This window comes from Bacillus sp. FSL K6-2839, assembly GCF_038003365.1.
GTDB lineage: Bacteria > Bacillota > Bacilli > Bacillales > Bacillaceae > Bacillus.
The window spans coordinates 2,530,074-2,645,416 of the sequence record NZ_JBBOOZ010000001.1 but is presented as its reverse complement, the minus strand read 5'-3'; the positions used below and the strand labels follow the sequence as shown (position 1 = coordinate 2,645,416).

Below are 115,343 nucleotides of genomic sequence, written 5' to 3'. Positions count from 1 at the left end.
AAAATGAAAGTCCAGGGACTGCCCTGGGTTCTACAAATGATCCTCTTTCAAAATACGCATAAGTGATTCAGAGTTGGTTTGGAGCGGTGCGTATAATTTTAATTGATACAGCATGCCTTTTACGATGACTTGTCTTGGTTTTTGTTTGTTTAATTCATTTTCTAAAATGCCAAGCGCTTCAAATAAATCTGGCTCGTCTTTCACTTCATAGTGTGCTTCAGCCTGCTCTCTTAATTCTTTTAAAAGAGATTCTGTCAGCGGGTCGAATGACCGTTCGTAAATAGGACCAAACCAATCGCTCGCTTGATCTACAGAGATGAGCGGAAAATCATTTCGCTCCATCATACCGCCCATCAAATCATCGATACGGTGAATCATCGTTGCAGCTAGCTCCTCAGCCTCCAGCTGAAAATCATATAAAATCGCAAGCTCGAAATAAACGTGGCTCATGCCCTCAATCGTCAAACAAAGATCAGCCATATAAGGAATCGCTGCATCTCCATATACCTGCTTAATGTTATCAATGTGAAGCTGAATGGTGGCAAGTCTGATTTGTTTTGCGAGCAGCTGCGTTTCTTCATTCATTGGCAGTGCTCGATCGCTCAGCTGCATTTTAATAAAATCCTTTTGCTGTAAAATATTATCGTAGTAGACAGTGAGCTGCTTTCGGTAGGCTTCCTTTGGTGTGCCGCCCTCTGTTTGAACCTCGTGAATCCGGGTAAATACCTTATCATAATAGTAATGCAAGATTGAAATGAGCAGTGCTTCCTTTGATTTGAAATAAAGATAAAAAGCACCCTTTGACATGTGGCATTCATCCGCAATTTCCTGAACAGACGTTGTATTGTAGCCTTTGCTGGCAAACAATTTCATGCCGGCCTCAATGATCATTTTTTCTTTCTTTTTCAATATGAATGTCATCCTTTCTTACCGAGAGACAAATGTCTTAGGAAACGTGCGCAAAGAGATGTGACTTATCGGTCATAAACGACGAAAGTTTTCAAAAATTAATCAGATTGTAACTTGTTTTTTACAGTGTAATTCTTTATATTATAAAGTAAGGTGACCAACTGGTCAAAAAATGTGAAAGGATGATGTTCCATGAGAGAAATCGATGATATGATGAGACGCTTGCGAACAAAAGGAATACAAGTAGAAAAAGTCAAAATGCCGAAAGAGACAACCATTGAAAAGAAATGGATGTATCAAGCTGGCAAGAAAATCAAAGCCACATACCGTGATTTCAATGGGTATTCATTCATCTAAAAAAGACTGCGGTCAAAAACCTACAGTCTCTTCTTTGGAACCGTGATCGTATAACGTACACCTAGATCATCATTTTCAATTGATATAGACGCTTGATGCATGGAGAGAATTTTTTTGACAATGCTTAATCCAATACCGAATTCGCCCTTTTTTCCCTTACTAAAAGGTTCGTATAGGTTGGATAGCATATGTTCTTCAATGGGAGGACCGTCGTTACGAATGACAATGCGTATTTGATCCTCTTCCTGTTTCATTTGGATATCAATTTTACTTTTTGCGTAGCGGAGTTGATTTTCTAGTACATTCTCAAATAATTTGCTCCATTGTTCTGGATCGCCTTCAAGAGCAGCCTCATCATCTAAGTCCACGTTCCACTGCAATTCATTTTTCGACCAGCGTATTCGGTCGACCACTTCCAGCATCGTATTACTGAGTAGGAAGGAAGCATGTGCGGGGTGTTGTTTTGATAAATAATCAAGCTTTGTTAAGTACAGCAAATCCTTGATTTTCTTCTCAAGTTTTTCCGCTTCACCTTCAATGACTTCCACCGTTTGTTCAAGATCTCCCTTAGGAAAAATACCATCTTTAATCGACTGCGTATAGCCGCGGATGACCATGACAGGCGTCTTTAAGTCATGTGATATATTTTGCAAAAGAGTCCGTTCTGTTTCATCCTTTTGAATGAGCTTTTGTCTCATTTCTTCAATGGTATGACCAAGCTTCCCGATCTCATCTTGCCGGTCAACGATGACAGGGTCGTCCCAGTCCTCTTGCGCAATCCGCTTCACGTGCTTTTCAAACGCAACGATTGGACGGGATAAGTAGCGGGCAAGCCAAATCGATGGAATCCAGCTTAATAAAATAACGGTGCCAAGGATAAATATCAGCTGTTTAAACAGCGTAAAGGACAGGTCGTCTCGATAAGAGTCTGGTGCATAGGACAGAAGAATATATTGTGTATTGTCTGTTGATACTTTTTTGATGACAAAAAAGATGTGCTGGCCATTCACCTCTTCAGAATAGCGTTTCGTTGCACTTTTTTGTTTTTTCACAAAGGCTTGGATTTTCTCAATAAAGGCGTGCGGGAAAAACTGTGCCATTTGGTTTAATTCATCTGACGGAATCAGAATGTGCTGCACCGAGCGGTTTTCCGGTGTCGACTTTGGCGAGCCGTCTCGGTTCAACGGATATTCTGTGAGCACCTGCTGTTCATTTTCGATATTTTTATAAATTTCATTCGTGAAAAAGTTTCGTAATGTATTAGAAAATAGGATGATCAGGACAATCGAGATCGTGAGCAAAATACCAGAGATGACGACCCAAATTTGAAAAGCGAGCGGTTTGTTCTTCATCCTTTTAGCATCCTATAGCCAAATCCATAGATGGTCTCGACCTTTAAGTCGGGCATTTTTTTGCGTAGCCGTCTGACAAGGTCATCGACCACACGATCTGTTCCGAAGTAGTCGTGTCCCCAAATTTTGACGAGGATATCTTCACGAGAAAAAGCATGTCCCTGATGATGTGTAAATAAAAGCAGCAAGTCAAATTCCTTAGAAGTTAAGTTAATCAGCTGATCTCCTTCATACACCTCTCTTACATCCTCATGAATGACATAGGAGGAGACGGGTGTGACGCTTTTCTGCTGCGGAGTATCGCTATTTTTGTACACAAGCTCAAGCAGCTTTTGCACCCGAATGATCAGCTCGCGCGGAAGAAATGGCTTCGCAATATAATCACTGCTTCCCAGCTCTAAGCCGAGGACACGGTCGATATCTGCATCGCGTGCCGAAATGAAAATGACCGGTACGTCAGGTGATGCGGCTTTGATTTCTTTAATGAGTGTGTAGCCATCTGTATCAGGCAGCATGATATCTAAAATCCATAGATGCGGCGGCTTGTTCATTGCCCGGCGTGCCGCTTCTCCGGTTAAAAAAGAGGAGACATTCCAATTTTCACTTTCTAAATATTTGGTTAAAAGTTCGTTTAAGTTTTGTTCATCTTCCACTAAATAAATGGTGTACGACAAAGTCTTCCACATCCTCTCAACGTCATTATAACGGGATACAAAGGCGGCATGTCAACAATCACATGCTTTTTTCACAATTTCACATATTCTTCTCATCATTATCCCATAATGTTTGTTTATGATAAGCTCAAGGGAAAAAAGGGCATAGACAAAAGGTAGATAAATAGGTGCTTTTCACGAATGTGCGCACCTTGCTTTTTTTCTATCAATAAGTATTATATAATTTGACATATTGTCATGAAGTATCTTCAATGATATTGCCATTAAGAGGACATGAGTCCTATCTAAACATATGAATCAAGCAAGTCATGAACACGATGTAAAGGAGTGCAAGCGATGGATTTCCGAAGAGAAGATGAAGAGAAGAAGATGAATCATCAAGAAGATGTGCATCAAGAGAATGAGAAACAAATAGACGAACCAGAAAAAGAAAAGGAACTCGTTTATCAACCTCATGAAAACGAAGCATCTGCCACTCAGGAGAGTGTGACAAACCATTCTCCTCAAATGGAGGATGACCGTGCGTCGAAAAAGGAGAAAAAGCGGAAAGCGGCATGGCTCAGTCCGATCCTTGGAGGGATTATTGGCGGAGGCCTTGTGCTTGGCATTACACCGCTTTTGCCGCAGTCACAGGACACAGCTGCAAACACACAAACGCAAACAGCTTCAAGTGAGCCGGCAGCTTCTGATAATTTCTCAACAAAACAAATCACCAATGCCACGAATGTCGCTGATATGGTAGAAGATTTAGAGCCAACCATTGTAGGAGTCTCAAACTATCAATCTACACAAAATTCGTTTGGCCTTAGCGGTGACTCAACAGAAGCTGAAGCTGGAACGGGTTCTGGTGTCGTCTTTAAAAAAGATGGCAAAAAAGCGTACATTATTACAAATAACCACGTAGTCGAGGGTGCCAATAAACTGAAGGTCACACTTTATGATGGGAAAACAAAAGACGCAAAGCTGGTCGGCAATGATGTGATGACAGATTTAGCTGTTGTTGAAATCAATGCAGACGGCATTGATAAAGTGGCGAGCTTTGGTGATTCTTCTAAGCTCCGTGCTGGAGACAAAGTGATCGCAATTGGGAACCCGCTCGGTGCACAGTTCTCTGGTACTGTGACAGAAGGGATTATTAGTGGTCTTGATCGTACAGTTGAAGCGAACACATCATCTGGTACGGTGGAAATGAATGTACTGCAAACAGATGCAGCGATTAACCCCGGGAACAGCGGGGGACCGCTTATCAATACAGATGGTCAAGTCATTGGCATCAACAGTTTAAAAATTAGCGAAAGCGGTGTGGAATCACTTGGCTTTGCGATTCCAAGTAACGATGTCAAACCGATTGTAGATGAGCTGTTGAAAAATGGAAAGGTTGAACGTCCTTACCTTGGCGTACAAATGATTGACCTTGAGCAAGTGCCTGAAACGTATCAAGAAAATACGCTCGGCTTATTTGATAAACAAATCGGCAAAGGGATTTATGTAAAAGATGTATCAAAAGGATCACCTGCACAAAAAGCAGGCTTGAAATCTGGAGATGTCATCATCAAATTCAAAGGGAAAAACGTGGCAAACAGCTCTCAGCTGAAAGAAATTTTGTACAAAGAAACAAAAGTCGGCGATAAAACGACAATGACTGTCATTCGTGAAGGGAAAAATAAAAATCTAGACATTACCCTTGGACAGTCTGAAACCGAATAAATGAAAAAACAGGTGGACGTTAAAGGTCTACCTGTTTTTTTATGCTTATTTTTTTGAAGAGAGTGTACGTAATATGATCTTTTCCCACATGCTCCAAGGCAAGAGCTGCTTTGCTGTGAATGAAAGTCGCACCCCTTTCCCAATCGGATATCTCAACTTTTTCAGCCGTTTCTTCTCGGCTAATCGAATCACAAGCTCTGCGACTTCACGCGGGTCACCGTAGTTGGTTTTCTGGGCATTGATATAAACCATCATCTTTTGATAGATGCTTGTGTATTTCGATCCTTCCCCTGGTTGCAACATGTGCTCGTTCATAGACGTGTTCCAAATATTTGTTTGGAAAGAGCCTGGCTCGATCAAGACTGCCTGTATACCGAATGAGGCCAGTTCAATGCGCAAGCTCTCTGTATAGCCCTCCAAAGCAAACTTGGAGGATACATATGGAGAAAGTGCGGGCATTCCCATTAATCCGCTGATGCTGCTCATATTGAATATCTTTGCACCATTTGTCATAAACGGAAGGACGGCTTGTGTCATTTCCATGACTCCGAAGACGTTTACATCAAATTGCTGGCGGTACGTGTCAACAGGAACCTCTTCAGCAAAACCCGCATAGGCTGTTCCCGCATTGTTGACAAGCAAGGTAATGGGGGCGTAAGCATGTAGCTTTTTCTGAAATGCTTGAATCGACTGCGTATCTGTGACATCTAATGCTTCAATATGTATCGCTTCGGATAAAGAGGCTTGCTTGATCTCTTCGGCAAGCTTTTTTGCATTGGCTTCCTGCCTGACCCCTGCAATCACTGTATAGCCTTGCTTGGCGAGACCTATCGTGATGAGCTTGCCAAAGCCGCTATTGGCGCCAGTTACAATGGCTGTTCTTTTCATCATCTCGTTCTCCTTTTTGTTTCAATCTACCATAGTCCGCTGTTTTATTGAATAACGAAAAGCAGGATGGAGAAGAATAAAAAGCGATGATAAGAAATAGGAGGAAGCACATGATGTGTTGGAAGAAGGCGGGACAAATAGGAGTGCTGCTTTTTATGCTGTCTGGCTGCCAATCAATCGAACCGCTGCAGCAAACAAAGGAAGCAGAAGCAGAGAGTCTCTCAGCGGTTCAAATGAAGGAACTTCCATTTGAGCATCTCCACCTGCATGTTCAATACGGGCAGAAAAGCGAATTATACGAAGCCACCTATCGTCAGGCGAAAGGCAAAGAAGAAGCACTTATCCGTGATCATATGAACGGTGTCCGCTATGAAGGTGAAGAAGCATTACGCGAGATGAAGATGAAGCTAAATGATATGTCTATTCCTAGTGAGAAGATCAATGATGCGTATGTAAATGAGCTATTAGCCGCTTTTAATCTAGACGATGATTATCAGCGGATTCAGGTCGATATTAAGCTTGAAGATGGGACCAAACGTACATTCCAAAAGAAGAAGTAAAACGAGACTTTCTCATTTTTTAATTGAAAATGATTTTCAAGATCACTTAAATCTGATACACTAAATTGAGATAAGTGATCTTTTCCGTCTATACATAGACGATATTTCATATAAAAAATTTGCATGAGAAAAGGAGCGTTTGAGCGGAATGAGTGCCATTTCTACTGAAGGTTTAAGCTTAGGCTACGGAGAAACAATGATCATAGATGAACTAAATGTATCAATCCCTAAGGGTGAAATCACAGTATTTATTGGCAGCAATGGATGCGGTAAATCCACGCTACTTCGCTCTTTGGCCCGTCTCATGAAGCCAATGGGTGGTTCTGTCCTGCTTGAAGGTCATTCCATTGCCAAATTACCAACAAAGGAAGTAGCGAAACAGCTCGCCATTCTTCCGCAAGGACCAGAAGCGCCAGAAGGATTGACGGTGCATCAATTAGTGAAGCAAGGCAGATATCCTTATCAAAATTGGCTGAAGCAGTGGTCGAAGCAAGACGAGGAAGCGGTGAATCGCGCACTGAAGTCAACAAAGATGGAAGACCTCGCTGATCGAACGGTCGATTCATTATCAGGTGGACAAAGGCAGCGTGCATGGATTGCGATGACGTTAGCACAGGAGACGGATATTATCTTGTTAGATGAGCCGACGACGTATTTAGACATGACGCATCAAATTGAAATTCTAGACCTTCTGTTTGACTTAAATGAAAAAGAGCAGCGCACGATTGTCATGGTTCTTCATGACCTGAATCTCGCATGCAGATATGCTCATCACCTTGTGGCGATTAAAGACAAGACGATTTATGCAGAAGGAAGACCAGAAACAGTCATTAATTGTGATCTTGTGAAAAATGTCTTTGATATGAACTGCCAAGTGACGACAGATCCTTTATTCGGGACACCATTATGTATTCCGCACGGTAGAGGACGCTGTATCGTACAGCAAGCGCAAGCGGAGACATTTCTTGCTGCAAGATAATCGTATGTCAAAAGCCTGACATCTGTTACGCACAGAGTCAGGCTTTTTTCTTAAAAAGGGAGCGGAAACTCAATGGGAAATGAATTAGATGAAAAGCTTGAGGGCTTGCTTGATAAATATACAGAGCTGCTGCTTGGTGAATCAACAGACGCACTGAAACAAGATGTGAAACAGTGGGTGATCTATTCTCATATTGCAAAAAGCATGCCGCCTCTAGCCAAGCACTTTAATGAAACGTATCCAGAAGCGAAGGAAGAAATCAAAGAAACAATTCAGCGGATCAAACAAATGAACGAAGCTCATCGAGCCAATCAAGACCGTTAAAAAACTGCCAGCACTACACTGGCAGTTTTTCTTTATGACATCTGTGATGGTCCGTATGGAGATTGATCTGTCAGTGTTTGCTGGAATTTCTGGTGTGCCTGCTGGAGCTTTTGCTGTTCAGCGGCTTCAACAGAATACCAGCCATATCGGAACATGACATCATATAAATGTCTTTGTGTTTTCTGAGTTTCTAGCGCAATTCGCTGAATATCTTGGTAAAGAGATTCATGACTGAATTCATTGAGCGCTGTGTTGTAACCGCTTGTCATATATTTTTCAGTCGACAAAAGGTCTGTGACAAAATCACGATCATTCATGTTTGTTGTCGTGGGAACCGGAGTTTGTGGATTCCCGATTTTTTGTTGGTTTTGTTGTTCCATGTTTTTTCCTCCTATTGCATAAAGCCAGTAGACTGGCCTTGCCCTGAGCTGCCTAAATGCTGAAGAATTTGTGTGTAATGCTGATGATGCATTTGGCCCACTTGATTTAATTCTTGTTTCAAAGTCTGGTCTTGGCAGTGCTCGGCCATAAAGTGAGCCTTTTTCATAGCGATCAAGTTCCAATTCAGCATATCCTCTAAGTACAAGGAATCCTTCACTGAAATGACTTGCGGGGGCATATTCATTTGCTGATTGTTCAAGATGTGTTCCTCCTTACGATTTTGTTTCCTTACTGATTCTTTTTATATTGCTGATTTTGACTGGTCTTTTTGCCGCCTAGGTCTGCTTCCTGTGATGGACCTGCGTTTCCTTTTACACTTGCAGCACTTACGCCTGCTTTCGATGGGTTTTTCTTCAAACGAGACATGTGGACATCACCTCCATTCTTACAATGCCCTCTCATCTTTAATTCATACGCCGCAAAGTAAGGCACATCAGAATGTGTAAATTTTTGAAATCCGCTCTTGAACTGTTTCGGAAAATCTTTTAAGATAAAGAAAGAGGCATTGCTTTTTTTTGGACAAAAAATGAATGACTGTTCATTCAAAATGTTTAGGGGGATATTTATGGGCAAACATATTCGCAAGGCGGCTGTCATTGGTTCAGGTGTCATGGGCTCAGGCATTGCTGCGCATCTAGCCAATATCGGGATACCAGTAACATTGCTAGATATTGTGCCAAACGAACTGACAAAGGAAGAAACGGCGAAAAAGAGAACGCTTGATCACCCTAGTGTTCGGAATAGATTAAGTCAAGAAGCGATGAAAAAATTGTTAAAGCAAAAACCAGCACCTCTTACATCAGCAAAAAACCTATCATACATCACACCGGGAAATCTCACAGATCACCTTTCCTTATTACATGATGCTGACTGGATCATTGAAGTCGTCACTGAAAAACTCAGCATCAAACAACACGTATTCTCTCTCATCGACGAACACCGCAAAGAAGGCAGCATCGTATCAAGTAACACATCCGGTATTTCGGTTGAAAAAATGGCAGAAGGCCGATCAGATGATTTTAAACGCCACTTTTTAGGCACACATTTTTTTAACCCAGCCCGTTATTTAAAGCTTTTAGAAATCATTCCTATTCAAGAAACAGATCCAGAAGTACTTCAATTTATGAAAACGTTTGGCGAGGATGTACTTGGCAAAGGCGTCGTTGAAGCGAAAGATACGCCGAACTTTATTGCCAATCGTATTGGTACTTATGGACTCCTTGTAACAGTGCGTGAAATGCTTGAAAACAAATACACCATTGGAGAGGTGGATTCGGTCACAGGACCCCTCATTGGAAGACCGAAAAGTGCGACCTTCCGTACACTTGATGTCGTAGGGCTCGACACGTTTTCCCATGTAGCCCGCAACGTATATGACCAAGTAGAAGGAAAGGAAAAAGATATTTTCCAGCTGCCTGAGTTTATTGAAACAATGCTTGAAAAAGGATGGATTGGCAGCAAGGCAGGGCAAGGATTTTATCAAAAAAATGGAAAGGCCATTTTAGAACTTGATCCTGTGACGCTCACGTATGGAGAACGAACGAAGCTTAAAGATCCAGGCATTGAGATGGCGAAGCAGCAAAAAGGGACGAAAGCGAAATTGAAAGCGCTTATTTATCAAGATGGCCGTGCAGGACAATTGCTTTGGAACATGACGGCACCTGTGCTCCTTTATTCAGCTCAGTTAAAAGGCGAAATTGCGGATGATATTCAGTCCGTCGATAACGCAATGAAATGGGGATTTGGCTGGCAGCACGGTCCATTTGAGCTCTGGGATGCAATCGGTGTGAAAAAAGCAGCCGAGCGCATGGAAGCAGAAGGTCACAGCATCCCGCAGTGGGTGCAAGACATGCTGTCAGAAGGACACGACACATTCTATCAAGTGAATGCTGATGGAGAGCGTGCGTTTTATCACAATGGGGCTTATGAACAGGAAAAAGGAAACGAAAAGAATATTTCTTTAGCGAAATTGAAAAAGAAGCAGGGCGTGATTTTTAAAAATTCTGGTGCGAGCTTGATTGATATCGGTGATGATGTCGCCTTGCTCGAATTTCACTCCAAAAGCAATGCCATTGGACTAGATGTCATTGACATGATCAATCGCGCTGTCGATGAGGTGGAACAGAATTATAGAGGGCTTGTCATCGGAAACCAAGGGAAGAACTTCTGTGTTGGTGCCAACCTTGCTTTGATTTTAATGGAAGCTCAGGACGATAATTTCTTTGAAATTGACTTTGTGATCCGCCGCTTCCAGCAGGCAATGATGAAGGTGAAATATAGCGACCGTCCAGTCGTTGCTGCACCGTTTGGCATGACACTCGGAGGCGGAACAGAGGTTTGTCTGCCGGCAGCAGCTATTCAAGCGTCCAGTGAAGCATACATGGGTCTTGTTGAAGCGGGAGTTGGACTGATTCCGGGCGGTGGTGGAAACAAAGAATTATACCTTCGCCATCTGCAAGGATCAGCTAAGCCGACGCAGACCGCTATACAAGATGCCACGCTGAAAACATTTGAAACGATTGCAATGGCTAAAGTATCCACTTCGGCTGAGGAAGCGCGGGATATGAACATGCTCCGCGTGAGTGACCGAATCAGTATGAACGGGGACCACCTGATCTATGATGCGAAACAACTGGTGCTCTCTCTTGATGAAGCGGGTTATCGTGCACCGCTCAAGCAGAAGGTGCCCGTCATGGGAGAAACAGGCTATGCAGCAATGATATTGGCTGCTGAAAATATGAGACTGTCTGGATACATTTCAGAGCATGACATGACCATTGTCAAAAAATTAGCTCATGTCATTTCCGGCGGGAAACTGCCATTTGGAACAGAGGTAGAGGAGCAATACTTATTAGAGCTTGAAAGGGAAGCCTTTTTAAGTCTTGTAGGAGAAGTGAAATCACAGGCACGCATGCAGTACATGCTCGTCAAAGGAAAACCTTTACGTAACTAAGGGGGAGTCAAAATGAGAGAAGCAGTCATTGTCGCTGGCGCGAGAACACCAGTAGGGAAGGCGAAAAAAGGATCGTTAAAACATGTTCGGCCTGATGATATGGGCGCATTGTGTGTAAAAGAAACACTAAAGCGTGCCGGTGATTACGACGGACAGATAGACGATTTGATCATTGGGTGTGCAACACCAGAAGCAGAGCAGGGGTTAAATGTGGCTCGGAATATTGGGGCGTTAGCAGGACTTCCATATACAGTACCTGCCATCACTATCAACCGTTACTGCTCATCTGGTCTTCAGTCAATCGCTTATGCGGGTGAGCGGATTATGCTCGGTCAGGCAGAAACGATCTTAGCTGGAGGAGTCGAATCGATGTCACAGGTGCCGATGATGGGTCATTCCATTCGTCCGAATGCTCAATTGGCAGAGCAAGCGCCTGAATATTATATGAGCATGGGCCACACGGCAGAGCAAGTGGCGCAAAAGTATCAGGTCACACGTCAAGATCAGGACGCCTTTGCGGTAAGAAGTCATCAAAAGGCAGCCAAAGCATTGCAGGAAGGGAAATTTTCAGATGAAATCGTATCCGTTGATGTAACAGAGCGGCGGGTAGGGGAGCAATATCAATTAGAAGAACATCAATTCACGTTCTCACAGGATGAAGGCGTGAGAGCGGGCACAACGGAGGAGATTCTTTCCACTTTGCGACCGGCTTTCTCAACAAAAGGCACGGTGACCGCAGGAAACTCTTCACAAACAAGTGACGGCGCTGCGTGTGTGATGATGATGGACCGTGAGAAAGCATCCTCACTTTCCCTTCAGCCGCTCGCCAAGTTCCGGGCGTTTGCTGTTGGCGGTGTACCGCCTGAGGTGATGGGAATCGGTCCGATTGAAGCCATTCCGCGTGCGCTGAAAATCGCTGGACTTGAGCTGAAGGATATCGGGCTGTTTGAATTAAACGAAGCGTTTGCCTCTCAGGCAATTCAAGTCATTCGTCATTTAGGGATCGATGAAGAGAAAGTGAATGTCAATGGCGGGGCAATCGCGTTAGGGCATCCGCTCGGCTGTACAGGAACGAAACTTACACTGTCACTCATTCATGAAATGAAACGGCGAAACGAGCAATTTGGCATCGTCACAATGTGTATCGGCGGGGGCATGGGAGCAGCAGGAATTTTTGAATTGATCTAAAGGGGGAAATCAGGATGAAAGCAATGGAAGATGTAAAAAAGGGTGGAAGCTTCTTAATTGATGAGACGAATTATGAGCATATCTTTACACCAGAGGATTTCTCTGATGAGCATCAAATGATTGGAAAGACAACAGAGGATTATATTTTACAAGACGTTGTTCCGTATATAGATCAAATTGAACATCATGAATTCGAGCATTCCGTCAGGCTTCTCAAAAAAGCTGGAGAGCTTGGACTTCTAGGAGCTGATGTGCCTGAAGAATTCGGCGGACTCGGATTAGATAAAATCAGTTCAGCCATCATTACCGAGAAATTCTCCAGAGCAGGGAGTTTCTCACTTTCCTATGGTGCCCATGTCGGCATTGGATCTCTGCCAATCGTGCTGTTTGGAAATCAAGCGCAAAAGGAAGCATACCTGCCTGGGCTCGCTTCTGGAGAAACGATTGCGGCGTACGCCCTAACTGAGCCAGGATCAGGCTCTGACGCTCTTGGAGCAAAAACGACTGCAGTCCTGAATGAAGCTGGAACCCATTATGTGCTTAATGGGGAAAAACAATGGATTACAAACTCCGCATTTGCCGACGTCTTTGTCGTATATGCGAAGATTGATGGTGAACACTTCTCTGCTTTTATCGTAGAAAAGGATTTTCCAGGTGTCAAAACTGGACCTGAAGAGAAAAAGATGGGCATTAAAGGGTCCTCGACGAGAACGTTAATTCTTGAAGATGCTCAAGTGCCGAAGGAGAATTTACTAGGTGAAGCTGGCAGAGGTCATGTCATTGCCTTTAACATTTTGAATATCGGACGCTATAAGCTGGCTGTCGGGACAATTGGTGCGTCAAAACGTGTCATTCAATTATCGGCAGAATATGCAAACCAGCGTAAGCAGTTCCAAACACCAATTTCTCGATTCAGCTTAATTAGTGAAAAAGTAGCCAACATGTCTGCAAAGCTCTATGCGATGGAAAGTGCTGTTTACCGCACAGTCGGATTATTTGAACAGCGCATGGGTCTATTAAGTGAAGAAGAGCAAAAGGACGGCAAACAAATTGCCCAGTCCATTGCAGAATATGCGATTGAATGCTCTCTTTGTAAAGTGCTTGGCTCTGAAACTTTAGATTATATTGCAGATGAAGGCGTGCAGATTCACGGCGGATATGGATTCATGCAAGAATACGAGGTCGAAAGAGCCTATCGTGACTCGCGGATTAACCGTATTTTTGAAGGGACAAACGAAATCAACCGTCTGCTTGTACCAGGCACATTCCTGAAGAAAGCGATGAAAGGAGAGCTTCCGCTGCTTCAAAAAGCGCAAACCTTACAGGAAGAGCTCATGATGATGATGCCGGAAGAGCCGGGTGATCAGCCGCTCGATCAAGAAAAATATTTACTCGCCCATGCGAAAAAGATCGCCCTTATGGTATCTGGTATGGCAGCGATGAAGTATGGAAAAGCTTTAGACAAAGAGCAAGAAATCCTTGTGAACATAGCGGATATCGTCAATGAAATTTTTGCTGCTGAATCGGCGATTCTGCGTACCGAAAAGGCAATGGCTTCATCAGGGCTAGAAAAGAACGCTCAAAAGCTTGCCTACACACAAATTTTCACGCAGGAAGCCTTCTTAAAAATTGAAGCCCATGCAAAAGAATCCTTGATCGCGATGGAAGAAGGAGATTCACTCCGCATGAGTCTGTCAGCTCTTCGCAAACTGACAAGATTCACCCCGATCAATGTCATCGCCAAAAAGCGCGAAGTGGCGAAACGAATCTTTGAAGCAGAGAAATATATCGTATAAGGAGGACAGCTTAAAAGGTGCGGAGTGATATCCGCACCTTTTTGTAAGCATACATTTAGGTTTTTAAAATATTTTGTGATAAAATGTTCTCACAATTTGCAGGAGGTGAAAATGGTGGCTTTAGATTTTTATGAATACCCATCTTGCGGTACATGCCGAAAAGCAAAAAAATGGCTGGAAGAACACAATAAAGACATCAACAGCATACATATCGTCGAAGAGACGCCTGATAAAGAAACATTAAAAGCCCTTTACGAAAAAAGCGGCTTAGAGCTGAAGAAGTTCTTTAATACAAGCGGACAGAAATACCGGGAGCTACAGCTGAAAGATCAACTTCCTGCAATGTCAGAGGACGAGCAGCTAGAATTACTCGCATCGAACGGAATGCTGATCAAGCGTCCGATTACAACAGACGGTAAACGAGTCACAGTTGGATTTAATGAAGATACCTTTAAAAGCGTCTGGAAATGATGTAACTTTCATTCAGATTGTGGTATCTTCAATATAGATTGAAAGAAAAGACTGGAGGGGTATTGAATGAGCACACCAAAAGATTTACGTTATTCAGAAGAACATGAATGGGTCAAAGTAGAAGGGGAGAAGGTGCGTATCGGTATTACGCATTTTGCTCAATCTGAGCTAGGTGATATCGTGTTCGTTGAGCTTCCTGAAGTAGGAGACAAAATCACAGCGGACGAGCCTTTCGGAAGTGTAGAATCAGTGAAAACAGTTTCTGAGCTTTACGCACCGATCAACGGCACAATCGTCGAAGTGAACGATGAGCTGGATGACAGCCCTGAATTCGTCAACGACTCTCCATACGAAAAAGCATGGATGATCGTGGTTGAGCCAGCTGATGCATCTGAAATCGAGAACTTGATGACTGCTGAGCAATATGAAGAAATGACAAAAGAAGACTAATTCACGTGAAATTGGACACTCTACCTTTATGGGGGGTGTCCAATTTGTCTTTTCAAAAAGAACAGGTGGATATAACAGATCATGTCACTGGACGATTCAAAGAAAGCGGCATGGTGTTGTATCATCAAAATGAAGAGATTGGCACGATGATTAGTGAAAACCAATATGAGTTAAAATCAGGTTATTCCTATGATCAAAATCGTTTTTATCGTCTGACGGATACATTGACCCACGGGACAGAAAAATATGTAGACTGTGATGATGAAAATGGCTGGTGCTAATCACAGATGAGGCTGCAGTGAGCATAAGCTGCAGTCTTTTTAGTGCAAGTGCCCAATCTTTACAACCTCGATGAAAGATTGTAATCTAAGGGAGAAGTGAACAATGTCAAAAGGGCCGGGTGATCGTGTTGAATGTAGAGGTAGAAAAGGTCATCATTGTAGAAGGTAAAACAGACAAACAAAAGCTAAAAGAAGTCATAAGTGAACCTGTTACCATCATTTGCACCAATGGCACGATCAGTACATCGAAGCTGGATCAGCTCGTAGACGAATTATTAGGGAAAGACGTTTACATATTAGCAGACAGTGACGATGCAGGCGACAAACTGCGGAAGCAATTTCGAAAAGAATTCCCTGAAGCACTTCATCTTTTTGTCGACAGAACGTACCGCGAAGTGGCCGCTTCACCGTCAGCCCACATTGCATCTATCCTATTAGCTGCAAACATTGATGTTCATTCGAAATATTTATGAGGGTGGACGTATATGAAAGAGATTGAAGAACACGAATTCAAGGAAATAAAGGACGATTTATTTCTTCTATACTTATATACACCGTTTTGCGGAACATGCCAGCTGGCAAAGAAAATGCTGGCAGTCGTAGACGCCATGCAGCCGGATGTACCATTTTATGAAAACAATTTAAACTACTCACCAGGCTTTGCAAAAGCTTTTGAGATCGAAAGCGTTCCTTGCTTTCTACTGTTTAAAAAAGGTGAGCTGGTGCAAAAAGGCTATGCCTTTCACTCCGTTCCATATCTTCATGAAATGATTGAAACCGCTAAATAAAGCGGTTTTTTGTCATATTTCAAGCAATTCGTCTGAAAATTTGTCGAGTTATTTATAAAGGACAAGCCAATGTTTGTAGAGAAATGTTATGTATAACCAAATGACAGGGAGGTTATACATGTGGAAAAAGTGAAAACCCATGGTAACACAGGGCAGCGATTATTGCTAAAGCCGCTGCTCTCATCATCATCCTTGAAGATTACATTTGAGGCGGAAACTGACTCTTGTACATTGATTGTGGATGAGCGTGGTGAAGTGAAGAAACTACCTGCAATTGAGTTATCGGATCTCATCTTTTATGGTGAGAGAAAAGAAATACTTCAATTATTAGATGGAGATATGTCCTTACAGCAGTTAATTAGCAGGGGACAAGTGAAAGTAAAAGGGTCATTCCGTGCGCTCCTAAGACTAGAAGCGGTGCTTTGGCTGACGAACGGTTTTTTTCGAAAAATGATAACGTAGTCGTTTACTAGGAAATTAGCGATTTACAGCGTTGACATATCTCGGGTAGCATGATATTCTACGTTAGTAAAAACATGAACATCACATAAAACAACATATTTTCTCTTATTAAGAGAGGTGGAGGGACGTGCCCTATGAAACCCGGCAACCGTCAGCATAGCTGAAATTGGTGCCAATTCACTCAAAGCCGCAATGCTTTGAAAGATGAGAGAAAGGCGTATTGAACATAAAAGGCCTTTCTGCTTGCGTTGCAGTTAGGTCTTTTTTACTGACCTGGTGTCAGGCTAGAGGCATGACAGCAGGAAGAATAAATAACGTATGTGATGGCAACCTATAGATTCAGCAAGAAAGCAGGTGAACAGACTGTGATCCATTTACAGAATGTATCAAAAACGTACCACTCTAAAAGCGGAAATGTTGATGCCGTGAAAGAAGTTAACTTGGATATCGATAAAGGTGAAATATTCGGAATTATCGGGTATAGCGGTGCCGGAAAAAGCTCGCTTATTCGCCTATTAAACGGTCTGGAGCTGCCAACAGCAGGAATTGTTGAAGTGGCAGGCAACCGGATCAATGAAGTATCGAATGCGAAACTTCGGAAAGCAAGACAAGAAATCAGTATGATCTTCCAGCACTTCAACCTACTTTGGTCAAGAACGGTGAGACAAAATATTATGTTCCCGCTTGAGATCGCAGGTGTAAAGGCATCAAAACGGAGAGAACGTGCGAATGAACTGATTAAATTAGTCGGTTTAGAAGGAAAAGAAAATGCGTATCCGTCTCAGCTAAGCGGCGGACAAAAGCAGCGTGTGGGGATTGCGAGAGCATTAGCAAATGATCCAAAGGTTCTTCTTTGTGACGAAGCGACGTCTGCGCTTGATCCGCAAACAACCGATTCCATCCTTGAGCTTTTGGCGGATATCAATAAACGACTAGGGCTCACGATTGTGCTGATTACACACGAAATGCATGTCATTCGCAAAATTTGTCATCGCGTGGCGGTGATGGAGAATGGACGCATTGTCGAAGAAGGCGAAGTATTACGCGTCTTCAGACAGCCGAAGGAAGAAATGACGAAGCGATTTGTACAGCAGCTTGCTGAACCAGAGGAAGCGAAAGAAACAATCGAGCACGTCTTAGAGCGTGTAAAAGAAGGTCAGGTCGTACGGTTGTCCTTTATTGGTGATTCTGCCGAGCAGCCGCTCATCACTGAAATCATTCGATCCTTCAATGTCGATGTAAACATCCTTCAAGGAAAGATTTCTCAAACGCAGGAAGGCGCGTTTGGAACACTCTTTATCCATATTAATGGAGAAGAGACCGAGGTAGAAAAAGCCATCGCCTATATCCAAAGCAAACAGGTTGAAATTGAGGTGATGACACATGTTTGAGAAATGGTTTCCGAACGTTGATTTAGAAGTCATTTGGAATGCAACGGGTGAAACGGTGTACATGACACTCATTTCACTAGCATTTGCTTTTATTATTGGTATCATCCTTGGGCTATTGCTCTTTCTGACTAGTAAAGGCGGTCTTTGGGAAAATAAACCGATTAACACCGTTATCGGGGCAGTCGTCAACATTTTTAGATCGATTCCTTTTATCATTTTAATCATTCTATTATTAGGGTTTACAAAACTTATTATGGGCACAATTCTAGGTCCCAATGCAGCCCTCCCTGCCCTTGTCATAGGGTCAGCTCCATTCTATGCACGCCTTGTCGAAATTGCACTGCGTGAAGTAGATAAAGGAGTCATTGAAGCAGCACGATCAATGGGAGCCAAAACGTCGACCATCATTTTCAAAGTATTGTTGCCAGAATCATTGCCAGCCCTCATTTCAGGTATTACCGTAACAGCGATTGCTCTAATTGGCTCAACTGCGATTGCAGGTGCAATTGGGGCAGGCGGACTTGGTGACCTCGCTTATGTAGAGGGATACCAATCTGGTAATACAGATGTCACACTTGTTGCCACTGTGTTTATTCTCATCATCGTCTTTATTATTCAAATAATCGGTGATTTGATTACAAATAAAATTGATAAAAGATAAGGGAGGATTTATTCATGAAGAAATTGATTTTAAGTGCACTATTCCTAGCATTTGCAGGCATTTTAGCTGCATGCGGTTCATCTAATAACGCAAGTGATAGCAAAACCATTACGGTTGCTGCTTCAAAAACACCACATGCCGAGATTCTTGAAGAAGCAAAACCACTTCTAAAAGAAAAAGGCTACGACCTCAAAGTGAAGGTACTTAGTGATTATAAAATGTACAACAAAGCGTTAGCTGAAAAAGAAGTGGATGCAAACTTTTTCCAACATATCCCTTACTTGAACGAAGAGAACAAATCAAACAAAGATTATAACCTAGTAAGTGCTGGTGCGGTTCACCTTGAGCCTTTCGGTATCTACTCTAAGAAATACAAATCAGTAAAAGATATTCCAAATGGCGGCACCATCATCATGACAAACAACGTAGCTGAGCAAGGACGTATGCTTGCTCTATTACAAAATGCCGGTGTCATTAAGCTTGATCCAAAGGTTGATACAATCAACTCAACGGTAAAGAACATCAAAGAAAACCCAAAGAACCTAAAGTTCAAAAAAATCGCTCCTGAACTAACAGCGAAAGCTTATGAAAACAGTGAAGGCGCTGCTGTGTTTATCAACGTCAACTATGCGATCCAAAATAAATTGAATCCGAAAAACGATTCAATCGAACTTGAGCAAACAAAGAACAACCCATATGCAAACATCGTGGCTGTTCGCAAAGGTGAAGAAAAATCAGAGAAGATCAAGACATTAATGGAAGTTCTTCACTCTGATAAAATTAAAGAATTCATCGACAAAAAATACGACGGTGCAGTTCTACCGGTATCTGAATAACAACGATTCAACCTCGCTTTCATCAAAGCGAGGTTTTTTGTGTATTTTTTCAAATCTCGCTCATAATAAAAACGAACAAATGACCTGAAGGGATGGAATAAAGATGAATGAACAGCATATGAGCGGATCTATGCAGCAATCATTGACGGATTATAAAACGGCAATGGGTGAATTTCAGAAGAAAATGCCGGTGTTTGGGAAGAAATTCAATGAATTTACGGAGCAATGCTTTCAGAGCGATTCATTAACGCAAAAGGAAAAGCAAATGATTGCCCTTGGCATCAGTATTCATGCACAGGATGAATACTGCATGATTTATCATACAAAGGGAGCGCTCGATCAAGGCGCGACAGAAGAGAATTTGCTGGAGGTTGTCAGCGTGGCGGCAGCATTTGGCGGCGGGGCAGCACTGAGTCAAGGGATTACTGTCGTTCAGCAATGTATTGATGAATTTGGAGGACAGACGCATTAAGGGAAGGATAAGACGGTATTTTTCCATATCAGGGAGTTGAGTCGTTCTCAGCCGATTGTGTGAGAAAATATGCCAGCATAGAACGTCATATCCCTTTTGAGTGAAGCCGCATGTCTTTGATATAATAAAGCTACACTCAAAGAAGGGAATGGTTTATTATTTGTTCGGACCATAGTACACTGGGATTGGATTATACCGCCGAGATGGAAAAGGCCATGCATAAAGCTCATGGCATGAGCTATGCAGAGTACGAAAGAGACCATGACTTACGGATGAAAGTGGAATATAAACGAGAGCAGTCCTATCGAGATGAGAAAAGACAGCTCGCAAAAATGAATATACGAGGCTATTAAATAGCTCAGGGACGGGGAGAACAGTTTCCCGTCCTTTCTTTATGAAAACAGTCTTTTCGACATAAATCCTTTTATCTACCGGCTTTTTTTGTTAGAATTTTGAGAGCATCCTCTCACGTATATCGTGAATGTGTTGTATTCACTTTTAATTTGTTATAAAATTAGAATGAGAATAAATTGAGAATAATGATTATTTTGGAGGTATCGATATATGACTGCTTCGACTTTAACAATTAAGGACTTGCACGTTGAGATTGAAGGGAAAGAAATCTTAAAGGGTGTAAACCTCGAGATAAAAGGTGGAGAATTCCACGCAGTAATGGGACCAAACGGTACAGGTAAATCAACTTTATCTGCTGCAATTATGGGACACCCTAAATATGAAGTAACAAAAGGCAGCATTTTGCTAGATGGCGAAGATGTACTTGAAATGGAAGTAGATGAGCGCGCTCAAGCAGGTCTTTTCCTTGCGATGCAATACCCATCTGAAATTAGTGGTGTGACAAATGCGGACTTCCTTCGTTCTGCTATTAACGCTCGCAGAGAAGAAGGCGATGAAATCTCTCTGATGAAATTCATCCGCAAAATGGACGAAAACATGGAGTTCCTTGAAATGGATCCAGACATGGCGCAGCGCTACCTAAACGAAGGTTTCTCAGGCGGGGAGAAAAAACGCAATGAAATTCTTCAATTAATGATGATTGAACCAAAGATTGCGATTCTTGACGAAATCGATTCTGGTCTTGATATCGATGCTTTGAAAGTGGTTTCTAAAGGAATTAACAGAATGCGCGGCGAAAGCTTCGGCTGCTTAATGATCACTCACTATCAGCGTCTACTGAACTACATCACACCAGATCACGTTCATGTCATGATGCAAGGACGTATCGTGAAATCTGGCGGACCAGAGCTCGCGCAGCGTTTAGAAGCAGAAGGCTATGACTGGATTAAAAAAGAGTTAGGAATTGAAGACGAAACTGTTGGTCAAGAAGCGTAAGCGTTAGGAGGATTATTGATGACATTAGAAACGAAATTATCAGTAGATCAAGATTATGTCAAAAGCTTCTCCGAGAAGCATCAGGAACCGGCATGGATGAGCTCCCTTCGCTTACAGGCTCTTGAAAAAGCAGAAGACCTTCCAATGCCAAATCCCGACAAAACGAATATTTCTAAATGGAATTTAACCAATTTCAAACAGCATACAGTCGAAAGTGCGCCATTTGGATCATTAGAAGAGCTTCCTGAAGAAGTGAAATCTCTCATTGATTTAGAGGACACGGATAAGACAGTCTACATTCAGCGTGATCAAACGCCAGCATACTTGTCTCTTTCAACGGAAGCGAAAAACAAAGGCGTGATCTTCACTGACCTTCATACAGCGATCCGCGAGCATGGAGATCTAGTGCAGAAATACTTCATGACTGATGCAGTGAAAGTAGATGAGCATAAACTAACAGCTTTACACGCTGCTTTAGTCAATGGCGGAGCTTTCCTCTATGTACCGAAAAATGTGGAGCTTGAAGCACCAATTCAAGCCGTCTACCTGCATGAAAATGACGACACGACTTTGTTCAACCATGTCATCGTCGTAGCAGACGACCATAGTGCTGTGACATATGTAGAAAACTACATTAGTACAGCAAAACCTGAAGAAGCAATCTTCAATATCGTGTCCGAAGTGTTCACGGGAGCAAACGCCCGCGTCACTTACGGTGCAGTAGATAACCTTGCAGAAGGTGTCACAGTGTATGTGAACAGACGCGGTATGGCAAATGGCCGTGACAGTAAAATCGAATGGGCGCTTGGCCTGATGAATGATGGAGACGTCGTGTCTGAAAATATCACAAAGCTTATGGGCGACGGTACATTCGGTGATACAAAATCCGTTGTTGTCGGCCGTGGGAATCAAACAGAAAACTTTACAACAAGCATCATCCACTTCGGTAAAAACTCTGAAGGGTATATCTTGAAGCATGGTGTGATGAAGGATCAAGCATCCTCTATCTTTAACGGAATTGGTAAAATCGAGCATGGCGCAACGAAGTCAAATGCAGAGCAGGAATCACGTGTTCTCATGCTGAGTGAAAAAGCACGCGGTGACGCAAACCCAATTCTATTAATTGATGAAGATGATGTGACAGCAGGGCACGCTGCTTCTGTTGGACGTGTCGATCCAATTCAATTGTATTACCTCATGAGCCGCGGGATTTCCAAAGAAGATGCAGAAAGACTTGTGATTTATGGCTTCTTAAATCCAGTCGTCAAAGAACTGCCGATTGAAGGAGTTAAAAAGCAGCTCGTTTCTGTGATTGAAAGGAAAGTAAAATAATGAATATCAAAGACGTTCGTGAGCAATTTCCAATCCTTCATCAGCAAGTGAACGGACATGATTTGGTGTATTTGGACAGTGCAGCGACTTCTCAAAAACCAAGAGTGGTCATTGATGCAATGAATGAGTATTACCGGTCTTACAACTCGAACGTCCACCGGGGTGTTCATACCCTTGGCACAAAAGCAACGGACGCATACGAGGGTGCGAGAGAGAAAGTTCGTGCATTCATCCGTGCTTCATCTGTCCAGGAGATTATTTTTACTAGAGGTACAACAACTGCACTAAACACAGTGGCGATCAGCTATGCTAGAGCAAACCTCAAAGAAGGCGATGAGATTGTCATTACGCACATGGAGCATCATGCGAATATCATCCCTTGGCAGCAAGCAGCAAAAGCAACTGGCGCCACATTGAAATATATTCCGTTACAGGAAGACGGCACGCTATCGCTTGAAGATGTGAAGCAAACGGTCACACATCAAACGAAAATCGTCGCTGTCACACATGTCTCAAACGTATTAGGAACCATCAACCCGATTAAAGAGATCGCTAAAATTGCCCATGATCATGGGGCAATCATTGTCGTCGATGGTGCGCAAAGCACGCCGCACATGCAAATTGATGTTCAGGACTTAGATTGTGACTTTTTCGCATTCTCTGGGCATAAAATGTGTGGACCGACTGGCATCGGTGTACTTTACGGGAAGAAGGACCTTTTGAATAATATGGAGCCTGCTGAGTTTGGCGGTGAAATGATCGACTTTGTGGATTTGTATGATTCTACTTGGAAAGAGCTGCCGTGGAAATTTGAAGCGGGAACACCGATTATTGCCGGAGCAGTTGGACTAGGAAAAGCGATTGATTTCTTAAATGACATTGGTATGGAAGAAGTCAGCCGTTACGAGCATCAGCTTGCCACTTATGCGCTTGAGCGCTTTAAGGAGCTTGATGGTGCGACTGTTTATGGACCGCAGCACCGAGCTGGACTTGTGACGTTTAACTTAGACGACGTCCATCCGCATGATGCGTCTACTGTTCTGGATACGGAAGGTGTCGCCATTCGTGCTGGACACCACTGTGCACAGCCGCTCATGAAATGGCTTGGTGTATCAGCGAGTGCAAGAGCAAGCTTCTATCTGTACAATACAGAAGAAGAGATTGACGAGCTCATCGCAGCGCTCCGTAAGACAAAGGAGTATTTTACGAATGTCTTTTAATGTAAACTTAGACACACTGTACAGACAAGTGATTATGGATCATTATAAAAATCCGAGAAACAAAGGTGTGTTAAACGACAGTATTGTCGTCGATATGAACAACCCAACGTGTGGTGACCGCATTCGTCTCACGATGAAAATCGAAGACGAAAAAGTCATTGATGCGAAATTTGAAGGAGAAGGATGCTCTATTTCGATGGCATCTGCCTCTATGATGACGCAGGCGATTAAAGGGAAAGATATTGAAACAGCTTTGAAAATGTCTCAGATTTTCTCCGATATGATGCTAGGAAAAGAATACGACGATTCCATTGATCTTGGAGACATTGAGGCGCTGCAGGGAGTGGCAAAATTCCCAGCCCGCATCAAATGTGCAACATTATCCTGGAAGGCGCTTGAAAAAGGCGCATCTGCCGAAGATAACGGCAAATCATAAGATTGGAGTGAAAATGGATGGCTAAAAAAATGCCAGATGTTGGTGAATATAAATACGGCTTTTCTGATAAAGACGTTTCCATTTTCCGTTCAGAGCGCGGACTGACAAAAGAGATCGTTGAAGAAATTTCTCGTATGAAAGAAGAGCCTCAGTGGATGCTCGACTTCCGTTTGAAATCTCTTGAGCACTTTTACAACATGCCGATGCCACAATGGGGCGGAGATTTAAATGCATTAAACTTTGATGAAATTACGTACTACGTAAAGCCATCAGAGCGCTCTGAGCGTTCTTGGGATGAAGTACCAGAAGAAATCAAACAAACCTTTGATAAGCTTGGTATCCCTGAAGCAGAGCAAAAGTACTTAGCAGGTGTATCTGCTCAGTATGAATCTGAAGTTGTGTATCACAACATGAAGCAAGACCTTGAAGATCTAGGAATTGTGTTTAAAGATACAGACAGCGCATTAAAAGAGAACGAAGACATCTTCCGTGAGCACTGGGCAAAAGTCATTCCTCCGACTGACAACAAATTTGCTGCGCTTAACTCGGCTGTATGGTCTGGTGGTTCATTTATCTACGTACCAAAGGGCGTAAAAGTAGATACACCACTTCAAGCATACTTCCGTATCAACTCTGAGAACATGGGTCAGTTCGAGCGTACACTGATCATTGTTGATGAAGGCGCACATGTGCATTACGTAGAAGGCTGTACAGCTCCAGTTTACACAACAAACTCTCTTCACAGTGCGGTTGTTGAAATCGTCGTGAAAAAAGGCGGCTACTGCCGTTATACAACGATTCAAAACTGGGCAAACAACGTCTTCAACCTTGTGACGAAACGTACAGTATGTGAAGAAAATGCGACAATGGAATGGATTGATGGAAACATCGGTTCTAAGCTGACAATGAAATACCCAGCGGTCATCCTAAAAGGTGAAGGCGCTCGTGGTATGACATTAAGTATTGCCCTAGCAGGTAAAGGTCAGCACCAAGATGCAGGTGCGAAAATGATTCACCTTGCACCAAACACATCTTCAACGATCGTATCGAAATCGATTTCGAAACAAGGCGGTAAAGTCACATACCGCGGAATCGTTCACTTCGGACGCAAAGCAGAGGGTGCACGCTCAAATATCGAGTGTGACACACTCATCATGGATAACAAATCAACATCTGATACGATCCCTTACAATGAAATCTTAAACGACAACATTTCATTAGAGCACGAAGCGAAGGTATCAAAAGTATCAGAAGAGCAGCTATTCTACTTGATGAGCCGCGGAATTTCTGAAGAAGAAGCAACAGAAATGATCGTCATGGGCTTCATCGAGCCATTCACAAAAGAACTACCAATGGAATACGCCGTTGAAATGAACCGTTTGATTAAGTTTGAAATGGAAGGTTCGATTGGTTAAATTTAAAAACCTTTATTTACAAGGGTTTGAATAGTGTAGAAGGCGAACTTTTGAAGTTCGTCTTCTTTTATTTTTCAGTAATATCTAGATAAATGTCCTCTGTTTTTTTAATCGATTTATGCCCCACAACCTCATTAAAGAAGCAGTATTGCGCATGTGTAGGTTAAATCATGAGTGCCTTTATTTGTACATATTACTATGTCTGAAGATGATTCCTTAAGCACACCAGTCACAAACATATGATAAAAATAGAAAATTATAGAAATGTTAAAATCGCTTATGGTCTGGTTTCAAGATATTTTTTCAAAAACGATAGTATGTAATATATAAATATTTCATATTATCGTTGACGAAACAATCTTGATGTGTTTTAATTTGTAATATGGTGATATTTCGAAAAATCATATATGTGATTAGGGGCGATTTAATTGGAGAAAAGTAAATTAAATAAATTCGTAACGTTCGTTCCCGGTATTAATCCAACAAGAGCACAAAAGCAGTTTGAAACTCAAGAAATAAAGTATTATGACCAAGCGTCTTTTGAAGCTGATTATCATCGTGAGGACGTAGCTGTTGAAGAAAGGGCAAAATCTCAAAATAACCTATCGTTAAATGAAGGTGATGTTGTTATCAGTAACTCATTGCAGCTAGCCACAATTGTTGGTGAAAATAATGTTGGTAAAGTGTTGTCTCTCAACTTTACGAAAATAGAGTTTGATAGCGAACAACTTGATAAGAGATATTTTCTTTACTTGTTTAATGCTCATAAAGATGTGAAGCAGCAAAAAGAAAGGGGGTCACAGGGGAGTGGCCTTATTCTAAGAATTCCGCTTCGTGCCCTTGGGGAAATGATCGTTCCAATTGTTCCGATCGAGGAACAGAAGAAAATAGGCACTATATACGTAGAAACAATGAAGCTACAAAATAAGTTAAGCCAATACGCAGACTTGATAGGGCAGTTTACGAGCTCGGTAATAGAAGAAACATTAAAGGGGGAGTAATGAAATGAAAAGTCAATCGGAATTAGCATTTGAAAATGAAGTTATCGATTATTTGACCAAAATTGGTGGAGTAAAACAATGGGATTACAAAAAAGACATTAAAACAACTGAACAACTTTGGGATAACTTTAAAATAATCCTAGAACAAAACAATAGCGCACGATTAGATGAGCCCTTGTCTGTTACTGAATTTAACCAAGTGAAGAAAATCATCACTAGTATCGAATCACCTTACCAGGCCGGACAGTTTTTGTATGGCGTTAATGGTGTTTCTGAAATTGAAGTTGACCTTGATAATGGTAGACATGTGTTCTTGACAGTATTCGACCAAGCCCAAGTCGGTGGCGGGAATACCGTTTATCAAGTAGTAAATCAAATTAAGCGGCCAAAAGTTGTTGATGGTAAGCCGACTCGCAGGTTTGATGTGACTTTGCTCATTAATGGTTTGCCGATTATTCAAATTGAATTAAAGAAAGCACTTCATAGCGCTACGGAATCTTTAAATCAGATGGAACAGTATATAGCTGAAAAACAATTCAGCGGTATCTTTTCAACTTTGCAGATTTTAATCGCGATGACACCGTTTGATATTCGTTATATGGCAAATACCCCACTCGAAAACTTTAACCGAGCTTTTGCTTTCAACTGGCAAAATGAAGATGATGCTCGCCCTATTCGATCATGGAAGACGTTTGCGGATAAAGTGTTATCCATTCCAATGGCTCATGATTTGGCAACACGTTACATGGTACTAGATGGTACAAAAAATAAAGAAAGTATCAAAGTCATGCGTCCCTATCAAGTCTATGCCACAAAGCGTGTACTTGATAAAGTTAGAAAGTTTGACTTTAAATATGATGGTGGTAAATTAGGATACATTTGGCACACGACAGGCTCAGGTAAAACAATCACAAGTTTTAAGACAGCGTGGCTTGCAAGCCGTCTATCTAATGTAGATAAAGTGATCTTTTTGGTTGACCGGATCGCACTTACCAACCAAACAGCAGATGCTTATAAAGCCTATGATCCTGTTGCTGGTTTTGAAGGGAAAACTGGTGTGGTGGGTGACACAGCCAATATCTCAGACCTTCATCGCAAACTAACGAAGAAAAGCGATAAGAACATCATTGTGACAAGTATCCAAAAAATGTCACGTTATGTAGTGCGGGACAGCTTCAAGCCACTTAATGAAAATATTCTTTTTATTGTGGATGAAGCCCACCGATCAACTGGCAGTGGTACTGAAAATGAAGGGATGCTTGAAACGATTCGAAAAGCAGTTCCTAATTCTGCTTGGATTGGTTATACTGGTACACCAAAATTCCCTGAAACACGAGAAATCTTTGGTGAACTATTACACGCATATACCATTAAAGAAGCGATTGCGGATAAAAATGTATTAGGGTTTAACGTTGAATTTAAGGAAACGATCGAAGCTCCCGAAGATCCTACCGAAGATGATATTGATGATAATATTCGTGGTAGTGTTTATGACTATAGTCCAGAACATGTGAACTTAGTAGTGAAAGACATCTTCGATAACTGGAAGAAACGTTCAAATGAGCGTAAATATAATGCCTTGTTTACAGTTCACGTTGGTGGTAATAAAGCAAGTACACCAAGAGCGATGGATTATTTCGATAAGTTTGCAGAAGAGAATGCGAATCGTCCAGCAGATCAACGATTAAAAGTTGCGGTGAGTTTCTCGGCAGATACATCCAATAGTGTTCATCAACTGAAAACGAACGAGAACTTGCACAGAGCTATCAAAGCCTATAACGCAACGTTTGGCACAGCTTTTGATATGACGACAGTTAAAGCCTACACAGAAGACTTAGCAAGACGTTTGAACAAGACAACTGATGATGGCAACTATTTAGATTTAGTCATTGTTGTGGATCAACTTTTGACCGGTTTTGATGCGCCTGAGTTGAATACGCTCTATATTGATCGAACGCTTAAGGGTGGGAACTTGATTCAAGCATACTCACGTACAAATAGAATACATAACCTTGTCGATAAGCCTTGGGGAAATGTCGTGAATTATCGTTGGCCGGAGCAAAACGAGTATGAAATGAATAAGGCTTTTGCTATTTATTCAAATCGTGCATCTGCCGACGAACAGCTTCCACTTGAAGAATTGAAGAAAGGCAACGAAGAGTCTGGTATTACTTCTAAACCATTTAGCAAGGTCCAAGCTGAGATGCAAGAAGTCATCAAGAAGCTATCCACGCTCACAGACGATTTTATACAATTACCACCAAGTGAAAAAGCACAGGATGAAGTTTTTGAGAATCTGAAAGAGTATAATCGTTTGTTAAGTCAGTTGAAACAATATACCGAAGACGATGACAAAAATCCAATTTCTGCCTATGATAATCCTGAAGAGTTCTATGAACGTCTAGGTATTACTGAAGAGCAGGAAGTTATTTTAACAACTGTCATTGCTGGTGAGTTGAAAGAACGACGTGCAAAGCGAGAAGACATTGATATTTCGCAAGTCAATCTCTCGATGGTTCATATTCACGATGTGACTATCAACTATGATTATTTGATTGATTTGATCGCCCGAATGGCTGACGAAGTTCACGCGAACGAAATGTCAAAAGCGGAAAGTACACGTGATGAAATCCAAGTTGAAATCGCCAAGTCTGACAATGAAAAAGAAAAATCTAAGGTGAGTCATTTTGTATCTAAGATTTTCTCGAAAGAGTTTGAATTTGATCATTATCCAGCACCTCGAAGTGTTGAAAAAATGAATCAAGCAATGGATAAAGCACAAAAGGATACGAATATTCAACTTGTAACGAACTTCATCCGTACTTGGGGACTAGATAACAGTACAAAGCCTAAGGAACTTGAAAACTTGATTAAGAAACACCGATTAGGTCAAGAGGATATGGATAAACAAGGGGAGTTAACTGCTATTATGAATGACGCAAGAGCTGATTATAAAGAAATCGCAGTTGAAAAGATTGCAGCGTTAAGCTGGGTTCGGTATCGCATTGAATTTCGTAAAGCATTTTACGAAATGGCCGACGAAATTAAGAAGGGAGAGTAGTCAAGTGATAAAATTATGCAAACTAGAAAAAGGAGAACGGAAATGGGCGATAAAATAACAAAGTCACCTCAAATCAGATTCGCAGAATTTACAGATGCTTGGGAACAGCGAAAGTTAAAGGAACTGTTTGTAAAAGGTGGTTCCGGTGGTACGCCACGCTCAACGAACAAGGATTATTATAAAGGGAAAATTCCATTTTTGGGGATATCTGATATCTCAAATTCTAATGGATATATTTATTATACACAAAAACACATTAGCGAAGAGGGGCTAAATAATTCTTCTGCCTGGATTGTTCCAAAAGGAGCAATTACTCTGGCGATGTATGCATCTGTTGGCAAGGTTGCCATTCTAAATGTTGATGTTGCAACGTCTCAAGCTTTTTATAATATGGTTTTTAATGACAAAACTATTAGAGACTTTATTTATCAAAGATTAGTAAAAGCCAATATTAATGAAGAGTGGAGAGAATTAATATCCACTGGGACACAATCGAATCTAAACGCTGAAAAAGTGAAGAACTTCCAAATGCAATTACCAAAAGACAAAGGTGAACAGAGCAAAATAGGTAAAATCTTCAATCAACTAGACAACATTATCACCCTTAATCAGCGTAAGTATGACAAGTTGGTAATCATGAAAAAATCAATGCTCGAAAAAATGTTTCCGAAAGATGGATCCAATGTTCCTGAAATTCGCTATGAAGGATTTACGGTTGCTTGGGAACAGCGTAAGTTGGGTGATTTGGCTGACTTTTTTGATGAAAAACGGATTCCAATAGATTCAGAAAAACGAAAAATGGGTGAGTATCCTTATTACGGTGCTACTGGGATTATCGACTATGTTGATGGATATATTTTTGATGGTGAATATGTTTTACTAGCTGAGGATGGAGCCAACATTATAATGAGAAATAGTCCTATTGCCTATCTAACAGAAGGAAAGTTTTGGCTCAACAATCACGCACATATAATGAGAATGAAAGACGGTTCAAATAAATTTCTTTTGCAACTTCTTGAAAAGCAAAACTATGAGAAGTATAACAGTGGAACAGCGCAACCAAAATTAAATGGTCAAGTTGTAAAAAAAATGATTCTAAGTTTTCCAAGTAAGAATGAACAAACAAAAATTGGTTCTTTTTTCGGTGAACTTGATAAGACTATCACTCTTCATCAGCGTGAGTTAAATTTGCTTAAAAATTTGAAGAAATCACTACTACAACAAATGTTTATATAAGAAAAGGAGATGACACTAATGAGTAATGCATCAGATATTACATCAAAGCTATGGGGAATGGCTAACAAACTGCGTGGGACAATGGATGCAAGTGAGTACAAGAACTATATTTTGCCATTTATGTTCTATCGCTACTTGTCAGAAAATCAAGATGAATACTTGAAAATCAATGATCTTGAAGAGTTCTACGAAGTGACAGACGACACTGAAAAAGAGGATTACCTTGAAGAAATCAGTAAAGGTATCGGATATGCGATTGACCCAGCCTACACCTGGGACAAAATTGTATCAAAAATTGAAAATCATAAAATCAAAGCTAGTGACTTCCAAGATATGTTTGACTCATTCAATACAAATGCAAAACGTAACGCGATTGCCGAAGCGGATTTTGCTAATGTATTTTCAGATGTTAACCTTGGTGACACACGTCTAGGTTCAAGTACAAACGAACGTGCAAAGGCTTTGAATGATATCGTGTTGATAATTAACGAGTTCACTTTCAAAGACGATTCAGGGCACGACATTTTAGGTGACGTTTATGAATACTTGATTGGACAATTTGCTGCAAATGCTGGTAAAAAAGGAGGAGAATTTTATACACCTCATGAAGTTAGTAAAATCCTAGCGAAAATTGTCACGAATGATGCAGATGGTACTGGCGATCAATTCCGTGTTTATGACCCTACAATGGGATCAGGTTCACTTCTTTTAACAGTCCAAAAAGAGTTACCAAATGGTAATGAAGAAGGAAGTGTTGAGTTTTACGGGCAAGAGTTGAATACGACGACTTATAACTTAGCTCGCATGAACTTGATGATGCATGGGGTAAATTATCGCAATATGGAGTTGAAACGTGCAGACACACTGGATGCTGACTGGCCATTTGCCGAAAAAGATGGAACACAAATTCCTTTGAAGTTCGACGCCGTCGTATCAAACCCACCATATTCTCATAAATGGGATACAAAAGACGTTGATCGAGAAAAGGATACACGTTTCAAGGGTTACGGTGTAGCACCTGCATCTAAGGCAGATTATGCTTTTGTACTGCATGGACTTTACCATTTAGATAAAACTGGAACAATGGCTATCGTATTGCCGCACGGGGTACTATTTCGAGGTGCTTCTGAAGGTAAAATCCGCAAAAATATCATCGACAATAATCTATTAGATACTGTTATTGGATTGCCCGCTAACTTGTTTTATGGCACAAGCATCCCAACCTGTGTCTTGGTATTCAAAGGTCGTGAAGCTCGTAAGAATAAAGATATTTTGTTTATCGATGCTTCAAATGAGTTTGTAAAAGGAAAGAACCAAAACAAACTCTCTCCTGAAAACATCGACAAAATTATTGAAACATACAGTAACCGTAAAGACGTTGAAAAATATGCTCATGTGGCATCTTTGGATGAAATCAAAGAAAATGATTACAATTTAAACATTCCACGTTATGTCGATACGTTTGAAGAAGAAGAAGTAATTCCACTTTCACAAGTGGCTCAAGAGTTGGCAGAAGTTAAAGCAGAAATTGCGAGTTCATATGATAATTTGTTTGGGTTAATGAATGAGCTGGAAGGGACAACAGATGAAGCCAAAGAAGAACTGAGTAAATTTATCCGTCTTTTAGGTAAATAATAGTCTTAAAAAAGAGCAAAGGATTTAGTTCGTGGCTCTTTTTGGCTTGAAAATTTCTTTATTTCCGTATTAATCAAGTTCGAAATGGATGGTTCAATCGGTTAATAAAAAAAGACCAAAAACGTGATATCAAACGTTTTTGGTCTTTTTGTTTTTGAAAAAATCAATTCACATCCCGCTAGGCGAATAAAACTCATCAAAGGCTTTAGACAAATCGTCAGCTGCAGATGTCAAAATCGTTTCTTGACCTAAAATGGCAGTTCCTTGTGCTCGGACAATATGAAATTGTTGAAAGCCCATCAAGTTTTGGAATATTTCTTTTAGGTAGTAATGTGAAAATTCCAGAGGTGTGTATCGATCGTTATTTGTGAAAATCGAGCCGCTTGCTTGAAGCAAAAGTACACGATAATCGTCAGTCATCAGACCAACTGAACCATCTTCTGTATATTTGAACGTTTCTCTAGCAATAAAGATATTATCTATATAATCTTTCATTCGTGAAGTCACATTGAAATTATGAACAGGTGACACAATCACAATTCGATGATGTGCTTTGAATTGAGCCAATAAAGCTGATGAAGCAGCAGCGATTTTTTCTTCCGTAGCTGTTAATGTTTGTTCGGATGCTTGCTTATCCCAAATACGTAGCAGCTGTTCTTTTTCGATACGAGGAATTTCAGTTTCATGTAAATGTAAAATTGTAGGTTCATCATGAGGGAATCTTTCTTTAAACTGTTCTAAAAATAGTGTTTGCAGTTTGTTTGAATAACTTTCTCGATGAGTGAAATCAGGGTGCGCGTTAATGATTAATGTTTGCATATACATGCTCCTTTTCTTTTGATAAACTGAGTATAAAATATAAGGGTGACAAAACATGTCACCTTTTTCAGAAGGAAAATCAAATGAAAAAATCAGAACGATTAAACCAAGAACTTATTTTTTTAAGTGATAAATACTCTTTTCAGTTAAAGGATTTAGAATCCGAATTTGGCATATCTAAACGTACGGCTCTGAGAGATATGGAAGAGCTAGAGTCAATGGGCTTAGCCTTTTACGTTGAAAATGGCAGACATGGAGGATATCGACTGGTGAAACAATCTCCAATGGTCCCTATTTATTTCAATATCGATGAAGTTCAAGCTATTTTTTTCGCGCTTAAAGCGCTAGACCTGGTGTCAGCCACACCATTTAAAAAATCCTACTCACAAATTCGGCAAAAGCTGTTTGCCACAATGTCTGATGAGAGAAAACAAATGATCACGGAGACTTTGGATGTGATTCATTACTATAATGTCGCACCAGTTAGTGAACAAAATCATTTGGAATTGATTTTACAGGCGATGATGGAAGATCAAATCGTGAAGATGATGTACACTCAATATGAAAATAAAAGGATCAGGCTGCAATTTCTTGAGTTGTTTTATCGAAATGGGATTTGGTTCACCAAAGCATATGATGTTCGAAATAAAAAGTGGGGCATCTATAGATGTGACTTTATGAAGGACTTGATCATTGAAGAAGAAGGCAGAGACACCTATACGAAGGAAGAATTAAAAGCAATGCAGGTCGAGTTCGAAAAAACTTATCATGATATCTCATTTAAATGTCGATTAACGGAACAAGGGAAAGAAAAGTTTTTGAAGAATCATTATCCAAATATGAGGTTGGAGATCGTTGATGATACTCCTTATATTATGGGTGGGTACAACGAAGAAGAATTATCGTATATGACTCATTATTTGATCACATTTGGGAAACATGTGAAAATTGAATACCCAGATGAATTAAAAGAGAGTTATTTGACTCAATTGCAAGAAATGATTGATCAGTATTGAAAGTACACGGATTGTCTCTGAATCACAAAAAAACTCATCATATTAAGAAAAGGCGAATTGTAGCCATTCGCCTTTTTTCTTTTACTTCGCCGCATGGAATGTATTTGTTTTCGGTTTATCATGTACTTTCCCATACGTCAGCTGACGCCAGATAAACTCCATCGGTCCATATTTAAACCGTTTTAACCAAAACGTACTGAAAAGCACAAGGAAGACATACACGCCAATAGCCATGAAGAACGTACCAGCCGGCTGGAAATGATCGACAAGCCCCGCTCCATACTTTAGAAATAGCAGAGTTCCAATGATCGAGTGAAGCAAATAACAGGTTAGGGACATCCGTCCGACTTTGGTAAAGACCATTAAAGCACCTCGCAGCTGAGGAACGTGTAGAAATAGCATCGCAAGTGTACTCATATAAAACATACTGCCAGTTAATCCCCCGTTTTGTTCCAGGGCAGTGGCAATGTTCACCCAGAGTGTATGTTCAAAAGGATTGACCGCCGTAATGATCGTACTGCCTTGGGTGATGAGAAAAGCGATTGTACAAATGACCCAAATGCGATTCCAAATCGCTTTTTTCGCCTCCATGTTTTTGAAAAACTCCATTTTCACAAAATACACACCAAGTAAAAACATGAAGAACATGGAATAGACGGTAGAAAAAGAACTGGAAGCCATCGTCACCATATCTGTCCACCGGTCACCAATAGATGCTAAATAAGTCAGACTGTTGTGGCTGGTCAAATCAAAATCTGCAAAGTCCGGCTTGCCCGATGAGCCTGCACTGATGGTATGAAGCAGCAACGTGAAAAAAGGCGTGAGCAATTGAATCACAAAGAGTGTGATCAGCCAGTATAGGATGGTTTTAGCTGTTCGTTTGTAAAAGAAAAGTAACAAAAAGCCAGCGGCAGCATAATAGGTCAAAATATCACCAATCCAAACAAAGGTGACATGCAGAAGGCCAATTCCTAAGAGAATGGTTAACCTGCGTTGAAACAGCTTGTTTGGGCTGTCCACCTTCTGAGCAGCTCGATGCATAAAAATCATAAAACCAACCCCGAATAGGAAGGAAAACAGCGTAATGAATTTCCCTGAGGCAAACCAATTCACCAAGTTGTGAAAAACATCATTTGCTTCCATATCGAACCCCTTCGCCGAATCCACGATCAAAAAGTAATTGACGAGAATAATCCCCATTAAGGCAAATCCCCGTACAATGTCTAAGAAATGAACCCGATCCCGCAGACTCATCGGTTGTCCGTGTGCTACTTTGTTTGCATTCATATCCATGCTCCTTTTCTTGTTATGATAAATGTCATTCGGATCAACACATCGATCCTTACAATGAATCAATATACGGCCCAATTCTTAACAATTTATGAAGATCCAATTTTTTGAAAATGAATGTGACAAATTGATGGCAGATGGTCATATTCATAAACTGTTAAGATTTATGCTGTATCTTTTCACATAGCTAGATGATATATAGTAAAGACATAAAAGAAAGTACATCACGTATCATGAGGTGAGAGAGATATGAACCATCGAATATTAGTCGTAGAAGATGATCAGGATATTGGAGACCTTTTGCAGGAATCCCTTACACGCGCAGGATATGAGGTGCTGAGAGCGATGAATGGCGAGCAAGCATTGAAGCTTGTGAACGATTCGCTCGATTTGGTGATTTTGGATGTGATGATGCCAGGCATTTCAGGCATCGAAACGTGCCAGCAGATGAGAGCCTCCTCTAACGTTCCGATTCTATTTCTGACAGCCAAATCAAGTACATTCGATAAAACCGAAGGCTTACTCGCCGGTGGGGATGATTATATGACGAAACCTTTTTCACAAGAGGAGCTTCATGCTAGAGTGATTGCACAATTACGCAGGTATACCGTCTATCAGGAAAAGAAGGAGCAGGAAGAAACTTTTCTTGTTGGGGGCAAGCTGAGGGTGAGCGAAGAATTTAATGAAGTGTGGAAAGAAAGTCAGCAAATCAAGCTGTCTGATTTAGAATATCGAATGTTGAAGCTGCTCATGAGCAGGCGAAACAAAATCTTTTCAGCCCAAAATATTTATGAGAGCGTGTGGGGACAGCCTTATTTCTATTGTTCCAACAATACGGTGATGGTGCATATTCGAAAGCTGCGTGCCAAAATTGAAGATGATCCTGCACGTCCTGTATATATCAAAACAGAATGGGGAAGAGGATACCGATTTGGCACATCGTAAATATACACTAGCCAAAAAGCTGGCACTATTGATTTTGACAGCTGCGGTCGTGAGCGGACTTGTCTTTTTGACGCTGCAAAAGATTACCAATGACCTCATTGACGGATATTTGAGTTCGGACGAGTATTACGAGGAGGAGTCAGCCAGGTATATTCAAAAATTCAGCCGCTATGTGTCTGAGAATGAGCTGTCTTCAACAGATCGAAAAGCGTTTGGTGAGTGGGTGAAAAAAGAGGATTACATTAATTTGACCATCTTCAAGGATGAAGTGCTGCAATATGACTCCATCTATTCCGCTGCTGATGAATCGGCGTACGGAAAAGAAAAGGTGACCCAGTACGCTGAGCATCATTCGTATCCGGTTCAGTTTAGCGACGGTAAAGGCCGGGTCATGGTGGATGGTTTCTATTCATTTCGTTATCACGATCTTGCCTTTACACTCGAGCTGCTCGGGGCGACGCTTATTTTTCTCATCATTGTTCTTCTTGGCATCCGCAAAAGTTTATGCTATCTGCAAACGATTCACCAAGAGATTCATATTCTTGAAGGCGGTGAGCTGAACCATGAGATGACGGTGAAAGGGCACGATGAATTAGCCATGATTGCCAAAAGTATTGAGGATCTCCGAAAAGCTTTTCTGGACAAGCTTCAAGCCATCGACGAGCTGCAAGAAGAGAGCCGCAGTCTGGTTACTGAAATGTCACACGATATGAGGACACCGCTGACGTCGCTGATAATGAATTTGGAGTTTGCGAAAAAAGAGGAGGCTGGAGCGGATACCCGTAAAGATCAATATATAGCCAATGCTTATGAGAAAGCACTGAAATTGAAAAATCTGTCTGATAATCTGTTTGCCTATTTTCTACTTGATAAAGAACATGAACCTGAGCTTGAGACCGTTGCAGTCAAAGAGGTCATTTACGATCTCTTATCAGATCAGGTGGCGATCTTGCATCAAGAGAAATTCAAAGTACACCTGTTAGGAGAACTGCCTGACAGCTATATCAACGTGAATGTCGAGGAGCTTGGCCGAGTGTTTGATAATTTGATGTCCAACTTACTTAAATACGCCGATCCCAAAAAAGACATCAATCTCACGTTTTTATCCGATCAAGAAATCTTTGAGATTCATGTCAGCAATGCGATAAAAGAGACAGATGACATGCAGGAAAGCACTGGACTTGGTGAACGAAGCATAAAACGAATGATGTCCCGCATGCACGGGCAGTTTGAAAGGATGGAAAAGAACGCTGTTTACTACATCGTGCTGCGATTCTGGCACATCAAAATATAGACCACAAATGAATAATATGGAATGGAGAGACTACCCAATGAAACGATTCAACAACTTCCAAAAGGTACCCGATCTCTTGCAAGGCCTACTGAATATCTGTCTGTTCTTTCTAGCCATTGCTTTAAGCGTCCTCTTAATTAGTGAAACTTGGTATATTGTCCAATTCGTCTACAAGACTTTGTTTAACAAAGGAGAAAGCTATTATGGGATGCTTGGAGAACTGCTGATCTTCTTTATGTATTTTGAGTTTATAGCCTTAATTATTAAATACTTTAAATCAAACTTTCATTTTCCGCTTCGCTATTTTATTTATATTGGTATCACAGCTGTCATCCGATTGATTATCATCGATCATGAAGAGGCTGTATCGACGTTCTGGTGGGCGCTGGCCATTCTTGCGATGACTTGTGCACTCTTTATCGCCAATAAACGACATACCGCGCAGGAGCATGAAGAAGTGAAGTGAAGGAAGAAGACGAACGATTGCTGTTCGTCTTTTTTAGGTTGATAGAGAAAGTCTGATTATGAACAATAAGTCGTCATTAATGGAGTAGAGTACGAAAAAGGAATTCAATGTAAATGATTATCCAGAGGAACATAAGAGAGGCCAATCATTCCAATAATGAGAACAACTAGTCAACACTCTCCCTTTTTCTTAAAAATTTACATTGACACCATCCTTTTCTATGATAAAATCATAGTGTGATAATGAGAATCGTTATCAAACGATATGACTACATATAGAATGGATAGGTGAGGTACATGTTCAAAAAATCTTTTTGGTCGCTAATAGTTGTGCTCTCCATCGTTTTACTTGCAGCTTGCGGGAACAATAGCAGTGAAGGCAAGTCAGCTAGTAAAGAAAAAACAAGAACCGTTGAAAGCGCTATCGGTTCAACTGAAATAAAAGGATCGCCTAAACGTGTGGTGACGCTGTACCAAGGAGCAACCGATGCAGCAGTCGCTATGGGCATTAAACCAGTGGGTGTTGTTGAATCATGGCTTGAAGCACCTACGTATAAATATTTAAGAGATGACTTAAAGGATGTTAAAATTGTTGGGCAGGAAACACAGCCAAACTTAGAGGAAATTGAAAAGCTCAAGCCTGATTTGATCATTGCATCAAAAGTCCGCCACGAGCAAATTTTTGATCAGCTGAAAGGAATCGCTCCAACTGTTGCAACAGAAACAGTGTTCACATTTAAAGATACAGTGAAGTTAATGGGTGAAGCGTTAAACCAGCAAGACAAATCAAAAGATTTGCTGACGAAGTGGGATGACCGCGTCGCTGATTTCAAAGAAAAAGCGAAAAAAGACATCAAAAACTGGCCAATGAGTGTGTCTGTGGTAAACTTCCGTGCAGATCATGCTAGAATCTATCAAACTGGATTCGCAGGGTCGATTTTAACAGAGCTAGGCTTTGAAGGACCTAAGAATGTTAAAGATAAAAAGCAAGACATCATTACACTTACAGACAAAGAGAGCATTCCACAAATGAATGCAGATGTGATCTATTACTTCATGGATGATCAGGATAAAGCGGTTGAAAAAGCATATAAAGAGTGGACAAGTCATCCTTTATGGAAGCAGCTAGACGCAGTGAAAGCGAAACAAGTGCATAAAGTCGATGAAATCACTTGGAACATGGGCGGCGGTATTATCGCTGCAAACATGATGCTTGATGATATTTATGATCGTCTCGGAATTGATAAATAAGGATAACAGAGGAGAAAATGTGAAAAACCATTTTCTCCTTTTTTCCATAACAGATTGAAAGCGGGAATCAGATGAGAAGTTTATTAAAAAAGGATTCTAGCAAGGCGCTGCTGTTTGCTGGATTCGTCGTATTGATGTTGGTCTTTTTTATGCTCAGCATTTCTCTTGGGCAAACCTCGATTTCCCTCAAAGCCACCATCCATGCGTTTCTTCATTTTGATGAATCGGATCCAAACAGTGTCATTGTCATGACATCCAGATTATCAAGAGCTTTAATCGCAGCGGTTGTTGGATCAAGTCTAGCCATTTCAGGTGCACTCATGCAGGCATTAACGAGAAACCCGCTTGCGGCGCCAGATTTGTTAGGCATTAATGCAGGTGGACTATTTTTTATCGTCATTTCAATTGTTTTCTTTTCAACAGAGTCATTAACAGGCTATATGTGGACTGCCTTTTTAGGTGCTGCGATTGCAGGGATGCTCGTTTTTCTCTTGGGCTCCATTGGAAGAGATGGATTGACACCGGTCAAAATTGTCCTTGCAGGTGCGGCGATATCTGCACTGTTTGCGTCCTTTACACAAGGTCTTTTAATCGTGAATGAACAGTCGATTCAAAGCATCCTGTTCTGGATGGCGGGTTCAGTGTCTGGAAGAAGCATTGATATGCTGCTGCCTGTTTTGCCTTATATTTTAGGGGCAACAGTTGTGGCGCTGCTTCTTGGACGCTCCATCAATGTCCTTTTGTCAGGAGATGATATTGCGAAGGGACTTGGCCAGCGTACGCTGCTGCTGAAAATTACGATGGGGGTACTCGTCGTCTTTTTAGCAGGTGGTTCCGTCGCTGTCGCAGGATCGATTGGGTTTGTTGGTTTTCTAGTGCCGCATATTGTGAAAAAGCTTGTCGGACCTGACCACCGCTGGGTACTGCCGTATTGTGCCGTTGTGGGAGCGTCGCTTTTACTTGTCGCAGACCTTGCGGCTCGTTTTCTGATCATGCCGCAGGAAGTGCCGATTGGTGTCATGACGGCGGTAGCAGGAGCGCCTCTATTTGTTTATCTCGTGCGCAAGGGGTTGAAGACAGGTGGCTAAAACATATACAGTGCGTTCAAAGGGCGGACGCATTTCATTTCAATTTTCAAAGCGGACGTTTTTGATTTTACTTTTATTGACGGCCGTTGCTTTTGGATTATTTATTCTCAGTCTCTGTATGGGCAGCCGGTTTATTCAGCCGATGGATGTGCTGCTTCATTTAATCGGTCAGGGAGAGGGAAACACCTTTGTGCTCAATACGCTGAGGATTCCAAGAACACTGCTGGCTGTCTTAGTGGGGGCCGCGCTTGCGGTATCAGGGCTTATTTTGCAAGGATTAATCCGCAATCCGCTTGCATCGCCTGACATCATTGGGATTACGAGTGGTGCTTCGTTTGGGGCGATTATGTTTATTGTCTTTTGGATGGGCACTGTGCCTATTGCGTACCAATCCTTATGGGCGATTGCAGGGGCTTTTGCCGTATCGTGCCTCATTTATTTGCTTTCATGGAAAAAAGGAGTCAAGCCGATCACACTTGTCCTAATGGGAATTGGGATTTCTGCCATTATGAAGGCGTGTGTGACATTTACTCTTGTTCTTAGTGATACGATGACGACGACAAAGTCATATATTTGGCTGACGGGCAGTTTATATGGTTCTACGATGAAGGACGTCACGTCGATGCTTCCTTGGATCATGATCATTTTACCGATTGTCATGGTGTTAGCAAGAACGATGAATGTGAAGGAGCTTGGAGATGATCTCGCAACAGGCCTCGGGGTAAAAGTGCAGGCAAAACGGTTATTCTTTCTGCTGATGAGTGTGATATTGGCGGGGATTGCTGTTGCCTTTGCAGGCGGCATTGAATTTGTTGGACTGATGGCGCCGCATGTCGCACGGATGATCATCGGCCGCTCCTTCATTGCGCTGGTGCCGGCATCTGCGCTTGTTGGGAGTATTCTCGTGATGCTGGCAGATTTAGTCGCTAGAACGGCTTTTCTACCGTTAGATGTACCAGCAGGTGTATTCACGGCTGCAATTGGTGCACCGTTCTTTATTTATTTGTTATACCAGCAGCGAAATCGATAAACGAAAGATGGAGGTTTTGATATGAGGCCAGAGTGGGTTGAGAGAGAATTACTTGATTTCGGGGTACACATCACAAATGGACCAATGACATCTGACCGCACACTTGCTGCGCTTTTTTCAGAAGCATCTGTCCTGCGTTTATTAGAGGCTGAAAAGGAAGCCATGCATGCACCGAATGTGGCGGTGGCAGCGTCGATGTTTTCAAAGCGTTATGCCTACTTAGCCGTCAGTTCCTCTTTGTACATGATGACGCTGTATGACGGTGTCTATCAGTTTCCACCGGAGGCATGTGCCTTTAGAGAGGATCGGAAAATTGAAATTGATGAGTCATTGTGTTCGTTTGTTCCACTAGAAGGAGATCGGCATGAATGGAGAGAGCAGGTTGTGCATGCGCTGTTTACGGAGTGTGTTACACCTCTTTTAGATGTACTGAAACGTACTTCAAGACTTCCGTATTCAATTTTATGGGAAAATGTAGCGGTTCGTATCAATTCTCTTTATCGCAGCATGATGCGGGAGGCCGAAGAGCCTGCGGTGAAGCAGCGCGTGCAGGAGGATTATCTGTATCTGAAGCAAGCGGCTGGTGATGTATTCGGAGCAAAACAAAATCCATTTCACAACAGCTTAAACTTAGATGACAGCTTACTAGAAACATCCAACCGAAAGACCTGCTGTATGTATTATAAGCTCGAGAAAAAATCGGAGAGTCTCGATTATTGTCTTGTCTGTCCGCTTGAAAAAAAGAAAGGCACTGCTTGCTCGTAGCAGTGCCTTTCTTTTTTATTCCCAAATCGCACTTGCCCATTCTGGGTGATCGATAAAGGGATTGCGGTTGTTCTGATACGTTTCATAAATGATCTCGTTGCGGTTCCGTTCGATTTGATCGACTGGATCTTGTTTGTGCCACTTGAGAAGTACGGACATTTTGCCGTGAAGAGGGGCGCTTCCATTATTCACTTTGTCGTTTAATTCTAAATCTGGAAAGCGGTCATCGCCCTCGTACCGCACTGCCATATAAAAGAGCATTCTTGCCACATCCCCTTTCACCCGGCTATGAGGTTCGAATGAGTCGCTATCGTAGAAATTACCCGGTGCTCCCTTGTATTCATTTCCGCCCAGATCAAAATCTAAATTTCCTCGTGTGCTATTCGTTTGCACGTCTGTTGCCCGCAGATGATGGAGATCTGTACCTGGGCCCTGGCTTGTCCCAAAGTTGCCGTGTGACTTAGCCCAGACATGCTCCCGGTTCCACTGGCCAACATTTCCGCCATTCGCTTGCTTTGAGCGAGAGACACCGCTATAGAGCAAGAGCACATTGCTTGGATTCTTTGGATCTTCATCTGTTTTCTTTAAGGCATCCCAAACCTGGCTGTAGGATAGCTGCTTATGATCATCAATAATATCGTGTAAAGCTTTCTTAAGAGAGGGTCCTGATTTGCCATTAGCAGTTTGATAATAGGAATCGATTTGACTTGTAGCGGCTGTTTTCGCTTGTTGTGCAGATGTTTCGTTTTGAAGCTGTAACGGGGAAAATGTGATGGTTTGGCTCGGTTCATTCAGAGTAAAGCTTTGAGCATTCGCAGATTGCGGCAGCGGGGCGGCTAACGTGCCGAATATCATGATTCCGGCAGCAACAGTTCCAAATAAGGTTCTCTTCATTCGATTTCCTCCTTAATAGGGAATGTATTCTCTTTATTTCTATCATATTGTCAGAAAGAAATAAATGGATTTATCGTAAATTTTATGTAATGAATTCGTAGGAAAAGAGATTGCTATTTTAACAGCATTACTGTATAAGTGGGCATATAGGATGGCAGCAAGGGAAAGGATGGATAACGTGAAAGAACTGCAAATACCTTCAAGAACGATTATGACACCAGGACCTGTTGAAGTAGACCCGAGAGTGCTCCGTGTGATGAGTACCCCAATTCTCGGTCAATTTGATCCAGCATTTACACATATCATGAATGAAACGATGACCTTATTGCGGTCGCTTTTCCAAACAGAAAATGAATGGGCTTTTCCGATTGACGGCACGTCTCGTTCAGGGCTTGAAGCTGTGCTTGCCAGTGTCATTGAGCCGGGAGATTCGATGCTTGTGCCTGTCTTTGGCCGCTTCGGTCATCTGCTCATTGAAATAGGACAGCGCTATGGTGCTGAGGTACATACAATGGAATGTGAATGGGGAACGGTTTTTGATCCTAGCGATATCATTCAGGAAATGAAGCAGGTCAAGCCTAGAATCGTTGCGATGGTCCATGGTGAAACATCCACGGGGCGGTTGCAGCCGCTTGAGCAAATTGGTGAAGCGTGCCGAGAACTCGATGCACTGTTCATTGTAGACGCTGTAGCAACCATTGGCGGGGCCCAGGTGAAAGTGGACGAATGGAAGATTGATGCGGCGATTGGCGGTACGCAGAAGTGCTTGTCTGTTCCATCAGGCATGTCACCTATCACGTATAATGACCGGGTTGCAGCTGTCGTTGAATCGAGAAAGAAAGTGGAAAAGGGAATTGCGACACAGGATGAATTGCAGGAGCAAATGGATATTTCTCCAATTAAAAGCAATTACTTTGATCTCAGCCAGCTCCAGGATTATTGGAGCCCTAGACGATTAAATCATCATACAGAAGCGACAACGATGCTCTATGCACTTCGTGAAGGGGTTCGTGTTGTGCTGGAAGAAGGACTGTCTGAGCGTTTTCAAAGGCACGCATATCACGAGAAAGCCTTGATGAAAGGTCTTGAAGCGATGGGACTTGAATTGTTCGGTGATCCACATTGTAAAATGCCAGTTGTGACATGTATTGAGATTCCAAGTGGTATTGATGGAGAAGCGGTACGTGCCGATCTGCTTAAGCATTTTGGCATTGAAATCGCAAGCTCCTTTGGACCGCTAGCCGGACGTATATGGAGAATTGGCACAATGGGCTATAGCTGCAGAAAAGAAAACGTGCTGTTTGTGTTAGCAGGGCTGGAAGCGATTCTAATCAAACACGGTGCATCCATCCATTGCGGAGCAGGGCTTCAGGCGGCTCTTTCTATCTATGAACAAAGTGAATAAAGTCATACGGATACTCGCTATTTGCGGTATTTTTTATTTGGAAAAGAAAACTAATTTTTGAAAAACTAGACTTATAGACAGTGATATCGCTATACTGAAGAAGTTCTGAGTTTTTGACATCATTTTCATTTATTTTGCAGAAAGAGGTTTTTTGATATGAAGAAAATGGGCAGATTATACATTTTGATGCTCAATATTTTTATTGCCATGCTTGGCTTTGGCCTCATTGTCCCTGTCATGCCAAGTTATATTGAAGCCTTTGGCGCAACAGGAAAAACACTCGGTTTTCTTGTCGCTGCAACAGGTCTTACACAATTTGCTTTATCGCCGGTTGCAGGCGCACTGACCGATCGATTTGGACGTAGAAAATTGATCATTGCCGGGATTGCCGGCTTTACCATTGCCCAGTTTATTTTTGCATTTGCTGATCAGCTGTGGATGCTGTTTGTATCACGTTTTTTAGGCGGTGCGGCCGGAGCTTTACTCATGCCAGCCATGTTTGCATACATTGCTGATATCACAAGTGAGAAGGACCGAGGGAAAGGAATGGGGCTATTTAGTGCAGCAATGACGTTAGGCTTTGTTATTGGACCAGGCGTAGGCGGCTATTTGGTCGAGTATGGAATCGCTTTTCCTTTTCTCATCGCAGGTTCCTTTGCAGCTCTTTCTACCCTGTTATCCATCCTGTTTTTACCTGAAACTTTAACAAAGGAAAAGCAGGAAGAAGCGCGGTTAAACAAAGACATTCATTTCAACCCTTTTGTGCAAATGATGCAAGCTTTAAAGACATCCTACGGTTTTTTGTTTATATTGGCGTTTGTCCTCAATTTTGGCATCATTCACTTTGAATCGATTTTCGGCTTATATGTAGACCAAAAACATGGATTTACACCGAAGGATATTGCGTTTGTGATTACGGTTGCGGGTCTTGCTGGCGTGCTTGTCCAAGGTGCGTTGGTGAATGCCTGTGTGAAACGATTCGGTGAAATGCGCGTCGTGCGTTATGCTCTGCTAGGAGCGGCTTTGATGCTCATCGTCTGCCGTGTTGCACCGTCCTTTTGGCTGATCTTTGCAGGCTCTATTTTATTTTTGTCGGCTACATCATTTGTTCGTCCAGCCCTCAATACATTGCTGTCCAAAATGGCAGGTAATCAGCAAGGAGTAGCTGGCGGCCTTAATACATCCTTTATGAGCCTTGCCAATATTGTCGGACCGAGCCTTGCTGGGATTTTATTTGATGTGAATATTGAGTTTCCTTTTATGCTCGGAACATTGGTGCTTTGCATAAGCTTCATTGCATCCATCGTGTGGGGGAAAAAAGTGCAGCATACTTCTGCAATTTCTTAAAATTTGTTTATAAAAAAACCGATCAGCACAAATTGATCGGTTTTTTTATAATGGTCATCACCTTTTATATGTAACAATAGGTGATTTTTCTTTATGAAGCGCACGAATCATGGCATCATCTACATGTAAATGCTCTTTCACTAATTGAGGAGGGGTTAAGGCCATCCACTGATTCAACGAAATATCTGCAAAGCGATTTTTGCCTCCTCGTGTATCACTTTTCTCCTCCAAACTATATGAAGCTTCGGAAGAAAACATTCAATCAGGATGGGGTGAGAGAAGCATCTGAATACGTAATGCTAAGCGCAGCCTTAATGTGGCTTCAGGGTCTTTTAAGCTGATCCGAAGCAGCTCCTCACACTTCTCCAATCGATAAATGACCGTGTTGCGATGAATAGACAAACGTTTCGCTGTTTCTGAAATGTGGCAATGCGTTTCTAAATAGACAGATAAGGTGTGGAGGAGGTTTTGACCAGCTTCATATAACGGGTGAAGGTGCATCTGGTGAAACGTGACTAAATCCTTTCTTGGAATAAGCTTCAATAAATCTGGCACATCCTTTGCCTGATAGAACTGAATATATTCCGCCTGCGACGAGAGATGTCCGGCTTGAAGAGCCTCTAATGCTTCACTGTAGCCCTCAGACAGATGGGTGGTGCGACAACTAGTCAAGCTCACGCCAAAGGAAATGGTGTGATTCGCTTGTATGCTAACGAGCATCTGCAACTGTTTCAAAAAAGAGAGGAGTCTGCCACTCATCTTTGACCAACTGCCTGTCTCTTCCATTAATACAATGCCCATATCACCTTTGACAAACAGAAAGGAAGGAAAAGGAGAGCTTGGAAGTGCGCTGTCAAGTAGATCAACGACTTGATCTAACATCAGTTGCTGGTTCAAAAAATGAGTGGTCTCATGACAATGATCAAGCTGACAGATCATGCATAGATAGCTGCTATCTACATTTAATCCAAAAGCCTTCGCAATGTATGCAGCGTCTTGCTGAGAATACGATGCACCCTCTATCCATCTGCGAAACCCTTCATTTCTGGCACGCTTGGCCGTTTGCTGGGCAGTATATTGTCTCATTCGCGCAATTGAGATTTCGTTTACTGCTTGTGCAATGAAGACTTGCAGTGTTTCATCCAGCGGAGGAATGAAGGAAGGGATGACCACATACTCACATGTTTGTTCGGTTAGATCAATCGGAAAGACGGAAAAGGTTTGCATCGCATATATCATCGAAAAATAATGGGGTGTCCTTCTTTGGAAAAAGGGGAGAATGCGAATCCAATCTGGGCTCGTGATCATGGTGTGCGAGTTGCAGAGAATACGTCCATGCTGGTTACACAAATAGAAAGGCTTGTGAATCCTTTCGGCGATTTTTTGCAATGCTTCAAACTGGTTATCGTCTATGTTCATATCCACTAAGTCTCCTTTATTGAGAACTAAAGCTCTTGGTGAAGATGAATAAATAAATGGACAATCACTGTTAACCTCTCTGATATGCAATTTATGTTATCAGCTCAAATCATTTTAGATAGAAAGTTGTCAACTAATATCACAAACAAACAGAGCGTCAGGACAAAATCACGTACCGTCAGTCATCTTCATTCAGAATTACGGGCAAATATGATATGTTGTAGACAGAAGAATTTCTTTCAGAAATATGGGTATCACAAGAGAAAAAGGCTTTCATGTGAGGAAGCCGTCTATACATGAGAGTGGCAAGAGGTGAGAAACATGATTTATATCGGATTAACTGGCTGGGGAGACCATGACAGTCTTTATCCGCCGAAAATCGGCAGCGCTCAAAAGCTGTTTCACTATTCGTCAACGTTTCCCATTGTGGAGCTGGATGCCAGCTTTTATGCGGTTCAGCCTGAGCGTAATCATGAAAAGTGGATAAAGGATACGCCAGATACCTTTCAATTTGTCGTGAAAGCATATCAAGGAATGACCGGGCATCAGAGGGGCGAAATTCCGTTTGCTTCGAAGGAAGAGATGTTTGACGCATTTATTCTTTCATTGACTCCGCTCATTCGTGAAGGGAAACTTGCCATGGTTTTGTTTCAATTTCCACCATGGTTTGATTGCAAAAAAGAGCACGTCCACTATTTAAGATGGTGTAAAGAGAAGATGGGTGACATTCCATGTGCCCTCGAATTCCGTAACCGCACATGGTTCTCAGATGAATTTTATGAGCAGACCTTGTCCTTTATGGAAAAAGAAGGATGGGTTCATTCTGTTTGTGATGAGCCGCAAGTTGGAGAAGGCTCCATTCCGCCAGTCATACAAGCTACGCACCGTGATAAAACATTGGTCCGTTTTCACGGAAGAAATAAACAGGGCTGGCTTCACCCAGCAGACCATGAGAATTGGCGTGAAGTGCGATACTTATATTTATATAATGAAGCTGAATTAAAAGAGTGGAAAAAGAATCTCGACATTCTGCATCAGCAATCAAAAGATGTCTATGTCGTGTTTAATAATAACTCCGGCGGAGATGCAGCGGCGAATGGCCAGCAGATGATTGATTTGCTGGATATTACGTATTCAAGCCTTTCTCCGAAGCAGTTAGATTTATTTAGTTAAATGAGAGCTGCGGCTTTCAACCTGAATGACGGTTCAGTGACAACTTGAGGGAGAGATCAACATGCTGCAGAAGCTATGGTTATATCATACAAACGACTTGCACAGCCACTTTGAGAACTGGCCAAAAATCGCAGCTTATATTGAGGAAAAGCGTCAAGTTCACGATCAGATGCTCTTGTTTGATATTGGCGACCATATGGACCGAGTGAACCTTGTGTCAGAAGCTGATTATGGAAAGGTAAATGTCAAGCTTCTCAATCAACTTGGCTATGATGGGGTCACGATTGGAAATAATGAAGGCATTACGCTGCCTCATGATCAACTCGATCAATTGTACGAGCATGCACAATTTCCAGTGGTTCTGTCTAATTTATTTGAGAAAGGCAAAAGGCCATCGTGGGCAAAGCCCTATCATATGATCCAAATGGAAAACGGACTGAAAATATGTCTCTTAGGCGTGACCATTGCGTATACACCCGTCTATGAAAAGCTGGGTTGGGACATTACAGATCCGTTTGACAGCATACGAGACATGCTGCAGGAAGTGAAGGGACAGGCGGATGTCATTGTGCTCTTATCCCATCTTGGTATCATCCATGATCGGGAGGTCGCCCGTGATTTTCCTGACATCGACATCATCCTAGGCTCACACACGCATCATTTGTTAGAGCAGGGTGAAATGGACAATGGGGTGCTGCTTGCATGCGCTGAAAAGTATGGGCATTATATTGGCTGTGTCGAGCTGACAATTGACATAGCGCGCAAAGAGCTGATCGAGAAAAAAGCAACGGTGCAGTCAGTGGATCAGCTGATTAGTGAATCAGATGAAGCCATCACTACCTTACAGCAAGCAGAGAGAAGAGCGAAAGCCCTCATGCAGGAAAAAGTAACAGCGATTGAGTCAAGGTTAGAAACGAAGTGGTTTGATGAATCCCCGCTTCCGCAGCTCTTAACAGATGCCATTAAAGATTGGTGCGGGGCAGATATCGGCATGATGAATGCAGGTATGGTACTTGATTCATTAGAGGCAGGAATCGTGACAAGAGAAGAAGTCCACCGAATCTGCCCGCATCCCATTAATCCCATTCGGGTGACGCTTACCGGTCAACAGCTCATCGAAACCGTTCGGCGTGCCTGTGAAGAAAAAATGGAACAGCTGCGCATTAAGGGCTTCGGCTTTAGAGGTGAGCTGATGGGGAAAATGCTGTATAGCGGCCTCACCTATACAGTAGAAGAAGGCGAAACCAAACGGGTAAAGGATATCTTTGTACATGATCAATTGATCAAAAAGGACGCTTCCTATACGGTTGGCACAGTCGATATGTATACGTTAGGCTCTCTATTTCCTCATATCCGTGACCATGAACACATTGAATATTTCATGCCGGAATTTTTACGTGATGTGCTTACTTGGCGCCTGAAGGAAACCACATGAAATCCGCTTTAGCCTAACAACACTCGCCCTCTTGTCACATAGATTGTGATGAGAGGAGTGAAGGGATTTGGTGAATTTAACACCTATTAAAATTGATGGACATTCCTTTACAGCCGTCACCGTCAAACTGCCGAAGACGAATTTTATGGCGGTGACAAATGAACATGGGTATATTATGTGCGGTGCACTGGATGTCGGGCTCTTAAATGAAAAGCTTGCAGATAGAGGAATTATCGCAGGGAGAGCAGTTGGTGTGAGAACCATTGAGCAATTGCTTGATGCCCCTTTAGAATCTGTGACATACGCCGCAGAAGCGCTAGGCATTACAGCTGGAACCAATGGAAGAGACGCATTATTAAAAATGGTGAAATAAAAATGGATAGATGATTCCTATCCCCCCGCCTGTCTGCATACACTTGTAGTGGAGAAGGGGGGATTTTTTATTGAGAATGAACCGCCGTTATCGCCCCTATAAAAAGGGCCCTTTGCCATTTCGATACGTCATGCTGCTTGCAATCTTATTCTTTGTACTCTCAACCGTCATTAGTCTATTTTTTATTAACCGTTCAATTAAACCAACCCTTATTCACATTGCGGAACTAGAAACAGAGCGTATCGCCAATCATCTGATCCAATATTCTGTTCAAGACTTTGCAGACGATCAGGAGAATATGAAGGATATGGTGGTCATGAATACAAGTGAGAACGGAAAAGTAACGACCATCGATTTTAATGCGCAGGCAACATCGAAAGCAATGGCTGACCTGTCACGTCATCTTCAAAAAAATTTAGAGGACATTGAAAAGGGGAACTTTCAAAAAGAGGCAAAAGAAGCGTTAAAGGATCAAACAGATGGACATGACGGCATTATATATAACATTCCGCTTGGGCAAGCGTCCGGAAATGCACTCATCGCCAATCTAGGGCCAAAAGTGCCTGTACGCTTTAGTGTCATTGGTGACCCGCATACGGACGTTGAAAAAAACATTAAGCCCTATGGCATCAACAATGCCTTGATTGATATTAGTGTTCTGATCGAGGTCAAGGTGAGAGTCATCATCCCGTTTGCATCTGAAACAATCGTGGTCAAGAACTCAGTTCCCGTCTCCATACAAGCCGTTCAAGGGGACGTACCAGATTATTACAATGGCAGCGGAACAAACTCAGGCGCTCCATCGATTGTTCTCCCAGAGAAAAAGGAGAAGAAAGAATAATGAAAAACAGCCCAAGGAATGATTGGGCTGTTTTCTATTTGCGTTTCCGCTCAGCTCTTTCCCACGCCCTTAAATGAGGGTATGGATCAAATGACCATTCAGTTCTGCCGTTGTCTTTATACATGCCATAGTGAAGGTGCGGCGGAAATTTTCCTGCTGTGCCTGGGGGGCCATAACCGGAGCTTCCGACAGATCCAATGACCTGTCCGGGTTCAACAATTTGACCTGTTTTGAGTCCTTTTGCAAAGCCATTTAAATGAGCGAAGTAATGATAATGATTATGAATATCTCGAATACCAATCCGCCAGCCGCCAAAGCGGTTCCAGCCTTTCATTTCAATCACGCCATACGATGTCGCACGAACGGGAAGTCCATAATGGGCAAATAAATCCGTGCCCTCATGAATTCTTCTGCCGCCAAACCCTCTCGCATCTCCCCATGTACTCCGGTAGCTGTAGTCAGCTCCGACCGGAAGAGGGAAGGCATGCTTTCCGAGGTCAAGATGGCCGTAGTGCTGAAATAGCTTCATAAAAGATGAAATAATTCCAACGGTTTGATCTCGTCCATAATAGTCCCATAAAGCAATTTTTAATTGATCAATGCTGCTGCCGTAGTGAAGCAAGTATTGAGCAAACGTGAATAATACATCCTCATCGTCATCGCTGTTCGCTTTTCCATCCCCGTTTCCATCAAGTCCAATTCCGTCAAACACTTTAATGCTTAAAGGAGAGGTATCCTGCTTATTCGGGTTTTCAGGGCCGATCCACATTTCCCGGGGAATGTAGATACTAATGACGCCTTTTTGTTTCGGTAAATCTCTTCTGCTTTTTCGAATATTGTGCTCATACTGATCAACCGCAGCAAGTACATACCATGGAACCTGTGTAGTGATGGCGACTTTTTCGTATAGTGCCATTCGCTGCTTCAGTTCGTCTGGCTGCTTGCCTTCCCCTTGTGCATGAACAGGTAAAGGGAGCATTGAAAGAGCGATCATGATGGCTAAAACCACTTTCACAAACGTCCATCTCCTTTCATCAAGCATCGTCTTCTACCGTTTAGTGTGGTTAGATCACCCTATTTCATAAGAAGAAAATGTTAGTAATTTTCTTCTTATTTTTTAGGAGGCTTTTGGGTATTTTTGCAGCTCATTCCCTTGTTGTTCAATCTGTACTATGTTAAAGTGTCTAAAGAAAAGGCTTTAGGCCGAAGATTCAATTTTTTGCAGCTTCTTAGCTGCATCCATCGTATATAGCAGGAAGATTTTTGTAGATGCACCTTTAACGAATTCATATGGAGATGATGGAATTGGCAAAGAAGGAAGAGCACGTAAGAAAACCGGATTGGCTTAAAATTAAGCTGAATACGAATGAAAACTATACCGGTTTGAAAAAAATGATGCGGGAAAACAACCTGAATACCGTTTGTGAGGAAGCAAAATGTCCGAATATTCATGAATGCTGGGCGGTGAGAAGAACCGCTACATTTATGATCCTTGGATCTGTTTGTACGCGCGCATGCCGTTTCTGTGCGGTGAAAACTGGACTTCCAACTGAGCTTGACCTGCAAGAGCCAGAACGCGTTGCAGATTCAGTGGCTTTGATGAACTTAAAGCATGCTGTGATAACAGCGGTTGCAAGGGATGATCAAAAGGATGGCGGAGCAGGTGTGTTTGCTGAAACCGTTCGTGCCATTAGAAGAAAAAGTCCATTCACGACAATTGAAGTTCTCCCTTCAGACATGGGCGGCAATTACGATAATTTGAAGACGTTAATGGACACACGTCCTGATATTTTAAATCACAATATTGAAACAGTTCGCAGATTAACGCCAAGGGTTCGTGCACGTGCTACATATGATCGTTCATTAGAATTCTTGCGCCGCGCAAAAGAAATGCAGCCCGACATTCCAACGAAATCAAGCATTATGATTGGACTAGGTGAAACGAAGGAAGAAATCATTGAAGTCATGGATGATCTTCTTGCGAGCAACGTGGATATTATGGCGATTGGTCAGTATTTACAACCTTCGAAAAAGCATTTGAAAGTTCAAAAATACTACCATCCGGATGAGTTTGCAGAGCTGAAAGAAATTGCGATGTCAAAAGGCTTTAGCCATTGTGAAGCTGGACCGCTTGTGCGCTCTTCCTACCATGCAGATGAACAAGTAAACGAAGCGTCTAAAAAGCGTCAGGCGCAAGCATAACAAAGAAAACGCCAGAGCTCTCTGGCGTTTTTTCTCATATTAATTTTGGCCGTAAGGGGCGTTTCTTCTCATGGTACGGTCGGAATTCGTCATACCATTTGCATCTTCTTTCGTAGAAATATCTCCACCTTGAGGGGAATATTTCATTTGTTGAATCGTTTTGGTTAAAATTTGATCAAAATCACGTGAATTGGTTTGAAGACGTGAAAAATTGGCAATGGATTGAAAGTGCTCTGGATTATCAGAGACGTATACATGATAATAACGAGGGAGTACAGAAACCGCCGTTTTCTTTACTTGATCAGCAGATTCATCCCGGTTTTTGTTTCCTGTTCGATATACAATCAGTGCATCCTCATCTGTCACAAGTGTGGCTGCATCTTTGATGTTTGGGAGCTGCACAGTTAAACTTGTAATGACGTGGGCAAGATGCTCGCGATTTAAAGCAGGTGTTCTTTCTTTCTGATCCGTTACTTGCTGGCGCTGATAACGAACATATCCTGCTCTGTTTGTGTCTGCTTCTGGCATGTTGGAATTATTTCCTTCATGACGATCCGATAGACGGATGGTTTTACTTGAAGAATCTTCATCCACTTGCCGGTTCATACCTGATTGAAAGCCGCACCCGCCTAAAAGCATGCTGAGGAGAATCGCGGCTGTCAGTTGTTTCTTCATAAATGTGACCTCCTTTTTTCTTTAGCTTCGGCTAAAACGGAAAAAACATGCTTTAGCAATTGATGGAGTTCTTCCAATGAATTATCATTAAAGATGGATCGTTTAAAAAGAGGTGAGAAGATGATCGTCATTCAGAATGCTACTTTTGATCTTGTAAGAGATATTAAAGACGGTTTTGATGAAGAAGCGTTTAAAGCAAGGTACTCAGATATTTTAAATAAGTACGATTATATTGTGGGGGACTGGGGCTACAATCAGCTGAGACTGAAGGGGTTCTTTGATGACCAAAACCAAAAGGCCACATTTGATACAAAAATCAGCACACTCGATGAATACATTTATGAATACTGTAATTTTGGCTGTGCCTATTTTGTCTTAAAACGAATCAGAAAATAACGCAAAGGGGAGCGTCATGATGTATTTCGTAGACAGAAAAAAAATTGAAGAGACATTGCGTTTTTTCGAGGAGCAATATGAGTTGATGCGCAGTCATCAAACATGGACAAGTCCACTAGAGAAAAAAGCGCTTGAACGAATTGTTCATTTGCTTGTCGAATGTATTCTTGATACGGGAAATGATATGATTGATGGCTTTATTATGCGTGATCCAGGAAGCTATGATGACATCATGGATATTCTTGTTGATGAAAAGGTTGTACCCGAAGAGGAAGGCAGTCAGCTGAAAAAGCTTGTCTCGTGCCGCAAAACACTTGTGCAGCAATACCAGGAAGTGGTTCATCACGACTTGCTGCAGGTGATCAGCGAGGTTGAGCATGCGCTAGAGGTTTTCCCAAGCCGCATCCGTACCTACTTGGAGCAGGAGCTTGGCCCAGTATCAGCGTTTAAATAATCCATTGGAGTTGTGAGCATCATGAAATACAAAGGCTACTTAATTGATTTAGACGGAACAATGTATAAAGGAACAGAAAAGATCGAAGAAGCAGGTCAATTTGTTCAAAAGTTAAATGAGCTAAACATTCCTTACTTGTTTGTCACGAATAACTCGTCACGCACGCCGAAGCAGGTAGCAAAAAAGCTTGTTTCATTCGATATTCCAGCAACTGAAGAACAAGTCTTTACAACAAGTATGGCGACAGCCAATTATATTGCCGAACAAAAGAAAGACGCGTCTGTTTACGTCATCGGTGAAGAAGGAATCAAGCAGGCCATTGAAGAAAAAGGGCTAATGTTCGGTCAGGAAGACGCTGATTTCGTTGTTGTTGGAATTGACCGAGACATTACATATGAAAAATTCGCAGTAGGTGCGATTGCCATCCGTCAAGGCGCACAATTTGTCTCAACAAATGGAGACATCGCCATACCAACAGAAAGAGGGCTTCTGCCAGGGAACGGCTCATTAACATCTGTGCTGACCGTCACCACTACGGTCCAGCCAACGTTTATCGGGAAGCCAGAATCCATCATCATGGAACAAGCGATGAGGGTGCTCGGGACCGATCTGTCTGAGACGCTTATGGTGGGTGATAACTATGATACGGATATTATGGCAGGGATGAATGCAGGAATGGACACATTACTCGTTCATACAGGCGTGACAACAAAAGAACTGCTTCAGAAGTATGACAAACAGCCAACCTATGTCATTGATTCATTATCCGAGTGGATTGAGCGATTATCATAAAAAAAAGAGGACAAGCGTTACGCGCGCGTCCTCTTTTTTGCTTTATTCCACATTTCTCGTACTATGTGCGAGCCTGCTTGATGCTGCAGCAGCAATGGCGCCGACAATGTCATCTAAAAAGGTGTGGCACTCGCCTGTGGATTTATCATTGAGTTTCCCGAGAATCCCTGGTTTTTCTTTATCGATATATCCGTAATTCGTAAAGCCGATCGAACCATAAATATTGACGATAGCAAAGGATAGAATTTCATCAACACCATACAGGCTTTCGTCTGTTTCTAAAATGGACTGAAGCGGCTCGGTTAGCTTCTTTTGCTCGGCTAGTACGTCTAGTTCGACGCCTGTTAATATCGCATTTTGGACTTCTCGTTTTGCGATGACACGCTCCACATTGTGGATGCATTCTGACATGTCTAAACCAGGATGATATTTTTCCTGTAAAAAGTAGACAAGGTCTGCTATATCTTGAATGGATACGCCTCGTTCTTGTAAACGGCGTCTTGCTGTTTTTTCTACTTCGTTCATCTCATGATGATGCGGCATATATTCCTCACCCAATCCTCGTAATTTGGTCCACAACGTGTAAAAAGCTTCGGATAGTAAATAGTATTCATAAATCCCTCAACCTGCGACTACGATATGATAAGAGATCGATCATATGAACGCAGGTGAAAATATGAAAGAAACCATTTATCACACATTTGGTATTGATGTGCGTCAACTTATGCCATATGGCAGTTATCAGAGCTTTCAAACGTCGGAGACTCTCTTCATCATTGTTCCTGTGTCTCATTTGCGAGAAGAAGAACTCACAGAGCTGTATCATATCAGTCAGTATTTACTGAATGCAGGAGACCCATACGTCGCTGTGTTTGAATTAACAAATGAAGAGAAGCCCACCTTTACTCATGGAAAGGAGCTGTATGCTTTATTAAAGGCAGCACCGCCGATCTCAAGCCGCTCGTTCCAGCAGGCGTCAGAGCTGGCGGCTTTTCATGTCAGGGGAAGAGGATTTCCATATGAGGTATCTGAAACAAAACGTGTGGGAGCCTGGAAGGAATTGTGGGCAAAACGGTTAGATCAGCTTGAAGGCTTTTGGATGCAGCAAATGCACCAAAAACCACTGGAACAGTTTGAAAAAAAATTCATCGAATCCTTTCCGTATTATCTTGGATTAACGGAAAATGCCATTCAATATTTAGTGGATACTGAGCTTGATGATGAACCGAAGGAATGTGACTCAGGCACTGTCTGCCACCAGCGTTTTTCGCGGAGGACTTGGCCGCATGAGCAGCCGCTTCGTTTACCTGTAGATTGGGTCTTTGATCATCCAACCCGGGATATTGCCGAATACTTAAGAGAAACCTTTGTGCAGCATAAGGAAGATTTAATTGAAGAAGGCTTCTCCTTTCTTCAGCAATATGAGCAGGTGACACCTCTTTCTTCCTTTTCTAAGCGTTTGTTATACAGCCGCTTGTTGTTCCCGCTTCATTATTTTGAAATTGTGGAAGGCTACTACATGTCAGGAGAAAATGAAAAATCATATTATGAAGAGCGGTTAGATTACGTCCTAAATGATGCCAATCGCTATGAATACTTTCTGAAGGTCTTTCAAGAAATGAGTGCCATGCGAAGCGGCGAGAGCCCGATACCGGCAGTTGGCTGGATCACAGGTCCACGGATTTGAAGTTTCAGTGAACAGATGAAACGTCTCTTTTCTCTTGAGGCGTTTTTCGTTATGCTTAAAGAAATCAATCAAAGGAGTGTTCTTCTTGCCGAAACCTTATGTCTATATCACAAGAAAGCTGGATGAAGCATCACTTACACCATTAAAAGAAGTCGCTCATATTGAGATGTGGCCGAGCGAGGATGAGCCATGTCCAAGAGAAGAATTAGAAAAACAAGCAGCTCAAGCGGATGCGCTTCTCACCATGCTGTCAGATCAAGTAGATGAAGCCCTTTTATCAAAGGCTCCACAAGTTAAGGTGATCGCAAACCTTGCTGTTGGCTATGACAATATTGATCTTGAGGCGGCTGAAAAGCGCAATATCACTATTTGTCATACACCGGATGTATTAACAGAATCCACGGCTGATTTAGCCTTTGCCCTTCTGATGGCGTCAGCTAGACGGATTGTCGAGGCGAGTGATTGGATTAAGGAAGGAAATTGGACAGGCTGGGGACCGCTTCTTCTTGCAGGAGCTGATGTTCATCACAAAACCCTTGGAATTGTTGGCATGGGAAGTATCGGAACAGCGCTTGCCAAGCGGGCAGCAGGCTTTGACATGAAGGTGCTGTACCATAACCGGTCAAGAAAGCCAGAGGCAGAAGCGCAGCTCGGCGTGACTTATGCGCCATTTGAGGAACTGCTTACGCAGTCTGATTTCATCGTCTGTCTGACCCCTTTAACCCCGGAAACAAAAGACATGTTTAATGAAAAAGCATTTGATCTGATGAAGAACTCAGCCTATTTTATTAATGTATCAAGAGGACAGACTGTGGATGAGGATGCTTTATATGAGGCGGTCACGACAGGAAAAATTGCCGGAGCCGGTCTGGATGTATTTAGACAGGAGCCTGTCAGCCCTTCTCATCCGTTAACAACATTATCTAACGTCACGGTTCTCCCTCATATTGGAAGTGCAAGTGTCGAAACGAGAAAAACGATGATGCGTTTGTGTGCTGAAAATATTGCGCTTATCTTACAAGGTCAGCAAGCCAAAACGCCGGTTCGTTCATCATATAAGGCTCCCTGAGTTTCGGGAGCTTTCTGACAAAAATATTTTGAAAATATAGAATCTTGATATAAATAGCTGTTAAGCGGTTTCATTCTGACAATCTCTTATTTTATTACCTTGTCAAAATGAGGATACCCCTTTATAATGTGTGTACATTGAATGTCTGTGTTAGGTTAACAAATGTCTTTTTAGAGAGGACATTGACGAAGAAAGGTGGAATTTCAGGTGAAGGCAATTCGAGTTGGACTATTAGGATTAGGAACAGTGGGGAGCGGTGTCGTCAAGATTATCCAAGATCACCAGGATAAATTAATGCACCAGATCGGCTGTCCGGTATTAATACAAAAAGTGCTTGTGAGCAATCCCGATAAAAAGAGAGATGTGGATGTGGCAAGAGAGGTCTTCACAACTGAAGTATACGATGTGATTAGAGATCCAGAGGTCGACGTCATTATTGAAGTGATGGGCGGCATTGAAGAGACAAAACAATATTTAATAGATGCGTTAAATGAGAAGAAGCATGTCATTACAGCCAATAAAGATTTAATGGCGCTTTACGGAACAGAGCTTTTACATGTTGCGAAAGAAAATGGCTGTGATCTTTATTATGAAGCAAGTGTCGCCGGAGGAATTCCGATTCTGCGTACGCTGGAGGAAGGATTGGCCTCTGACCGAATTACGAAGATGATGGGAATTGTGAACGGCACAACGAATTTTATTTTAACGAAAATGAACGTCGATAAAAGCGCATATGAGGATGTCTTAAAAGAAGCGCAGGATCTGGGCTTTGCAGAAGCAGACCCGACAGCTGATGTAGAAGGACTTGATGCAGCAAGGAAAATGGCGATTCTTGCAAGACTCGGCTTTTCCATGAATGTGGAATTAGAGGATGTGAAGGTCAGAGGCATCTCTGACGTTTCTGATGAAGACATTAATTTCAGTAAACGATTTGGCTACACAATGAAGCTGATCGGAATTGCCCAGCGGGACGGAGAGAAAGTGGAAGTCAGTGTCCAGCCAACCTTACTCCCTGATCACCATCCGCTATCATCGGTCAACAATGAATTCAATGCGGTGTATGTCTATGGAAGTGCTGTAGGAGAAACGATGTTTTACGGCCCTGGAGCAGGAAGTCTCCCAACGGCAACAGCTGTTGTATCAGACTTAGTCGCAGTGATGAAAAACATGCGCCTTGGTGTGAACGGAAGCGGATTTATCGCACCGCAGTTTGAGAAAAAGATCAAATCTCCATCGGAAGTATTTGCTCAGCAATTCTTAAGAATTCATGTTAGAGATCAAGTCGGGGCTTTTTCCCGCATTACATCTATTTTTTCTGAAAGAGGCATCAGCTTTGAAAAGATCCTTCAGCTTCCTGTGAAAGGGCATGATGAGCTGGCTGAAATTGTAATTATTACACACCGGACCTCAGAAGAAGATTTCTCAAATATCCTGCAAAAATTAAACGATCTCGACGTGGTGGTTCAAGTGAAGAGCACGTACCGAGTAGAAGGGAACGGTTTAAGCTGATGAAGTGGAATGGACTTATTGAGGAATTCCAAGAATTCTTACCAGTAAACGAATCAACACCAAAACTAACATTAAATGAAGGGAATACACCGCTGATCCACCTTGCCAAACTTTCGGAAAAGCTGGGGATTGAGCTTCATGTGAAAACAGAAGGCGTCAATCCAACTGGCTCTTTCAAGGATCGTGGAATGGTCATGGCTGTTGCAAAGGCAAAAGAAGAAGGCAATGATACGATCATGTGTGCTTCGACAGGGAATACCTCTGCAGCGGCAGCGGCTTATGCAGCCCGTGCTGATATGAAATGTATCGTCATCATTCCAGACGGGAAAATTGCCTTCGGGAAGCTTGCACAGGCTGTGATGTACGGAGCAGAGATCATTGCGATTGACGGCAACTTTGATGATGCGCTGAAAATCGTCCGCAGCATCTGTGAAAAAGCGCCGATTGCTCTTGTTAACTCTGTCAATCCGTACCGAATTGAAGGACAAAAAACTGCGGCATTTGAAATCTGTGAGCAGCTAGGCTCGGCCCCGGACGTACTGGCGATTCCTGTTGGAAATGCAGGGAACATCACCGCCTACTGGAAAGGCTTCAAGGAATACCATGAGAAAAAAGGAACTGGACTGCCAGTCATGCGCGGCTTTGAAGCAGAAGGTGCAGCAGCAATCGTACGAAATGAAGTGATTGAACAGCCAGAAACAGTGGCAACTGCCATCCGTATCGGAAATCCAGCGAGCTGGAAGCAAGCTGTGGCAGCCGCAGATGAATCAAACGGAAAGATTGATGAAGTGACTGACGAGGAAATTCTTCATGCATATCAATTGATTGCACGTGAAGAAGGCGTGTTTGCAGAGCCGGGCTCTTGTGCGTCTATCGCAGGTGTGCTAAAGCAGGTGAAATCCGGAGAAATCAAGCCAGGCAGTAAAGTTGTTGCGGTATTAACAGGCAACGGATTGAAAGATCCGAATACGGCGATTGATATTTCACAAATCAAGCCGGTCACACTCGATGCAGATGAAGATCAAATTCTTGAACACTTAGAAAAGGCCGCGCGCGTATGAGTAAAGCCTCCATGCTTTTTACAATCACAGTACCGGGAAGCACTGCCAATTTAGGACCAGGCTTTGATTCAGTTGGAATGGCGCTCAGCCGCTATTTAAAGCTATCGGTCTATGACCATGATAGCTGGCTGTTTGAAGCAGAAACAGATGTCGTGTCCGGGATTCCACCAGGCACCGACAACCTAATTTATCAAACAGCCAAAAAGGTCGCAGATCATTTTGGAAAAACACTCCCGTCTGTTCATGTCAAAGTGTGGAGTGATATTCCATTGGCACGGGGGCTTGGCAGCAGTGCTGCTGCAATTGTGGCAGCCATTGAGCTGGCCAATCAGCTTCTTGAATTAAATATGACGGATGATCAGAAGCTCTTTTTTGCAAGTGAGGTAGAAGGTCATCCAGATAATGCGGGTGCCTCTTTATTCGGCGGTTTACTGATTGGTCTTCATGAAGAAGACAAGACACATGCCGTCAAAGTGCAGCATGTGGATATAGATGTTGTCGTCGTGATTCCTTTTTATGAAGTGCTGACAAAGGATGCCCGTGATGTCCTGCCAGAGGATCTTTCCTATAAACATGCTGTCAGTGCAAGTGCTGTGAGCAACGTGCTTGTAGCGGCATTAATGACGCAAAACTGGCCGCTTGTTGGAGAAATGATGAATAAGGATTTATTTCATCAGCCTTACCGCACAATGCTCGTCCCAGAGCTGTCGAAGGTAGAGCATGTCGCTTCGCTAAAAGGAGCGTATGGAACGGCATTAAGCGGTGCTGGACCGACGATCTTAACCTTAGTTGAAAAAGGGAAGGGAGAAGCGCTGAAAAAGCAGCTTGCCCAAAACTTCCCGCATTGCGAAGTAGATTTGCTGACGGTACCGGTAGAAGGTGTTGTCGTGGAGCATGATCCTGTCAATCAAGTAAAGAACGTGCTGTAAAAATGCACGTTCCCAGCGTGTAGACAAACCCTCGCATTCGGTGTCAGTCCTGCGTGCTGGTGCTCACGAATGTCAAATTCGCTCCGTGCGAGTACTCGTCCTTCCTAGACTGCAAAGGTTTTCTATCACGCTGAAAAGAAGAAAAAGAGCTAAAATAAAGATCATTTTAGCCCTTTTTCAATAATCTGAGAACGTGCTGTAAAAAATGCACGTTCTTTTTTTATCCTTGTTTTTATAGGATGAAGCAGGGATTATTATTTAGAGGATCGAACTATTTTTTATGCGTAAAAGGGGGAGATACATTCATGAAGAAATTGATGACGGCAGAAGATTTAACGAAGATTGTTTCTGTTTCTCATCCGGTTTATTCACCAGATGGAAAAAAGGCGGTTTTTACAAAAGTCACGGTGAATGAGAAAAAAGATGATTACAACATCCATTTATGGGTTCGAGATGAAGAGACAGAGGAGCTGTCACAATGGACATTTGAGGATGGAAAGCATCATCAGCCAGTATGGTCAAAAGACAGCAGGCAGCTTGCTTTTATTTTGCAAAAGCCAAAGGAAGTTCCTCAGCTGGCACTGATTCAGAGTCAGGGAGGCGGCGTTCGCACCTTAACGGCGATTCCATACGGGGTATCTCATCCTGTCTTTTCACCAGATGGAGCTTTCATTTATGCGGCTGTGTCACTGAAACAATCAGAATCTGTTCATGATGAAAAAAAGGAAGAGCGAGATGATTTCGCTCCTGCGGTATATGATGATTTGACCTATAAAGCAGATGGCAGAGGTTTTTTAGATGGACGTTTTACGCAGATCATTCAAGTGGATACCCATTCAGGAGAGATAGAGGCTGTCACGAGCGGGCAGCATCATCATGTGAATCACACGGTCTCTCCGTGCGGGAAATGGCTTGCCTATATTCAATCAAATCCTCAGATACCTTACATAAGTGACGTGTGCCTCCTGTCATTAGAGGACGGTACGACAAAGAAAATCACACAATCAGCTGGCGCTTATTCCACCGTGTCTTTTTCTCCAAATGGAGAGAGCCTCGTGTATATCGGGCATGAGCGTGAATTTCAAAATGCTACCTTCCCAGCATTATGGCTGTATGATCTGAAGGAAGAAAAAGTAGTTCAGCTGTCAGAAATGCTCGATATGTATGTGGGCAACTGTATGGCAGGAGATAGCGTCATGGGCGAAGCCAATCAGCTTTCGCAGTGGACAAAGGATAGCCAGGGGTTTTATGCGCTTGTTTCTGATCAAGGCAGTACAGGGATTTATTATTTCTCCGTTGAAGGCTTAGCCTATCCAGTTCGATTAGAGGCAGAACATATTACAAACTTCAGCCTTCATCCAGATGAATCCAAATTGCTGCTCAGCCGGCTTACGCACGTTTCACCAAGTGAGCTGTATGAGCTGACATTAGGGGAGGCGGATCTAAAGCAAATCACGTTCGAGCATGACACCTTTCTTAAGGAGCATGTCCTATCGGTACCAGAGCCATTTTCGTTTCAGTCAAAAGAAGGCGATGAGGTGCATGGCTGGTTTATGAAACCTTCCCAAATGGAAGAAGGAAAGACTTATCCGCTCATTTTAGAGATTCATGGTGGACCGCATGCGATGTATGGTTATACGTATTTTCATGAATTTCAAATGCTCGCCGCTGAAGGCTATGCCATCGTGTATATCAATCCTCATGGCAGTCATGGATATGGACAGATGTTTAGCGACCGTGTGAGAGGAAGCTATGGTGATGTTGATTATGAGGATGTCATGCAGGCTGTTGATCATGTGCTGAAAGCCTATGATTTCCTTGATGAAACGAGGCTCGGAGTGACAGGCGGCAGCTATGGAGGTTTTATGACAAACTGGATTGTCGGGCAAACCGACCGCTTTCGCGCAGCCGTCACACAGCGGTCCATTTCAAACTGGATTAGCTTCTATGGCATTAGTGACATCGGTTATTACTTTACAAGGTGGCAGATTGATGGGGATATTTATGATTCGGCCGATAAGCTATGGGATCGTTCGCCGCTAAAGTATGTGAAGCAGGTGAAGACGCCGCTTCTCATCTTGCACAGCGATGAAGACTATCGCTGCCCAGTTGATCAAGCAGAACATCTTTTTGTAGCACTGAAGGAGCTTGGGAAAGACACAAGGCTCGTCAAATTCCCGAAGGCATCTCATGATTTATCCAGAAGCGGCCATCCGGGGCAGCGTATTCAAAGACTGACCTTTATGAAGGACTGGTTTAGAGAGAAGTTAAGCTAATAAAAAACGATCCAATTCGGGTCGCTTCAGCGTGATGACAAACCCTCGCATTCCGTGTCAGTCCTGCGTGCCGGTGCTCACGAATATCAATTCGCTCCGCGCCAGTACTCGTCCTTCCTAGAATTCAAGGGTTTTCATATCACGCTGACAAAAGGCTAATAATGAAAAAAACGACCCGAATTCGGGTCGTTTTCATGTCATATATGAATTAGAAAACCTGTTCAACTTCTACAACGCCAGGCACTTCTTCTAATAATGCGCGCTCAATACCGGCTTTCAATGTAATGGTTGAACTTGGGCAGCTGCCGCATGCACCAAGAAGACGTAATTTCACAATGCCATCTTCAATGTCTACAAGCTCACAGTCTCCACCATCACGTAATAGAAATGGACGAAGTTTGTCCAGTACTTCCTGTACTTGGTCTTTCATTTCGACTTCAGTCATTAGATATAATCGCTCCTTTCACAACATATCACCATTATATTCATCTGGACGATAAAAATCTATTGATTGGTTTCAAAGTTTCCTTCTCATTATAGCACAATCTCATCTTGAAACAAAAAGTGATTTTGACTTTTTTCATACAGAAAATTCAGCTAAAATAAAGAAAGAATAGGGGGCTTGTCAAATGAACAAAACCGTTGATCTTTATGTATATGGAAGAGATGTACTGTGCGCTAGCTGCGTGAATCTGCCTTCTTCAAAAGACACATTTGAGTGGTTAGATGCAGCGTTAAAACGAAAATATCCGAATCAGCCGTTTCGCATCACATATATTGATATTGAGCACCCGCCAGAAAACGAACGCCAAAAAGAATTGTCTGAACGAATTCTTGATGATGAATTCTTTTATCCGCTTGTCTTAGTGGAGAATCAAATTGTTGGAGAGGGCAATCCAAAATTAAAAGACATTTATCAAGAAATGGAGAAATACGGATACAAGGAGAGCAGTGAATAAACTGTTCTTTTTTTGAGAAAACAAACAGAACAAGCGTTCCTTTTTAGGTTGAAAAAGAACGTTTGTTCGATTATAATCAAATGAAAGGAGCGTGAGCATTATGAATTATTTACTGAAACAATCTCTTCATCAGCAAATACCAATTGAGATGATTTATATGAAGAAAAACGGAGAGTGCACGAAGCGTAAAATCATTGTCCACCGTCAAACAGACCAGCTCATCCAAGCGTATTGTTTATCGAAGAAAACGATGAGAACCTTTCGTAAAGACTGCATCCTTGCCCTTGCTCCGATCAAATTGACCCGTTCATCGGCACATGCCGTTTCATAGAAAAAAAGCTCCCTCGTCATGAAGGAGCTTTGAGAAAAAATTCACATGATGTTAGCCATTGTGATGCTTGTACATCCAAAGGAGTCCGGATTTTAGAAGTCTTGGTACACGGCCAATAAGTGGACGATCTGCTACTAAGCCAAAGCCGGCTTTTTTCCCTAAAGATCCTAAGACACCTTTTAGCTTAAACTGAGGATAAGCCTCAGGAAGCGGCTCGTTTTTCCAGCGTTTTTGCAGAGATTGGACAATTTGTTCTGCCTGCGCCTCGGCAAGCTGTGCACTTGGGGCATGCGGCAAGCTTGCGCAATCACCCACGACATAGACATGCTCATTTCCAGGGAGATTGTGATGAGGTGTTAATACGACGCGGCCTTGTGCGTCTTTTTCAACATCCATCTCCCGCACCACTTTGCTTGGCTGAATGCCTGCTGTCCATACGATGACCTCTGCTTCAATGGCGTCTTCATGGTTGTAAACAACACCTTCTTCAACCTTCGTAATATTGGCACAGTTAATGATCTTTACGTCATTTTCTTCAAACCACTTTTGCACATATAAACTTAATCTTTTTGGGAAGCTTGATAGAATCAGCTCTCCGCGGTCAAAAAGAATAATGTTTAAATCAGCACGGCTTTCTCTTAATTCACTGGCTAGCTCTACCCCGCTAAGTCCAGCACCGACGATACCAACCGTTGCACCTGCACCCAAATTGTTTAATTTGTTATACGTATGTCTTGACTGATCAATGGTTTGAATACTGTATGTATGTTCTTTCGCACCAGGGACATTATGATACTTGTCCTCACAGCCGAGTCCAATCACCGTGTCGTCATAAGGAATGGGTTCACGGTCGCTGAATAAGATCTGTTTGTTTTCAATATCAATTTTTTCTACTTCCCCATATTGAATATCCAGCTTCGGATGCTCTGGAAAAGATACTCGGATGTGATGATCAGAGATTGTTCCAGCAGCGAGTGCATAATATTCTGTTTTTAAACAGTGGTAAGGATTTCGATCAACTAATGTGATAGTAACATCATCAGGTAATTGATTTGGCAATAAGCGGTGGAGAACCCGCATATTCCCGTAACCTCCGCCGATCAAGACTAAATTTTTCATGACGATTCTCCTTTTCCCCGTAGACATTGAAAAACACTTATACTAAAAAACTTTAAGTTAAAATACCAAATAAAATTATATCGAATTTACTGTGAAACCACAATAATTGTTTCAAAATAACCTACATATTCATTAGTTAGTCCTAAATAGTAAAACATTTTACGAGGAATAGGCGTAACGATACAGATGAAGCTCATGTTTTGACTAATAGAAGGAATTTCGGTAGGATGGAAAGGCAATGTGAGGTGAAGCACAGTGTTCCCACTGATCGAATTTTGTGTAAGTAATCTTGCACAAGGGTCTCAAGAAGCAAAAGAGAAGCTTGATAAAGACCCAAACCTAGACGTTATGGAATACGGCTGTTTAAGCTATTGCGGCAAATGTATGGACTCCCCATTTGCACTTGTGAATGGAGAATTTGTTTCAGGAGAAAATGCAGAGCAGCTAGTCGAGCGTATTTATGCTTTTATAGAGGAAAATGAGATGTTTTAAATGCACCACATGGGTCATGAGGTGCATTTTTTTCTTACTTCAAGCTTCCATTTTTAAGGAGAATGCATAGAAAGCGCATCCAATATGTTATGCTAATAAAATATCATCAAAATGAAGCATCACACGAGAGAAAAAGAGGCATATGCATAATAAAAGCCCTTTGCCATGGCAGCAAAGAGCTTCTATGTATGAAAAACGGGGGATGATAAGATTGTCTCCTGAATCGACTCCTTTTATACTATAAACAAACAACATTTTTGGAGGAAGCTCATGACATCATTTCAATTCACGAAAATGCACGGATTAGGAAATAATTATATATACGTCAATCAGATGAAGGAACAGCTTCCAGAAGAGCAGCTATCAGAGATAGCGATCCGCGTTTCTTCTGTTTATACAGGAATCGGTTCAGACGGAATGATCCTTATTTGCCCATCAGATGTTGCACCTGTGAAAATGCGCATTTTCAACAATGATGGATCAGAGGGTAAAAACTGCGGCAACGGTCTGCGCTGCGTCGCAAAGTATGTGTATGAGCATCAAATCGTAACAGACACAACGTTCCAGATTGAGACATTGTCAGGACTTGTTGAAGCTACCGTTCATGTACAAGATGATTACGTTCATTTAGTGACAGTAGATATGGGAAAACCTCGTTTTGAAAAAGAAGCGATGCCGATGCTTGGTGAACCAGCCAGCACAACGATTAATGAAACGCTTGATTTTGGCACGACAACCTTAAATGGAACGGCTGTTTCAATGGGAAATCCGCACATCGTTTTTTATTTAGAGGACATTGAAAAGGCACCGCTTGATACAATTGGGCCAATCATCGAAAAACACGACATGTTCCCAGAAGGCGTCAATGTAGAATTTGTAGAAGTGGTCAGTGAAACAGAACTGCATTTTCGTGTGTGGGAAAGAGGGTCTGGTATTACTCAAGCCTGCGGAACGGGAGCTTGCGCTGCGGCTGTATCCACGATTGTGAATGGACAGGCGAAAAAAGAAACGGACATGACGGTTCACTTAGCAGGCGGAGATCTCATCATTCGCTGGAAAGACAACGACCATGTGCTCATGACAGGTCCTGCTGAAACGATTTGTGACGGCACATTTTATCTGTAAACCATTTATTTGAGAAAAGGCACCATCACGTTTATAATTGAAAAGAAACATCCAGTCAAAAGGAGGGATGATCATGAGTACACCAGTAACCATTACAGAAGCTGCTGCACTGCAGATTAAAGATATGATGAAAGAACATGAAGAAGAAAATGCGTTCCTACGAGTGGGCGTAAAAGGCGGCGGCTGCAGCGGTCTTTCATACGGCATGGGCTTTGACCATGAAGTTTCAGAGAAAGACACGCAGTTCGAACAGCAAGGCATCCAGGTCCTTGTCGACTCCGAAAGTCTTGATATCATGAACGGCACCATCATTGATTTCAAACAATCACTAATGGGCGGCGGTTTCACCATCGACAATCCGAATGCGATTGCTTCATGCGGATGCGGTTCTTCTTTCCGAACAGCGACGAATACCGGTACGCCGGAAGAGTGTTAACAACTGATCATGGATTAAGATAAGCCTTCTTGTTCGTTTGTTTTTGTAAACAACACGATCGAGGAGGCTTTTTTGATGAGGAAAATCAACCAAAAAAAGACACTCATTCAGTGTTTCTTTCTCATACTGCTTCTTCTATTTTCAACAGTTCTTTATCCAGGACATCCACCAACTCTTGGGTGCTAAACACTTTATTGCCATCTTCCAAATGGACTTCAATCACAATTTTAATATTTGCGAGTTTTTCATGGTACATCACTTCAAAAGTGCCCATTTTTTTCGTTTCATTGTTTTTATTCATTTTTTGAACTTTGGAGAGTATCTGTTTGATTTCTTCATCACTCAAACCAGAATCTAAAATTGAAGTGGGCACATGCTTTAAAAAAGGTCCTAGTTGATCAACATCAATATTCAATCCTGCTGCGAACTGAGCATAATGTTTGTTATAGTCTTTTGCAAACAGTTCTACTGAGCCACTAATCATCAGTAATAAGCTCAAACTGATCAATAAACGCTTTAACATCCTTCTACCTATCCTTCATATGATCTTCTTTATTTCCTATATCGGTTGATCAGATGAAACCTTCATTGATGCCATTATCTCTTCAACAATTTATAAATCGCTCAATTTTGTTACAGCTTGCTCTCACAACTGGCTATTTCCACTTGAAAAGAGTATCATGAGAACCAAACATAAACTGTAGGTAGAAAAGAGGTTGCTGAGGTTTGACTGAACAAATCAATTGCAGGAACTGTCATGAACTGATTCCGTATCGTTCCAAAACGTGTCCAGCTTGCGGGATTGAGAAGCCGCTTCCGAAAAAGGAACGTGTGAAGGATCGGGTGATTTTGGTTGTGGCAGGGATTGTTGTGGTGCTGCTTGCTGCAATGGTACTTGGAATGGCGAATGCCTATATTGGGGTTTTTAAATAAACGAAAAAGGAGTTCCGCTAGTGGGAACTCCTTTTTTTGATCCGCTTTTATTTGTTTTCAAATAAGCTTGTGGAATGAAGAGGCTGTACACGGGCTTTCGGGTCCATGTAGGCTTTCGCATTGTTGACAGCCGTTGGTGCTTCACCAAATCCGCTTGCAATCAATTTGACCTTTCCTTCATACGTACAGATGTCTCCTGCCGCATAGAAGCCTTCAATGTTTGTTTCCATTGTGGATTTCACGACGATCGAGTTCTTTTCGATTTCAAGACCCCATTGCTTAATTGGTCCAAGGGAGGAAACAAAACCGAAGTTGACGATCACGTCGTCTACATCAAGCACTTGTTTTTTGTCGCCTTTGACTTCTTCGAGCACAATCTGTTCAATGCGGTCTTCACCAATGAGCTCAGTTGGCACAAATGGTGTCACTACATTGACTTTCGAGTTGTGCAGGTTTTCTACACTGTGCTCATGGGCGCGGAATTTATCACGGCGGTGAATAATGGATACTTCTTTTGCGATAGGTTCAAGCATTAGTGCCCAGTCTACTGCAGAGTCTCCGCCGCCAAGAACGGCCACACGTCTGCCAGCAAATTGGTTCAGATCATTAATGAAGTAATGCAGGTTGCTTCCTTCAAATGATTCTGCTGCACCTAGCTCAAGCTTTCTCGGTTGGAATGCACCGTTACCAGCTGTGATGATGATCGTTTTAGAGTAATGAATCTCTTGATTTGTCACAAGTTTAAAGATACCATCTGCCTGTTTTTCAACTGTTTCAACTGCTTGCTCTAAGCAAATGGTTTGATCAAATTTATCCATTTGTTCCTTTAAGTTATCAACTAATTCTTGTGCGCGGATTTTTGGAAAACCAGCCACATCATAAATGTATTTTTCAGGGTAAAGAGCGGATAGTTGACCGCCGAGCTGAGGAAGGCTTTCAATGATTTTCACACTTGCCTGTCTCATGCCTCCGTAAAACGCAGTAAACAATCCAACTGGGCCGCCCCCGATAACGGTAATGTCATATACCTTAGAATCTTCTTGCATTCCTTTAATCCTCCCAAATGAAAATTGTTATCACTATATCATATCATACCACATATCGTCGTTTGACTTGTTTTGAAAAACTTGTCGTTTTTTGATGCCGAAGCTTTGAAAAAGAGGAAAAAGCGAGAAAGACCGTTTATCATAAGGATTTTCAGTTTAAAGCCTTGAAAATTGGAGCAGAACTCGCTATTATTGTTAAGGGAACTAAATATTAATTTTTTATGAATTTTTGTCGGATACGGTCAAATGCTTTCGTTTTATGTAGGTGAAAGTTCAGATTTTCACATACTTATTTTTTTGTTTAAATTTCATAAAATGCCGGAAAGCGGTTGAGAATAGCAATATGTAATTCTTTATCCGTTTTACAGCAAATTTAAAAAAGGTGGATGTGATTCCAGTGAATAAACCGAAAATCGTTGTATTAGGTGCAGGTTATGGCGGATTAATGACTGTAACAAGATTAACAAAACAGCTTGGCACAAATGATGCGGACATTACTCTTGTGAACAAGCATAATTATCATTACGAAACAACATGGTTACATGAAGCAAGCGCAGGTACACTTCATCATGACCGCTGTCGTTATCAAATCAAAGATGTGATTAACAGTTCCCGTGTCAACTTTGTACAAGCAACAGTTGAAAGCATTAATAAGGAAGCAAAGAAAGTTGTGACATCAGATGGCGAACTTTCTTACGACTACCTTGTTGTTGCACTTGGTGCTGTTCCTGAAACATTTGGTATTGCAGGACTGAAAGAATATGCATTCTCAATCTCTAATATCAACTCTGCTCGTCAGCTTCGTGAGCACATTGAGCTTCAATTTGCGACGTATAATACGGAAGCTGAAAAACGTCCAGAGCGCTTGACAATCGTTGTCGGCGGTGCAGGCTTCACAGGTATTGAGTTCCTTGGTGAGCTTGGAAACCGTGTGCCTGAGCTTTGCAAAGAGTATGATATTGATCAAAAAGACGTACGTATCATCTGTGTAGAAGCTGCACCAACAGCTCTTCCAGGATTCGATCCTGAATTGATCGACTATGCAATGAACTACCTTCAAGGTAAAGGTGTTGAGTTCAAAATTGGTACAGCGATCAAAGAATGTACGCCTGAAGGCATCATTGTTGGAAAAGACGATGATACAGAAGAAATCAAAGCTGAAACTGTTGTTTGGGCTGCTGGTGTACGCGGTAACCCAATCGTTGAAGAAGCTGGATTTGAAAACATGCGCGGCCGCGTAAAAGTGTCTCCAGATCTTCGTGTACCAGAAAATGATGATGTATTCATCATCGGTGACTGTTCATTGATCATCAATGAAGAAATCAACCGTCCATACCCACCAACTGCACAAATCGCGATGCAGCAAGGTGAAACAGTAGCGAAAAACCTTGCAGCACTAGTTAAAGGTGGTTCTCTTGAAAGCTTTAAGCCAGACATCAAAGGAACAGTTGCTTCTCTTGGTGAACACGACGCTGTAGGTGTTGCGTTTGGTAAAAAACTTCAAGGAACAAAAGCTTCTGCAATGAAGAAAATCATCGACAACCGTTCTTTATTCATGGTTGGCGGCCCAGGACTTGTTCTGAAAAAAGGAAAATTCAAGTTCTTCTAAACCTTAATAGACAAAAACGTGTATCCTCGTGATACACGTTTTTTTTATGACGTATGGCATATTTTCTTACTTGGTCATCGGCAACAAAGTATGTTATGATGAATTATCAGAAAATTTAGATTAAGGGAGTGAGCAATATGAATGCACAAACAAAAGAAAAAAAATCCACCTGTCAATATTGTTCGGGGAAAGGGTATTTTCAGCTATTGCTCGGCGGATCTGAAACATGTGAGGAATGTAAAGGGACAGGAAAGAAGCTTTAATCCATCTGCTTTTTCCATTGATTGACTTCATCTCTATTTCCAAGTTAAACTAATGATGGGATATTTGGGGGTGGAGATGAAGTGATCAGTTTACCAGTCGTTATCATTTCAGTTATTTTATTTTTCGTGTTATTCTTCGGCATTGGCTTTTTGCTCAATATGCTGCTGAGAATGTCATGGATTATGGCTATTTTATATCCAATTGTATGCCTTTTCATTATCAATAATCAAAAGATGATCGCTTATGTCAGAGAACCGGGCATTGCTTTTTCAGGGATAGGAGAACGCATTGTCTCTCTCGCTGCGGCAGATATCATTATCTTGTTAAGCGGTCTGATTGGTGCAATTGCATCAGGTTTTGTCATCAATGCACTTCGAAAAAGAGGGTATCAAATGTTTTAACTCACTTGTAGACATGCAAGTGGGTTTTTTTGTTTCTCCTTTGCATAGTTTCCATTTTGTTTGGAAACAAATAGATGGGTAGAGGAGTGACAAATAAAGATGAAAACATGGATGAAACGATTGTTCATGACAGCCCTTTTCATGCTTGCTCTCTTGACAAGCTTTACGGGCATATCTGGAGTTGAACCAAGTGATTTAGCTGTCTGGGTGAAAGAGACTGATCCTGGCAAGCAAGTATCTTCTTTTTTCCAACAGCAAAAAAGGGAAACGATGGCACTCAAAAGTGATGACTTGCGGGCTGTTTCTCTCGAAGAAGCGTTTAATTGGAACGATTACCCGAAGCAAAAGGTTGTCGCCACAGGTTATACAGCAGGTGTGGAATCAACAGGTAAAACGAAGGAACACCATGCATATGGCATTACATATTCAGGCGTCAAAGTGAAACGTGACTTATATTCAACTGTGGCAGCAGACCCATCAGTCTTTCCGATTGGAACCGTGCTGTTTATCCCAAACTATGGCTACGGAGTGGTCGCAGATACGGGAAAAGCCATTAAAGGTCATAAGCTTGATTTATACTATGAAACCGTAGATGATGTGTATAGAGAATGGGGTAAAAAAGTGCTTGATGTGTATATCATCAAAAAGGGCGAAGGGACGTTAACGGAAAAAGACTTAAACCAGCTCAATGAAGCAGAATCAATGCAAGTGTTCCGTCAGCAGTTTCAAGCCAATAAAGAATAAAAAAGCTTTGGACAAGTTTGAGGTCCAAAGCTTTTTTCGCTTCTACATGAAGTAATAATCTAAGATGAGTGTCAGTAAGATCCCTGTTAAGCCGCCAAAGAAGACTTCAATCGGCTTATGACCAAGAAGCTCTTTTAATTTCTTTTGCTTTTCTTTTTCTTCCGCACTCGGGAAATTCTTTGCTTCAGAAACAAATCGGTTAAAATCTGTCACCAACTTGTTAAGTACAGTCGCCTGTTCTCCTGCCTGCCTGCGCACACCTGTCGCATCGAACATGGTAATAATGGCAAAGATGGCGGAAATGGCAAAGATAGATGTATCTAGCCCGTGCTCTAAAGCCACTGCTGTTGAGAGTGCTGTTACGGCTGCGGAGTGTGAACTTGGCATTCCGCCTGTGCTTGTAATGAGCGACCAATCTAGTCGTCTAGAAATGATAAATTGAATCGGTACTTTTACAAATTGAGCAAAAAAGATGGCTGCAAGGCTGGCAAGCAGCGGAAAATTCATCAGTACGCTCATGAACAAGAAACATCCTCTCTGTAAGAAAAAATATGGTGCGATATGATGGACTGTGTACCCTAGTAAGATGAAAAAATGATAGCAGTATCAAATGCTGCCAAGTCCATGTTCAATTATAACATTAAAGAAAGTAGATGTGGAACGAGGAGAATGCAGGCGGGCTGCTCAAGTTTTCATCGCTTTTTTCATGATGCCCTTCCGCGTGTGAAAATATAAATGTTCATCAAGTAAAGACAGACTGGCAATGATCGTATAGGCACGTAAATTTTGATATAATAGAAGTTCCAATGTGAAAAATGGAGTTCATTGAAGGAGCGTGTGATAAATATGTTTTTCTCGACAAATGAATTGCAGCATAAAGATACACTGGTGATCGGACTTTTTCAAAAGAGCCAATTATCAGGAAAAGCAAAAGAAATGGATGAATTACTTGAAGGAAGAATCACTGAATTATTAAAAGAAGGCGATATTTCATCTAAACGAAATCAGCTCTCGAAGTTTTTCCCATCCCCTGAGACAGGCATCAAACGCATTTATTTTGTCGGACTTGGGAAGGAATCAGATTACACGTTTGAAGAGGCAAAAGAAGGGTTTGCCCATTTATTTAAAAAGCTCCATCAAGATAAAAAGCAAGCGGTTTCGGTCTTGCTGGATACGTTTATTGGAAAGGATCTGCCTGCCCAAGATGCAGCCCATGCCCTTTCTGAAAGCTGCCTTTTAGCTACATATGAATTACAAGATTTTAAACATAAAACAAATGAACCGGATCGCTTCATCGAGTTTGTTTATGCAACGACGGATCATGATACAGCTGAAATTCAGGCAAGTCTGAAAGTGGGCGAGGTCTACGGACAGTCCGTCAATTCGGCCCGTACCCTTGTGAATATGCCGCCGAACATGCTCACATCCTCTGATCTGGCTTCGTACGCGGCAGAGCTTGCGTATAAATACGAATTTGAGATTGAAATTTTAGATAAAGAACAGATGGAAGAGCTCGGCATGGGCGGGATTCTAGCTGTCAATAGAGGCTCAACAGAACCACCAAAGCTGATCGTTCTGAAATATCAAGGCAAGGAAGAATGGGCAGACGTCATCGGGCTTGTCGGTAAAGGTATCACGTATGATACTGGTGGCTATTCTTTAAAGCCAAGAGCCAGTATGGTTGGGATGAAAACAGATATGGGCGGCTCTGCCTCTGTTTTAGGCGCCATGGAAATCATTGGTGAACTGCGCCCAGAGCAAAATGTCATTGCTGTCATTGCCTCGACAGACAATATGATCTCGGCTGACGCCATGAAACCGGATGACGTCATTGTGTCACTTAGCGGTAAAACAATCGAAGTGCTGAATACGGATGCAGAAGGCCGTCTTGTTTTAGCAGATGGGGTGACATATGCGAAGCAGCACGGTGCCTCTGTCCTTGTAGACGTGGCCACATTAACAGGCGGGGTCATTGTGGCACTTGGAAATGAGACAACAGGCGTCATGACGAATAACGATGAACTATATGCTCAGTTTAAAGAGGCATCAGAAGAATGCGGTGAAATGATTTGGCAGCTGCCAATCACTGAAAAAGATAAAAAGCGCGTACGAAACAGCAAAATGGCGGATCTCAATAACTCACCAGGCCGCGATGGTCATGCGATCATGGCAGGAGCATTCATTGGTGAATTCGCTGAGGATACGCCTTGGGTTCACTTAGATATTGCAGGAACAGCAACAACAGAAAAGCCTTCATGCTTTGGGCCAACAGGGGCGACAGGTGTGATGGTACGGTCATTGGCCACATTTGTGGAACGATTTGAAGGAAAGAAATAAAGGATCAGGCTCTGCCAAATGGCGGAGCTTTTTTTATGTAGGACATACGCCGTTTGACGAAGAAAATTTTCTATGGTAACATACGTTGGTACTTTAATTATCTACTACATTAGTAAACTAAAGGATTTCGGGGGTTTCACCATGAATGCAGTTGTTTTAGCGGTTATTTTAATGTTGATATTAAGCTTGCTGCGGGTCAATGTCGTGATTGCGCTGGCACTCGGTGCTTTAGCTGGCGGACTTGCAGGTGGGTTAGGCCTGGGAGGAACAGTGGAAGCCTTTACTGACGGGCTCGGAGGAAATGCGACAGTTGCCATTAGCTATGCACTTTTAGGGGCATTTGCTGCGGCGCTGACAAAAACGGGTCTTCCAGATGCCATGGTTGAAGGAGCAGTGAAGCTTCTAGGAAAAGAAGGCGACTCAAGAAGAAAAACATTATCAAAAGTACTGATCATTCTTGTGATTTTGATCGTATCTTGTTTTTCACAAAACGTCGTTCCTGTTCACATTGCCTTTATTCCGGTCTTAATTCCGCCATTATTAAAAGTGTTTAACGAGCTTCAAATTGACCGCAGACTGCTAGCGTGTGTCATGACCTTCGGACTCACTGCACCATATATTTTACTTCCAGTCGGTTTTGGACAGATTTTCCACGGAATGCTCCGTGATAATATGAAGGATGCAGGTCTAGCTGTGAATTTAGCAGATATTCCATATGCAATGCTGATCCCTGTTGGGGGGATGGTGCTAGGATTGATCGTCTCCCTTTTCGTGTATCGTAAGCCAAAAGTATATGAGGATCGCGACATTACAGATGTAGAGAAATCAGCGTATACGAAAAAAAGTCTATTCTTTGCTGGTCTTGCCATCCTCGTGTCATTGATTGTCCAGCTTTATCTGTCTCAAAGCCTTGGCGTGGAAGGTATGATCTTCGGTGCACTTGCAGGACTGCTTGTCTTGTTTGTGACCGGAATGATGAAACGCGATGAAGCAGATCAACTGATTACATCTGGAATGAATATGATGGCATTTATCGGTTTTGTCATGCTTGTTGCGGCTGGATTTGCCAACGTTTTAACCAAAACAGGAGACATTGAAACGCTTGTTAAAGCATCTTCACAATTTATCGGCAACAGCCAGAGCCTCGCGGCAATTTTAATGCTGCTTGTGGGTCTGCTTGTTACAATGGGGATCGGATCATCATTTGCAACGATTCCAATTATTACGACCATCTTTGTTCCACTTTGTTTACACCTAGGGTTTAGCCCAATGGCGACAATTGCAATTATCGGTTCAGCTGCGGCTGTTGGGGATGCAGGTTCTCCTGCAAGTGACAGTACGCTTGGACCGACATCTGGATTGAATATGGATGGACAGCATCACCACATTTGGGGTACTTGTGTTCCAACATTCGTATTTTATAATGTACCGCTTGTCCTGTTCGGCTGGATTGCGGCAATTATTCTTTAACATAAAAAGCTTGTAGAAAAACGTTGTTTTTTCTATAAGCTTTTTTGTGATGTTTTCTCCATTTTTTTGCTGTTCAAAGGTGAAAAAATAATTAGGACAAAAGTATGAATTAAATGAATCTTTCTTCCTCTTTCTTACGTATATATGCTGATAAAAATGAAAAGGGGAAGATGAGAGATGTCATTTTTTAAAAAGCTAGCGGCAAGTGCTGGGATTGGTGCAGCGAAAGTAGATACCATTTTGGAGAAAAACGCTTATTATCCAGGACAAGAGGTAAGGGGAACTGTCCATGCAAAGGGCGGGAAAATCTCTCAGGACATCCGCTATATCGATGTCAAGATTCAAACGCAATATGTGATTGTGCAAGATGATGAAGAGCGTAGAAAATATGTGAACATCTATTCTTTACGGGTGACGGATTCTTTCATCATCCAGCCTGGCGAAAAGCATGAATTTCCGTTTTCATTTATTCTTCCTATTGATACCCCGATGACAATCGGAAAAGTAGAAATTGCAGTGGTGACAGACCTTGATATTCAAGGCGGAATCGATAAATCTGACTATGACCGTATTTTTGTTGAAGCACATCCTTGGGTGAAAAATATACTGGAAGCCACTAGAAATCTAGGCTTCCACTTGAACGAAGCGGACTGTGAACAAGCACCTTACTTCCAGCGTCGTCTGCCATTTGTTCAAGAATTTGAGTTTATTCCGACATCAGACTACTATCGCTATATGCTTGATGAGTTAGAGCTGATTTTTCTGATAGATGAGAATGGATTAGACGTTATTTTCGAAGTCGACCGCAGAGCAAGAGGCCTGCGAGGGTGGCTGGAGGAAATGTATAATGACGGAGAACAGCTTGTACGCTACCGCTTCAGTCAATCAGATCTTGAAGATGTAGAAGCGCTTGAAGGAATGCTAGAAGAAATCATAGATCAATACGCTGAGTAATGATAAAAAAAGAGCTTGAATGAAGACAGGCTCTTTTTTCTATGATCCACTTGAAGATGATGTCTGCACTTATGACGCAGCTTGTTGTTTTCGAAAGGATGTGGCTTTTGATACAGAGCGATAAATTTTAGGTGCCAGCATCGCAAGTAATATGGTCAATGCGTAGTCTTTCACCATAAACCAGATCATAAAGAACCATGTGGTTTGATAGGAAATGGGTGCATTCAGCCACACATTTAATGCGAGGTACGTATAAGTCGTTCCGATCACATACATGACGGTCGTACCTGCAATAGCTGCAAGCAAAAAGCGGTCAAAGCCAGGATTTTTTCTTTTTTCTAAAATGAATCCAGCTAGCCAGGCAGCAGGAATATACGATAATACAAAACCACCGCTTTTGCCTAAAATAACCCCAAAGCCCGCTGAGAACTGTGCGAATACAGGTGCACCAGCAATTCCAACTAAGGCATATACAATCATAGCCAATGCGCCAAGCCGTCTGCCGAGCAAGAGACCAGCAAGTACACAAAAAAACGGCTGCATTGTAAGTGGAATTCCGCCGACCTGCAAAAACGGCACAATGGATGTGATATTGGCTCCAATAGCCATGAGTGCAGCAAACATTCCGACTAGCACAAAATCAGCGGTTCTTGTTTTCTGTTGCATGATGTTTCCCCCTGTCTTATCTGTACAAATAGATTAAGGGGATGAGAAGTATTTGTCAACCTGTTTTTATTATTGGTTAACAAAAAACCCACCCATGAAAAGGGCGGGTCTGTATTAAGCCTCTGTCATAGAAGACGCATCGATCGCTTGATGAACAGGCACATAATCATAGCCGAGATCACGAGCGACGGCTTCATATGTGATATGTCCGTTCATGACATTGACACCTTCTGCGATGGCCTTGTTTTCTTGAATGGCTTTTGCAGCGCTTTTATTAGCAATTTGCAGTGCGTAGGGAACGGTGACATTCGTTAAAGCAACAGTTGATGTCCGTGGAACTGCTCCAGGCATATTGGCAACTGCATAATGTAAAATACCGTGTTTTTCATAAGTAGGCTGATCATGTGTTGTGATATGATCTATTGTTTCGACAATGCCGCCTTGGTCAATCGCTACGTCTACTATGACGGAACCAGGCTTCATTTGCTTCACCATTTCTTCCGTCACAAGCGTTGGTGCTTTGGCACCTGGGATCAGCACCGCACAAATGAGAAGGTCTGCCTCACTGACTGAATCAGCAATGTTTACTGGGTTAGACATTAACGTTTTCATTTGATGACCAAATTGATCGTCCAGCTGACGCAAGCGTTCTGCGTTTACGTCAATAAGAGTGACATCTGCGCCAAGCCCAATCGCCATTTTCGCTGCGTTTGTTCCAACAACACCGCCGCCTATAATTGTGACTTTCCCTCTTGATACCCCTGGTACGCCTGCGAGCAAGATGCCTTTACCGCCTTTTGGCTTTTCTAAAAATTGTGCACCGATTTGAGCGGACATTCTGCCCGCCACTTCAGACATAGGTGTTAAGAGAGGGAGTGATGTTCCGTCCGTTACTGTTTCATAAGCAATAGCTGTGACGCCTTTTTGTTTTAAAGCTTCAGCCAAGGAGGGCTCTGCGGCAAGATGCAGGTACGTAAATAAGATGAGTCCTTCTCTGAAATATGAATATTCCTCAGGTAATGGTTCTTTTACCTTCATGATCATATCAGAAGATGCCCACACATCTTTCGCTTGATCAAGAATTTCTGCACCAACAGATACATAATCGTCATCAGTGAATCCGCTTCCAAAACCAGCGTTTGTTTCAATTAAAATCTGATGTCCAGCTGAAAGTAATTGAGAAGCTGCTCCTGGTGTTAATGCCACTCGGTTTTCATTGTTCTTAATCTCTTTCGGAATGCCGATGATCATGTTTATTCCTCCCATGCTTATCTATTCATATTGTATGTCTAGTGTATCCTGAATGTTTAAAAAATGCTTCGGTTGAAATAAAAAATAAAAAAACGCCTCTTTGTGAAATTTCACAAATGGACGTTTTTTAGCTTCATATCAAGGTATATGGTCATTTTCTCATTCATGTTTTTTAAATCTATTTCTGCAATGTCTGTAATACGTTTTAATCTGTAATTCAATGTATTGATGTGGATGTTTAATTGCTTTGCGGCAATATTGGCATTGCTGTCACAGTCAATAAATCGTTCAAGGGTTTCGACTAGGTTGGAATGATGCCTCAGGTCGTAATCTTCCAGCTTTGATAAAGAATAACTGGAGTAAGATGAGCCCCTTCGTTTTTCAGCGAGGACATCTAAATATTGATAAATACCAAGTTCAGAAAAACTGTGTAAACGTTCGGTTTCAACAGGAAAGCGCTCTTTTGTTTTTAATACAGCCAGTGCTTCTTTATAGGAAGGCTGAATATAAGAGATGTTATCGTAAATTCCACCAATCGCTGCTTGAACGTGATGGATATGATACCGGTCAGACAGCTGCTGCAGCATGCCGCTTGTGAATTGTTTAATATCGTGCAGCGGGTGTTCCGTTTTGGGTGAGACAAGAATAATGAATTCGTGAAAATCAACAGTTGTTAACAGCACTTGGACTTGCTGCGTTGTTTCAAGCAGGTAAGATATCTTTTTTTCTGTGTCTTCTGTGAGTTCGTCACGAAGGCGGAAGATGATGATGGCATACGTGTCTGGACATCTGATGCCAAGTCTTAAAAATAGGTCTAGCATCTCATCCTTTTCATGAATATGACCTGTGAGCATCTTCCAGAAAAGCTCCTGATTGCGTTCTTCTGTTTTCGTTTTGCGAATTTGTAAGTTAAGTAATTTGTTTTTAACAGCATGTGCTGCCATCTTCAGAAGGTCCATTTCTTCTTCTGAAAAAGGCTGTGTGGACTCAATCGCCCAGATAAAACCGAGTACTTCTTTGTCCTTCCAGATTGAAATGGCAACCCTGCTAGATAAACCCACCTCTGCAATTTGAGGGACACGAAGCGGTTCGTCTGTTTTAAGGAGTGTAGGAATGATACCGTCCTTCCAAAGCCGATTAATGACTTTTTCCGGTACACGGCGGGAGATAATGGTTGAAGTTCTGGCGGGATCAGTAAAATCATTATGAGTGCTATAGGCCAACAATCGATGATGCGTATCTTCTATAGTAATAGGGCAATTGAGCACATCACTAATTTGGTCTGCCACATCCTCTAAACGATCAAGACTATACTTGAATGGATCTGTCTTTTTTGTCATAAAAACCCCTGCTTTTTCGAATATTTCACGTACTTACATTATGAAGAGAAAGAGGTACGTAAATCAATAACAAAATGCCATAAATTTAAAAAAAGAGAAAGCCCAGAGAAGCAAGCACATCGATGCTGAATGAAGGCGAAAAAGAAATAGTACAATAATAACGTAGTAAAAAATCAATAGGCGGAAAGATTCAGTGAAGTGTGTCTACACTTATTAAGAATATATGACCAAAAAAATGTTAAATACTAGATAAAAAGCGAAAAAACAGTAATTCTATAGACTCATTTTGTAAAATAAAAACAGATTTGTTTGACTGTGTATCATTTCTGTTTTTATAATAATAACGTCAAAAAATAAGTGGATTAGCCCATTATATGGCGGCTATGCACGGGAGGTAATGAGGAATATGTCAGGAATTATTCGCGTAACCCCAGAAGAACTAAGAGCGACCGCTAAGCAATATGGTGTTGAAAGTCAAGAAGTGTTAAACCAAGTTGATCGTCTAAATAGAATGATCTCTGATTTAAAAGGAATGTGGGAAGGTGCTTCTAGTGAAGCATTTGCTGATCAATACGAGCAGTTAAAGCCTTCATTCATCAAAATGTCTGATCTACTAACAGATGTCAGCAATCAGCTTGATCAAACGGCAAATACACTTGAAAGCACTGACCAAGACATCGCAAGCCAAATCCGCGGCTAATCAAAGGGATTTCCTTTCTAAGTGTGAAAAGCAGAAAAAGCGCCGAGTGTGTCAATGGATGCCGGCGCTCTTTCTATTTTGTGAGGTGGAAATTTGTGTATATCGATATTACCATCGACTTAAAAAATTATGATGGCAGTGTGTTTGATTTGAGACTATCAAATTATTTACATATTAAACAAGTCATCCATATCGCCTGGCAGGCAAAACAAATCTCACTTCCTAAGCGAGAAGGCGGCTGGGTGCGAGTAGTCAATAAGAAAGCTGTGTTTTCAGGCGAATATAAGCTGTCAGACTGTGGAATCACCACAGGAGACAGGCTGGAAATACTATGAAAGGACTTTTGTAAATGGCAGATAAAAAGAGTTCCTATTTAGAAGAACAATTAGAAGCAGTTATGAAAAAAGAGGGTGGCACCTACAGCTTCATTTTTCAAAGAGAGACAATTAAACTCTTAGACGGTTTAGAAGCGGCACCGATCAAAGACATCAATCCTTCATTCAAAAAAGAGATTCAATTAACTGAAGATGAGGTCATCATTTCTATTCAACCGCCTCCTGCCTATCAGGAATTTCGTTTCATCCATGCAAAGGATGAAAAAAGCAAATGGATTTTTTCATACCAGCTTGTCGATGCAGTTTGCAAACACGACGTGAAGCGGCTGCATCCTATTGTTTCTCCTGAAAACATTGTTTTTCATCAAGGCTTAGCTCCTGCATTTTTGCATTACGGGGTCAAAGAAAGCATCCCGCCATATGAAACGGATGACCATCGTTTATTAAAAGAAGTCAAAGCCGTCATTCTTCGAGTGGTGGACCATGAATATCAGTTTCAGGAATATGTGGCATACAGTGAGACGCTGAAATTATCTGAACTGGCAAAAGAAATCGTTGAAACGCAGTCGCTGGAAGAATTGTCTGCCCTCACTCAGCAAAAAATCGAAGCGATTGAAACGAAAGAGAAAACGCTATTAACCCTTCCGAAAAAGAAATGGAAGATCGAACGATATATCGGACTAGGTCTGCTTGTCCTATTAATCCCGGCATTGGTGTACACCATTTACACCTTCTTTTTTGCGATGCCGAAACAAGAAGCGTATGTCGAGGCAAACAAATATTATCTCAACAAACAGTACAGCCAAGTGGTGGATACGTTAGAAAAATATTCAGCCAATCAAATGCCGGTCTCTCTTCAATATGAACTGGCCATTTCGTATGTACAAACGAATCAAGGCAACCTGTTACTCGATCAGCATAAAAAAGAAATCACAGATACATACACATTACAGACTGATCCGCAATATTTCCTTTTCTGGATTCATATTGGACAAGGCAATAGCAAGGAAGCACTTGATATTGCACGTGTACTAGGAGACGACCGGTACATATTCACGGCACTCGTCGCCTACCGCAATGACATTCAAAACGATGACAGTCTTACTGCAGAAGAAAAACAAAAACAGCTAGACCCGATTATTAAGGAAATGGCGAAATATGAAGAAAAAGAAACAACGGAGACAAGCACCAACGACTCCTCGGGCGCAAGCCAAACAGATGAAACAGCTGAACAAAAAGAGCAGTCAAAAGCCGATCAAGAGAAAAAAGAGAAAGAATCTGAAGCGAAAAAGAAAACCTCTCAGACGAAAAAAGATGAGAAAAAATAATTCTTTCGATACAACTGACAGTTGGTGCTGTCCCATGAGGAGGTGGAGCGTTTGAGTCTTCTTTGGGTTTTTTATGAGGAGGATTATCAAACCGTCCGTTTAGACGAGCAGTTCAATCGAGAAGCTGTGATTGGACCTGAAATAGAGCATACGGTGACAATCCCTTCACTTTCGTTTGATGAGGGGGTCATCCGTTTATCTCCCGATGAACCGAATGATGGCTTTTCCATTTATCAGGGTGAAGAGAAGAAAGGCACATTACTTCCACATGAACCATATAAACTTGGATCACTTACACTTATGTTAATGGAAGCACACCATGACCAACACATTTATTACCTAGGAAATAGAGTCGAGCTATCTTTTTCACGTGAGGAAAAAGATGGTATTGATGTGTGGAAAGAACAAGCGCATTCCATGTTTCAAGATGCGAGCCAGTTTACTTTGGAGAAAATCGAAGGATCTTGGTATGTCATGCCTCAGGACGAAACGATTTATGTGAACGGGAAAAAAATTCACGGTCCAGAGACAATTGATGCTGGAGATGAGCTGTTCTGGAACTTTCTAACGGTGACATTGAAAGATGATGATTTATTGCAGGTGACTGCATATGAACCATTTCAAACACGTTTGGAAAAAACAAGAGCACCAAGCACAGAAACAAAACAAAAATATCCTTTATATAGACGAACACCGCGTTTAATTTATGATCTGCCAGATGACCGGGTATCCTTTAGCTTTCCTTCGCAGGAGAGTGAAAATAACAGCAGAGGGCTTTGGCTTGTTGTCCTTCCGCCGCTTGTGATGCTCCTTGTGATGGGGATTGTCGCTCTTGTCCAGCCGCGCGGAATCTTTATTGTCGTGTCGATGGCGATGTTTATCATGACCTTAATCACATCGTCCGTTCAATACTTTAAAGAGAAATCACAACGCAAAAGACGAGAAGAGAAACGGCAGCGAGTCTATTCTCTATACTTAGAAAATAAACGAAAAGAGCTGCAAGAGCTCTACGACCGCCAGCAATATATTTTGACGTATCATTACCCGTCATTTGAACAAATGAAGTACTTAACGTCAGAAATTAGCGGCCGAATTTGGGAAAAAACACTTGTGAGTGACGATTTCTTGCAGCTGCGTCTTGGGACGGGTGCAGTCCCATCAAGCTATGAATTATCGATGAGCGGCGGCGATATGGCCAATCGTGACATGGATGACTTAATGGAACAAACGCAGCACATGCAACAGGTCTATCGTGAAGTGAAGGATGTACCCATTACATTTGGTCTTGCAGATGGCCCAACAGGCTTGATTGGAAAGCCAGCCATTGTGAAAAAGGAGCTTCATCAGCTTGTCGGACAGCTTGCTTTCTCGCACAGCTATCACGATTTGAGATTTGTCTTTATTTTTCATGAGCAGGAGTATGAGAATTGGGAATGGATGAAATGGCTTCCGCATTTCCAGCTGCCTCATACATACGGCAAAGGGTTTATTTACAACGAACAAACACGCGATCAGCTGTTGTCCTCGATTTATGAAATTTTACGTGAGCGTGATTTAGAAGAAGAAAAAGAGAAAAAAATCTTTACGCCTCACTTTGTGTTTATCGTGACAAATCACGAGCTTATTGCTGAACATGTGATTTTAGAATATTTAGAAGGCAGCCGGACAGACCTTGGCATCTCAATTATTTTTGCTGCTGAAACAAAGGAAAGCTTAGCTGAAAATATCTCGACGCTTGTCCGTTATATTAACGAAGAAGAAGGAGATATTCTCATTCAGCACAAGAAAGCCGTCCGAATTCCATTTCAGCTTGATACACATGAGCGCGGGGACAATGAGCTGTTTGCCAGAACGCTGAGAACATTAGATCATCAAGTTGGCATGACCAATTCGATTCCTGAAACGGTCTCCTTCCTTGACCTTTTTCATGCCAAACAGGTAGACGAGATTGGTATTCGTGAAAAATGGCTCACATCAGAAACGGCCAAATCACTATCTGTGCCAATCGGTTATAAAGGGAAAAATGACATTGTGGATCTGAATCTGCATGAAAAAGCACACGGTCCGCACGGCCTGTTGGCGGGAACAACAGGATCAGGGAAAAGTGAATTTTTACAGACGTACATTTTATCGCTCGCTGTACACTTTCACCCGCATGAAGTCGCTTTCCTGCTGATTGACTATAAAGGAGGCGGAATGGCGCAGCCGTTCCGAAATATTCCTCATTTACTAGGTACCATCACCAATATTGAAGGCAGCAAGAACTTTAGTGAAAGAGCGCTTGCCTCAATTAAAAGTGAATTGAAGAAAAGACAACGGCTGTTTGATCAATATCATGTGAATCACATCAATGATTATACGAAGCTCTATAAGGAGAATAAGGCTGAACAGGCAATGCCTCATTTATTTTTAATCTCTGATGAGTTTGCTGAATTAAAAAGTGAAGAGCCGGACTTTATCAGGGAGCTTGTCAGTGCTGCACGTATCGGCCGAAGCCTCGGGGTCCATCTCATTTTGGCTACCCAAAAGCCAGGCGGGGTCATCGATGATCAGATTTGGAGTAACTCCCGCTTTAAGGTCGCACTAAAAGTACAAGATGCGTCAGACAGTAAGGAAATATTGAAAAATAGTGATGCGGCGTCCATTACCGTTACAGGCCGCGGCTACTTACAAGTGGGGAACAATGAAATTTATGAATTGTTCCAATCAGCTTGGAGCGGTGCGCCATATATGGAAGATGGCTACGGATCAGAAGATGACATTGCCATTGTGACAGATACTGGACTCATTCCGTTATCAGGGGTAAGTACAGAGCCGGCAGTGAAGAAAGAGACAGTATCGGAGATTTCTGCTGTTGTGGATGAAATTGAACGTATGCAGCAGGAGCTTGGGATTGAGAAGCTTCCAAGTCCATGGCTTCCACCGCTTGAAGAACGGATTCCAAAAACACGTTATGCGTCGAGTGAAGAGCATGTCTTCCATTTTGCGCTTGTCGATGAGCCAGATCAGCAAAGCCAGCATCCACTTTCTTATCAAATGATGGAAGATGGGAACATTGGCATCTTCGGTTCCTCCGGCTACGGCAAATCACTTGCTGCCACAACACTGCTCATGAGCTTTGCGGAGAGATATTCACCTGAAGAATGGCATGCGTATATTTATGACTTCGGAAACGGGACATTGCTTCCGTTAGCCAAGCTGCCGCACACGGCGGATTATTTCTTAATGGATCAAATGAGAAAGATTCAAAAGTCGATGACGCGTTTGCGGGAAGAGGTTGAATACCGCAAGCGGTTATTCAGGCAGCAAGAAATGAGTCATATCAAAATGTACAACGCCTTAAATGAGAAAAAGCTCCCGTTCATTTTCATCGTGATCGACAACTTTGACATTGTCAAAGACGAAATGCATGAACTTGAATCTGAATTTATCCAGCTGAGCCGTGATGGACAATCATTAGGAATTTACTTCTTGATTACAGCGACTCGGGTAAACGCAGTCCGCCAATCTCTTATGAATAACCTGAAAACAAAGGTTGTTCATTACTTAATGGATCAAGGAGAGGCGTATTCGATTATTGGCAGACCGAAATTCAGCTTAGAACCGATTCCAGGACGAGTCATTATCAATAAAGAAGAGCTTTACTTTGCGCAAATGTTCCTGCCAGTTGAAGGAGAGAACGATCTCGAACTGTTTGAGCATTTGAAAGAAGAGATACAGCTTCTTCATGATCGCTTTGAATCAGCTGAAAAACCAAAGCCTGTGCCAATGCTTCCTGATAAACTGACCATTTGGGAGCTAGAGAGTCGTTTAGAAGAACAAAAACAGCCGTATGACATTCCAGTCGGACTAGATGAGGAATCTGTTGCACCTGTTTACTTTGACTTGAAAAAGAATAAACACTGCCTCATCATCGGTCAAACGCAGCGAGGGAAAACAAATGTGACAAAACTGATGCTTGATCAGCTTTTAGCAGCAAGACCTGAGAAGCTGGCCGTGTTTGATTCGATTGATCGGGGTCTTTCCCATTATGCAAAGGAAGAGAACATCGATTACCTTGAAACAAAGGATGATATCACTGAATGGGCAGAGGAAATAGACCGTTTATTCAAGGTGCGGGAAGAGATGTACGTCGAAGCTGTACGCAGGGGAGAGACCGATCAGTTGTCGTTCCCTCAAATTGTGCTTGTGATTGATGGCATTACGCGTTTTCAGCAGACGATCGATCCGCGTCTTCAAGATCAATTGGCTGATTTCATGAAGTCATATGCACACCTAGGCTTTAGCCTGATCGCATCAGGGAATCATACCGAATTCAGTAAAGGCTATGATGCACTCACAAACGAAATTAAACAAGTTCGTCATGCCATGTTACTCATGAAAAAATCAGAGCAAAACATCATACCGCTTCCATATGCAAGACAAGAACCAGATATTCAGCCAGGGTTCGGGTATTTGGTTGAAAACGGGAAAGAGAAGAAAATCCAGGTTCCTTTATGTGCGGTAGAAAGGAAGAGTGTTCAATGACAGAGCAGCAAAAAAGCTCCATCAAAATCGTATCGACCATGATATTGATTCTTGTTCTGCCGGTTTTATTTTTCCACCTCATTGGAGATGACCCGGCAAAACAGAAAAAGAATGCCACACGTAATATTGCTGTGGTCAATGAAGATATGGGAGCGAGCGAAAGTGAAAACACCGCTCGTTTCGGACAGGATGTCGTGGCAGCATTATCAGAGCGTCCAGATTATACATGGACCGTAGTGAATCGCAGTGCGGCGGAAAATGGACTGAAAAGCAGAAAGTATGACGCTGTCCTCTATATTCCGTCTGATTTCTCTAAAAATGTGCTGAGCTATGATAAAGACCATCCTGAAAAGGCATCCATTCAATTTTCTATTCAAGACCAGCTCAATTCAGTCAATAAAGAGAAAGTGCAAAGAGAGCTGGAAAATGCGCAAAAGAAAATGAATGAACAGATGTCGACGTTATACTGGAGTTTTGTATCACAGGAAATCGGCAATGTTAGAGAAGAGTTTGAGCATATTGTCGGCAAAGAAGTCGAATTCCAAAACACAATGTATAATTTCTATAAGCCGAACTCAAACAAATTATCAGATGCCGTTCAGCAGCAGAAGAAACAAATAGAAGAATTAAAAAATGCGATGACCGATTCACAGAAACAGTATAAAGACGGTTTGAGTACAACAGAAGAAGCAAAGAACCAGTTAAAGGACTTTGTGAAAGCAGTCGATCAATACCAGCAGTATCAAGACAAACAAAAGGATCTCTTGATCAAAGCGCAATCGACAAGTCAAAAACAAATCCAGCAAGGGCTCAAACAGCTTGCTGATATTCAAAACCAAAATGCCCGCAGCTTTAGTGATCAAATGGGCGGACTAAAAACAGACATCAACGGGGTACAAAGTCAGCTGAACACAACTGACAGCGCCATTCAATCTGTTCAAAAGTCAAGAGAAGACGCTATTCCTAAGCAAGCAACGGGATTAACGGAACTTGTGATGGCATCTCAGAAGGAACTGATTAAAAACTATGAAAAGCAGTACCTGGAATACTATAAAAATAAGATGGAAGCCTTGCGAAATAATTTAAAAGAAAAAAGGGAGCAGATTTTAGCTGAAACTGAAAAGCCAGAGGACTCCAGTAAGGATGGACCATCAGATCAAGATAATGAAAACCCTGAAGAGATTGGGATTAATTTAGATGAAGAGACAAATGAACTCTCGCAAATTTCAACAGAAATGAACGATCTCGCGGATCAATTAGCAGATCAGGAGACGCCGCCTACTACTGAAAATGGCAAAGAAGGTGGAGAGGGCGAAAATCCTGTTCAGCCAGATTCCGGCAGCACGAATTCATCTAAGGATGACCTTAAAGCACTCTCTACTCGTTTAGAAGAAGTGAAAAAGAAGATTCAAGAAAAAGCTGCCGCTCATAATGACGAATTGAAAGACAAAGTGAGTCAGATGAGTAAGGAGCTTAAGGACCTTTCTGATAAAATAGGTAAACTTGAAAAAAAGTTTCTATGGTTACAAGATCGATATAACGTCATTCCGAATGAAATCCAAAATCAAGAATCATCCATTGTAAGTAAAGTAAAAGAGCTGAAGCGCAGAAACTCACCAATTGGTGGAGCCTTTGCTGATGATCTTTTTGAGGAAAAGTTTGATACAAAATCAACAGACACTAAAAAATTAATGGAGTATTCCAATCAACTCTCCCAACTATATATGATGCTTGATGATTTTTACGAATCAACAAATAACTCTTCTCTACTAGACACAAAAGAAGAGAAAATCCAGTCCATCCTCTCCATCAAAAAAGAGGAAACAGAAAACTGGGATACGCTCAAAAACCAGATGCTGACGTCAAACGATGATGTGTCTACTTTTATTGATGAGATGCAGAAGTTTTCAGATGGCTATGCAGAATACATTTCGACTCAGCAGGCAAGCATGGAACAGGAATTAAATACAATCTCTGAAAGTGCGGACAATGTTGCGGAGCAAATGGCTGATCAAGGAGATGCAGTGTATACGGCAGACCTTGCAGGCAGTTCAATTGTTGTCAGTGCACAGGATTCAATTGGTCAGGAAGTGCTTCGTCTTTCTGAAAATATGAGTTCGTTAACCGACCGCCAAAAAGGGGTGGCGGATTATACGAATAACATTGAAGAGAGTGTGACAACAGTTCAAGAAAAAGCGGATACGCTGAATGAAAACTGGAGCAAGAATGTCAACTCTACGAAGCTTGTTCAGCAAGATTTGAAGGGTATTTTAGGAAACACATTGAGTGATCAAGGCAACAGCAACTATGTGTATAACCACTTAGCCAATCCGCTGAAAATCAGCGGTGATGTGCCGGAAGAAAAAACGCAGACTGTACCGCCAGTGGTCATTTTGGTCATTGTGATGATCAGCAGTTTGTTAATTGGCTTTTTCAGCTCGTATTATGCGGCAGCTCCGATGCTGGTTAAAGGTGCACTGTTTGGCATCTTAAATCTATTAGTCGGACTCATGATCAGCTTGTTTGGACTGAACATTTACAAGCTTGCAGATGATCAAGCGATTCAGTGGTCCATTTTCACGATTTTACTATTAGTGGCTTGTTCCGCCTTTATTCGCACGGCGTTCCTTTTCGGCTCTATTGCCGGATGGATGGCAGCAACGGCGCTTATTTTCTTCTTTGTCGCACCATTAATTGATTTGGTGATGCCGAATTTCCATTTCATAAATCCAGTGACAGACGTGTACCTGTCCATCCAATATGGAAATGGAGATCACTTTGGAATGGGTGTTATAGGATTAGTGATTTTAACTGTCCTCTTCATGGCCATCCCGCTTGTGACAAAGTTATGGAAAGATAAAACGGAGGAACGTGATGTGACTCATGAGGCTTAATCTGTTCGTGAAAGGGGTGGCACTTGGTGTCATGTCCCTTTTTCTCCTCATTCCTGCTGCTTTCGCTGCTGGTGAAGATACGGATACAAATGTCAAGCCGAATGAATATCAGGAAAAAGAACTCAATATTAACTCAAGTATATTGAGGGATCAAACGAAATACGAACAAAGCAAAAAGACATCAACAGTCAAAACAGACATTCATTTTGCTGAACCGCCTAAAACTCCGGGAGGGTCTCTTTCTCCGCAGCTTTTCAGTGATCTAAAAGAGAACCCGCCCAAAACATCAGCTCACATGATGGAAGAGATGAATATCTCTTTTCGTGATGCCGCTGTATCAGCACCTTCTGGCGATGATCACAAGAAGCAGACATCAGCACTGCTTCCGATCATCTTTGGTTTCTTAATCGTCTTTGGTATTGTCGTGATGTTCATTCTGATTCCTAAGGTGAATGTGAAGGCTGAAAAGAAATAGCCTGTCTCTTTGAAAAGAGGCAGGCTTTTCTTATGCAGATTGCTTGATGTCATACCGTTCCACTACGTAAAATAGTGTTATCAAGGGAGGAGATTGTCATTCGAATTTCAATCGTTACAGGCGGATCAAAAGGATTTGGTCTAGCACTTGTGAACCGGCTGCTTTCACGCGGGGACCATGTGTATACGGCAGCAAGAAGTGCATCGCCGATTTACCATCCGGAGCTCACACATACACAGGTCGACCTGACAGATGAGAAAGCAGCAGCCAAATGGCTTCAAGATAGTCTCACGCCGCAAACACTGGCAGCTGCTGATGACATCTTATTCGTCAATAATGCAGGCATGGTGACACCTATCAAACGTGTGGGGCAAGGCGGACAGGATACGCTTCATCAGCATTATACGTTGAATCTTGTCATCCCTGTTTTGCTGAGCCATGTTTTTACCAAGCAGACTCAATCATATAGCGGAAAGAAAACGATCGTTCACCTTTCTTCTGGAGCGGCGAAAAACCCTTATAAAGGCTGGAGTGCGTATTGCAGCTCAAAGGCAGGACTTGATATGTTTATGAGGACTTTGCATGAGGAACAGCAGGACGAGGCGTATCCAATCAACACGTTTTCATTTTCCCCCGGAACCATTGATACAGATATGCAGGGGGAGATTCGGAAGTCATCAAAACAGGACTTCGAACAAATTGACCGTTTTCAGCAATTATATGAAACAGGCACGCTGAAGAGTCCAGATGAAGTCGCAGGTATTTTGCTCGATCTTTTAGCGGATGATCCAGCTGGCGGATGCGTATACGATGCACGTGAGTATGTGAAAAAGCAGTCATAACGACTGTAGCAGCGTGAAGACAAACCCTCGCATTCGGTGTCAGTCCTGCATGCCGGTGCTCACGAATCTCAAATTCGCTCCGCGCCAGCTAGACTTCAAGGGTTTTCATATCACACTGTAAAGAAGAAAAAAGCAGTCATCACGACTGCTTTTTTTCGTCTTGTACAAGCAAAACCAGTTGATTTGACATAAGCTAATCTTGAGACTCATAGAAAATATAACAGAACATTTGAGTTTCTTTTCAGAATATGTTAGGATGCTAAAAATATAGATAAGGAGGGGTTTCCATGAGAAAGGTTACATTAATGGATGTTTACACCCATCCAGTTGCTCAAAAGTATTTAAATCGTTCAGGAAAAGCCCATGCGATTGCTTGTGCTTATCACGCATTCAAGCTGGCGATGCAGGCGGGAATTAACCCAGATCTGGCTGTGAAAGCAGCACTCTTGCATGATATCGGCCACTATGAATGGTATACAGCCGGCGGAGAATGGGATTACGAGACATATAGAAGAAATGATATTCATGCCATTAAAGGTGCAGAGCGGGCACACAAACTGCTCATACGGCTCGGGGAGGAACCAAAAGCAGCCAAAGATATTGCACTTGCGATTCTGCTTCATACGGATTCATATTTGCCAGAGGGCGACCTCCATAAGGACACACTCCAGCAAATTGTGAAGAAAGCAGATGAAATGGATGAAGAGCCTGGCGGACACCACCATTACAGACAAATAGACGAATCATTGGCAATGAAAAAGATTGCCGATTTGGATCAGAAAGTGCAGCAGGCACTCCAGCCCATGAAACGCTCTGTTTAGTATGGAATGTCTCCATGAATCGTTCCGTGCTGATCGACATACAACGTGCGAATAACGGTACGGTTAAACGCAGATGTTCCTGACGTAGTGAGTCCGGTGTAATGCACCGTGACGGAATAAGCACCTTCTTTTTTCAATTGAATGGCTGATGAGGTACTTGTTTTCAGTGGATGATCCTTTTGTGCATCTTTAAAGTAATTGGTTTCCACTGATTTGCTTAACCGTTTAATCAGACCGCTTGAATGGGTCGATGCATCCCCTGACTTCGATGCAGCTGCTTTAATTTCTTCATTTAATGGTGAATCAAAGGATACAAGCAGCAGATAAGGAGCCTTTTTTCCTGAATTCGATCGAATCGTCCATTTTCCAGGAACGGGCTTATTGATTTGCACATGGTGTGAATATGCGCCTTCATATGGGAAAGATGCTTCCGATGTCTTAAGGTTTGTTAAGACGTCTCCATTTGGGGCGATGATTTCTGGCCGCGTCTCCTGCCTTTCATTTAACCACTGAATCGATAAGCCATTCGTTCCTTCCTCTACATAGAACGCTTCTGTTTTATCCTTTTCACTTTCTCCACCTTTCACATAAACATCTGTATTCAGCTCAGCAGAAACGGGCTCTTGTTCCTCTTTATTTTCATTTTCAGCGCTTGCGACATTTGCCAGAAGCTGATGCTGGAACACAGGAAACATACTTGTGCCGTTTTTGATTGAATGATGATCCCATTTTCCTGTTAAAATATTGTTTGCATACGATAGTCTTGTGCTGTTTACCGTGACGGCGCCATCATTTGCACCAAAGCTCTTTAAATACATGCCGCCTAAATACAGCACACCGCCAAATGTTCCCCATTCCGAGCCAGAGTAGGTGACATATTTATTGGGAAACGCCTCCAGCTGGTCGGTTTCACTTCGAAAAGCCGCCATCAGACCGGTTTGCAAAGAATAAAGCGCGTCGCTTTTTTGTCCAAGAATTTGCGCGAGCCAGCTTCCGCCCTTGCTATACGCTAGATCCGCAAGCGGTGTCCCGTTATGAGGAGAGCCGAGAGTAATGACCTTTTCCACATAGGGATGGGCTTTGAAATACACCAGTGCGGACTGTGTATCGACCCCGCCTTTACTATGACCAATCACAATGAGTTTTCTACCAAACGCATCATAAATTTCTTTGAGCTTTTCTGCTAATAGTTTGCCGTTCTTTTTCATGTCCTGATCTGGATGCAAATCTATGAATGCGCTTTCGTATCCGTTCAGAACAGCCTGCTTTGCCATATCGTTTCGATCGGACCAAGTGGAGGAGGAGCTGTTAATGCCATGAACAAAAACAAGTGGTGGTTTTGACTCGTCTTTTTGAACGGGCTCTTCTCCTTTAAACCACTTCCCCGGCGTCCCAGGTGGATCTCCAATTGTGCCTGCATACGCATAACTTGCAGAGGATAGAAAGAGCATGACAGCAACAATACAGATGAGTTTTTTCAAGACAATTCACCTCTTCGAATGATTTAAATTGTTGGCAGCACCAATCTATTATACTTCTAAAAAATGTAAAAACGCACTATTTGTAAAAATATGGTATTAATGTTGTGGGTTTGCCCTGAGTGACATTCACATGGGTTCATGCATACGCTGTGGGTAAATACACAAGTAAAGGGGCAGGTAGGATGGCACAACAAGGAAGTCCACAGCTTGTTTCATTAGTTGATCCATATGTTTATCAAACATTGCAGAAAGTGGTCGGTATGAGATTAATTGTGCAAACAGTGAAAGATACGGTGCGTGGGAAATTGAAGGAAGTTATGCCGGATCATATTGTGATTGAAGCGGGGGCGAAATCAGTTTTTTATGTGCGGATCCAGCAAATCGTGTCGGTGATGCCTGATCACAGTGAAAGAGTGTAACAAGCAGACGCATAGATGTCTGCTTTTTTTTCATGCTTATAGAATGTATATCTGGAAAAAGTGCATGATATACCAATTGTTCTTTTTTTTTCAAAAAATGAGGTTCTAAAACAAGAAGCAGTTGACAGAAGGTGGGTTGAATAGTAGTTTTTTAATAAGATCAATACGTAACAGGAGGAGCATCTTTGTTAAAATCTAAAGTTCATTTTTGGACATTCCAAATATTACTTGTTTTACTCATTGTCTATGTATCAACAAAGGTTTCGTTTTTATTTCAGCCGATTATTTTATTTGCATCAACTCTGTTTGTCCCCATCTTACTGGCGGGTATTCTCTTTTTCATCTTTAATCCAATTGTTCGATTTTTGTCCAAGAAAATTCCTAGGACACTCGCTATCCTGATCATTTATCTTCTGTTCATTGGACTCATCACGTTCATCGTCAATGCTGCTGGACCGGTGATTGTCTCGCAGGTCGGTGGACTTGTCAAAAGCTTCCCTGGTTATGTGACGGACATGCAGAAGTTTATCAATGACTTTTCGCATTCTAAAACATTTACTTGGATGATGAACCAAGATTATGTGTCTGTCTCAAAATTTGAACAGACGATCGTTTCGACATTAAAAGATTTGCCGGAAAATATCGCTTCAAGTATGTCTGCTGTGTTTGGCGTGATTGCCAATATCGCTTTAGCCGTCATCACAGTTCCGTTCATTTTGTTTTATATGCTGAAAGACGGGCATAAGTTTCCGGACAAGCTCGTTCAATTTTTGCCAATGCCTTACCGTAAGGAAGGGTTGAAAATTTTTAAAGAATTAAACGACACACTTGCGGCTTACATACAGGGGCAGATTGTTGTCTGTTTATTTGTTGGAGTGGCTTGTTTTATCGGATACTTATTAATTGGTGTGAAATATGCGCTTATTCTCGGTATTATCATTGCGGTCACAAATGTGATCCCGTACCTTGGACCATATCTTGGCGCGGCACCAGCTGTGCTGATTGCCTTTCTTGATTCGCCTGGAAAAGCAGTGGTGACAGTGATTGTGATTCTTGTCGTTCAGCAAATTGACGGAAATGTCATTTCTCCATTGATCATTGGGAAACGCCTTAACACACACCCTTTGACCATTATCCTCCTGTTAATTGGTGCAGGAAGCTTTGGGGGAATCCTTGGCATGATCTTTGCAGTCCCTGTCTATGCACTGCTCAAAGCGATCACCTTGAATATTGTCAGATTGGTTCAGCTGCGTCAGCGGTCTCGTAAAGAACAGCATTTAAACGTATAGGGCAGATGCACAACTTTTCCCTTTTTGCATAAGATGATTGACATAAGCAGATAGGGGGAGATTCTGATGCCTGCAATCGTTGGACCTATTCATATCGAGTCATTAGGAGGAAACGGTGCAGCTACTTTCGGTGATGTACTGGCCATTGCCCCTTTGGCTGTAAACCACTCCACTGGCGGGGCGGGAGCCTTTAATTCAGGTGATTATATGTCTCTTACAAGTGATCCTAATGCGACGATGCTTTGGGACTTCACATTGTTTGACCAGCCTCAATCATTTAATGCATAGAAAGACAGCTGGTGATCAAATATCAGCTGTCTTTTTTTATTTGTGATACACGTATTGTTGAGCTGGGCAAATGATGTGGATAGAAAAGGTGGTGGAGCAATGCCAGCGATTGTTGGACCTATTCATATAGATCGTGTGTACGGAAATGGGGCGGCACATTTCGGCGGTGTTTTTCCCATTTCGCCAAAAAGTGTTGATTACTCCGCCGGTGGTTCAGGTACCTATAATGCAGGGGACCTCGTCCAATTTTTTAACAGTCCAAACGTCACATTTGTTTGGAATTTAAATCTTATTAGTCAGCAAAGAGCTTCAATGCGTAGCCAGCTTTGAAAGGGATTTCCTTTTCAGAAGCTGTCTTTTTTTATGGTACAATGGATATGGATGTAAGAAGAAAAAAGAGGTGTGAACAGAGTCAAATGAAAATTAGAAAAGCACACATCACAAGCCGGCAACCAAAGACCTACAATGTATATTTACATGAAAATAAAAAAGAATATAAAACGCTTGTTGCCGTACCTGACATTGAATGGAGTAAATCCATTGCGTACGAGGACGAAAAAGAGCAGCTGATCCATACGCTCGAGCAATCCTTAATGGAAAGAGCAGAAACAGACGAAGCCCGTGAGCTTGCACTAAAGATTGTGCACTGGGTCACAGAAATGTAAATTTTAAAACCAGGAGTGAAAACAGCGATGAAAGAAGAATCCGTAGACTTTTATTTGCAGCAAGGAATATTTGGACATGTTGAAACAAAACCCGATGAACGAAGAATGTTTCTCGGTTCATTAAGGGAACGAGCGCTTCTCGCCCTGACAAAGGGACAGGTATTACGAAATAAACCGTATCAAGAGGTAGAACAAGTCTTAAAGTCCAACCGTCAGGCCACTGTTCTTTTAAATGGTGAGTTGTCCTATGCTTCATATTCTCAATATGTGAAAATGGCTAATGCCGCTGGTTGTTCCTTTAAAGTGGTGAATCATTATGAGGCGCATTCTCCTTTTGGTCTTGTGATAGAGCTGCCGAATGCGGTTAATCAAGAGCACATCTATATAGAAGATGAGCTGCTTCAAAAGGCTTTTTCTCACGAATCTGTTGAATAGGTTTCCCTAGTGAAATGAATAGGCTATAATGAGTCAAAAGAGCATATGGGAGAGATGCGGATGGGCAAAGCATTGATTTGTATTGATTATACCGTTGATTTTGTTGCAGACGATGGAAAATTGACATGCGGAAAGCCTGGACAGGCGATTGAGCCTAAGATCACAGAGATCACTTCTTCGTTTATTGATGAAGGACACTTTGTCGTCTTTGCAGTCGATCATCATGAAGAGCAAGACCCTTATCATCCAGAGACAAAGTTATTTCCGCCCCATAATATTCGCGGGACAAAGGGAATTGAACTTTATGGCAAACTAAGTTCACTATTTCACACGTCAAAACATTTAAAGCATGTCTACTATATGGAAAAAACAAGATACTCTGCTTTTGCAGGCACTCAATTAGAAATGAAACTGCGCGAACGCGGCATCACTGAACTTCATTTAGCCGGCGTATGTACCGATATTTGTGTACTTCATACAGCTGTTGATGCGTACAATAAAGGCTTCGAACTTGTGATTCACCAGAATGCTGTAGCGAGTTTTAATGAAGCGGGGCACGAGTGGGCACTTTCTCACTTTGAGCAGTCGCTTGGTGCGAAAGTGGTTAAGTAAGGGAAGGAGAATGGAAGTTGGAGCATCGGTTTATTGACGACAGTTTATCACTACATACAGATCTTTATCAAATTAACATGGCAGAAACGTATTGGAGAGACGGCATTCATGAGAAGAAGGCAGTTTTTGAACTCTTCTTCAGAAAGCTTCCATTTGACAATGGCTTCGCTGTATTTGCTGGTTTAGAGAAAGCGATTGAATATTTATCGGACTTCTCCTTCACCGAAAGTGATCTAGCGTATTTAAAAGATGAACTCGGTTATAAAAGCGATTTCATTGATTATTTAAGCGGGTTGTCCTTTACAGGAACACTTCATTCAATGCGTGAAGGCGAAATTGTCTTTGCAAATGAACCGATCATGCGCATCGAGGCAACGCTTGTAGAAGCGCAGCTAATCGAAACAGCCTTGCTGAATATCGTGAATTTCCAAACACTGATCGCAACAAAGGCGGCTCGGATTAAAGGAATCATTGAAGATGAGACAGCACTAGAATTCGGAACAAGACGTGCGCATGAAATGGATGCAGCGATGTGGGGAGCAAGAGCGGCACTCATCGGTGGCTTCCAGGCGACAAGTAATGTTCGTGCTGGGAAGCGCTTCAACATTCCAGTGTCAGGAACTCATGCCCATGCGCTTGTACAAGCATACCGCGATGAATATACGGCATTTAAAAAATACGCTGAAACCCATACAGACTGTGTCTTTTTAGTCGATACGTATGATACCGTGAGATCCGGTATTCCGAATGCCATTAAGGTAGCGAAAGAATTCGGAGACAAAATCAACTTTATTGGTGTCAGACTTGATAGCGGTGACCTTGCATACTTGTCTAAAAAAGCTAGAACGATGCTGGATGATGCAGGATTCCATGATGCAAAAGTCATTGCATCGAGCGATCTTGATGAACATACCATCATGAATTTAAAAGCACAGGGTGCCAAAATTGATGTGTGGGGTGTTGGGACAAAGCTAATCACAGCATTTGATCAGCCAGCTCTTGGTGCAGTGTATAAACTCGTATCTATTGAAGAAAATGGAAAAATGAATGATACCATTAAAATTTCGTCTAACCCAGAGAAAGTGACAACACCAGGACGTAAACGTGTGTACCGCATCATCAATCAATTGAATCATCATTCTGAGGGTGACTACATTGCGCTCGAAGAGGAAGATGTTCATAGTGAGGATAAACTGAAAATGTTCCACCCTGTGCATACATTTATCAGCAAATTTGTTACAAACTTTGTGGCTAAGGATCTTCATGTCCCGATTTTCGAACAAGGAAAACTTGTATATGACAATCCGGATATTCAAACGATTCAAGCCTATGTGCAGGATAGCCTCGGACTTTTCTGGGAGGAATATAAACGAATCAGCAAACCAGAAGAATACCCAGTCGATTTGAGTCAAAAATGCTGGGATAACAAGATGCAGTTTATCCATGACGTGAAAAATAAAATTAAAAAAGAGCTTTATGAAAGCTAATTGGAAGAAAAGAGATCATCAAGCCGGGTGATCTCTTTTTTTATTTTTTGACCGATTCAAAGTGAACCATAAGCACAATCATTTGGTATACTGAAAGCACATCTTGTTTGTCATTGCATAAAGGAGGATTGGAGCAGTTGAGGGTGTTTGTTGCGAGACAGCCTATTTTTAACAGAAAAGAACAAGTCGTATCATATGAGCTGCTTTATAGAGATAGTGAAACCAATACATATAGCGCTGAAGACGGTGACCAAGCGACAACGGACCTCATTATTAATAGCTTTTTAAATATCGGTATCGAAACATTGACAGAGGGCAAAAGATGCTACATTAATTTCACTGAAAGCTTACTTTCGTCTGATCTGCTCACCTATTTTGATCCGCATCAGCTTGTGATCGAGATATTAGAAAATGTACCGATTACCCCGGCACTTATTATGAGATGTAAGCAGTTAAAAAAATGGGGATATACGATTGCACTTGATGATTTTTTTCTAAGCGGAACACATTTTAGTGACAAGTTGCTTGACGAACTCCTCTATTGCATTGATATTTTAAAAATTGACTTTCTGAAGACCACATCGGAAGAACGAAGAAATATTCTACATACGTATAAAAAATATCGACTTCGCTTCCTTGCAGAAAAGGTGGAAACGCGAAGAGAGTATGAAGAAGCGCTAGAAGCCGGCTTCCATTTGTTTCAAGGGTATTTCTTTAGCGAGCCTCGTGTCATATCAGGACGAGCATTATCGACCAGCTTCCATGCGTACCACCAGCTCTTAAATGAGCTGAGCAAGGAACAGCCGAATATCCAGGTCGTGACCCATTTTATTGAAAGTGACCTTTCGCTGTCATATCAATTATTAAAAATGCTGAATTCAGGCGGCATGAGACGTCTTTATCAAATCAAAAGTATCCGGCAGGCGATTATCCTGCTTGGGTTTAATGAAATTCGGCGCTGGATCTTTATTCTTTCATTTAAAGAACTGAATGTCCAAGCAAACTCAAGCCAAAAAGAAATTATCAAAATGTCATTCATTCGGGCGAAAACGTGTGAACTGATTGCGAGTCGTACTGAACGAGAGCACCCAGCCTCTTATATGCTGACAGGCATGTTTTCTCTCATTGATACGCTTGTCAGGGCAGATATTACAGAACTTGTGAAAGAGCTGCCGCTTTCTGATGAAGTTGGCGAGGCACTGCTTGGCTATGAAAATGATTATTCATTTGTGCTAGGTGTAGCCAAACGGATTGAACGAAATGAATGGGATGATGAGATGTTAAATGGGGAACTCCCGAAGCAAGAAGCCTACGACTGTTATATAGAAGCCATTGAATGGTGTCATAAAATGTTTGAATCTTAAGAAAAGCCGCTCACGTCAGAGCGGCTTTTTTTGTTATGCCCACTGTAAAAGAAGAAAAAGTCTGCTAGAGGCGAGAGACAAGTAGATACGAATGCCTTCTGGACTAAAGCGGATGTCAATGCCACTTTTCACACCGATTTGCTTCAGCATTCGGGTGACACTTGTCGAATCAGAGCGCTCAGCAGCCTCCATGATGCGCTGTGCAAATAAAAGCGAGCTGGAAATCTGCTGTGTAATGAGTGAAGCATCAGCAACAAGTCGGGCTGATTCTTTTGCGGCTCGTTGAAACGAGTGGGCATCTACTGGAGGAAAAGTCATAGGTGTGCGCGGGTATGCATGGCTCATTGCGGGAACCTGCAAAGCAGGATAAGGAACATAGTAAAACATATGGTCACCTCTTCTCTCATTGACGTGAAATTGGACGGATATCTGTTCTAAATGTATGTAGAAAATCAGAATAAAGAATCAAAATGATCTTTCTATCTTTATAAATCCAACATAAAAATAGGTACTTTTGCGGTCAATTTCGGTGAATGTCGCCAAAAAATTGCGGTGTCCACAATAGGGTCTGTCGTCTGACCTATAACACGCAAAACCGAGGATACGGAAGGGATCATACGTTCTTATGTGAGAAAAGTGTGACGAATGATGCCTATTCTTGTCGCAAAAATGACGCAGTTCCTTTGAAATTGAGATAAAAGTATGATTTGAAAAGTCAGAAAATGATGAAAAAAGACCTATTGAATTTTGCGGTATCACGCACACATTTTGTGCATACTTTTCGGTGAAAAAATACTCAATTACATTTACACTGTTAGTAACAGATCAAATACTTATGACCCAATCACCATACACAAATACATTGATCTTCCAAAAAAGGAGAGTGGAATCGATGGAAAAGTATGAAATCGAAGAACTTAAACAATTATTATGGAAACTTGAAAACGAAATTAGAGAAACAACGGCTTCTCTTCATAACATTAACAAAAGCATTGATCAATACGACAAATATGAATATGTGAAAATTTCTTAAAGACTTGATAATCATCAAGTCTTTTTTTTATCCAAATACATACAAAAAAAGGATATATTATTATATAATTGTTAAATAGTGATGTCAGTGGACATCTGCTCATGTCTTTTTAGTAAAATAAAAGGCGGAAGGGTGAGGTACAAGAGCGAGTATGCTAAACTATCTAGAGAATACAAAAATCAAGCAGAATATGTCTGATTTTATTCAACATGCAGTCAGGCAGAAGGATTTACAACAACTGCTTCTAGAATTTACAGATAGAAAGAATGAATTTCCCTTTGGGCAATTGGCTTACAAGCATTATGAGGCATTTGGCGGACAAGACAAGCAAGCGATTACACAATTGGCAGCAGGGATTGAACTTCTCATTTTATCAGCCGATATATTAGATGATATTGAAGATCAGGACAATGATTCGTATCCTTGGATGAACGTCGACCAAGGAGTCGCCATCAATGCTTCTACGTATTTGTATACGCTGAGTACCCAATTCATCATATCAATAGGTGAAAATGATTCTCAACTAATTGAGAAACTGTTCCAACTCATCAAATGGTCAATGGAAGGACAACATGAGGATTTGCGTCATATGCATGAAACAGAAGAAGAGTGTGTAGAGGTGTTAAGGAAAAAATCAGGATCATTAACAGCTCTTTCTAGTGTACTGGGTGTTTATTTAGCGACGAGAAAAATCAACTCAACTGTGGAATCATATTCAATATATTATGGTGTTGCTGAACAGATCAGTAACGATTTTTTTGCGTTATTATCGAAAACAAACGGAGATTTTCTAAAAAAACAAACGCTGGCATTTAGTTATTTACAAAGAGGTTTTAACGATGCCAGTCAAGAGCTTCTTACGTTCTTTTCCGGTCGTTTAGATGAGTCAGAACAAAAGTCATTTCAGCTGAAGCAGAAATTACTTGAAGCTGGTTTGACTCAGTACATGGTATCAATGAGAGAGATTATGCTGTTAAAAATGAGGCAAGGGATTGAACAACTTGATTTACCTAAAACAAATAAGGAACAATTGTATGCATTTATGACAAAGGAGGGCAATGATTGAACATTCAAAATGTTATTGCATATTTAATGAATAATCCTAGTGTTGTGAATGAATTGGACTTAGGGAATGCAAGTTTAATTCACACAGATGAGCAAACCATGAAAGCAATCATTCAGGGCATTAAAAAAGGGCAAATGTCTGCAGATTATATATGGTACTATAAATGATACTATTCATTTAAAAATGATTTAAAAGTTCTCCAGTTAAGGATGTTTTATACATGAAGATAACTTATACGAAACTATCTGCTTTTTTGGTTTTTCTGTCTTTTTTATTTGTGATCTATGTTTCATATATTTATGTATTTGATATTTTTAATGGAGCACATGTAGCGGAGAACAAGAACGGTCAAGCAGAAGTTGTCAAAGTTGAATATCTTTCTTTAGCCTACACATCAGGATTAGAAGAAGGAGATATTATACTTAAAATCAATGGGGAACCTGCTAACAAAAAAGATCATTTGATCAATGGTGAGCTTAGGAATGTGCAAAGAATTGATATTCAAAGAGGCAACCAAATGATCACCCTTAAAAATAAGACATTGATTGGTCAAGAAAGTTTATTTGTCTATTTAATTCCTCTCGTCCTGTATTCAATATGTTTATTTTGTATCTTCTTTATCATTAGAATTAACAAAGAGACCCAACGGAAATCAGCATTTCTTTTAGTTTTATTTTTATTAACGATTTGTATCGGGTATCTTAGTGCAGGTACTTCAGGTATTGGTGAAAGATTTAGCCATTATGTGATCGTATTTTGTTTATCAAGTGTATTTATCTTTTATATTCATTTCATTTATCAGTATTTTAAAGAGTTTAACTTGCATATAACAAATCAAAAAACAATTCGCCTTTTATATAGTCTTCCAGTAATTAATCTATTGATAGAGCTAGCAGTTCCAATAGATTCAGCGATAGCAAGATACATGCCAAGTTTAAATCTTTTATTCTTTTTCGCTTCTATTATCATGTCATTCAAAGTGATTATCAATGGAATGCGGAAATATAAAGAGACAGAGCAGGGGTCTGTTTTAAAGTTTTTTGTCATGATTAATATCATAGCATTCTGTCCATTTATATTTTTATTTGCAATACCATATGTTTTGTTTCGTATTTATGTGGTAGATCCCTTTTTCTTGACTTCTTTTGTCTTGCTTATTCCTTTTTCTCTAGTGTACCAATTCATGACGAACAAACTTTACAATATGGATTTTTTGATTAGCAGACTGAGGTACTATGGCTTTCTAGCCATCACACCGACCATTTTTGTTGTTGTCACGTTTTATATTCTGCAAAAACCAGAAGATTTGAAGTACACACTGAAGCTCGCATTAATCACCTACGCGCTCATGCTGGCTGTTTTCTATTTCAAAGAAATTCTAGATTTCCGTTTTCGTCTGAAGCGTTTTTCAGAGAAGCATAATTACCAGGACAGCGTGTTTAAATTTACGCAGCTTATTCGTGAGGCGTCATCACTTCATCAAGTGCTGTATCATTTGAAATACACCATTTTAGAAGTGCTTGTTGTTAATAAAGCCTTTGTGCTTGAAGTGAAGCCAGATGGACAAATTGAAGAGATTGATGAATCTTCAGGTGATAGCAATCTATGGAAAGAGTATGTGGATCAATTTCAGGATATTTTAGGGGAAGTCGGGAAAATCATTGAGCTTGATAAAGGGTTTATGATGAAAATTGGCGAGCGGGGCGGTCACTCGTTTATGATTTGCTGTTTATCCAATTTACAGACACCTAAATTGACGCGTGATGAGATTTCTTGGCTGAAAACATTGGCTTTTTATACAAGTGTCAGTTTAGAAAATGTCGTCAAGATCGAAGAATTGATGGAGCATCTTGAAGATTTGAAGCAGCGTGAAGCGAATCCTGCTTGGCTGAAAAAAGTCATGTTTGCGATGGAAGAAAAACAGCGCTCCGATTTAGCGAGGGATCTTCATGATTCCGTGCTGCAGGATTTGATATCGCTGAAAAGACAGTCAGAGATGTTTTTAACGAATTTCCAAAACGATCAATGCCCAACGTCTATTGAACAATCGCTTATCTCATGGAATGAACAAATGTCTAAGGTGATTCAAACCACGAGAGAAACATGTCATGAACTTCGGCCGCAGCTGCTGTACGATTTAGGTTTAGTCAAGGCGATGTCGAAGCTGACTTCTCAAATTCAGGAGGAAGCACCGTTTCATATCCGGCTGAATACAACACGCTTTGATAAAGAACTGGACATTGATATTGATTCACAGCTGAATATTTACCGAATTGTTCAGGAGCTGTTATCCAATGCCCTGAAGCACTCCCAAGCCACTCAAGTGTTAGTGATGCTGATTTGTATTAAAGATCAGGTTGTTCTTCACTACGAGGATGATGGAGTCGGTTTTGATTCAAGCCATCTTGATCAGCACACCATGAGCATGGGCCTCTCGGGAATCAGAGAACGAGTCAAGGCATTAAATGGGAAGCTTCACATTCACACAGCCCCAGAAAAAGGACTGAAGGTGAAAATTGAAATGGAATTGTAACGATTTATTAAGGAATAAGACTTGGCATCTGCCAAGTCTTTTATATAAAATGGAAGTGAGTGATTTAAAGGGAGGAAGACATGAAGAAGATATTGGTCATTGATGATCATCCGGCTGTCATGGAAGGGACAAAAAGCATATTAGAATCAGATCAGCAGCTATCAGTCGATTGTTTAAGTCCTGATGCAGAAGCCGCCTTTTTAAAGACGCATGACTTTTCCATCTATGATGTGATTTTGATGGATTTAAATCTCGGGGATATCAATGGAATGGACATTGCGAAACAAATTCTAGAAACCAACCAGCAAGTGAAAATTATCATTTATACAGGGTATGAAGTAGATGATTATTTTGAAGAGGCCATTCGGGCTGGATTGCACGGTGCAATTAGTAAAACAGAGACAAAAGACAAAATTATTGAATACATACACCGCACATTGCAAGGAGAAGTTGTCATTCAGCTATCCTATTTAAAGAAATTAATTTCACAGCAGCAAGAAAAGCCAGAACAGGCGCAGCAGACCGATCATGAGCTGTTAACAGAGCGAGAGTGTTTGATCCTCAGAGAAGTGGAAAAAGGATACACGAACCAAGAGATTGCCGATGTGCTTCATTTGAGCAAACGCTCGATTGAATACAGCTTGACGTCCATCTTTAATAAGCTGAATGTCGGCTCTCGAACCGAAGCGGTGTTAATTGCAAAATCTGAAAGTGTGCTGTAAACGTGTGAAGGGAGAGAACCCTGATGGAAGTGAGTGGATCAAATACACTGCTTGAGGCACTTGGGATTGAGATTGTAGAGTGTAATAAGTCACGATGCGTGGCGACAATGCCAGTCGATCACAGAACAAAACAGCCATTTGGACTGCTGCACGGAGGAGCATCTGCTGCTCTAGCAGAAACAGTGGCAAGCATGGGGGCTGCGGCTCATTTAGACTTAACTCAGCAAGTTTGCTCAGGGATTGAAATCAATGCCAATCATTTAAAATCTGTACGTGATGGAGTAGTGACAGCGACGGCTGTTCCTGTACATGTAGGGCGCCGTACAATGGTATTTCAAATTGATATTAAAGATGATCGGGACCGGCACATCTGTACGTCAAGATGCACACTTGCTGTCATTGATCGCATATAAAAAAGCTCCCGGTGCAGCGGAAGCTTTTTTTAGGTTGGATTGATCCATAAAATGTTTTTTTATAGAAATAAAAGAAGGACCTCACATGTGAGGTCCTTCTTTCGGTTTATAAGTACGAGTCTTCTTTTCGTTTAATCACGAAGTTACGAAAACCACCATAATCATCTTGTACACTTCGTTTGTCCATCTTGACTCCAGTATTGTAGGCGGCTCTTCCGATCAAGTGTGCGCCGACCGGAGCTGTTAAAAAGATAAAGACAATCCCAAGTAGAATCTTCGCAGAAATAATGCCTGCAAGAAACCATTCGTGAAAGAATACCCCAACTAATATGAGGACAACACCAAGTGTCGATGCTTTTGATGCAGCATGCATTCGTGTATAAACATCTGGCAGGCGAAGAACGCCAATGGCTGAAATGAGACAAAGGATGGCGCCAAGCAGGATAAAGAAAATGACAATAGCTTTAGCGATGACGATCATTTTCAATCACTTCCCCTTTCTCAAGGAATTTGGAAAAAGCGACAGTGCCGATAAAGGCAAGGATACCGAGCAGTAAAATAATTTCAAAGAACGTTGTCGTTTTCAGCAAAATGGAAACGATGGCTGTCATCCCAATTAAATTGATTCCTATCGCATCAAGTGCACTTACACGATCAGGAATAGAGGGACCTTTGATAACCCGTATAACAAAAAGAAGGGTGGACAGTGCAAGAATGCCAAGTGACATTTGTAATATGAGCTCCATTACTTACCACTCACCTCCTGAATCGCTTTTTCAAATGAAACCCGGATATCGTGAATGGCTTTTTCTGCATCTTCAATATCCATCGCATGAATGTACAAAATTGAACGATCATCAGAAATATCAATGACGAGTGTACCTGGTGTCAATGTAATCATGTTAGCCAGTATGGTGATTTCCCAATCCGTTTTCAAGTCCGTACGAAAGGCGAAAATACCGGGCTTAATTGTGAGCTTTGGAGATAATACGGTCTTTAATACACTTAAATTGGCAAGAAGCAGCTCCCGAATAAAAATCAATACGAGCTTGAAAATCGCAAAAAGGGCATAGCCGTAAAAACGCTGCGGGAAAAATCGCCGAAACATAAAGATGGCGACCATCCCTAGTACAAAGCCTGATACAAAGTCTGCGGCTCTGTAAGTATCATTCATAAACATCCATGTAAAGGCGAGGAGAGCGTTTAGTAATATTTGAAAGGCCATGTTCATCTACTCCTTCAGCACAGCTTGAATATATTTTTCTGGTGTTGATAGCATTTCCGCTGCTTGATTGATATAAGGGGCAATGAACTCTGTCCCTAACCCAATGGCAAGCGACAAGATCACAAGCAGTACGCCAGGGTACACCATTCCTTTAATCGACGGTTTCCTTCTTCGCATATCTTGTTCCTCGCCCCAAAATGCGAGCATGAAGATTCTCATAATCGAATAAAGGACAAGAAGGCTGGACAGTAAGACAAGGATAGAAAAGGTCATGTGTCCAGCAGAAAAACCACCTTCTACAATCTTTAGCTTTCCAACAAAACCACTCAGCGGCGGAATTCCTGCCAGTGATAAAGCCGAAATGAAAAACATCCACCCTAGTAAAGGCTGAGATTGAATCAGCCCGCCCATCTTTTTCAAGTGGTTTGTGCCAGCGTACACGAAGAGTGCACCTGCCAGCATAAATAAAGCGCCTTTAATCACCATGTCATGAATGAGATAATAAATGGCCCCTTGGAGTGAGGCAGGTGTATTGGCTGCAATCCCAAACAAAATGACCCCCACGGCTGTGACAATGTTATAGATCACGATCTTTTGCACATCAGAATAAGCAATAGAGCCAATCACACCGAATATCACTGTTAGAGCGGCAAACCAAGCCATGAGTGTATGTGTAAACCCTGTATCATGTATAAAAATTAACGTAAAGACTCTGGCAATCGCATATAAGCCAACCTTTGTCAGCAGTGCGCCAAATAGAGCAGAAATAGCCGCTGGCGGTGCATGATATGATCCTGGCAGCCAGAAATAAAGCGGGAAGATCCCAGCTTTTAAGCCAAATACAATGAGGAACAGAATGGAAATGACAGTGATTAATCCTGTTTGCCCTGATTCAGCGATCTTCACACTTAAATCAGCCATATTCAGTGTACCAGTGACTGCATATAAACAAGCGACACCGACGATAAATAAAGCCGATGAGATGATGTTAAACACAATGTATTTGAGTGATTCACGAAGCTGAGGCTTTGAACCGCCTAACACAATGAGCATGTAAGACGCCATTAGCAGTAACTCAAAAAATACAAACAGGTTGAAAATATCGCCTGTTAAAAAGGCCCCACTTACGCCAGCTAACAAAAACTGCACGCCAGAGTAATAGAACAGCCGCTCCTTTTCCTTCCCAATCGTTTGAAAGGAGAAAAGAACTGTCACTAGCCCAACGACGGAAGCGGTCAGCACAAGGAGCGCAGCAAACTGATCGGCCACAAGGGCAATCCCAAATGGTGCTTTCCAGCCTCCTAAATAGAGGGTTTGAATCCCATTTGTAAAAATGGTTTGGACTAAATACACATTACAGACAATGGCTGAGAGCGAAGCAAACACACTAAAGCCTCTTGACAGCATGATGTTCTTATTCATAAAGATCAATAGTGTAGCAGCTAATAATGGAATTAAAATAGGCAGGATCACGAGATTATTCATGCTGATCATTTCCTCTCATTTGATCCATGTCATCTGTTCGCAGCTCTTGGAAGGCACGGAAGGCCATGACAAGTAAAAAGGATGTCACACCAAAAGCAATGACAATGGCTGTTAAAATTAATGCTTGTGGTAATGGATCTACATAGGATGTGAGCCCCTCTTTTAAAATAGGAGGAGCTCCTTTTTTTAAGCCGCCCATTGTTAAAAGAAGCAAATGGACGCCGTGACTCAAAACAGCAGTACCGACGATGACCCGCAGAAGGCTTTTTGAAAGCATTAAATAGGTCGCCGCCATAAAAATTATACCGACGATAATAGACATTAGAAATTCCATTATTCCTTCTCTCCAATCGTTTGAATAATGGTCATGGTGACACCGACAACAACCAAATACACACCGATATCAAACAGTACGGCTGTCGCCAGTTCTGTTTTCCCTAAAAACGGCAGTTGGAAATAATCAAATGCATGGGATAGAAAAGGTGCACCGAATAGAAATGATCCCATACCCGTCAGGATCGCGACGAGCAGCCCGGTCGCTGCAACATAAATAAAGTTAAAGGGCAGAATACGTCTCACTGTTTTCAGATCATAGGCTAAAAGCAGAAGAACGACAGCCCCAGCACTCATCAGGCCGCCAATGAACCCCCCGCCAGGATTGTTATGTCCCGCAAGAAATAAGTGAAGGGAAAAAAGCAGGATGATGAATGCTGTGATTTTTGTTGTGACTTGTAAGAGCATATCATTCGTATCAATCTTCCTCATCGCCGCACGCCTCTCTTCCGTTTTCCTTGTGCCTTTAATAATCCATAAATACCGAGTGCCGCAATGGCAAGTACGGTAATTTCAAAGAGTGTATCAAAGCCCCTGAAATCAACAAGGATGACATTGACAATGTTGTCTCCGCCTGCAAGCTTGTAGCTGTTTTCAATAAAGTAAGACGCAATCGTATCAAGTGACTGATTGCTTGTTGAAGCGAAAGCAAGGCATGTCACAATGACACCAACACCTACTGAAATAATGAGATTGGTCATTTTAAATTTCCTTGTTTTTTGCTTCATGCTCAGCTTTGGCAAGTGATAGAAGCAAAGTAAAAACAGTGCCACAGAAATTGTTTCAATAATTAACTGGGTGAGGGCAAGGTCAGGTGCCCTGAAAATAACAAAAAATAGTGACAGCGTATACCCCATGACACCTAGCCCGATAATGGCTGTTAAGCGAGAACGAGCAAACACAGTCGTGAGGGTTGCTGCTATCATCACTAATGACAGAATGACCTCGTACGTGCCGATTGGAGCAGCATGTTCCATATTAAATGAGAAGGCATTCTGATAAAACATGACACTCCCAAGCACGATAATCATAAACCCAAACACATAGACAAGGTAATCACGAAGGAAACCGGTCATATAACTGTTCGTCAGGCGATAGGAGCCTTTTTCTAAGCCGATCAGTGAACGGTCATATAAGGAGTTAAATGACCATTTCTCCTTAAATATGTTGTACATTGGACGCCATTTCGACAACGTCAAATATCCGATAATCCCTAAAGCTACAACACCTATTGTCATATAAAGCTCTGGCTGAAAGCCGTGCCATGCTTCAATTTTGACAACAAACCGTTTTCCTGGATCAATCGCATCGGGAATAATGGCTGCAATCGCAGGTTCAATGACAGAATAAGCTAGAATATTTGGGAAGAAGAAAAAGGTGACCACAAGTGCAGCAAGGATAATTGGCGGGATGAGCATACCAATCGGTGCTTCATGCGGCTTTTTTTCTAATTGATCTAACTGAAGATTGCCTCTAAATGTTTTAAAGAGAAGCATCATACTGTAAATGAACGTAAAGACACTAGCGAGCCAAGCAATCGCAGGGAAAATAGCGCCCCATGTTGAAATGTCAGTAAAGCTGATCTCAGAAATGCGCAGCATACTTGTGAAAAACAGCTCTTTACTTAAGAAGCCGTTAAATGGCGGGAGTCCAGCCATTGAGAATGTACCGATTAACGTAATCGTAAAGGTAATCGGCATGATGGTCATTAAACCGCCTAATTTCCTAATGTCACGAGTGCCTGTTTCGTGATCGATAATACCTGCTGCCATAAAGAGACTGCCTTTAAACGTAGCATGGTTAATGAGGTGAAAAATAGCAGCAAGAACGGTTGCGCCAAAAAAGGCAGGATTGTTTTCATGAATCGCAGCTGCTCCTACACCCAGCATAAGCATAATCATCCCGAGCTGACTAACGGTAGAAAAGGCAAGAATGGCTTTTAAATCGTTTTGACGAACGGCGTGGAATGATCCCCAAAATAATGTCACAAGTCCAACGATGGATATGGTCCAAAACCACACCTCTGAAATAGCAAAGATTGGACTGAAGCGGGCAACAAGATAAATACCAGCTTTCACCATCGTAGCAGAATGCAGATAACTGCTCACAGGGGTAGGTGCTTCCATTGCATCAGGCAGCCAGATATAAAATGGGAACTGCGCTGATTTCGTAAAGGCACCAAGTAAGATCAGAATCATGGCAGGGATAAAGTAAGGTGATGCCATAATGAGCTGAAGCTGATTGACTGCTTCACGAATACTAAATGAATCAGTAATCAAATAGAGGAGGATAAAACCACCGAGCATAGCTAATCCGCCAAAAACGGTAATCAGCAGTGATTTGGTTGCTCCATATCTAGAGCGTTCCCGCTTATACCAATACCCAATTAAGAGGAAGGAAGAAATACTCGTCAGCTCCCAAAACAAGTAAAGAACCACCATGTTGTCAGATAGAACGACACCGAGCATAGCGGTCATAAACATTAACAAATACGTATAAAAAGAGCCGAGTTGTTCTTTTTCCTTCGATAAGTAGAAAATACTGTACAAGACGACAAGTGCGCCAATACCTGTAATCAATAGCGCAAATAACAAACTAAGACCGTCTACATACACAGTGAAATTCATTCCTAGAGAAGGAATCCATTCGACCTGTGAAAATAACGTTCGTCCATTTGATGTCATCGTAATCATCTGGACAAAATAGCTAAATAATAGAATAGGCAGGATAAGAACAAACCACCCTGTATGTATACGCTTTACGTATTTAAAAAGAAAAGGCACAACAAACGCAAGCAAAAAAGGCGATAGGATGGCGAAGTGAATAAGCTGCAAGAAAATAAACCTCCTTCAATCAATATAAATTCACGTTCTAAAGAACTGGTAAATAAAATTATAGCGTAAATACAGACATAGTGCATTGGTTTGAACTGATTTACAGTAAACTGTATTTGTTTTGAGTTCTTTTGACCACAAAAAATATTTTATCAAAAATGAAACTCATTGTATATTGTTTTGTATTTCGTACATGCTTTTCTTAAAGGAGCTGATTACATGAAACTAAAAGCGGGCATCAGCTTAAGCATATTCTGCACGATTTTAGGAGGAGCATTCTTCATAGAACGAAATGATCAAAAAAGGTGGCAGGCGGAAAGTGAATGGCCGTTGTTTTCAGAACATCTTCTCTATATGACCTATCAAGAGGCAAGACAATATCCATTCCAGCCCAGAGAATATATACGCGTGATCTCTGCCGAAGAATAAAACCCTTATAGGAGAAAAGAAATATAAAAAAAGCATGTGCCCGTAATAGAGCCCATGCTTTTTATTGTTTGATTAAGTAAACATTCTAAGTAAGATTGTTGCGCAGATCACAGTTGCTGCTCCGCCAAGACGTGTAGATACTTGTGCGAAAGGCATCAGACCCATTCTTCCAGAAGCTGAAAGGATCGCAACGTCACCAGTACCGCCAAGTCCGCTGTGACAGCCTGTCACAATCGCAGATTCTACTGGGTACATGTTCATCAATTTCCCAACGAAGTAACCTGAACCAACCATTCCAAGAACGACAGCGATACATACACAAACAAATGGAATAGAAATCACTGTTGCAACATCATCAAGTGGAATGTATAGAATCCCTAGACCGACCATAAGCGGCCATGTAAAGCTTCTTGATACAAACTTGTAGAACTGCTGTGAGCCATCTTGCAGATGCTGAGGCATCACGTTTAAGTATTTGATTAAAGCGGCAAGAACAATCATTAAGATTGGACCTGGAATATGAACAAAGCTTTCTAACAAACCACCAAAAATGAACGTTGTACAAGCAACGAGTACACCAGCACCCATTAACCCGAAATCAACTTTTGGATCCATATCAGGCTGTTCAAAAATTTCATTTGCCTCTTTTGATTTTACAAGACGGCCATTCCCGTTTAGTTCAGGACGTTTTTCACCAAGCTTCTTCATTGCGCCAGCACAGATAATGGCAATGACGTTCCCAATGACGGCAGCAGGAATTAATTGAGAAATTAATGACTCTGCTGATACACCAAGAATTTGTGAATAAGCAATAGATAATGGCAAAATTCCTTCACCAACACCACCGGCAATAATCGGAACAATAATAAAGAAGAACGAATGATGCGGTGTGTAACCAACTAAAAGACCAACAAGAATTCCAGCAGTCACAGCTGCAATTGTACCTGCAACAAGAGGAACAAACATACGAATAAGGCCTTGTACTAAAACAGTTCGCTGCATCCCAAGAATACTACCTACTACAAGAGCAGAAATATAGAAGTAAAGGAAGTTCGACGTTTTCATAAGAGACGTAACCGCTTCCAACGAGTTCGGATTCAGAACATGAAAAAAGACCAGGAACGATGGTACGAATAAAGAAAGAATCGCCGGTCCACCAATATCTTTTAAGATCGGAATACGTTGTCCTATATCTCCAAGGAAAATCCCCAAAATCATAATAACAGCGAAACCACCAAGCATATTTGCTGGAATTTTATTAAAATAAGCGGCAGTTAAAATAATCGCTGCAAGTACTAAATACAC

General features: G+C 41.8%; 120 protein-coding genes, 2 pseudogenes and 1 riboswitch (1 of these 123 only partly in view). Of the genes and pseudogenes, 89 read left to right on the top strand and 33 right to left on the bottom strand.

The window, feature by feature from the left end; genetic code table 11:
- Positions 1 to 30: 30 nt before the first annotated feature.
- Positions 31 to 909 carry a TetR/AcrR family transcriptional regulator gene (locus MHH26_RS13680; RefSeq protein ID WP_106072941.1) on the bottom strand — a complete coding sequence of 293 codons (879 nt, stop codon included), beginning with the start codon at positions 907 to 909 and terminating at the stop codon, positions 31 to 33.
- A gap of 192 nt (positions 910 to 1,101) precedes the next feature.
- On the opposite strand from MHH26_RS13680, the gene spxO reads away from it, so the two are divergent.
- Positions 1,102 to 1,266 (top strand): anti-adapter protein SpxO, encoded by a 165-nt coding sequence (gene spxO / locus MHH26_RS13675; RefSeq protein ID WP_095285802.1) that lies wholly within the window; start codon positions 1,102 to 1,104, stop codon positions 1,264 to 1,266.
- 20 nt (positions 1,267 to 1,286) lie between these two features.
- Here the strand turns inward: spxO and MHH26_RS13670 are convergent, their stop codons facing one another.
- Positions 1,287 to 2,618, bottom strand: a complete 1,332-nt coding sequence (locus MHH26_RS13670; RefSeq protein WP_034659929.1) for a sensor histidine kinase — start codon at positions 2,616 to 2,618, stop codon at positions 1,287 to 1,289.
- Positions 2,615 to 3,292 (bottom strand): response regulator transcription factor, encoded by a 678-nt coding sequence (locus MHH26_RS13665; protein WP_066030424.1) that lies wholly within the window; start codon positions 3,290 to 3,292, stop codon positions 2,615 to 2,617. The genes MHH26_RS13670 and MHH26_RS13665 overlap by 4 nt, the downstream gene beginning before the upstream one ends.
- A 336-nt stretch (positions 3,293 to 3,628) precedes the next feature.
- On the opposite strand from MHH26_RS13665, the gene MHH26_RS13660 reads away from it, so the two are divergent.
- Entirely contained in the window at positions 3,629 to 4,999 is a 1,371-nt protein-coding gene (locus tag MHH26_RS13660; RefSeq protein ID WP_034659926.1) for a S1C family serine protease, read from the top strand.
- Positions 5,000 to 5,044: 45 nt separating this feature from the next.
- Here MHH26_RS13660 and MHH26_RS13655 read toward each other — a convergent pair whose 3' ends face one another.
- Positions 5,045 to 5,887: an oxidoreductase gene (locus MHH26_RS13655; protein ID WP_340973701.1), complete on the bottom strand. Its 843-nt coding sequence runs from the start codon at positions 5,885 to 5,887 to the stop codon at positions 5,045 to 5,047.
- A gap of 113 nt (positions 5,888 to 6,000) precedes the next feature.
- On the opposite strand from MHH26_RS13655, the gene MHH26_RS13650 reads away from it, so the two are divergent.
- The 3 genes from MHH26_RS13650 to MHH26_RS13640 all read left to right on the top strand — a co-directional run bounded on the left by MHH26_RS13650 (position 6,001) and on the right by MHH26_RS13640 (position 7,750).
- Positions 6,001 to 6,447, top strand: a complete 447-nt coding sequence (locus tag MHH26_RS13650) for a YusW family protein (RefSeq protein WP_170938423.1) — start codon at positions 6,001 to 6,003, stop codon at positions 6,445 to 6,447.
- Between the two features lie 148 nt (positions 6,448 to 6,595).
- The gene (locus MHH26_RS13645; protein ID WP_003213584.1) at positions 6,596 to 7,426 is read left to right on the top strand and encodes an ABC transporter ATP-binding protein; all 831 of its coding nucleotides are present in this window, start codon (positions 6,596 to 6,598) and stop codon (positions 7,424 to 7,426) included.
- 72 nt (positions 7,427 to 7,498) lie between these two features.
- Positions 7,499 to 7,750 carry a YusU family protein gene (locus tag MHH26_RS13640; RefSeq protein WP_066030425.1) on the top strand — a complete coding sequence of 84 codons (252 nt, stop codon included), beginning with the start codon at positions 7,499 to 7,501 and terminating at the stop codon, positions 7,748 to 7,750.
- Between the two features lie 32 nt (positions 7,751 to 7,782).
- Here MHH26_RS13640 and MHH26_RS13635 read toward each other — a convergent pair whose 3' ends face one another.
- Genes MHH26_RS13635 through MHH26_RS13625 form a run of 3 tightly spaced genes read right to left on the bottom strand, consistent with a single transcriptional unit; the run spans position 7,783 to position 8,557 of the window.
- Entirely contained in the window at positions 7,783 to 8,130 is a 348-nt protein-coding gene (locus MHH26_RS13635) for a spore coat protein (RefSeq protein WP_034659918.1), read from the bottom strand.
- 11 nt (positions 8,131 to 8,141) lie between these two features.
- Positions 8,142 to 8,393, bottom strand: coding sequence for a hypothetical protein (locus tag MHH26_RS13630; protein ID WP_223249598.1), 252 nt, complete (start codon positions 8,391 to 8,393; stop codon positions 8,142 to 8,144).
- Positions 8,394 to 8,419: 26 nt separating this feature from the next.
- Complete coding sequence (locus tag MHH26_RS13625; protein ID WP_003212904.1) at positions 8,420 to 8,557, bottom strand: YuzL family protein; 138 nt, start codon at positions 8,555 to 8,557, stop codon at positions 8,420 to 8,422.
- Between the two features lie 199 nt (positions 8,558 to 8,756).
- Between MHH26_RS13625 and MHH26_RS13620 the strand changes: the two genes are divergently transcribed.
- From MHH26_RS13620 to MHH26_RS13510, 23 genes are all read left to right on the top strand, one after another.
- Positions 8,757 to 11,144, top strand: a complete 2,388-nt coding sequence (locus MHH26_RS13620) for a 3-hydroxyacyl-CoA dehydrogenase/enoyl-CoA hydratase family protein (RefSeq protein ID WP_340973699.1) — start codon at positions 8,757 to 8,759, stop codon at positions 11,142 to 11,144.
- Positions 11,145 to 11,156: 12 nt separating this feature from the next.
- Complete coding sequence (locus tag MHH26_RS13615; RefSeq protein ID WP_226804012.1) at positions 11,157 to 12,332, top strand: acetyl-CoA C-acetyltransferase; 1,176 nt, start codon at positions 11,157 to 11,159, stop codon at positions 12,330 to 12,332.
- Between the two features lie 14 nt (positions 12,333 to 12,346).
- Positions 12,347 to 14,128, top strand: coding sequence for an acyl-CoA dehydrogenase family protein (locus tag MHH26_RS13610; protein WP_340973697.1), 1,782 nt, complete (start codon positions 12,347 to 12,349; stop codon positions 14,126 to 14,128).
- A 114-nt stretch (positions 14,129 to 14,242) separates the two neighbouring features.
- Complete coding sequence (locus tag MHH26_RS13605; RefSeq protein WP_034317446.1) at positions 14,243 to 14,599, top strand: arsenate reductase family protein; 357 nt, start codon at positions 14,243 to 14,245, stop codon at positions 14,597 to 14,599.
- A 66-nt stretch (positions 14,600 to 14,665) separates the two neighbouring features.
- A complete protein-coding gene (gene gcvH, locus MHH26_RS13600) occupies positions 14,666 to 15,049 on the top strand; it encodes a glycine cleavage system protein GcvH (RefSeq protein WP_282067027.1) in 384 nt (127 codons plus the stop codon).
- 44 nt (positions 15,050 to 15,093) lie between these two features.
- Complete coding sequence (locus tag MHH26_RS13595) at positions 15,094 to 15,330, top strand: YusG family protein (RefSeq protein WP_034659913.1); 237 nt, start codon at positions 15,094 to 15,096, stop codon at positions 15,328 to 15,330.
- Between the two features lie 128 nt (positions 15,331 to 15,458).
- Positions 15,459 to 15,803, top strand: a complete 345-nt coding sequence (locus MHH26_RS13590) for a toprim domain-containing protein (protein ID WP_034660691.1) — start codon at positions 15,459 to 15,461, stop codon at positions 15,801 to 15,803.
- Positions 15,804 to 15,815: 12 nt separating this feature from the next.
- Positions 15,816 to 16,118 carry a thioredoxin family protein gene (locus MHH26_RS13585; protein ID WP_282067026.1) on the top strand — a complete coding sequence of 101 codons (303 nt, stop codon included), beginning with the start codon at positions 15,816 to 15,818 and terminating at the stop codon, positions 16,116 to 16,118.
- 120 nt (positions 16,119 to 16,238) lie between these two features.
- A complete protein-coding gene (locus tag MHH26_RS13580; RefSeq protein ID WP_003212918.1) occupies positions 16,239 to 16,580 on the top strand; it encodes an SCP2 sterol-binding domain-containing protein in 342 nt (113 codons plus the stop codon).
- A gap of 102 nt (positions 16,581 to 16,682) precedes the next feature.
- Positions 16,683 to 16,791, top strand: a riboswitch (SAM riboswitch).
- 154 nt (positions 16,792 to 16,945) lie between these two features.
- A complete protein-coding gene (locus MHH26_RS13575; protein WP_034660689.1) occupies positions 16,946 to 17,971 on the top strand; it encodes a methionine ABC transporter ATP-binding protein in 1,026 nt (341 codons plus the stop codon).
- Entirely contained in the window at positions 17,964 to 18,632 is a 669-nt protein-coding gene (locus tag MHH26_RS13570) for a methionine ABC transporter permease (protein ID WP_034659910.1), read from the top strand. Before MHH26_RS13575 ends, MHH26_RS13570 begins: the two co-directional genes overlap by 8 nt.
- Positions 18,633 to 18,646: 14 nt before the next feature.
- Positions 18,647 to 19,468 (top strand): methionine ABC transporter substrate-binding lipoprotein MetQ, encoded by an 822-nt coding sequence (metQ, locus tag MHH26_RS13565; protein WP_334750438.1) that lies wholly within the window; start codon positions 18,647 to 18,649, stop codon positions 19,466 to 19,468.
- A gap of 103 nt (positions 19,469 to 19,571) precedes the next feature.
- Positions 19,572 to 19,940, top strand: coding sequence for a carboxymuconolactone decarboxylase family protein (locus MHH26_RS13560; RefSeq protein ID WP_003212803.1), 369 nt, complete (start codon positions 19,572 to 19,574; stop codon positions 19,938 to 19,940).
- Between the two features lie 215 nt (positions 19,941 to 20,155).
- Positions 20,156 to 20,293 carry a hypothetical protein gene (locus tag MHH26_RS13555; protein ID WP_162839378.1) on the top strand — a complete coding sequence of 46 codons (138 nt, stop codon included), beginning with the start codon at positions 20,156 to 20,158 and terminating at the stop codon, positions 20,291 to 20,293.
- A gap of 211 nt (positions 20,294 to 20,504) precedes the next feature.
- Entirely contained in the window at positions 20,505 to 21,290 is a 786-nt protein-coding gene (sufC, locus tag MHH26_RS13550) for a Fe-S cluster assembly ATPase SufC (RefSeq protein WP_003213654.1), read from the top strand.
- 18 nt (positions 21,291 to 21,308) lie between these two features.
- A complete protein-coding gene (gene sufD, locus MHH26_RS13545; RefSeq protein WP_340973692.1) occupies positions 21,309 to 22,622 on the top strand; it encodes a Fe-S cluster assembly protein SufD in 1,314 nt (437 codons plus the stop codon).
- Positions 22,622 to 23,842 carry a cysteine desulfurase gene (locus tag MHH26_RS13540; protein ID WP_340973690.1) on the top strand — a complete coding sequence of 407 codons (1,221 nt, stop codon included), beginning with the start codon at positions 22,622 to 22,624 and terminating at the stop codon, positions 23,840 to 23,842. The genes sufD and MHH26_RS13540 overlap by 1 nt, the downstream gene beginning before the upstream one ends.
- Positions 23,832 to 24,278, top strand: coding sequence for a Fe-S cluster assembly sulfur transfer protein SufU (gene sufU, locus MHH26_RS13535; RefSeq protein ID WP_008347017.1), 447 nt, complete (start codon positions 23,832 to 23,834; stop codon positions 24,276 to 24,278). Before MHH26_RS13540 ends, sufU begins: the two co-directional genes overlap by 11 nt.
- A 17-nt stretch (positions 24,279 to 24,295) precedes the next feature.
- Positions 24,296 to 25,693: a Fe-S cluster assembly protein SufB gene (gene sufB, locus MHH26_RS13530; protein WP_034659904.1), complete on the top strand. Its 1,398-nt coding sequence runs from the start codon at positions 24,296 to 24,298 to the stop codon at positions 25,691 to 25,693.
- Positions 25,694 to 26,121: 428 nt separating this feature from the next.
- Positions 26,122 to 26,694: a restriction endonuclease subunit S gene (locus tag MHH26_RS13525; RefSeq protein WP_340973688.1), complete on the top strand. Its 573-nt coding sequence runs from the start codon at positions 26,122 to 26,124 to the stop codon at positions 26,692 to 26,694.
- A gap of 4 nt (positions 26,695 to 26,698) precedes the next feature.
- A complete protein-coding gene (locus MHH26_RS13520; RefSeq protein WP_340973686.1) occupies positions 26,699 to 29,755 on the top strand; it encodes a type I restriction endonuclease subunit R in 3,057 nt (1,018 codons plus the stop codon).
- A 42-nt stretch (positions 29,756 to 29,797) separates the two neighbouring features.
- On the top strand, positions 29,798 to 30,991 hold the full coding sequence (locus tag MHH26_RS13515) for a restriction endonuclease subunit S (RefSeq protein WP_340973684.1): 1,194 nt from the start codon (positions 29,798 to 29,800) through the stop codon (positions 30,989 to 30,991).
- An 18-nt stretch (positions 30,992 to 31,009) separates the two neighbouring features.
- Positions 31,010 to 32,626, top strand: a complete 1,617-nt coding sequence (locus MHH26_RS13510; protein WP_340973682.1) for a type I restriction-modification system subunit M — start codon at positions 31,010 to 31,012, stop codon at positions 32,624 to 32,626.
- 168 nt (positions 32,627 to 32,794) lie between these two features.
- Here MHH26_RS13510 and MHH26_RS13505 read toward each other — a convergent pair whose 3' ends face one another.
- Positions 32,795 to 33,445, bottom strand: a complete 651-nt coding sequence (locus MHH26_RS13505) for an FMN-dependent NADH-azoreductase (protein ID WP_106156691.1) — start codon at positions 33,443 to 33,445, stop codon at positions 32,795 to 32,797.
- 83 nt (positions 33,446 to 33,528) lie between these two features.
- Between MHH26_RS13505 and MHH26_RS13500 the strand changes: the two genes are divergently transcribed.
- Complete coding sequence (locus MHH26_RS13500; RefSeq protein WP_340973679.1) at positions 33,529 to 34,461, top strand: helix-turn-helix transcriptional regulator; 933 nt, start codon at positions 33,529 to 33,531, stop codon at positions 34,459 to 34,461.
- 81 nt (positions 34,462 to 34,542) lie between these two features.
- Here MHH26_RS13500 and MHH26_RS13495 read toward each other — a convergent pair whose 3' ends face one another.
- Positions 34,543 to 35,748 (bottom strand): DUF418 domain-containing protein, encoded by a 1,206-nt coding sequence (locus MHH26_RS13495; RefSeq protein ID WP_340973677.1) that lies wholly within the window; start codon positions 35,746 to 35,748, stop codon positions 34,543 to 34,545.
- Between the two features lie 252 nt (positions 35,749 to 36,000).
- Between MHH26_RS13495 and MHH26_RS13490 the strand changes: the two genes are divergently transcribed.
- The 7 genes from MHH26_RS13490 to MHH26_RS13460 all read left to right on the top strand — a co-directional run bounded on the left by MHH26_RS13490 (position 36,001) and on the right by MHH26_RS13460 (position 42,589).
- On the top strand, positions 36,001 to 36,696 hold the full coding sequence (locus MHH26_RS13490) for a response regulator transcription factor (RefSeq protein WP_106030464.1): 696 nt from the start codon (positions 36,001 to 36,003) through the stop codon (positions 36,694 to 36,696).
- Entirely contained in the window at positions 36,683 to 37,990 is a 1,308-nt protein-coding gene (locus tag MHH26_RS13485; RefSeq protein WP_340973675.1) for a sensor histidine kinase, read from the top strand. Before MHH26_RS13490 ends, MHH26_RS13485 begins: the two co-directional genes overlap by 14 nt.
- 37 nt (positions 37,991 to 38,027) lie before the next feature.
- Positions 38,028 to 38,456, top strand: a complete 429-nt coding sequence (gene psiE / locus MHH26_RS13480; protein ID WP_034659895.1) for a phosphate-starvation-inducible protein PsiE — start codon at positions 38,028 to 38,030, stop codon at positions 38,454 to 38,456.
- 296 nt (positions 38,457 to 38,752) lie between these two features.
- Entirely contained in the window at positions 38,753 to 39,706 is a 954-nt protein-coding gene (locus MHH26_RS13475; RefSeq protein WP_340973673.1) for an ABC transporter substrate-binding protein, read from the top strand.
- A 71-nt stretch (positions 39,707 to 39,777) separates the two neighbouring features.
- Entirely contained in the window at positions 39,778 to 40,794 is a 1,017-nt protein-coding gene (locus tag MHH26_RS13470) for a FecCD family ABC transporter permease (protein ID WP_307500203.1), read from the top strand.
- Positions 40,787 to 41,824 carry a FecCD family ABC transporter permease gene (locus tag MHH26_RS13465; RefSeq protein WP_340973671.1) on the top strand — a complete coding sequence of 346 codons (1,038 nt, stop codon included), beginning with the start codon at positions 40,787 to 40,789 and terminating at the stop codon, positions 41,822 to 41,824. Before MHH26_RS13470 ends, MHH26_RS13465 begins: the two co-directional genes overlap by 8 nt.
- Before the next feature lie 21 nt (positions 41,825 to 41,845).
- Positions 41,846 to 42,589, top strand: a complete 744-nt coding sequence (locus tag MHH26_RS13460; protein WP_340973670.1) for an IucA/IucC family C-terminal-domain containing protein — start codon at positions 41,846 to 41,848, stop codon at positions 42,587 to 42,589.
- Positions 42,590 to 42,604: 15 nt separating this feature from the next.
- Here MHH26_RS13460 and MHH26_RS13455 read toward each other — a convergent pair whose 3' ends face one another.
- Positions 42,605 to 43,483, bottom strand: a complete 879-nt coding sequence (locus tag MHH26_RS13455; RefSeq protein WP_340973669.1) for an endonuclease I family protein — start codon at positions 43,481 to 43,483, stop codon at positions 42,605 to 42,607.
- Between the two features lie 169 nt (positions 43,484 to 43,652).
- Between MHH26_RS13455 and MHH26_RS13450 the strand changes: the two genes are divergently transcribed.
- Together MHH26_RS13450 and MHH26_RS13445 are read left to right on the top strand one after the other, a co-directional pair.
- Positions 43,653 to 44,888 carry a pyridoxal-phosphate-dependent aminotransferase family protein gene (locus MHH26_RS13450; protein WP_307500694.1) on the top strand — a complete coding sequence of 412 codons (1,236 nt, stop codon included), beginning with the start codon at positions 43,653 to 43,655 and terminating at the stop codon, positions 44,886 to 44,888.
- Positions 44,889 to 45,044: 156 nt separating this feature from the next.
- On the top strand, positions 45,045 to 46,235 hold the full coding sequence (locus MHH26_RS13445; RefSeq protein WP_066030441.1) for an MFS transporter: 1,191 nt from the start codon (positions 45,045 to 45,047) through the stop codon (positions 46,233 to 46,235).
- A gap of 57 nt (positions 46,236 to 46,292) precedes the next feature.
- Here MHH26_RS13445 and MHH26_RS13440 read toward each other — a convergent pair.
- A pseudogene (locus MHH26_RS13440) lies at positions 46,293 to 46,433 on the bottom strand (oxalate decarboxylase); the annotation flags it as partial.
- A 60-nt stretch (positions 46,434 to 46,493) separates the two neighbouring features.
- Positions 46,494 to 47,654 (bottom strand): PucR family transcriptional regulator, encoded by a 1,161-nt coding sequence (locus tag MHH26_RS13435; protein ID WP_340973667.1) that lies wholly within the window; start codon positions 47,652 to 47,654, stop codon positions 46,494 to 46,496.
- A 321-nt stretch (positions 47,655 to 47,975) separates the two neighbouring features.
- On the opposite strand from MHH26_RS13435, the gene MHH26_RS13430 reads away from it, so the two are divergent.
- The 4 genes from MHH26_RS13430 to yunB all read left to right on the top strand — a co-directional run bounded on the left by MHH26_RS13430 (position 47,976) and on the right by yunB (position 51,476).
- Positions 47,976 to 48,827 carry a DUF72 domain-containing protein gene (locus MHH26_RS13430; RefSeq protein WP_340973666.1) on the top strand — a complete coding sequence of 284 codons (852 nt, stop codon included), beginning with the start codon at positions 47,976 to 47,978 and terminating at the stop codon, positions 48,825 to 48,827.
- A gap of 61 nt (positions 48,828 to 48,888) precedes the next feature.
- Complete coding sequence (locus MHH26_RS13425) at positions 48,889 to 50,262, top strand: bifunctional metallophosphatase/5'-nucleotidase (RefSeq protein ID WP_340973665.1); 1,374 nt, start codon at positions 48,889 to 48,891, stop codon at positions 50,260 to 50,262.
- Between the two features lie 67 nt (positions 50,263 to 50,329).
- A complete protein-coding gene (locus MHH26_RS13420; RefSeq protein WP_034659881.1) occupies positions 50,330 to 50,635 on the top strand; it encodes a YunC family protein in 306 nt (101 codons plus the stop codon).
- 76 nt (positions 50,636 to 50,711) lie between these two features.
- Positions 50,712 to 51,476 carry a sporulation protein YunB gene (yunB, locus tag MHH26_RS13415; protein ID WP_034282711.1) on the top strand — a complete coding sequence of 255 codons (765 nt, stop codon included), beginning with the start codon at positions 50,712 to 50,714 and terminating at the stop codon, positions 51,474 to 51,476.
- A gap of 34 nt (positions 51,477 to 51,510) precedes the next feature.
- On the opposite strand, the gene MHH26_RS13410 is transcribed toward yunB, so the two are convergent.
- Entirely contained in the window at positions 51,511 to 52,455 is a 945-nt protein-coding gene (locus MHH26_RS13410; RefSeq protein WP_334750682.1) for a M23 family metallopeptidase, read from the bottom strand.
- Positions 52,456 to 52,781: 326 nt separating this feature from the next.
- Here MHH26_RS13410 and lipA point away from each other — a divergent pair, with 326 nt between their 5' ends.
- Complete coding sequence (gene lipA, locus MHH26_RS13405; RefSeq protein WP_034660686.1) at positions 52,782 to 53,678, top strand: lipoyl synthase; 897 nt, start codon at positions 52,782 to 52,784, stop codon at positions 53,676 to 53,678.
- Positions 53,679 to 53,717: 39 nt separating this feature from the next.
- Here lipA and MHH26_RS13400 read toward each other — a convergent pair whose 3' ends face one another.
- Positions 53,718 to 54,353 carry a YhcN/YlaJ family sporulation lipoprotein gene (locus MHH26_RS13400; RefSeq protein ID WP_034659879.1) on the bottom strand — a complete coding sequence of 212 codons (636 nt, stop codon included), beginning with the start codon at positions 54,351 to 54,353 and terminating at the stop codon, positions 53,718 to 53,720.
- A 120-nt stretch (positions 54,354 to 54,473) separates the two neighbouring features.
- Here MHH26_RS13400 and MHH26_RS13395 point away from each other — a divergent pair, with 120 nt between their 5' ends.
- The 3 genes from MHH26_RS13395 to MHH26_RS13385 are packed head-to-tail and all read left to right on the top strand — an operon-like array spanning position 54,474 to position 55,995.
- Entirely contained in the window at positions 54,474 to 54,749 is a 276-nt protein-coding gene (locus MHH26_RS13395; protein ID WP_003213192.1) for a YutD family protein, read from the top strand.
- Positions 54,750 to 54,768: 19 nt separating this feature from the next.
- Complete coding sequence (locus MHH26_RS13390) at positions 54,769 to 55,203, top strand: DUF86 domain-containing protein (protein ID WP_034659878.1); 435 nt, start codon at positions 54,769 to 54,771, stop codon at positions 55,201 to 55,203.
- Positions 55,204 to 55,221: 18 nt separating this feature from the next.
- The gene (locus tag MHH26_RS13385; protein WP_340973824.1) at positions 55,222 to 55,995 is read left to right on the top strand and encodes a TIGR01457 family HAD-type hydrolase; all 774 of its coding nucleotides are present in this window, start codon (positions 55,222 to 55,224) and stop codon (positions 55,993 to 55,995) included.
- A 42-nt stretch (positions 55,996 to 56,037) separates the two neighbouring features.
- On the opposite strand, the gene MHH26_RS13380 is transcribed toward MHH26_RS13385, so the two are convergent.
- Positions 56,038 to 56,538 (bottom strand): phosphatidylglycerophosphatase A family protein, encoded by a 501-nt coding sequence (locus MHH26_RS13380; protein WP_307500195.1) that lies wholly within the window; start codon positions 56,536 to 56,538, stop codon positions 56,038 to 56,040.
- 115 nt (positions 56,539 to 56,653) lie between these two features.
- Between MHH26_RS13380 and yutH the strand changes: the two genes are divergently transcribed.
- From yutH to MHH26_RS13350, 6 genes are all read left to right on the top strand, one after another.
- A complete protein-coding gene (yutH, locus tag MHH26_RS13375; protein WP_340973664.1) occupies positions 56,654 to 57,682 on the top strand; it encodes a spore coat putative kinase YutH in 1,029 nt (342 codons plus the stop codon).
- An 85-nt stretch (positions 57,683 to 57,767) separates the two neighbouring features.
- Positions 57,768 to 58,751 carry a 2-hydroxyacid dehydrogenase gene (locus tag MHH26_RS13370; RefSeq protein ID WP_307500193.1) on the top strand — a complete coding sequence of 328 codons (984 nt, stop codon included), beginning with the start codon at positions 57,768 to 57,770 and terminating at the stop codon, positions 58,749 to 58,751.
- A 207-nt stretch (positions 58,752 to 58,958) separates the two neighbouring features.
- Positions 58,959 to 60,260 carry a homoserine dehydrogenase gene (locus tag MHH26_RS13365; protein WP_034659873.1) on the top strand — a complete coding sequence of 434 codons (1,302 nt, stop codon included), beginning with the start codon at positions 58,959 to 58,961 and terminating at the stop codon, positions 60,258 to 60,260.
- Positions 60,260 to 61,321, top strand: coding sequence for a threonine synthase (thrC, locus tag MHH26_RS13360; RefSeq protein ID WP_024423361.1), 1,062 nt, complete (start codon positions 60,260 to 60,262; stop codon positions 61,319 to 61,321). Before MHH26_RS13365 ends, thrC begins: the two co-directional genes overlap by 1 nt.
- The gene (gene thrB / locus MHH26_RS13355) at positions 61,318 to 62,250 is read left to right on the top strand and encodes a homoserine kinase (protein ID WP_340973662.1); all 933 of its coding nucleotides are present in this window, start codon (positions 61,318 to 61,320) and stop codon (positions 62,248 to 62,250) included. The genes thrC and thrB overlap by 4 nt, the downstream gene beginning before the upstream one ends.
- A gap of 305 nt (positions 62,251 to 62,555) precedes the next feature.
- Entirely contained in the window at positions 62,556 to 64,526 is a 1,971-nt protein-coding gene (locus tag MHH26_RS13350; protein ID WP_340973660.1) for an alpha/beta hydrolase family protein, read from the top strand.
- A gap of 208 nt (positions 64,527 to 64,734) precedes the next feature.
- Here MHH26_RS13350 and MHH26_RS13345 read toward each other — a convergent pair.
- Positions 64,735 to 65,034 (bottom strand): annotated as a pseudogene (locus MHH26_RS13345) (NifU family protein).
- A 121-nt stretch (positions 65,035 to 65,155) separates the two neighbouring features.
- On the opposite strand from MHH26_RS13345, the gene MHH26_RS13340 reads away from it, so the two are divergent.
- Entirely contained in the window at positions 65,156 to 65,485 is a 330-nt protein-coding gene (locus MHH26_RS13340; protein WP_334750418.1) for a YuzD family protein, read from the top strand.
- A 100-nt stretch (positions 65,486 to 65,585) separates the two neighbouring features.
- Positions 65,586 to 65,816, top strand: a complete 231-nt coding sequence (locus tag MHH26_RS13335; RefSeq protein ID WP_058013767.1) for a hypothetical protein — start codon at positions 65,586 to 65,588, stop codon at positions 65,814 to 65,816.
- Between the two features lie 51 nt (positions 65,817 to 65,867).
- On the opposite strand, the gene MHH26_RS13330 is transcribed toward MHH26_RS13335, so the two are convergent.
- Positions 65,868 to 66,935, bottom strand: a complete 1,068-nt coding sequence (locus MHH26_RS13330; protein WP_340973659.1) for an NAD(P)/FAD-dependent oxidoreductase — start codon at positions 66,933 to 66,935, stop codon at positions 65,868 to 65,870.
- A 255-nt stretch (positions 66,936 to 67,190) separates the two neighbouring features.
- Here MHH26_RS13330 and MHH26_RS13325 point away from each other — a divergent pair, with 255 nt between their 5' ends.
- From MHH26_RS13325 to erpA, 3 genes are all read left to right on the top strand, one after another.
- Positions 67,191 to 67,427, top strand: a complete 237-nt coding sequence (locus MHH26_RS13325) for a YuzB family protein (protein WP_003213414.1) — start codon at positions 67,191 to 67,193, stop codon at positions 67,425 to 67,427.
- A gap of 270 nt (positions 67,428 to 67,697) precedes the next feature.
- Positions 67,698 to 68,552 carry a diaminopimelate epimerase gene (gene dapF, locus MHH26_RS13320; RefSeq protein WP_187704127.1) on the top strand — a complete coding sequence of 285 codons (855 nt, stop codon included), beginning with the start codon at positions 67,698 to 67,700 and terminating at the stop codon, positions 68,550 to 68,552.
- A 73-nt stretch (positions 68,553 to 68,625) separates the two neighbouring features.
- Complete coding sequence (gene erpA / locus MHH26_RS13315; protein ID WP_012011138.1) at positions 68,626 to 68,988, top strand: iron-sulfur cluster insertion protein ErpA; 363 nt, start codon at positions 68,626 to 68,628, stop codon at positions 68,986 to 68,988.
- Between the two features lie 121 nt (positions 68,989 to 69,109).
- Here the strand turns inward: erpA and MHH26_RS13310 are convergent, their stop codons facing one another.
- Positions 69,110 to 69,511: a hypothetical protein gene (locus tag MHH26_RS13310; protein WP_340973657.1), complete on the bottom strand. Its 402-nt coding sequence runs from the start codon at positions 69,509 to 69,511 to the stop codon at positions 69,110 to 69,112.
- 203 nt (positions 69,512 to 69,714) lie between these two features.
- Here MHH26_RS13310 and MHH26_RS13305 point away from each other — a divergent pair, with 203 nt between their 5' ends.
- Positions 69,715 to 69,921, top strand: coding sequence for a hypothetical protein (locus tag MHH26_RS13305; RefSeq protein ID WP_340973655.1), 207 nt, complete (start codon positions 69,715 to 69,717; stop codon positions 69,919 to 69,921).
- 47 nt (positions 69,922 to 69,968) lie between these two features.
- On the opposite strand, the gene yumC is transcribed toward MHH26_RS13305, so the two are convergent.
- The gene (gene yumC, locus MHH26_RS13300) at positions 69,969 to 70,967 is read right to left on the bottom strand and encodes a ferredoxin--NADP reductase 2 (RefSeq protein WP_034659862.1); all 999 of its coding nucleotides are present in this window, start codon (positions 70,965 to 70,967) and stop codon (positions 69,969 to 69,971) included.
- Between the two features lie 391 nt (positions 70,968 to 71,358).
- Here yumC and MHH26_RS13295 point away from each other — a divergent pair, with 391 nt between their 5' ends.
- From MHH26_RS13295 to MHH26_RS13280, 4 genes are all read left to right on the top strand, one after another.
- Positions 71,359 to 72,576 (top strand): NAD(P)/FAD-dependent oxidoreductase, encoded by a 1,218-nt coding sequence (locus MHH26_RS13295; protein ID WP_161937191.1) that lies wholly within the window; start codon positions 71,359 to 71,361, stop codon positions 72,574 to 72,576.
- 137 nt (positions 72,577 to 72,713) lie between these two features.
- On the top strand, positions 72,714 to 72,839 hold the full coding sequence (locus tag MHH26_RS13290) for a YuiA family protein (RefSeq protein WP_159049984.1): 126 nt from the start codon (positions 72,714 to 72,716) through the stop codon (positions 72,837 to 72,839).
- A gap of 81 nt (positions 72,840 to 72,920) precedes the next feature.
- Complete coding sequence (locus tag MHH26_RS13285) at positions 72,921 to 73,241, top strand: YuiB family protein (RefSeq protein WP_034659859.1); 321 nt, start codon at positions 72,921 to 72,923, stop codon at positions 73,239 to 73,241.
- Between the two features lie 99 nt (positions 73,242 to 73,340).
- Positions 73,341 to 73,985: a 3D domain-containing protein gene (locus MHH26_RS13280; RefSeq protein WP_106036546.1), complete on the top strand. Its 645-nt coding sequence runs from the start codon at positions 73,341 to 73,343 to the stop codon at positions 73,983 to 73,985.
- 42 nt (positions 73,986 to 74,027) lie between these two features.
- Here MHH26_RS13280 and MHH26_RS13275 read toward each other — a convergent pair whose 3' ends face one another.
- The gene (locus tag MHH26_RS13275; protein ID WP_034659857.1) at positions 74,028 to 74,504 is read right to left on the bottom strand and encodes a divergent PAP2 family protein; all 477 of its coding nucleotides are present in this window, start codon (positions 74,502 to 74,504) and stop codon (positions 74,028 to 74,030) included.
- 327 nt (positions 74,505 to 74,831) lie between these two features.
- Here MHH26_RS13275 and MHH26_RS13270 point away from each other — a divergent pair, with 327 nt between their 5' ends.
- From MHH26_RS13270 to MHH26_RS13260, 3 genes are all read left to right on the top strand, one after another.
- Entirely contained in the window at positions 74,832 to 76,322 is a 1,491-nt protein-coding gene (locus MHH26_RS13270) for a leucyl aminopeptidase (protein ID WP_340973652.1), read from the top strand.
- A gap of 141 nt (positions 76,323 to 76,463) precedes the next feature.
- Entirely contained in the window at positions 76,464 to 77,792 is a 1,329-nt protein-coding gene (locus tag MHH26_RS13265; protein ID WP_307500185.1) for a Na+/H+ antiporter family protein, read from the top strand.
- 177 nt (positions 77,793 to 77,969) lie between these two features.
- Complete coding sequence (locus MHH26_RS13260) at positions 77,970 to 78,746, top strand: sporulation protein (RefSeq protein ID WP_034659852.1); 777 nt, start codon at positions 77,970 to 77,972, stop codon at positions 78,744 to 78,746.
- Between the two features lie 69 nt (positions 78,747 to 78,815).
- Here MHH26_RS13260 and MHH26_RS13255 read toward each other — a convergent pair whose 3' ends face one another.
- The 3 genes from MHH26_RS13255 to MHH26_RS13245 all read right to left on the bottom strand — a co-directional run bounded on the left by MHH26_RS13255 (position 78,816) and on the right by MHH26_RS13245 (position 82,003).
- Complete coding sequence (locus MHH26_RS13255; RefSeq protein ID WP_340973649.1) at positions 78,816 to 79,412, bottom strand: biotin transporter BioY; 597 nt, start codon at positions 79,410 to 79,412, stop codon at positions 78,816 to 78,818.
- A gap of 114 nt (positions 79,413 to 79,526) precedes the next feature.
- Entirely contained in the window at positions 79,527 to 80,663 is a 1,137-nt protein-coding gene (ald, locus tag MHH26_RS13250) for an alanine dehydrogenase (RefSeq protein WP_034659850.1), read from the bottom strand.
- A gap of 110 nt (positions 80,664 to 80,773) precedes the next feature.
- Positions 80,774 to 82,003, bottom strand: coding sequence for a PucR family transcriptional regulator (locus MHH26_RS13245; RefSeq protein WP_340973648.1), 1,230 nt, complete (start codon positions 82,001 to 82,003; stop codon positions 80,774 to 80,776).
- 406 nt (positions 82,004 to 82,409) lie between these two features.
- On the opposite strand from MHH26_RS13245, the gene MHH26_RS13240 reads away from it, so the two are divergent.
- The 8 genes from MHH26_RS13240 (at position 82,410) to MHH26_RS13205 (ending at position 93,925) form a co-directional block, all read left to right on the top strand.
- Positions 82,410 to 82,703, top strand: a complete 294-nt coding sequence (locus MHH26_RS13240) for a WXG100 family type VII secretion target (protein ID WP_003213769.1) — start codon at positions 82,410 to 82,412, stop codon at positions 82,701 to 82,703.
- A 95-nt stretch (positions 82,704 to 82,798) separates the two neighbouring features.
- Entirely contained in the window at positions 82,799 to 83,038 is a 240-nt protein-coding gene (locus MHH26_RS13235) for an EsaB/YukD family protein (RefSeq protein ID WP_003213579.1), read from the top strand.
- Between the two features lie 14 nt (positions 83,039 to 83,052).
- The gene (gene essB / locus MHH26_RS13230) at positions 83,053 to 84,366 is read left to right on the top strand and encodes a type VII secretion protein EssB (RefSeq protein WP_340973646.1); all 1,314 of its coding nucleotides are present in this window, start codon (positions 83,053 to 83,055) and stop codon (positions 84,364 to 84,366) included.
- A 51-nt stretch (positions 84,367 to 84,417) separates the two neighbouring features.
- Positions 84,418 to 88,893 (top strand): type VII secretion protein EssC, encoded by a 4,476-nt coding sequence (essC, locus tag MHH26_RS13225; RefSeq protein WP_334750415.1) that lies wholly within the window; start codon positions 84,418 to 84,420, stop codon positions 88,891 to 88,893.
- A complete protein-coding gene (esaA, locus tag MHH26_RS13220; protein WP_340973645.1) occupies positions 88,890 to 91,787 on the top strand; it encodes a type VII secretion protein EsaA in 2,898 nt (965 codons plus the stop codon). The genes essC and esaA overlap by 4 nt, the downstream gene beginning before the upstream one ends.
- Entirely contained in the window at positions 91,777 to 92,262 is a 486-nt protein-coding gene (essA, locus tag MHH26_RS13215) for a type VII secretion protein EssA (RefSeq protein ID WP_034659843.1), read from the top strand. Before esaA ends, essA begins: the two co-directional genes overlap by 11 nt.
- Before the next feature lie 98 nt (positions 92,263 to 92,360).
- Positions 92,361 to 93,104, top strand: a complete 744-nt coding sequence (locus tag MHH26_RS13210; protein WP_034660685.1) for a (S)-benzoin forming benzil reductase — start codon at positions 92,361 to 92,363, stop codon at positions 93,102 to 93,104.
- A gap of 287 nt (positions 93,105 to 93,391) precedes the next feature.
- Positions 93,392 to 93,925 carry an HD domain-containing protein gene (locus tag MHH26_RS13205; RefSeq protein WP_060597222.1) on the top strand — a complete coding sequence of 178 codons (534 nt, stop codon included), beginning with the start codon at positions 93,392 to 93,394 and terminating at the stop codon, positions 93,923 to 93,925.
- Here the strand turns inward: MHH26_RS13205 and MHH26_RS13200 are convergent.
- Positions 93,922 to 95,406 carry an esterase/lipase family protein gene (locus tag MHH26_RS13200; protein ID WP_066030464.1) on the bottom strand — a complete coding sequence of 495 codons (1,485 nt, stop codon included), beginning with the start codon at positions 95,404 to 95,406 and terminating at the stop codon, positions 93,922 to 93,924. The two genes, MHH26_RS13205 and MHH26_RS13200, sit on opposite strands and share 4 nt — an antisense overlap.
- Positions 95,407 to 95,588: 182 nt before the next feature.
- Here MHH26_RS13200 and MHH26_RS13195 point away from each other — a divergent pair, with 182 nt between their 5' ends.
- The 9 genes from MHH26_RS13195 (at position 95,589) to MHH26_RS13155 (ending at position 101,965) form a co-directional block, all read left to right on the top strand.
- Positions 95,589 to 95,825, top strand: a complete 237-nt coding sequence (locus tag MHH26_RS13195) for a YuzF family protein (RefSeq protein WP_003213721.1) — start codon at positions 95,589 to 95,591, stop codon at positions 95,823 to 95,825.
- 185 nt (positions 95,826 to 96,010) lie between these two features.
- Complete coding sequence (locus tag MHH26_RS13190) at positions 96,011 to 97,114, top strand: AI-2E family transporter (RefSeq protein WP_034659839.1); 1,104 nt, start codon at positions 96,011 to 96,013, stop codon at positions 97,112 to 97,114.
- A 66-nt stretch (positions 97,115 to 97,180) separates the two neighbouring features.
- Positions 97,181 to 97,402 carry a spore germination protein gene (locus tag MHH26_RS13185; protein WP_034659837.1) on the top strand — a complete coding sequence of 74 codons (222 nt, stop codon included), beginning with the start codon at positions 97,181 to 97,183 and terminating at the stop codon, positions 97,400 to 97,402.
- A 99-nt stretch (positions 97,403 to 97,501) separates the two neighbouring features.
- Positions 97,502 to 97,732: a spore germination protein gene (locus MHH26_RS13180; protein WP_334750410.1), complete on the top strand. Its 231-nt coding sequence runs from the start codon at positions 97,502 to 97,504 to the stop codon at positions 97,730 to 97,732.
- Positions 97,733 to 97,818: 86 nt separating this feature from the next.
- On the top strand, positions 97,819 to 98,067 hold the full coding sequence (locus tag MHH26_RS13175) for a YueH family protein (RefSeq protein WP_307500179.1): 249 nt from the start codon (positions 97,819 to 97,821) through the stop codon (positions 98,065 to 98,067).
- A 27-nt stretch (positions 98,068 to 98,094) separates the two neighbouring features.
- Positions 98,095 to 98,502, top strand: coding sequence for a YueI family protein (locus tag MHH26_RS13170; protein ID WP_340973642.1), 408 nt, complete (start codon positions 98,095 to 98,097; stop codon positions 98,500 to 98,502).
- 60 nt (positions 98,503 to 98,562) lie between these two features.
- Positions 98,563 to 99,114, top strand: coding sequence for a cysteine hydrolase family protein (locus tag MHH26_RS13165; RefSeq protein ID WP_127687105.1), 552 nt, complete (start codon positions 98,563 to 98,565; stop codon positions 99,112 to 99,114).
- A gap of 17 nt (positions 99,115 to 99,131) precedes the next feature.
- Entirely contained in the window at positions 99,132 to 100,601 is a 1,470-nt protein-coding gene (locus MHH26_RS13160; protein ID WP_034659831.1) for a nicotinate phosphoribosyltransferase, read from the top strand.
- Positions 100,602 to 100,738: 137 nt separating this feature from the next.
- Positions 100,739 to 101,965 (top strand): EAL and HDOD domain-containing protein, encoded by a 1,227-nt coding sequence (locus MHH26_RS13155; protein ID WP_334750679.1) that lies wholly within the window; start codon positions 100,739 to 100,741, stop codon positions 101,963 to 101,965.
- A gap of 33 nt (positions 101,966 to 101,998) precedes the next feature.
- Here the strand turns inward: MHH26_RS13155 and MHH26_RS13150 are convergent, their stop codons facing one another.
- Positions 101,999 to 102,352 carry an inner spore coat protein gene (locus MHH26_RS13150; RefSeq protein WP_340973640.1) on the bottom strand — a complete coding sequence of 118 codons (354 nt, stop codon included), beginning with the start codon at positions 102,350 to 102,352 and terminating at the stop codon, positions 101,999 to 102,001.
- A 505-nt stretch (positions 102,353 to 102,857) separates the two neighbouring features.
- Between MHH26_RS13150 and degQ the strand changes: the two genes are divergently transcribed.
- The 6 genes from degQ (at position 102,858) to MHH26_RS13120 (ending at position 107,732) form a co-directional block, all read left to right on the top strand.
- Complete coding sequence (degQ, locus tag MHH26_RS13145; protein ID WP_003213123.1) at positions 102,858 to 102,998, top strand: degradation enzyme regulation protein DegQ; 141 nt, start codon at positions 102,858 to 102,860, stop codon at positions 102,996 to 102,998.
- A gap of 151 nt (positions 102,999 to 103,149) precedes the next feature.
- Entirely contained in the window at positions 103,150 to 104,064 is a 915-nt protein-coding gene (locus MHH26_RS13140; RefSeq protein ID WP_340973639.1) for a polyprenyl synthetase family protein, read from the top strand.
- Positions 104,061 to 104,231: a competence pheromone ComX gene (locus MHH26_RS13135; protein WP_080869541.1), complete on the top strand. Its 171-nt coding sequence runs from the start codon at positions 104,061 to 104,063 to the stop codon at positions 104,229 to 104,231. Before MHH26_RS13140 ends, MHH26_RS13135 begins: the two co-directional genes overlap by 4 nt.
- A gap of 53 nt (positions 104,232 to 104,284) precedes the next feature.
- A complete protein-coding gene (locus tag MHH26_RS13130) occupies positions 104,285 to 106,597 on the top strand; it encodes an ATP-binding protein (protein ID WP_340973638.1) in 2,313 nt (770 codons plus the stop codon).
- Positions 106,598 to 106,677: 80 nt separating this feature from the next.
- Positions 106,678 to 107,319 (top strand): response regulator transcription factor, encoded by a 642-nt coding sequence (locus tag MHH26_RS13125; RefSeq protein ID WP_058013793.1) that lies wholly within the window; start codon positions 106,678 to 106,680, stop codon positions 107,317 to 107,319.
- 23 nt (positions 107,320 to 107,342) lie between these two features.
- Positions 107,343 to 107,732: a hotdog fold thioesterase gene (locus tag MHH26_RS13120; RefSeq protein ID WP_034659822.1), complete on the top strand. Its 390-nt coding sequence runs from the start codon at positions 107,343 to 107,345 to the stop codon at positions 107,730 to 107,732.
- Positions 107,733 to 107,838: 106 nt separating this feature from the next.
- Here the strand turns inward: MHH26_RS13120 and mnhG are convergent, their stop codons facing one another.
- From mnhG to MHH26_RS13085, 7 genes are read right to left on the bottom strand one after another with little or no spacing between them, the layout of a single operon-like run.
- Complete coding sequence (gene mnhG / locus MHH26_RS13115; protein WP_003213369.1) at positions 107,839 to 108,213, bottom strand: monovalent cation/H(+) antiporter subunit G; 375 nt, start codon at positions 108,211 to 108,213, stop codon at positions 107,839 to 107,841.
- Complete coding sequence (locus tag MHH26_RS13110) at positions 108,197 to 108,478, bottom strand: Na(+)/H(+) antiporter subunit F1 (RefSeq protein ID WP_008345849.1); 282 nt, start codon at positions 108,476 to 108,478, stop codon at positions 108,197 to 108,199. The genes mnhG and MHH26_RS13110 overlap by 17 nt, the downstream gene beginning before the upstream one ends.
- Positions 108,478 to 108,957, bottom strand: a complete 480-nt coding sequence (locus MHH26_RS13105; RefSeq protein ID WP_034659819.1) for a Na+/H+ antiporter subunit E — start codon at positions 108,955 to 108,957, stop codon at positions 108,478 to 108,480. The genes MHH26_RS13110 and MHH26_RS13105 overlap by 1 nt, the downstream gene beginning before the upstream one ends.
- A 6-nt stretch (positions 108,958 to 108,963) precedes the next feature.
- Positions 108,964 to 110,442: a Na+/H+ antiporter subunit D gene (locus MHH26_RS13100; RefSeq protein WP_034659818.1), complete on the bottom strand. Its 1,479-nt coding sequence runs from the start codon at positions 110,440 to 110,442 to the stop codon at positions 108,964 to 108,966.
- Complete coding sequence (locus tag MHH26_RS13095) at positions 110,435 to 110,776, bottom strand: Na(+)/H(+) antiporter subunit C (protein ID WP_003213576.1); 342 nt, start codon at positions 110,774 to 110,776, stop codon at positions 110,435 to 110,437. Before MHH26_RS13095 ends, MHH26_RS13100 begins: the two co-directional genes overlap by 8 nt.
- Complete coding sequence (locus MHH26_RS13090) at positions 110,776 to 111,207, bottom strand: Na(+)/H(+) antiporter subunit B (RefSeq protein WP_034317176.1); 432 nt, start codon at positions 111,205 to 111,207, stop codon at positions 110,776 to 110,778. The genes MHH26_RS13095 and MHH26_RS13090 overlap by 1 nt, the downstream gene beginning before the upstream one ends.
- The gene (locus MHH26_RS13085) at positions 111,204 to 113,609 is read right to left on the bottom strand and encodes a Na+/H+ antiporter subunit A (RefSeq protein WP_340973636.1); all 2,406 of its coding nucleotides are present in this window, start codon (positions 113,607 to 113,609) and stop codon (positions 111,204 to 111,206) included. Before MHH26_RS13085 ends, MHH26_RS13090 begins: the two co-directional genes overlap by 4 nt.
- Before the next feature lie 219 nt (positions 113,610 to 113,828).
- On the opposite strand from MHH26_RS13085, the gene MHH26_RS13080 reads away from it, so the two are divergent.
- Complete coding sequence (locus MHH26_RS13080) at positions 113,829 to 114,038, top strand: hypothetical protein (protein ID WP_334750395.1); 210 nt, start codon at positions 113,829 to 113,831, stop codon at positions 114,036 to 114,038.
- Between the two features lie 72 nt (positions 114,039 to 114,110).
- Here MHH26_RS13080 and MHH26_RS13075 read toward each other — a convergent pair whose 3' ends face one another.
- On the bottom strand, positions 114,111 to 115,343 hold the 3' portion of the coding sequence (locus MHH26_RS13075; protein WP_003213451.1) for a 2-hydroxycarboxylate transporter family protein. It continues 105 nt past the right edge of the window; the window shows 1,233 of its 1,338 coding nt (coding positions 106–1,338); its start codon lies off the right edge, out of view; the stop codon is at positions 114,111 to 114,113.

Excerpts from the sequence above, each read along its gene's own strand:
- spxO (WP_095285802.1), top strand. The coding sequence starts at position 1,102 with ATGAGAGAAATCGATGATATGATGAGACGCTTGCGAACAAAAGGAATA.
- MHH26_RS13670 (WP_034659929.1), bottom strand. The coding sequence starts at position 2,618 with ATGAAGAACAAACCGCTCGCTTTTCAAATTTGGGTCGTCATCTCTGGT.
- MHH26_RS13660 (WP_034659926.1), top strand. The coding sequence starts at position 3,629 with ATGGATTTCCGAAGAGAAGATGAAGAGAAGAAGATGAATCATCAAGAA.
- MHH26_RS13655 (WP_340973701.1), bottom strand. The coding sequence starts at position 5,887 with ATGAAAAGAACAGCCATTGTAACTGGCGCCAATAGCGGCTTTGGCAAG.
- MHH26_RS13650 (WP_170938423.1), top strand. The coding sequence starts at position 6,001 with ATGTGTTGGAAGAAGGCGGGACAAATAGGAGTGCTGCTTTTTATGCTG.
- MHH26_RS13645 (WP_003213584.1), top strand. The coding sequence starts at position 6,596 with ATGAGTGCCATTTCTACTGAAGGTTTAAGCTTAGGCTACGGAGAAACA.
- MHH26_RS13640 (WP_066030425.1), top strand. The coding sequence starts at position 7,499 with ATGGGAAATGAATTAGATGAAAAGCTTGAGGGCTTGCTTGATAAATAT.
- MHH26_RS13635 (WP_034659918.1), bottom strand. The coding sequence starts at position 8,130 with ATGGAACAACAAAACCAACAAAAAATCGGGAATCCACAAACTCCGGTT.
- MHH26_RS13625 (WP_003212904.1), bottom strand. The coding sequence starts at position 8,557 with ATGTCTCGTTTGAAGAAAAACCCATCGAAAGCAGGCGTAAGTGCTGCA.
- MHH26_RS13620 (WP_340973699.1), top strand. The coding sequence starts at position 8,757 with ATGGGCAAACATATTCGCAAGGCGGCTGTCATTGGTTCAGGTGTCATG.
- MHH26_RS13615 (WP_226804012.1), top strand. The coding sequence starts at position 11,157 with ATGAGAGAAGCAGTCATTGTCGCTGGCGCGAGAACACCAGTAGGGAAG.
- MHH26_RS13610 (WP_340973697.1), top strand. The coding sequence starts at position 12,347 with ATGAAAGCAATGGAAGATGTAAAAAAGGGTGGAAGCTTCTTAATTGAT.
- gcvH (WP_282067027.1), top strand. The coding sequence starts at position 14,666 with ATGAGCACACCAAAAGATTTACGTTATTCAGAAGAACATGAATGGGTC.
- MHH26_RS13585 (WP_282067026.1), top strand. The coding sequence starts at position 15,816 with ATGAAAGAGATTGAAGAACACGAATTCAAGGAAATAAAGGACGATTTA.
- MHH26_RS13570 (WP_034659910.1), top strand. The coding sequence starts at position 17,964 with ATGTTTGAGAAATGGTTTCCGAACGTTGATTTAGAAGTCATTTGGAAT.
- metQ (WP_334750438.1), top strand. The coding sequence starts at position 18,647 with ATGAAGAAATTGATTTTAAGTGCACTATTCCTAGCATTTGCAGGCATT.
- MHH26_RS13560 (WP_003212803.1), top strand. The coding sequence starts at position 19,572 with ATGAATGAACAGCATATGAGCGGATCTATGCAGCAATCATTGACGGAT.
- MHH26_RS13555 (WP_162839378.1), top strand. The coding sequence starts at position 20,156 with ATGCATAAAGCTCATGGCATGAGCTATGCAGAGTACGAAAGAGACCAT.
- sufC (WP_003213654.1), top strand. The coding sequence starts at position 20,505 with ATGACTGCTTCGACTTTAACAATTAAGGACTTGCACGTTGAGATTGAA.
- sufD (WP_340973692.1), top strand. The coding sequence starts at position 21,309 with ATGACATTAGAAACGAAATTATCAGTAGATCAAGATTATGTCAAAAGC.
- MHH26_RS13540 (WP_340973690.1), top strand. The coding sequence starts at position 22,622 with ATGAATATCAAAGACGTTCGTGAGCAATTTCCAATCCTTCATCAGCAA.
- sufU (WP_008347017.1), top strand. The coding sequence starts at position 23,832 with ATGTCTTTTAATGTAAACTTAGACACACTGTACAGACAAGTGATTATG.
- sufB (WP_034659904.1), top strand. The coding sequence starts at position 24,296 with ATGGCTAAAAAAATGCCAGATGTTGGTGAATATAAATACGGCTTTTCT.
- MHH26_RS13520 (WP_340973686.1), top strand. The coding sequence starts at position 26,699 with ATGAAAAGTCAATCGGAATTAGCATTTGAAAATGAAGTTATCGATTAT.
- MHH26_RS13515 (WP_340973684.1), top strand. The coding sequence starts at position 29,798 with ATGGGCGATAAAATAACAAAGTCACCTCAAATCAGATTCGCAGAATTT.
- MHH26_RS13510 (WP_340973682.1), top strand. The coding sequence starts at position 31,010 with ATGAGTAATGCATCAGATATTACATCAAAGCTATGGGGAATGGCTAAC.
- MHH26_RS13505 (WP_106156691.1), bottom strand. The coding sequence starts at position 33,445 with ATGCAAACATTAATCATTAACGCGCACCCTGATTTCACTCATCGAGAA.
- MHH26_RS13500 (WP_340973679.1), top strand. The coding sequence starts at position 33,529 with ATGAAAAAATCAGAACGATTAAACCAAGAACTTATTTTTTTAAGTGAT.
- MHH26_RS13495 (WP_340973677.1), bottom strand. The coding sequence starts at position 35,748 with ATGAATGCAAACAAAGTAGCACACGGACAACCGATGAGTCTGCGGGAT.
- MHH26_RS13490 (WP_106030464.1), top strand. The coding sequence starts at position 36,001 with ATGAACCATCGAATATTAGTCGTAGAAGATGATCAGGATATTGGAGAC.
- psiE (WP_034659895.1), top strand. The coding sequence starts at position 38,028 with ATGAAACGATTCAACAACTTCCAAAAGGTACCCGATCTCTTGCAAGGC.
- MHH26_RS13475 (WP_340973673.1), top strand. The coding sequence starts at position 38,753 with ATGTTCAAAAAATCTTTTTGGTCGCTAATAGTTGTGCTCTCCATCGTT.
- MHH26_RS13470 (WP_307500203.1), top strand. The coding sequence starts at position 39,778 with ATGAGAAGTTTATTAAAAAAGGATTCTAGCAAGGCGCTGCTGTTTGCT.
- MHH26_RS13460 (WP_340973670.1), top strand. The coding sequence starts at position 41,846 with ATGAGGCCAGAGTGGGTTGAGAGAGAATTACTTGATTTCGGGGTACAC.
- MHH26_RS13455 (WP_340973669.1), bottom strand. The coding sequence starts at position 43,483 with ATGAAGAGAACCTTATTTGGAACTGTTGCTGCCGGAATCATGATATTC.
- MHH26_RS13450 (WP_307500694.1), top strand. The coding sequence starts at position 43,653 with ATGGATAACGTGAAAGAACTGCAAATACCTTCAAGAACGATTATGACA.
- MHH26_RS13445 (WP_066030441.1), top strand. The coding sequence starts at position 45,045 with ATGAAGAAAATGGGCAGATTATACATTTTGATGCTCAATATTTTTATT.
- MHH26_RS13435 (WP_340973667.1), bottom strand. The coding sequence starts at position 47,654 with ATGAACATAGACGATAACCAGTTTGAAGCATTGCAAAAAATCGCCGAA.
- MHH26_RS13430 (WP_340973666.1), top strand. The coding sequence starts at position 47,976 with ATGATTTATATCGGATTAACTGGCTGGGGAGACCATGACAGTCTTTAT.
- MHH26_RS13425 (WP_340973665.1), top strand. The coding sequence starts at position 48,889 with ATGCTGCAGAAGCTATGGTTATATCATACAAACGACTTGCACAGCCAC.
- yunB (WP_034282711.1), top strand. The coding sequence starts at position 50,712 with ATGAACCGCCGTTATCGCCCCTATAAAAAGGGCCCTTTGCCATTTCGA.
- MHH26_RS13410 (WP_334750682.1), bottom strand. The coding sequence starts at position 52,455 with ATGCTCCCTTTACCTGTTCATGCACAAGGGGAAGGCAAGCAGCCAGAC.
- MHH26_RS13400 (WP_034659879.1), bottom strand. The coding sequence starts at position 54,353 with ATGAAGAAACAACTGACAGCCGCGATTCTCCTCAGCATGCTTTTAGGC.
- MHH26_RS13395 (WP_003213192.1), top strand. The coding sequence starts at position 54,474 with ATGATCGTCATTCAGAATGCTACTTTTGATCTTGTAAGAGATATTAAA.
- MHH26_RS13390 (WP_034659878.1), top strand. The coding sequence starts at position 54,769 with ATGTATTTCGTAGACAGAAAAAAAATTGAAGAGACATTGCGTTTTTTC.
- MHH26_RS13380 (WP_307500195.1), bottom strand. The coding sequence starts at position 56,538 with ATGCCGCATCATCATGAGATGAACGAAGTAGAAAAAACAGCAAGACGC.
- yutH (WP_340973664.1), top strand. The coding sequence starts at position 56,654 with ATGAACGCAGGTGAAAATATGAAAGAAACCATTTATCACACATTTGGT.
- thrC (WP_024423361.1), top strand. The coding sequence starts at position 60,260 with ATGAAGTGGAATGGACTTATTGAGGAATTCCAAGAATTCTTACCAGTA.
- thrB (WP_340973662.1), top strand. The coding sequence starts at position 61,318 with ATGAGTAAAGCCTCCATGCTTTTTACAATCACAGTACCGGGAAGCACT.
- MHH26_RS13350 (WP_340973660.1), top strand. The coding sequence starts at position 62,556 with ATGAAGAAATTGATGACGGCAGAAGATTTAACGAAGATTGTTTCTGTT.
- MHH26_RS13340 (WP_334750418.1), top strand. The coding sequence starts at position 65,156 with ATGAACAAAACCGTTGATCTTTATGTATATGGAAGAGATGTACTGTGC.
- MHH26_RS13335 (WP_058013767.1), top strand. The coding sequence starts at position 65,586 with ATGAATTATTTACTGAAACAATCTCTTCATCAGCAAATACCAATTGAG.
- MHH26_RS13330 (WP_340973659.1), bottom strand. The coding sequence starts at position 66,935 with ATGAAAAATTTAGTCTTGATCGGCGGAGGTTACGGGAATATGCGGGTT.
- dapF (WP_187704127.1), top strand. The coding sequence starts at position 67,698 with ATGACATCATTTCAATTCACGAAAATGCACGGATTAGGAAATAATTAT.
- erpA (WP_012011138.1), top strand. The coding sequence starts at position 68,626 with ATGAGTACACCAGTAACCATTACAGAAGCTGCTGCACTGCAGATTAAA.
- MHH26_RS13310 (WP_340973657.1), bottom strand. The coding sequence starts at position 69,511 with ATGTTAAAGCGTTTATTGATCAGTTTGAGCTTATTACTGATGATTAGT.
- yumC (WP_034659862.1), bottom strand. The coding sequence starts at position 70,967 with ATGCAAGAAGATTCTAAGGTATATGACATTACCGTTATCGGGGGCGGC.
- MHH26_RS13290 (WP_159049984.1), top strand. The coding sequence starts at position 72,714 with ATGAATGCACAAACAAAAGAAAAAAAATCCACCTGTCAATATTGTTCG.
- MHH26_RS13280 (WP_106036546.1), top strand. The coding sequence starts at position 73,341 with ATGAAAACATGGATGAAACGATTGTTCATGACAGCCCTTTTCATGCTT.
- MHH26_RS13275 (WP_034659857.1), bottom strand. The coding sequence starts at position 74,504 with ATGAGCGTACTGATGAATTTTCCGCTGCTTGCCAGCCTTGCAGCCATC.
- MHH26_RS13270 (WP_340973652.1), top strand. The coding sequence starts at position 74,832 with ATGTTTTTCTCGACAAATGAATTGCAGCATAAAGATACACTGGTGATC.
- MHH26_RS13265 (WP_307500185.1), top strand. The coding sequence starts at position 76,464 with ATGAATGCAGTTGTTTTAGCGGTTATTTTAATGTTGATATTAAGCTTG.
- MHH26_RS13260 (WP_034659852.1), top strand. The coding sequence starts at position 77,970 with ATGTCATTTTTTAAAAAGCTAGCGGCAAGTGCTGGGATTGGTGCAGCG.
- MHH26_RS13255 (WP_340973649.1), bottom strand. The coding sequence starts at position 79,412 with ATGCAACAGAAAACAAGAACCGCTGATTTTGTGCTAGTCGGAATGTTT.
- ald (WP_034659850.1), bottom strand. The coding sequence starts at position 80,663 with ATGATCATCGGCATTCCGAAAGAGATTAAGAACAATGAAAACCGAGTG.
- MHH26_RS13245 (WP_340973648.1), bottom strand. The coding sequence starts at position 82,003 with ATGACAAAAAAGACAGATCCATTCAAGTATAGTCTTGATCGTTTAGAG.
- MHH26_RS13240 (WP_003213769.1), top strand. The coding sequence starts at position 82,410 with ATGTCAGGAATTATTCGCGTAACCCCAGAAGAACTAAGAGCGACCGCT.
- essB (WP_340973646.1), top strand. The coding sequence starts at position 83,053 with ATGGCAGATAAAAAGAGTTCCTATTTAGAAGAACAATTAGAAGCAGTT.
- esaA (WP_340973645.1), top strand. The coding sequence starts at position 88,890 with ATGACAGAGCAGCAAAAAAGCTCCATCAAAATCGTATCGACCATGATA.
- essA (WP_034659843.1), top strand. The coding sequence starts at position 91,777 with ATGAGGCTTAATCTGTTCGTGAAAGGGGTGGCACTTGGTGTCATGTCC.
- MHH26_RS13205 (WP_060597222.1), top strand. The coding sequence starts at position 93,392 with ATGAGAAAGGTTACATTAATGGATGTTTACACCCATCCAGTTGCTCAA.
- MHH26_RS13195 (WP_003213721.1), top strand. The coding sequence starts at position 95,589 with ATGGCACAACAAGGAAGTCCACAGCTTGTTTCATTAGTTGATCCATAT.
- MHH26_RS13185 (WP_034659837.1), top strand. The coding sequence starts at position 97,181 with ATGCCTGCAATCGTTGGACCTATTCATATCGAGTCATTAGGAGGAAAC.
- MHH26_RS13180 (WP_334750410.1), top strand. The coding sequence starts at position 97,502 with ATGCCAGCGATTGTTGGACCTATTCATATAGATCGTGTGTACGGAAAT.
- MHH26_RS13175 (WP_307500179.1), top strand. The coding sequence starts at position 97,819 with ATGAAAATTAGAAAAGCACACATCACAAGCCGGCAACCAAAGACCTAC.
- MHH26_RS13170 (WP_340973642.1), top strand. The coding sequence starts at position 98,095 with ATGAAAGAAGAATCCGTAGACTTTTATTTGCAGCAAGGAATATTTGGA.
- MHH26_RS13165 (WP_127687105.1), top strand. The coding sequence starts at position 98,563 with ATGGGCAAAGCATTGATTTGTATTGATTATACCGTTGATTTTGTTGCA.
- MHH26_RS13150 (WP_340973640.1), bottom strand. The coding sequence starts at position 102,352 with ATGTTTTACTATGTTCCTTATCCTGCTTTGCAGGTTCCCGCAATGAGC.
- degQ (WP_003213123.1), top strand. The coding sequence starts at position 102,858 with ATGGAAAAGTATGAAATCGAAGAACTTAAACAATTATTATGGAAACTT.
- MHH26_RS13140 (WP_340973639.1), top strand. The coding sequence starts at position 103,150 with ATGCTAAACTATCTAGAGAATACAAAAATCAAGCAGAATATGTCTGAT.
- MHH26_RS13130 (WP_340973638.1), top strand. The coding sequence starts at position 104,285 with ATGAAGATAACTTATACGAAACTATCTGCTTTTTTGGTTTTTCTGTCT.
- MHH26_RS13125 (WP_058013793.1), top strand. The coding sequence starts at position 106,678 with ATGAAGAAGATATTGGTCATTGATGATCATCCGGCTGTCATGGAAGGG.
- MHH26_RS13120 (WP_034659822.1), top strand. The coding sequence starts at position 107,343 with ATGGAAGTGAGTGGATCAAATACACTGCTTGAGGCACTTGGGATTGAG.
- mnhG (WP_003213369.1), bottom strand. The coding sequence starts at position 108,213 with ATGATCGTCATCGCTAAAGCTATTGTCATTTTCTTTATCCTGCTTGGC.
- MHH26_RS13110 (WP_008345849.1), bottom strand. The coding sequence starts at position 108,478 with ATGGAGCTCATATTACAAATGTCACTTGGCATTCTTGCACTGTCCACC.
- MHH26_RS13105 (WP_034659819.1), bottom strand. The coding sequence starts at position 108,957 with ATGGCCTTTCAAATATTACTAAACGCTCTCCTCGCCTTTACATGGATG.
- MHH26_RS13100 (WP_034659818.1), bottom strand. The coding sequence starts at position 110,442 with ATGAATAATCTCGTGATCCTGCCTATTTTAATTCCATTATTAGCTGCT.
- MHH26_RS13095 (WP_003213576.1), bottom strand. The coding sequence starts at position 110,776 with ATGGAATTTCTAATGTCTATTATCGTCGGTATAATTTTTATGGCGGCG.
- MHH26_RS13090 (WP_034317176.1), bottom strand. The coding sequence starts at position 111,207 with ATGAGGAAGATTGATACGAATGATATGCTCTTACAAGTCACAACAAAA.
- MHH26_RS13080 (WP_334750395.1), top strand. The coding sequence starts at position 113,829 with ATGAAACTAAAAGCGGGCATCAGCTTAAGCATATTCTGCACGATTTTA.